The 110,899-nt window shown below is 65.4% G+C and carries 120 protein-coding genes, 3 tRNA genes and 1 pseudogene (1 of these 124 cut by a window edge); 52 read left to right on the plus strand and 72 right to left on the minus strand.

All coding sequences use genetic code 11. The features are described 5' to 3' along the window. A partial coding sequence (locus C489_RS17225; RefSeq protein ID WP_006432619.1) for an Hsp70 family protein occupies positions 1–743 on the minus strand: 743 nt, incomplete at its 3' end. A gap of 187 nt (positions 744–930) precedes the next feature. Further along, on the minus strand, positions 931–2,145 hold the full coding sequence (grpE, locus tag C489_RS17230) for a nucleotide exchange factor GrpE (RefSeq protein ID WP_049891020.1): 1,215 nt from the start codon (positions 2,143–2,145) through the stop codon (positions 931–933). Between the two features lie 183 nt (positions 2,146–2,328). Between grpE and C489_RS17235 the strand changes: the two genes are divergently transcribed. Together C489_RS17235 and C489_RS17240 are read left to right on the plus strand one after the other, a co-directional pair. Continuing rightward, positions 2,329–2,703: a CBS domain-containing protein gene (locus C489_RS17235; protein WP_006432621.1), complete on the plus strand. Its 375-nt coding sequence runs from the start codon at positions 2,329–2,331 to the stop codon at positions 2,701–2,703. Between the two features lie 97 nt (positions 2,704–2,800). Next, positions 2,801–4,243 carry a DEAD/DEAH box helicase family protein gene (locus C489_RS17240; RefSeq protein WP_006432622.1) on the plus strand — a complete coding sequence of 481 codons (1,443 nt, stop codon included), beginning with the start codon at positions 2,801–2,803 and terminating at the stop codon, positions 4,241–4,243. Positions 4,244–4,335: 92 nt separating this feature from the next. Here C489_RS17240 and C489_RS17245 read toward each other — a convergent pair whose 3' ends face one another. Then, on the minus strand, positions 4,336–4,911 hold the full coding sequence (locus C489_RS17245; protein WP_006432623.1) for a diadenylate cyclase: 576 nt from the start codon (positions 4,909–4,911) through the stop codon (positions 4,336–4,338). 119 nt (positions 4,912–5,030) lie between these two features. Here C489_RS17245 and C489_RS17250 point away from each other — a divergent pair, with 119 nt between their 5' ends. Both C489_RS17250 and C489_RS17255 read left to right on the plus strand, forming a co-directional pair. Further along, complete coding sequence (locus C489_RS17250; protein ID WP_006432624.1) at positions 5,031–6,569, plus strand: DUF790 family protein; 1,539 nt, start codon at positions 5,031–5,033, stop codon at positions 6,567–6,569. Between the two features lie 117 nt (positions 6,570–6,686). Then, complete coding sequence (locus tag C489_RS17255) at positions 6,687–7,139, plus strand: response regulator (protein ID WP_049890999.1); 453 nt, start codon at positions 6,687–6,689, stop codon at positions 7,137–7,139. A gap of 1 nt (position 7,140) precedes the next feature. On the opposite strand, the gene C489_RS17260 is transcribed toward C489_RS17255, so the two are convergent. Together C489_RS17260 and C489_RS17265 are read right to left on the minus strand one after the other, a co-directional pair. After that, the gene (locus C489_RS17260; protein WP_006432626.1) at positions 7,141–7,656 is read right to left on the minus strand and encodes a DUF7122 family protein; all 516 of its coding nucleotides are present in this window, start codon (positions 7,654–7,656) and stop codon (positions 7,141–7,143) included. Then, a complete protein-coding gene (locus C489_RS17265) occupies positions 7,656–8,564 on the minus strand; it encodes an RsmB/NOP family class I SAM-dependent RNA methyltransferase (RefSeq protein WP_006432627.1) in 909 nt (302 codons plus the stop codon). The genes C489_RS17260 and C489_RS17265 overlap by 1 nt, the downstream gene beginning before the upstream one ends. 120 nt (positions 8,565–8,684) lie before the next feature. Here C489_RS17265 and C489_RS17270 point away from each other — a divergent pair, with 120 nt between their 5' ends. The 5 genes from C489_RS17270 (at position 8,685) to C489_RS17290 (ending at position 12,366) form a co-directional block, all read left to right on the plus strand. Continuing rightward, on the plus strand, positions 8,685–9,383 hold the full coding sequence (locus C489_RS17270; RefSeq protein WP_006432628.1) for a hypothetical protein: 699 nt from the start codon (positions 8,685–8,687) through the stop codon (positions 9,381–9,383). A gap of 72 nt (positions 9,384–9,455) precedes the next feature. Continuing rightward, complete coding sequence (locus tag C489_RS17275; RefSeq protein ID WP_049891021.1) at positions 9,456–10,199, plus strand: proteasome assembly chaperone family protein; 744 nt, start codon at positions 9,456–9,458, stop codon at positions 10,197–10,199. Between the two features lie 141 nt (positions 10,200–10,340). Further along, positions 10,341–11,168: an aldo/keto reductase gene (locus tag C489_RS17280; RefSeq protein WP_006432630.1), complete on the plus strand. Its 828-nt coding sequence runs from the start codon at positions 10,341–10,343 to the stop codon at positions 11,166–11,168. A 150-nt stretch (positions 11,169–11,318) separates the two neighbouring features. Beyond that, positions 11,319–12,089: a hypothetical protein gene (locus C489_RS17285; protein WP_049891004.1), complete on the plus strand. Its 771-nt coding sequence runs from the start codon at positions 11,319–11,321 to the stop codon at positions 12,087–12,089. An 85-nt stretch (positions 12,090–12,174) separates the two neighbouring features. Further along, entirely contained in the window at positions 12,175–12,366 is a 192-nt protein-coding gene (locus C489_RS17290; RefSeq protein ID WP_006432632.1) for a DUF7333 family protein, read from the plus strand. Between the two features lie 165 nt (positions 12,367–12,531). On the opposite strand, the gene C489_RS17295 is transcribed toward C489_RS17290, so the two are convergent. After that, positions 12,532–13,503 carry a phosphoadenosine phosphosulfate reductase family protein gene (locus C489_RS17295; RefSeq protein ID WP_006432633.1) on the minus strand — a complete coding sequence of 324 codons (972 nt, stop codon included), beginning with the start codon at positions 13,501–13,503 and terminating at the stop codon, positions 12,532–12,534. 416 nt (positions 13,504–13,919) lie between these two features. Here C489_RS17295 and C489_RS17300 point away from each other — a divergent pair, with 416 nt between their 5' ends. Further along, positions 13,920–15,032 carry a glutamate-cysteine ligase family protein gene (locus C489_RS17300; protein WP_006432634.1) on the plus strand — a complete coding sequence of 371 codons (1,113 nt, stop codon included), beginning with the start codon at positions 13,920–13,922 and terminating at the stop codon, positions 15,030–15,032. Positions 15,033–15,058: 26 nt separating this feature from the next. On the opposite strand, the gene C489_RS17305 is transcribed toward C489_RS17300, so the two are convergent. The 4 genes from C489_RS17305 to C489_RS17320 all read right to left on the minus strand — a co-directional run bounded on the left by C489_RS17305 (position 15,059) and on the right by C489_RS17320 (position 17,493). Next, on the minus strand, positions 15,059–15,385 hold the full coding sequence (locus C489_RS17305; RefSeq protein ID WP_006432635.1) for a DUF7577 domain-containing protein: 327 nt from the start codon (positions 15,383–15,385) through the stop codon (positions 15,059–15,061). 116 nt (positions 15,386–15,501) lie between these two features. Next, the gene (locus C489_RS17310; RefSeq protein WP_006432636.1) at positions 15,502–16,086 is read right to left on the minus strand and encodes a DUF7110 family protein; all 585 of its coding nucleotides are present in this window, start codon (positions 16,084–16,086) and stop codon (positions 15,502–15,504) included. 119 nt (positions 16,087–16,205) lie between these two features. After that, the gene (locus tag C489_RS17315) at positions 16,206–16,550 is read right to left on the minus strand and encodes a glutaredoxin family protein (protein ID WP_006432637.1); all 345 of its coding nucleotides are present in this window, start codon (positions 16,548–16,550) and stop codon (positions 16,206–16,208) included. 145 nt (positions 16,551–16,695) lie between these two features. After that, entirely contained in the window at positions 16,696–17,493 is a 798-nt protein-coding gene (locus tag C489_RS17320) for a M14 family metallopeptidase (RefSeq protein ID WP_006432638.1), read from the minus strand. Positions 17,494–17,768: 275 nt separating this feature from the next. Between C489_RS17320 and C489_RS17325 the strand changes: the two genes are divergently transcribed. From C489_RS17325 to C489_RS17350, 8 genes are all read left to right on the plus strand, one after another. After that, positions 17,769–18,263, plus strand: a complete 495-nt coding sequence (locus C489_RS17325; protein WP_006432639.1) for a DUF309 domain-containing protein — start codon at positions 17,769–17,771, stop codon at positions 18,261–18,263. Between the two features lie 93 nt (positions 18,264–18,356). Further along, on the plus strand, positions 18,357–18,485 hold the full coding sequence (locus C489_RS22900) for a hypothetical protein (RefSeq protein WP_006432640.1): 129 nt from the start codon (positions 18,357–18,359) through the stop codon (positions 18,483–18,485). 171 nt (positions 18,486–18,656) lie between these two features. Beyond that, positions 18,657–18,739: transfer RNA gene (locus tag C489_RS17330), tRNA-Leu, on the plus strand. Positions 18,740–19,131: 392 nt separating this feature from the next. Continuing rightward, on the plus strand, positions 19,132–19,305 hold the full coding sequence (locus C489_RS22285) for a hypothetical protein (protein ID WP_006432641.1): 174 nt from the start codon (positions 19,132–19,134) through the stop codon (positions 19,303–19,305). A gap of 93 nt (positions 19,306–19,398) precedes the next feature. Next, entirely contained in the window at positions 19,399–20,202 is an 804-nt protein-coding gene (locus tag C489_RS17335) for an inositol monophosphatase family protein (protein ID WP_006432642.1), read from the plus strand. 84 nt (positions 20,203–20,286) lie between these two features. Then, positions 20,287–21,414, plus strand: coding sequence for a DUF63 family protein (locus C489_RS17340; protein WP_006432643.1), 1,128 nt, complete (start codon positions 20,287–20,289; stop codon positions 21,412–21,414). A 120-nt stretch (positions 21,415–21,534) separates the two neighbouring features. Continuing rightward, positions 21,535–22,410, plus strand: coding sequence for an NOP5/NOP56 family protein (locus C489_RS17345; RefSeq protein ID WP_006432644.1), 876 nt, complete (start codon positions 21,535–21,537; stop codon positions 22,408–22,410). After that, positions 22,403–23,038, plus strand: a complete 636-nt coding sequence (locus C489_RS17350) for a fibrillarin-like rRNA/tRNA 2'-O-methyltransferase (protein ID WP_049891005.1) — start codon at positions 22,403–22,405, stop codon at positions 23,036–23,038. The genes C489_RS17345 and C489_RS17350 overlap by 8 nt, the downstream gene beginning before the upstream one ends. A 508-nt stretch (positions 23,039–23,546) precedes the next feature. Here C489_RS17350 and C489_RS17355 read toward each other — a convergent pair. After that, the gene (locus C489_RS17355) at positions 23,547–24,146 is read right to left on the minus strand and encodes a DUF7282 domain-containing protein (RefSeq protein ID WP_049891006.1); all 600 of its coding nucleotides are present in this window, start codon (positions 24,144–24,146) and stop codon (positions 23,547–23,549) included. A gap of 413 nt (positions 24,147–24,559) precedes the next feature. On the opposite strand from C489_RS17355, the gene C489_RS17360 reads away from it, so the two are divergent. From C489_RS17360 to C489_RS17380, 5 genes are all read left to right on the plus strand, one after another. Then, positions 24,560–25,270: a hypothetical protein gene (locus tag C489_RS17360; protein ID WP_006432647.1), complete on the plus strand. Its 711-nt coding sequence runs from the start codon at positions 24,560–24,562 to the stop codon at positions 25,268–25,270. Then, positions 25,267–26,001: a hypothetical protein gene (locus C489_RS17365; RefSeq protein ID WP_006432648.1), complete on the plus strand. Its 735-nt coding sequence runs from the start codon at positions 25,267–25,269 to the stop codon at positions 25,999–26,001. The genes C489_RS17360 and C489_RS17365 overlap by 4 nt, the downstream gene beginning before the upstream one ends. Positions 26,002–26,109: 108 nt before the next feature. Further along, on the plus strand, positions 26,110–27,705 hold the full coding sequence (locus C489_RS17370; RefSeq protein ID WP_006432649.1) for a fatty acid--CoA ligase: 1,596 nt from the start codon (positions 26,110–26,112) through the stop codon (positions 27,703–27,705). Between the two features lie 171 nt (positions 27,706–27,876). Further along, entirely contained in the window at positions 27,877–28,959 is a 1,083-nt protein-coding gene (locus tag C489_RS17375; RefSeq protein ID WP_006432650.1) for a glutamate--cysteine ligase, read from the plus strand. Positions 28,960–29,087: 128 nt separating this feature from the next. Continuing rightward, positions 29,088–29,771 carry a helix-turn-helix domain-containing protein gene (locus C489_RS17380; protein ID WP_006432651.1) on the plus strand — a complete coding sequence of 228 codons (684 nt, stop codon included), beginning with the start codon at positions 29,088–29,090 and terminating at the stop codon, positions 29,769–29,771. Between the two features lie 74 nt (positions 29,772–29,845). On the opposite strand, the gene C489_RS17385 is transcribed toward C489_RS17380, so the two are convergent. After that, complete coding sequence (locus C489_RS17385; RefSeq protein WP_006432652.1) at positions 29,846–30,949, minus strand: M24 family metallopeptidase; 1,104 nt, start codon at positions 30,947–30,949, stop codon at positions 29,846–29,848. A 148-nt stretch (positions 30,950–31,097) separates the two neighbouring features. Between C489_RS17385 and C489_RS17390 the strand changes: the two genes are divergently transcribed. Continuing rightward, positions 31,098–31,976, plus strand: a complete 879-nt coding sequence (locus tag C489_RS17390) for a COX15/CtaA family protein (RefSeq protein ID WP_006432653.1) — start codon at positions 31,098–31,100, stop codon at positions 31,974–31,976. 35 nt (positions 31,977–32,011) lie between these two features. Here C489_RS17390 and C489_RS17395 read toward each other — a convergent pair whose 3' ends face one another. Next, a complete protein-coding gene (locus C489_RS17395) occupies positions 32,012–32,503 on the minus strand; it encodes a metal-dependent hydrolase (RefSeq protein ID WP_006432654.1) in 492 nt (163 codons plus the stop codon). 153 nt (positions 32,504–32,656) lie between these two features. Between C489_RS17395 and C489_RS17400 the strand changes: the two genes are divergently transcribed. After that, positions 32,657–33,289 (plus strand): uracil-DNA glycosylase family protein, encoded by a 633-nt coding sequence (locus C489_RS17400; protein ID WP_006432655.1) that lies wholly within the window; start codon positions 32,657–32,659, stop codon positions 33,287–33,289. Between the two features lie 9 nt (positions 33,290–33,298). On the opposite strand, the gene C489_RS17405 is transcribed toward C489_RS17400, so the two are convergent. Beyond that, complete coding sequence (locus C489_RS17405) at positions 33,299–33,604, minus strand: cupin domain-containing protein (protein ID WP_006432656.1); 306 nt, start codon at positions 33,602–33,604, stop codon at positions 33,299–33,301. Between the two features lie 25 nt (positions 33,605–33,629). Between C489_RS17405 and C489_RS22290 the strand changes: the two genes are divergently transcribed. Together C489_RS22290 and C489_RS17410 are read left to right on the plus strand one after the other, a co-directional pair. After that, on the plus strand, positions 33,630–33,791 hold the full coding sequence (locus tag C489_RS22290; protein WP_006432657.1) for a hypothetical protein: 162 nt from the start codon (positions 33,630–33,632) through the stop codon (positions 33,789–33,791). Positions 33,792–33,978: 187 nt separating this feature from the next. Continuing rightward, positions 33,979–35,136, plus strand: a complete 1,158-nt coding sequence (locus C489_RS17410) for a multicopper oxidase domain-containing protein (protein ID WP_049891010.1) — start codon at positions 33,979–33,981, stop codon at positions 35,134–35,136. Between the two features lie 33 nt (positions 35,137–35,169). Here C489_RS17410 and C489_RS17415 read toward each other — a convergent pair whose 3' ends face one another. After that, positions 35,170–35,433 (minus strand): hypothetical protein, encoded by a 264-nt coding sequence (locus C489_RS17415; RefSeq protein ID WP_006432659.1) that lies wholly within the window; start codon positions 35,431–35,433, stop codon positions 35,170–35,172. Further along, a complete protein-coding gene (locus C489_RS17420) occupies positions 35,434–36,408 on the minus strand; it encodes a transcription initiation factor IIB (RefSeq protein ID WP_006432660.1) in 975 nt (324 codons plus the stop codon). A gap of 188 nt (positions 36,409–36,596) precedes the next feature. On the opposite strand from C489_RS17420, the gene C489_RS17425 reads away from it, so the two are divergent. Further along, complete coding sequence (locus C489_RS17425; RefSeq protein WP_006432661.1) at positions 36,597–37,019, plus strand: DUF5830 family protein; 423 nt, start codon at positions 36,597–36,599, stop codon at positions 37,017–37,019. Here C489_RS17425 and C489_RS17430 read toward each other — a convergent pair. Then, positions 37,016–38,188, minus strand: a complete 1,173-nt coding sequence (locus C489_RS17430; RefSeq protein ID WP_006432662.1) for a DUF7115 domain-containing protein — start codon at positions 38,186–38,188, stop codon at positions 37,016–37,018. The genes C489_RS17425 and C489_RS17430 overlap by 4 nt on opposite strands. Positions 38,189–38,382: 194 nt before the next feature. Here C489_RS17430 and C489_RS21640 point away from each other — a divergent pair. After that, positions 38,383–38,533: transfer RNA gene (locus C489_RS21640), tRNA-Met, on the plus strand. 321 nt (positions 38,534–38,854) lie between these two features. Here the strand turns inward: C489_RS21640 and C489_RS17435 are convergent. The 5 genes from C489_RS17435 to C489_RS17455 form a co-directional block, all read right to left on the minus strand. After that, a complete protein-coding gene (locus C489_RS17435; RefSeq protein ID WP_006432663.1) occupies positions 38,855–39,121 on the minus strand; it encodes a hypothetical protein in 267 nt (88 codons plus the stop codon). Positions 39,122–39,448: 327 nt separating this feature from the next. After that, positions 39,449–40,546: a glycosyltransferase gene (locus C489_RS17440; protein WP_006432664.1), complete on the minus strand. Its 1,098-nt coding sequence runs from the start codon at positions 40,544–40,546 to the stop codon at positions 39,449–39,451. Beyond that, positions 40,547–41,530 (minus strand): glycosyltransferase family 4 protein, encoded by a 984-nt coding sequence (locus tag C489_RS17445; protein WP_006432665.1) that lies wholly within the window; start codon positions 41,528–41,530, stop codon positions 40,547–40,549. Positions 41,531–41,616: 86 nt separating this feature from the next. Continuing rightward, on the minus strand, positions 41,617–42,477 hold the full coding sequence (locus C489_RS17450) for a hypothetical protein (protein ID WP_006432666.1): 861 nt from the start codon (positions 42,475–42,477) through the stop codon (positions 41,617–41,619). 129 nt (positions 42,478–42,606) lie between these two features. Next, entirely contained in the window at positions 42,607–44,310 is a 1,704-nt protein-coding gene (locus C489_RS17455) for a sulfatase (protein ID WP_152423179.1), read from the minus strand. A gap of 272 nt (positions 44,311–44,582) precedes the next feature. On the opposite strand from C489_RS17455, the gene C489_RS17460 reads away from it, so the two are divergent. Both C489_RS17460 and C489_RS17465 read left to right on the plus strand, forming a co-directional pair. Then, complete coding sequence (locus C489_RS17460; RefSeq protein WP_006432668.1) at positions 44,583–45,602, plus strand: lysylphosphatidylglycerol synthase transmembrane domain-containing protein; 1,020 nt, start codon at positions 44,583–44,585, stop codon at positions 45,600–45,602. 54 nt (positions 45,603–45,656) lie between these two features. Beyond that, a complete protein-coding gene (locus C489_RS17465) occupies positions 45,657–46,214 on the plus strand; it encodes a metal-dependent hydrolase (protein ID WP_006432669.1) in 558 nt (185 codons plus the stop codon). On the opposite strand, the gene C489_RS17470 is transcribed toward C489_RS17465, so the two are convergent. Then, positions 46,173–46,682 (minus strand): metal-dependent hydrolase, encoded by a 510-nt coding sequence (locus tag C489_RS17470; RefSeq protein ID WP_049891023.1) that lies wholly within the window; start codon positions 46,680–46,682, stop codon positions 46,173–46,175. The genes C489_RS17465 and C489_RS17470 overlap by 42 nt on opposite strands. Positions 46,683–46,839: 157 nt before the next feature. Between C489_RS17470 and C489_RS17475 the strand changes: the two genes are divergently transcribed. Next, a complete protein-coding gene (locus C489_RS17475; RefSeq protein WP_006432671.1) occupies positions 46,840–47,361 on the plus strand; it encodes a DedA family protein in 522 nt (173 codons plus the stop codon). 49 nt (positions 47,362–47,410) lie between these two features. Here C489_RS17475 and C489_RS17480 read toward each other — a convergent pair whose 3' ends face one another. The 6 genes from C489_RS17480 to C489_RS17505 form a co-directional block, all read right to left on the minus strand. Then, positions 47,411–48,814 (minus strand): aryl-sulfate sulfotransferase, encoded by a 1,404-nt coding sequence (locus C489_RS17480; protein ID WP_006432672.1) that lies wholly within the window; start codon positions 48,812–48,814, stop codon positions 47,411–47,413. 140 nt (positions 48,815–48,954) lie between these two features. After that, entirely contained in the window at positions 48,955–49,830 is an 876-nt protein-coding gene (locus tag C489_RS17485; protein WP_006432673.1) for a universal stress protein, read from the minus strand. 108 nt (positions 49,831–49,938) lie between these two features. Then, positions 49,939–50,238 (minus strand): HalOD1 output domain-containing protein, encoded by a 300-nt coding sequence (locus tag C489_RS17490; RefSeq protein WP_049891013.1) that lies wholly within the window; start codon positions 50,236–50,238, stop codon positions 49,939–49,941. Between the two features lie 109 nt (positions 50,239–50,347). Continuing rightward, positions 50,348–53,503: a PAS domain S-box protein gene (locus tag C489_RS17495; RefSeq protein ID WP_006432675.1), complete on the minus strand. Its 3,156-nt coding sequence runs from the start codon at positions 53,501–53,503 to the stop codon at positions 50,348–50,350. A 168-nt stretch (positions 53,504–53,671) separates the two neighbouring features. Further along, entirely contained in the window at positions 53,672–54,724 is a 1,053-nt protein-coding gene (locus tag C489_RS17500; RefSeq protein ID WP_006432676.1) for a DNA-methyltransferase, read from the minus strand. 166 nt (positions 54,725–54,890) lie between these two features. Next, complete coding sequence (locus tag C489_RS17505; RefSeq protein WP_006432677.1) at positions 54,891–55,442, minus strand: hypothetical protein; 552 nt, start codon at positions 55,440–55,442, stop codon at positions 54,891–54,893. 465 nt (positions 55,443–55,907) lie between these two features. On the opposite strand from C489_RS17505, the gene C489_RS17510 reads away from it, so the two are divergent. Further along, complete coding sequence (locus C489_RS17510) at positions 55,908–56,552, plus strand: hypothetical protein (protein ID WP_006432678.1); 645 nt, start codon at positions 55,908–55,910, stop codon at positions 56,550–56,552. 24 nt (positions 56,553–56,576) lie between these two features. On the opposite strand, the gene C489_RS17515 is transcribed toward C489_RS17510, so the two are convergent. After that, positions 56,577–57,170 carry an NADPH-dependent FMN reductase gene (locus C489_RS17515; RefSeq protein WP_006432679.1) on the minus strand — a complete coding sequence of 198 codons (594 nt, stop codon included), beginning with the start codon at positions 57,168–57,170 and terminating at the stop codon, positions 56,577–56,579. 181 nt (positions 57,171–57,351) lie between these two features. Further along, positions 57,352–57,750: a hypothetical protein gene (locus tag C489_RS17520; RefSeq protein ID WP_006432680.1), complete on the minus strand. Its 399-nt coding sequence runs from the start codon at positions 57,748–57,750 to the stop codon at positions 57,352–57,354. Between the two features lie 203 nt (positions 57,751–57,953). On the opposite strand from C489_RS17520, the gene C489_RS17525 reads away from it, so the two are divergent. After that, positions 57,954–60,569 (plus strand): PAS domain S-box protein, encoded by a 2,616-nt coding sequence (locus C489_RS17525; protein WP_006432681.1) that lies wholly within the window; start codon positions 57,954–57,956, stop codon positions 60,567–60,569. 122 nt (positions 60,570–60,691) lie between these two features. Here C489_RS17525 and C489_RS22905 read toward each other — a convergent pair whose 3' ends face one another. From C489_RS22905 to C489_RS17560, 11 genes and pseudogenes are all read right to left on the minus strand, one after another. Beyond that, on the minus strand, positions 60,692–60,814 hold the full coding sequence (locus C489_RS22905; protein WP_275039580.1) for a hypothetical protein: 123 nt from the start codon (positions 60,812–60,814) through the stop codon (positions 60,692–60,694). A gap of 313 nt (positions 60,815–61,127) precedes the next feature. Beyond that, positions 61,128–61,523 carry a hypothetical protein gene (locus C489_RS21645; protein WP_152423180.1) on the minus strand — a complete coding sequence of 132 codons (396 nt, stop codon included), beginning with the start codon at positions 61,521–61,523 and terminating at the stop codon, positions 61,128–61,130. Between the two features lie 244 nt (positions 61,524–61,767). Next, positions 61,768–61,958, minus strand: a pseudogene (locus C489_RS23240) (DUF7692 domain-containing protein); the annotation flags it as partial. A gap of 142 nt (positions 61,959–62,100) precedes the next feature. Beyond that, positions 62,101–62,820 (minus strand): hypothetical protein, encoded by a 720-nt coding sequence (locus C489_RS21650; RefSeq protein WP_152423181.1) that lies wholly within the window; start codon positions 62,818–62,820, stop codon positions 62,101–62,103. A 510-nt stretch (positions 62,821–63,330) separates the two neighbouring features. Continuing rightward, complete coding sequence (locus C489_RS21655; RefSeq protein WP_152423182.1) at positions 63,331–64,161, minus strand: hypothetical protein; 831 nt, start codon at positions 64,159–64,161, stop codon at positions 63,331–63,333. Positions 64,162–64,526: 365 nt separating this feature from the next. Further along, positions 64,527–66,146: a DUF7845 domain-containing protein gene (locus C489_RS17540; protein WP_006432683.1), complete on the minus strand. Its 1,620-nt coding sequence runs from the start codon at positions 66,144–66,146 to the stop codon at positions 64,527–64,529. Continuing rightward, a complete protein-coding gene (locus C489_RS17545; RefSeq protein ID WP_006432684.1) occupies positions 66,146–66,670 on the minus strand; it encodes a DUF488 family protein, N3 subclade in 525 nt (174 codons plus the stop codon). The genes C489_RS17540 and C489_RS17545 overlap by 1 nt, the downstream gene beginning before the upstream one ends. Continuing rightward, positions 66,667–67,176 carry a hypothetical protein gene (locus C489_RS17550; protein WP_006432685.1) on the minus strand — a complete coding sequence of 170 codons (510 nt, stop codon included), beginning with the start codon at positions 67,174–67,176 and terminating at the stop codon, positions 66,667–66,669. The genes C489_RS17545 and C489_RS17550 overlap by 4 nt, the downstream gene beginning before the upstream one ends. After that, a complete protein-coding gene (locus tag C489_RS17555; RefSeq protein WP_006432686.1) occupies positions 67,173–67,472 on the minus strand; it encodes a DUF7563 family protein in 300 nt (99 codons plus the stop codon). The genes C489_RS17550 and C489_RS17555 overlap by 4 nt, the downstream gene beginning before the upstream one ends. 78 nt (positions 67,473–67,550) lie before the next feature. After that, positions 67,551–67,725: transfer RNA gene (locus C489_RS21660), tRNA-Trp, on the minus strand. A gap of 52 nt (positions 67,726–67,777) precedes the next feature. Next, a complete protein-coding gene (locus tag C489_RS17560; RefSeq protein ID WP_049891017.1) occupies positions 67,778–68,680 on the minus strand; it encodes a DUF5794 domain-containing protein in 903 nt (300 codons plus the stop codon). A 707-nt stretch (positions 68,681–69,387) separates the two neighbouring features. Between C489_RS17560 and guaB the strand changes: the two genes are divergently transcribed. Then, on the plus strand, positions 69,388–70,890 hold the full coding sequence (gene guaB, locus C489_RS17565) for an IMP dehydrogenase (RefSeq protein WP_006432688.1): 1,503 nt from the start codon (positions 69,388–69,390) through the stop codon (positions 70,888–70,890). A 4-nt stretch (positions 70,891–70,894) separates the two neighbouring features. On the opposite strand, the gene cmk is transcribed toward guaB, so the two are convergent. Further along, entirely contained in the window at positions 70,895–71,506 is a 612-nt protein-coding gene (gene cmk, locus C489_RS17570) for a (d)CMP kinase (protein WP_006432689.1), read from the minus strand. Between the two features lie 128 nt (positions 71,507–71,634). After that, on the minus strand, positions 71,635–72,165 hold the full coding sequence (locus C489_RS17575; protein WP_006432690.1) for a cupin domain-containing protein: 531 nt from the start codon (positions 72,163–72,165) through the stop codon (positions 71,635–71,637). A gap of 120 nt (positions 72,166–72,285) precedes the next feature. Here C489_RS17575 and C489_RS17580 point away from each other — a divergent pair, with 120 nt between their 5' ends. Further along, on the plus strand, positions 72,286–72,834 hold the full coding sequence (locus C489_RS17580) for a hypothetical protein (protein ID WP_239642068.1): 549 nt from the start codon (positions 72,286–72,288) through the stop codon (positions 72,832–72,834). 112 nt (positions 72,835–72,946) lie between these two features. On the opposite strand, the gene C489_RS17585 is transcribed toward C489_RS17580, so the two are convergent. From C489_RS17585 to C489_RS17625, 10 genes are all read right to left on the minus strand, one after another. After that, positions 72,947–74,707, minus strand: a complete 1,761-nt coding sequence (locus C489_RS17585) for a YcaO-like family protein (protein ID WP_006432692.1) — start codon at positions 74,705–74,707, stop codon at positions 72,947–72,949. A gap of 92 nt (positions 74,708–74,799) precedes the next feature. Beyond that, positions 74,800–76,038, minus strand: a complete 1,239-nt coding sequence (locus C489_RS17590; RefSeq protein WP_006432693.1) for a cation:proton antiporter — start codon at positions 76,036–76,038, stop codon at positions 74,800–74,802. Between the two features lie 172 nt (positions 76,039–76,210). Continuing rightward, on the minus strand, positions 76,211–77,680 hold the full coding sequence (locus tag C489_RS17595) for an MATE family efflux transporter (protein WP_006432694.1): 1,470 nt from the start codon (positions 77,678–77,680) through the stop codon (positions 76,211–76,213). Beyond that, positions 77,677–78,306, minus strand: a complete 630-nt coding sequence (locus C489_RS17600; protein WP_193364786.1) for a TetR/AcrR family transcriptional regulator — start codon at positions 78,304–78,306, stop codon at positions 77,677–77,679. Before C489_RS17600 ends, C489_RS17595 begins: the two co-directional genes overlap by 4 nt. A gap of 128 nt (positions 78,307–78,434) precedes the next feature. Further along, positions 78,435–78,872, minus strand: coding sequence for an RNA-binding protein (locus C489_RS17605; protein ID WP_006432696.1), 438 nt, complete (start codon positions 78,870–78,872; stop codon positions 78,435–78,437). A 103-nt stretch (positions 78,873–78,975) separates the two neighbouring features. Further along, entirely contained in the window at positions 78,976–79,182 is a 207-nt protein-coding gene (locus C489_RS17610; protein WP_006432697.1) for a hypothetical protein, read from the minus strand. Between the two features lie 91 nt (positions 79,183–79,273). Continuing rightward, positions 79,274–79,450 (minus strand): hypothetical protein, encoded by a 177-nt coding sequence (locus tag C489_RS22295; RefSeq protein ID WP_006432698.1) that lies wholly within the window; start codon positions 79,448–79,450, stop codon positions 79,274–79,276. Positions 79,451–79,631: 181 nt separating this feature from the next. Beyond that, a complete protein-coding gene (locus C489_RS17615) occupies positions 79,632–80,525 on the minus strand; it encodes an ABC transporter permease subunit (RefSeq protein ID WP_006432699.1) in 894 nt (297 codons plus the stop codon). Continuing rightward, a complete protein-coding gene (locus C489_RS17620; protein ID WP_006432700.1) occupies positions 80,522–81,553 on the minus strand; it encodes an ABC transporter ATP-binding protein in 1,032 nt (343 codons plus the stop codon). Before C489_RS17620 ends, C489_RS17615 begins: the two co-directional genes overlap by 4 nt. A 208-nt stretch (positions 81,554–81,761) precedes the next feature. Beyond that, positions 81,762–82,451, minus strand: coding sequence for a type 1 glutamine amidotransferase domain-containing protein (locus C489_RS17625; RefSeq protein WP_006432701.1), 690 nt, complete (start codon positions 82,449–82,451; stop codon positions 81,762–81,764). 152 nt (positions 82,452–82,603) lie between these two features. Here C489_RS17625 and C489_RS17630 point away from each other — a divergent pair, with 152 nt between their 5' ends. Further along, on the plus strand, positions 82,604–83,068 hold the full coding sequence (locus tag C489_RS17630) for an Hsp20/alpha crystallin family protein (RefSeq protein WP_006432702.1): 465 nt from the start codon (positions 82,604–82,606) through the stop codon (positions 83,066–83,068). Positions 83,069–83,099: 31 nt separating this feature from the next. Here the strand turns inward: C489_RS17630 and C489_RS17635 are convergent, their stop codons facing one another. Next, positions 83,100–84,098, minus strand: a complete 999-nt coding sequence (locus C489_RS17635; protein ID WP_006432703.1) for a DHH family phosphoesterase — start codon at positions 84,096–84,098, stop codon at positions 83,100–83,102. Positions 84,099–84,278: 180 nt separating this feature from the next. On the opposite strand from C489_RS17635, the gene C489_RS17640 reads away from it, so the two are divergent. The 3 genes from C489_RS17640 (at position 84,279) to C489_RS17650 (ending at position 88,264) form a co-directional block, all read left to right on the plus strand. After that, complete coding sequence (locus C489_RS17640; protein WP_006432704.1) at positions 84,279–85,457, plus strand: thiolase domain-containing protein; 1,179 nt, start codon at positions 84,279–84,281, stop codon at positions 85,455–85,457. Then, positions 85,457–86,884: a zinc ribbon domain-containing protein gene (locus tag C489_RS17645; protein WP_006432705.1), complete on the plus strand. Its 1,428-nt coding sequence runs from the start codon at positions 85,457–85,459 to the stop codon at positions 86,882–86,884. The genes C489_RS17640 and C489_RS17645 overlap by 1 nt, the downstream gene beginning before the upstream one ends. Before the next feature lie 123 nt (positions 86,885–87,007). Beyond that, entirely contained in the window at positions 87,008–88,264 is a 1,257-nt protein-coding gene (locus tag C489_RS17650; protein WP_006432706.1) for an inorganic phosphate transporter, read from the plus strand. Between the two features lie 54 nt (positions 88,265–88,318). Here C489_RS17650 and C489_RS17655 read toward each other — a convergent pair whose 3' ends face one another. The 3 genes from C489_RS17655 to C489_RS17665 all read right to left on the minus strand — a co-directional run bounded on the left by C489_RS17655 (position 88,319) and on the right by C489_RS17665 (position 90,332). Beyond that, positions 88,319–89,317, minus strand: coding sequence for an ornithine cyclodeaminase family protein (locus tag C489_RS17655; RefSeq protein WP_006432707.1), 999 nt, complete (start codon positions 89,315–89,317; stop codon positions 88,319–88,321). Between the two features lie 78 nt (positions 89,318–89,395). After that, positions 89,396–89,611 carry a hypothetical protein gene (locus C489_RS17660; RefSeq protein WP_049891025.1) on the minus strand — a complete coding sequence of 72 codons (216 nt, stop codon included), beginning with the start codon at positions 89,609–89,611 and terminating at the stop codon, positions 89,396–89,398. 295 nt (positions 89,612–89,906) lie between these two features. Beyond that, positions 89,907–90,332, minus strand: coding sequence for a DUF3054 domain-containing protein (locus tag C489_RS17665; protein WP_006432709.1), 426 nt, complete (start codon positions 90,330–90,332; stop codon positions 89,907–89,909). A 462-nt stretch (positions 90,333–90,794) separates the two neighbouring features. Between C489_RS17665 and C489_RS17670 the strand changes: the two genes are divergently transcribed. Next, complete coding sequence (locus C489_RS17670) at positions 90,795–91,526, plus strand: J domain-containing protein (RefSeq protein WP_006432710.1); 732 nt, start codon at positions 90,795–90,797, stop codon at positions 91,524–91,526. Here the strand turns inward: C489_RS17670 and C489_RS17675 are convergent. The 9 genes from C489_RS17675 to ligA form a co-directional block, all read right to left on the minus strand. After that, positions 91,499–92,137, minus strand: coding sequence for a toll/interleukin-1 receptor domain-containing protein (locus C489_RS17675; protein ID WP_006432711.1), 639 nt, complete (start codon positions 92,135–92,137; stop codon positions 91,499–91,501). The two genes, C489_RS17670 and C489_RS17675, sit on opposite strands and share 28 nt — an antisense overlap. A 68-nt stretch (positions 92,138–92,205) precedes the next feature. After that, positions 92,206–92,637 (minus strand): hypothetical protein, encoded by a 432-nt coding sequence (locus tag C489_RS17680; protein ID WP_006432712.1) that lies wholly within the window; start codon positions 92,635–92,637, stop codon positions 92,206–92,208. Positions 92,638–92,731: 94 nt separating this feature from the next. After that, positions 92,732–93,376 carry a triose-phosphate isomerase gene (tpiA, locus tag C489_RS17685; RefSeq protein ID WP_006432713.1) on the minus strand — a complete coding sequence of 215 codons (645 nt, stop codon included), beginning with the start codon at positions 93,374–93,376 and terminating at the stop codon, positions 92,732–92,734. Between the two features lie 70 nt (positions 93,377–93,446). Continuing rightward, on the minus strand, positions 93,447–93,992 hold the full coding sequence (locus tag C489_RS20975) for a multiprotein bridging factor aMBF1 (RefSeq protein ID WP_083902832.1): 546 nt from the start codon (positions 93,990–93,992) through the stop codon (positions 93,447–93,449). Between the two features lie 87 nt (positions 93,993–94,079). Further along, a complete protein-coding gene (locus tag C489_RS17700; protein ID WP_006432716.1) occupies positions 94,080–94,694 on the minus strand; it encodes a CDP-alcohol phosphatidyltransferase family protein in 615 nt (204 codons plus the stop codon). After that, complete coding sequence (locus C489_RS17705) at positions 94,691–95,242, minus strand: adenylate kinase family protein (RefSeq protein ID WP_006432717.1); 552 nt, start codon at positions 95,240–95,242, stop codon at positions 94,691–94,693. The genes C489_RS17700 and C489_RS17705 overlap by 4 nt, the downstream gene beginning before the upstream one ends. Then, positions 95,239–96,393, minus strand: coding sequence for a histidinol-phosphate transaminase (hisC, locus tag C489_RS17710; RefSeq protein ID WP_006432718.1), 1,155 nt, complete (start codon positions 96,391–96,393; stop codon positions 95,239–95,241). The genes C489_RS17705 and hisC overlap by 4 nt, the downstream gene beginning before the upstream one ends. A 171-nt stretch (positions 96,394–96,564) precedes the next feature. Further along, positions 96,565–97,344, minus strand: coding sequence for an SDR family NAD(P)-dependent oxidoreductase (locus C489_RS17715; RefSeq protein WP_006432719.1), 780 nt, complete (start codon positions 97,342–97,344; stop codon positions 96,565–96,567). A gap of 131 nt (positions 97,345–97,475) precedes the next feature. Further along, positions 97,476–99,227, minus strand: coding sequence for an ATP-dependent DNA ligase LigA (gene ligA, locus C489_RS17720; protein ID WP_006432720.1), 1,752 nt, complete (start codon positions 99,225–99,227; stop codon positions 97,476–97,478). Between the two features lie 148 nt (positions 99,228–99,375). On the opposite strand from ligA, the gene C489_RS17725 reads away from it, so the two are divergent. From C489_RS17725 to C489_RS17745, 5 genes are all read left to right on the plus strand, one after another. Next, positions 99,376–99,846 (plus strand): Lrp/AsnC family transcriptional regulator, encoded by a 471-nt coding sequence (locus C489_RS17725; protein WP_006432721.1) that lies wholly within the window; start codon positions 99,376–99,378, stop codon positions 99,844–99,846. 111 nt (positions 99,847–99,957) lie between these two features. Continuing rightward, complete coding sequence (locus tag C489_RS17730; RefSeq protein ID WP_083902833.1) at positions 99,958–100,191, plus strand: HalOD1 output domain-containing protein; 234 nt, start codon at positions 99,958–99,960, stop codon at positions 100,189–100,191. 116 nt (positions 100,192–100,307) lie between these two features. Further along, a complete protein-coding gene (locus tag C489_RS17735; protein WP_006432723.1) occupies positions 100,308–101,861 on the plus strand; it encodes a hypothetical protein in 1,554 nt (517 codons plus the stop codon). Positions 101,862–101,942: 81 nt separating this feature from the next. After that, positions 101,943–102,935 carry a 2-phospho-L-lactate transferase gene (cofD, locus tag C489_RS17740; protein ID WP_006432724.1) on the plus strand — a complete coding sequence of 331 codons (993 nt, stop codon included), beginning with the start codon at positions 101,943–101,945 and terminating at the stop codon, positions 102,933–102,935. A gap of 1 nt (position 102,936) precedes the next feature. Continuing rightward, entirely contained in the window at positions 102,937–103,698 is a 762-nt protein-coding gene (locus C489_RS17745) for a tRNA-dihydrouridine synthase (protein WP_006432725.1), read from the plus strand. A gap of 95 nt (positions 103,699–103,793) precedes the next feature. Here C489_RS17745 and C489_RS17750 read toward each other — a convergent pair whose 3' ends face one another. After that, positions 103,794–104,138, minus strand: a complete 345-nt coding sequence (locus C489_RS17750; protein ID WP_006432726.1) for a cupin domain-containing protein — start codon at positions 104,136–104,138, stop codon at positions 103,794–103,796. A 136-nt stretch (positions 104,139–104,274) separates the two neighbouring features. On the opposite strand from C489_RS17750, the gene C489_RS17755 reads away from it, so the two are divergent. Next, positions 104,275–105,126, plus strand: a complete 852-nt coding sequence (locus C489_RS17755) for a triphosphoribosyl-dephospho-CoA synthase (protein ID WP_006432727.1) — start codon at positions 104,275–104,277, stop codon at positions 105,124–105,126. Then, positions 105,123–105,716 (plus strand): DUF447 domain-containing protein, encoded by a 594-nt coding sequence (locus C489_RS17760; protein ID WP_006432728.1) that lies wholly within the window; start codon positions 105,123–105,125, stop codon positions 105,714–105,716. The genes C489_RS17755 and C489_RS17760 overlap by 4 nt, the downstream gene beginning before the upstream one ends. A gap of 6 nt (positions 105,717–105,722) precedes the next feature. On the opposite strand, the gene C489_RS17765 is transcribed toward C489_RS17760, so the two are convergent. Then, entirely contained in the window at positions 105,723–106,733 is a 1,011-nt protein-coding gene (locus tag C489_RS17765) for a hypothetical protein (RefSeq protein WP_006432729.1), read from the minus strand. 221 nt (positions 106,734–106,954) lie between these two features. On the opposite strand from C489_RS17765, the gene C489_RS17770 reads away from it, so the two are divergent. Next, complete coding sequence (locus tag C489_RS17770; protein WP_006432730.1) at positions 106,955–107,146, plus strand: 30S ribosomal protein S17e; 192 nt, start codon at positions 106,955–106,957, stop codon at positions 107,144–107,146. Positions 107,147–107,359: 213 nt separating this feature from the next. On the opposite strand, the gene C489_RS17775 is transcribed toward C489_RS17770, so the two are convergent. Continuing rightward, positions 107,360–107,626 (minus strand): hypothetical protein, encoded by a 267-nt coding sequence (locus C489_RS17775; RefSeq protein WP_006432731.1) that lies wholly within the window; start codon positions 107,624–107,626, stop codon positions 107,360–107,362. 216 nt (positions 107,627–107,842) lie between these two features. Between C489_RS17775 and asd the strand changes: the two genes are divergently transcribed. The 3 genes from asd (at position 107,843) to C489_RS17790 (ending at position 110,078) form a co-directional block, all read left to right on the plus strand. Next, positions 107,843–108,877 (plus strand): aspartate-semialdehyde dehydrogenase, encoded by a 1,035-nt coding sequence (asd, locus tag C489_RS17780; protein WP_006432732.1) that lies wholly within the window; start codon positions 107,843–107,845, stop codon positions 108,875–108,877. Positions 108,878–109,071: 194 nt separating this feature from the next. Then, positions 109,072–109,719: a helix-turn-helix domain-containing protein gene (locus C489_RS17785; RefSeq protein ID WP_006432733.1), complete on the plus strand. Its 648-nt coding sequence runs from the start codon at positions 109,072–109,074 to the stop codon at positions 109,717–109,719. A gap of 50 nt (positions 109,720–109,769) precedes the next feature. Then, positions 109,770–110,078: a HalOD1 output domain-containing protein gene (locus C489_RS17790; protein WP_006432734.1), complete on the plus strand. Its 309-nt coding sequence runs from the start codon at positions 109,770–109,772 to the stop codon at positions 110,076–110,078. Between the two features lie 26 nt (positions 110,079–110,104). On the opposite strand, the gene C489_RS17795 is transcribed toward C489_RS17790, so the two are convergent. Together C489_RS17795 and C489_RS17800 are read right to left on the minus strand one after the other, a co-directional pair. Further along, a complete protein-coding gene (locus C489_RS17795; RefSeq protein WP_006432735.1) occupies positions 110,105–110,536 on the minus strand; it encodes a universal stress protein in 432 nt (143 codons plus the stop codon). Between the two features lie 255 nt (positions 110,537–110,791). Beyond that, a protein-coding gene (locus C489_RS17800) for a D-2-hydroxyacid dehydrogenase (RefSeq protein ID WP_006432736.1) crosses the window boundary here: on the minus strand, positions 110,792–110,899 show its 3' end. It continues 867 nt past the right edge of the window; the window shows 108 of its 975 coding nt (coding positions 868–975); its start codon lies off the right edge, out of view; the stop codon is at positions 110,792–110,794.

Consider the following 110,899-nt stretch of genomic DNA (forward strand, 5'->3'; position numbering starts at 1 on the left):
CGCGCCATCAGAGATGTGTATAAGAGACAGGCGTCTTTGAGTCGCTGGAGGGCCTGCCGGTCGTCCCGGAGATCGATCCCGTGTTCGTCCTCGAACTCCTCGGCGAGCCAGTCGATGATGGCCTCGTCCCAGTCGTCACCGCCGAGGTCGTTGTCACCGTTGGTCGCGACGACCTCGTAAACGCCGCCGCCGAGATCGAGAATAGAGACGTCGAAGGTGCCGCCACCGAGGTCGTACACGAGGACGGTCTGGTCCTGATCGTCCTCGAGGCCGTAGGCCATCGAGGCAGCCGTCGGCTCGTTGATGATGCGCTCGACCTCGAAGCCGGCGATCTCGCCGGCGTCTTTGGTCGCCTGGCGCTGTCGGTCGGAGAAGTAGGCGGGGACCGTGATGACGGCTTTTTCGACCTCGTCGCCGAGGTAGTCCTCGGCGTCGCGTTTGATCTTCTGGAGGATCATCGCCGAGATCTCTTCGGGCGTATACTCCTCGCCCTCGATCTCGACGGTATAGTCCTCTTCGCCGATGTGGCGCTTGATCGAGGCGATCGTCTTTTCGGGGTTCTGAATCGCCTGATTCTTCGCCGGTTTCCCGACGAGTCGCTCGTCATCGGTAAAGGCAACGACGGAGGGCGTCGTCCGTTCGCCTTCGGCGTTGACGATGATCTCCGGATCGCCACCTTCCATCACCGCGAACGCGCTGTTCGTCGTCCCGAGGTCGATTCCGAGAATTTTGTTGCTGGCCATCGTGGAGGGGTATTGTGCGCACTTTGTTTTAAAGGTTACTAGCCGGATAGGAGGACCGAATAAAATCCGGAAAGCGGGGGCTATAGCATCGCTCGCGGCAGTTGGATCACAGTAAAAACACGGTAAAATCGGAGTCGACTCGAGTGGTCAGTCGACGAGTCTCGGTCGCGGGCGGGTTCCGAACGCGTTACTCGTCCGCTTCGTCCGCCGGAGGTTCCGTTCGGTCGTCGGCGACCTCGCCGCCGAGTTCGATCGCCTCGTCGGCGTCGTCGGCTTCCTCAGTGTCGCCAGCCGCCGAGTCCGCTTCCTCGGCCGATTCGTCGTCGATATCGTCCGTCGCGCCGTCGCTGCTGTCGGCGTCTGCCGTCTCCTCCGTTGCTTCGCCGTCGGCGGCGTCGGCAGTATCCACATCGTCGGCCTGCTCGTCTGCTTCTGCGTCCGCGTCGTCGTCACCCTCCGCGTCGGCGAGTTCGCCGTTCGAGACGGTCACCTGCGCGTTCTGGATGACCTTGTCGCCCATCTCGTAGCCAGGCGTGTAGACGTCGGCGACGGTCCCCTCCGGCTGGTCGCTGTCGACCTGCATCATGACCTCGTGGCGCTGCGGGTCGGTCTCAGTCCCGGGATCGGGGGCGATCTCGCTGACGTTCTCGTCCTCGAGGATGCGATCGAACTCCCGCAGCGTCATCTCGACGCCGTCCTGGAGGCTCTCGGCGTCGCCGCTTTCCTCCTCGAGTGCGCGTTTGAGGTTGTCGCGGACGCCGATGAGTCGCTCGACGAGGTCCTCGGTCGCGCGGTCTTTGATCTGTTGCTGGCGCTTCTTGGCGCGTTTCTTGTAGTTCTGGAAGTCGGCCTGTTTGCGCTTGAGCCGGCTCTTGAGGTCCTCGACTTCCTCCTCGTACTCCGCGAGTCGCTCGTCGCGTTCGTCGATGGCCTGCTCGTACTCGTCGAGTTCGTCCTGCAGTTCGCCGATGGTCTCGGCCTGGGACTCGATGCGTTCCGTGAGGTCCTCGAGTTCCTCGCGCTGGTGGGAGACGGTCCCGTTGAGATCGCGGGCCTCCTCGACGATCGAGTTGACCTGGCGGGCGAGTTCGTCGTCGTACTCGGTGACCCGGTCGAGGACCCGCTGGACATCCTCGCTCGTTTCGGGTGCGTCCGTCGCCGCGTCGGCCCCGGTCGCGCCTGCGGCCGGCTCGGCTTCCCCCGCCGCGTCGGCGTCCTCGTCGGTCGCGTCGCGACTCGAGTCGGCGTCTGCGGCCGCCGTCGCGTCGTCCGGGTCGGGAGCCGATTCCGCGTCCCCGTTCGTCGACGCCGCGGGATCCGCGTCGGCCGTCTCGCCGTCGTCGGATTCCTCCTCGGACGGGACACCCTGGGCGGACGTGTTCGTGCCCTCGTCTTCGCTCATGTCCCAGTCAACGAACAGCGGTAATAAAAGGGTTGAGGTAGCCGGATCGCGGCGGCCGGTCCGGAACACAGCGCGGTCACCGTCTGGCAACACCGAGCCGCGATCGCCGCTTCGACGCCCGATCCCCGACGCGATCTCTGCGTTGACGGAAAACATCATACCGACCGTTCCCGTTGTAGTACTATGGGAAGTGCTGACAAGGAAACCGTCGAAGACGTGATGTCCACGCCGCTGGAAACGATTTCGGGAGACGCAACGGTGATGGAAGCGACGAAACGGATGCGCGAGACGGACATCAACGCCTTGGTCGTTCGCACCTCGCCGCGGGCGATCATCAGCAGTACGGACGTGCTCGACGCCGTCGCCGAGGGACGAGACGTCACGGAGTTGGCTGTGAGCGACGTGATGACGACGGACGTCGAAACCGCAACCCCGGATCTCTACATGGAAGAGGTCGCCGCGATGATGACCACCTACGGAATCAAACACCTCCCCGTCGTCGACGACGACTACGTCGGGATGGTCTCTTCGACCGACGTGACCGCTCACCTCTCGTAACTTCGAGCGGGAGTCGGTGGTCGGGCCGCGAGCGATCCGCCGTTCGAGGCCGCCGAACACCCGACAGTATTTGTACGCCCTGCCCCGACTGTGGCCCGTGACGCGGACATCGAGCGACGGCGCAGCTCCGATCGAACTCCGGTACGAGGACGGCACGATCCGGATCGACGGCCTCGAGGGGGCGTCGGTTTCGCCGTCGTCGGTCCGCGGGTCGGTCCCCGACCTCGAGGCCGATCCGCGGACCGACGGCTGGCGCGTTCCGGCCGGCGGCTACGCCGGCCTGCGGGCGGCCCTGACCGACACCGGGGTCGCGATCGACGACCGCGTCCTCGACCTCGATCCCGTCTCCGATCTCCGCTCGGCGTACGAACTCCGCGACTATCAGGAAACGGCCCTCGAGGCGTGGCTCGAGACCGACCGCTGGGCCGACGCGCCCGCTTCCGCTCTTGACTTGGTTCCGCGAGCGCCCGCCGGCGTCCTCGAACTGCCGACCGGCAGCGGCAAGACGGTCATCGCGCTGGCGGCGATCGAGCGGCTCTCGGTGCCGACGCTCGTCGTCGTGCCGACGATCGATCTGCTCGAGCAGTGGGTCGGGGAACTCGAGCGCGAGTTCGGCACCCCGATCGGCCGCTTCGGCGGCGGCGAACAGCGCCTCGAGCCAATCACGGTCTCGACGTACGACTCGGCATACCTCAAAGCCGACTCGGTGGGCGACCGCTTCGGCTGCGTCGTCTTCGACGAGGTCCACCACCTCGGCGGCGAGGGCTACCGCGAAATCGCACGGCTGCTCGCCGCGCCCGCCCGGTTGGGACTGACCGCGACCTTCGAGCGCCCCGACGGCGCACACGAGGTCATCAAGGAAATCGTCGGGCCGCTGGTCCACCGCATTGACGTGGACGAACTCGCCGGCGACCACCTCGCGAACTACGACGTCAAGCGACTCGAGGTGTCGCTCACCCCCGACGAGCGCGAGGAGTACGAGCGAGCGCAGGGAATCTTCACGGACTACCTCGCGAAATCGAACATCGAGATGCGCAGCGGGTCGGACTATCAGGAACTCGTCAAGCGGTCGGGGAACGATCCCGAAGCCCGGGAGGCGTTGCTCGCGCGCCAGCGCGCACGAGAGATCATGCTCGGTAGCGAGAACAAACTCGCGACGCTCGCGGCCATCCTCGACGACCACCGCGGCGAGCGGACCATCGTCTTCACGGCGCACAACGACCTCGCGTACGGCGTCAGCGAACGGTTCCTGCTGCCGACGATCACCCACCAAACCGGGGCCGCGGAGCGACGGGAGATCCTCGAGCGCTTCCGCGAGGGAACTTACACGCGGATCGCGACCTCGAACGTGCTCGACGAGGGCGTCGACGTGCCCGACGCGAACGTCGCGGTCGTGCTCTCGGGCAGCGGCAGCGAACGCGAGTTCACACAGCGGTTGGGACGCATTCTGCGGCCGACGGCCGATGGCAGTCGCGCGCTGCTCTACGAAGTGGTGAGCGAGGACACCGGGGAGGAACGCGTCGCCAGACGGCGACGGTAACTGGAGGGGAACTCGAGAACCGTCGAATCTACCGAGAACAGCCGAGACTGCCGAGCCCACCGAAACCAGCGAGATCACCCACTCTCGACTCGTTACTCGTAGCCGGCCACGTTCCACTGCCCGCCGAGTTCGGAGCGCTCGAACGTCTGAAAGGAACCGCGCTGAAAGATCGTTACCCGGCCGGTCTCCTCGCTGAGCGTGACCGTCGAGATCACATTCGGCCGTCGCGAGGTGTCCAGCGCGCTCATGTGGCGCGATCCCATCCAGTCCTCGTACCCGCTGTCGGTCTCCTCGGAATTCTCGAGTTCGCCGGGAACGACGTCTCGAAAGCGGACCATCTGGTCTTGGACGACGCCGTCGACGCTCACGACGAGCGCGCCGTCTCGGGTCATCGCCACCTCCCGCGCCGCCTCGAAGAAGGTATCGAGGTCCAGACAAACGTCGCGACAGCGGTCCGTCGGCCACGTGTTGTCCCCCATCGGATCCGCGAAGTCCGCGACCGAGGGACCGGTGACGACGGCGACGTACAGGCCGGGGCCCTTGACGTACTGCTCGTCCCACCGGTCGAAGTCGAGACTGATCCCCTCGAGGGAGTGGACGAGACAGTCGATCAGTTCCCGGACGCCGTCGTGGGTCTCGTACTCGATCCGGAGCGCCGAATCGTCCATGCGACCGATTTGGGACGGGATCGCCGTAATATCGCTGCCTGAACCGCCGGAGAGAAGGGAAGGAAGGCTCGAGCCGCCGTCCGGGCCACTTTTGGCGACGCCGCGCCGACACGGGATAGATGCTGACGAAGGACCTGCTGCGGGTCTCGCGGGCCGGCGGCGGCTACCACCCGCAGTTCGCCGCTCGCGAGCACCGGCCGCTGGCCGCCCGCGTCATCGGCACGTATCAGGGCCACGTCGGGCAGCCCCGAGCTGCTCTCGAGACGGCGCTGACCGACCTCGAGCGCGACGCCGACGACTTCAAACTCGTCCGCGGATTTTCGGCGCTGCTCGAGCGCGAGGCGACTTTCGAGACGGACGCCGAAATCGAGCCTGAGCGCGCTCGCAAAGCCGCGTTCGAAGCCGCCGAGGCGGTCGGCGTGGTCACCGAAGACGAGCGTGCGATGGCGCTCATCCGGGCGAGCGAGTCCCTCGACGTGTCGGCGGACGCCCTCGAGACCGCGCTCTACGCCGACCTCGAGACGCGACAGGTCCTCACTGCGGTCGACACGCGCTGGGATCCAGACGAGTTGCTCGATCGGTACAACCTCTCGCTCTGTCAGACCGCGCTGTTCGACGCGACCGAGGTGCGCGTGCGCTCGAGCGATCCGAAAGCGCTGATCTCGGCGATCAAGCGGCTGCGACTGATGTACGAGATTCGGCGCGTCGAGGGCGAGTCGGCGGCCGGGGCCGACGGGCTCTCGGAGCGCGAAGTCGTCGTCACGGGGCCGACCCGCCTCTTCCGTGCGACGCGGCGCTACGGCACTCGATTCGCACGACTCCTCCGAACCGTCGCGAAGGGCGAGGCGTGGTCGCTCGAGGCGACGATCGACGATCGGGGCACCGAACGCACGCTCGAACTCTCCAGCTCGGACCCGGTTCGGGTGCCCGACGCGGAGCCGATCGCGGACGTGACCTTCGACAGCGGCGTCGAAGCCGATTTCGCCGCTCGCTTCTCGAGTCTGGACCTCGACTGGAAACTCGTCCGCGAGCCGGAGCCGCTCGCGACGGGGACGAAGGTCATGATCCCGGATTTCGCGTTCGAGTACGAGTACGGCGACTTCCGTCTCTACTTCGAGATCATGGGATTCTGGACGCCCGAGTACGTCGCGAAGAAGCTCTCGCAGCTCTCCTCGCTCGAGGACGTGGACATGCTGGTCGCGGTCGACGAATCGCTGGGCGTCGGCGAGGAAATCGCCGCCCGCGACCACCGGGCGATTCCGTACTCGGGGACGGTGCGGGTCAAAGACGTCGCCGACGTCCTCCGAGAATACGAGCGCCAGTTGGTGGCCGAGAGCGCGGCCGAACTCCCCGACGAGTTGCGGCCGGCGGAAGACGCGATCGCACTCGGAACGCTGGCCGAACGTCGCGGCGTGAGCGCGGACGCGCTCGCAGACGTCGACTTCCCCGAGCACGACCGCGTCGGGCGGACGCTGATTCGGCCCGCCGTCCTCGAGTCGCTCGCGGACGCGATCGAGCCGGGGATGGCGCTTTCGGACGCCGAACCGATCCTCGAGGAGGACGGGATTTCCGACTCGAGTGCGGTCCTCTCGCGGCTCGGGTACCGCGTCGAGTGGGAGGGGCTGGCCGGCGGGACGATCGTCGAACGGACCGAGTAGTACGTATCAGGTATCGAAGCGGCGAGAGTCCAGCGACGGCGAGCGGTCCGACACTGAACTCAACACCCAACGTACTTTGTAATCAGCCTTAACCGGGTGAGGTCCTATTCGTCTATAGTGTCCAACTCCCCCTCCAGCGCTCCGGTCTCCATCTTGCTCGTCGAGGACAACCCCGGCGACGTCCGACTCATAGAGGAGGCGTTCAAATCGGCGGGGTTCGCGACGACGTTTCATACCGTTACCGACGGTGCCGCCGCGATCGACTTTCTCCAAGACCAGGCCGCGACCGACTCCGGCCCCAATCTAGATCTGATGTTGCTGGATCTAAATCTCCCGCGAACGGACGGGTTCGAAGTGCTCGAGACGATCAAGGACGATCCGGCGCTTTCCTCGCTGCCGGTGCTCGTCCTCACGAGTTCGGAGGCGACCGAGGACATCGTCAAGAGTTACGAACTGTGTGCGAACGCCTATCTCACCAAGCCGACCGATCCCGCCGAATTCGCCGACATCGGCCGCGCGGTCGAAGCCTTCTGGATCGACGAGGCGACGCTGCCGCCGGTTCCGTCGTAAGTTACGACTCGAGGTCGCGCTGTCTCCCCTTCGGGACCATCGAGCGCAGTTCCCCGTGGACGTAGAGGCCGACGCCGATCGGTTCGCGCTGGCCTGCGACCTCGTGTGCGGCAATGAGGTATCCCCAGTCGCCGTCCCACCGCTCGAGGTCCTGGTCCTCGCCGCTCGCGAACCGGCGAGCCTGCTCGCGGTCGAGTTCGATCACGCAGTCGGTCGCGTGTGTACCGAACCGCTGGACGAAGTCCGTCGTCGGCTTCCAGTGTTCCTGTCTGGTGCGGAGACAGGTCATGCCGATCGCCTCGATCTCGATCGGGGACGGTGCGTCGCCGCCGTAGATCCAGATCTTGCCCGCGCCCTTCTCCCAGAACGTGTAGTCGTCGAAGATCCTCGGTGGGATACCGAACCGGTCCGCGAAGAGATCGATCACTTCCGCGCGCGTCGCACGGCCGTCGACGGTGCGGTCGGCCTCGGTGGCCGGCAGTCGGTCGAAGCGCTGGCCATCGTTTCCGTCGGCCATCAGGCGGTCACCTCCAACTTCGCGACGAAGAAGCCGCCGGTATCGTTCTGGTGTGGATAGATCCGAGCCGCCTTCTCGAGGCTCGAGTCGAACTCGTCGTCCTCCCATGCGGTCAGCCCCGGGGAGTGCTCGAGGGCGAGGTCGAAATCGACGACGCGACAGGACTCGGTGTCGAGCGCGTGCTGGACGATGGCCTCGTTCTCCTCGGGTGCGAAGGTACACGTCGAATAGACGACGGTGCCGCCCTCGCGGGTGGCCTGAATCGCCCGACGGATGATTCCCTTCTGGATGCCCGCGACGGAGGAGATGTGGCCTTCGGACCAGTTGTCCAGCGCGTCGGGGTTCTTCCGAATCGTCCCCTCGCAGGAACAGGGTGCGTCGACGAGCGTGCGGTCGAACTCGTCGAACTCGAATCGCTCGAGCGAGTAGTTGCGCGCGTCGGCGTTGGTCACCGCGAGGCTGGTCGCGCCGAGTCGCTCGGCGTTAAAGCGCAGTGCCGAAATCCGGCCGAGGTTGTTGTCGTTCGCGACGACCGTCCCGCGGTCGTCCATCAGCGCCGCGATCTGGGTGGCCTTCCCACCGGGGGCCGCACAGCAGTCCCAGACCCGCTCGCCGGGTTCGGGGTCGAGGACGACCGGCGGCACCGCCGAGACCTCCTCCTGCCCGTGGGTAAAGCCGTGAAAGGAGGTCCACGTCGATCCCGGCGAATCGGTCTCGAGGTCCAAAACGCGGGAGTTCCAGTCGGCCTGCTCGTAGCCGATTCCCTCCCGCTCTAGGGCCGCGAGCGTGCGCTCGACGGTCGCCTTGATCGTGTTCACGCGGACGGCGTTGCCGAGCGGCCGCTCGCAGGCCGCCAGAAAGGCGTCGAAATCGTCAATGATCGGTCGATACCGCTCGAGTGGCTCCATTTGCTCTGGGTTCGAGTGACTGGCGTTTGTGGGTTTCGAAGCGCCCGGGAGCGACTGTATTAACGGGGAACCGCCCATCTAATGGCCAGATATATACAATAGTGTATATACTTGCACACTATGAGTGACTCGACAGCGTTCGAAGTGACCGACTGTGCCGTCATCGGACGGACGTTCGAGGAGTACGCGGCGATGTTCGACCTCGAGCCGACCGAACTCGAGGGGCGACGGGTGCTCGACTGTCCCTCGGGCGTCGCGTCGTTCGTCGCGACTGCGACCGAACGAGGGATCGACGCCGTCGGGGCCGACGTCGTCTACGATCGATCGGTCACGGAACTCGAACGGCGATGTCGCGAGGATCGCGAATCGGTCGGGGAACAACTCTCGAAGAAACGGGCGCTGTTCGAGTGGTCGTTCTACGGTTCGCCGGCCGAGCGCCGCCGTTATCTCCGGCGGGCCGCCGACCGATTTCTCGAGGACTACGCGAGCGACGGGGCGGGAGATCGGTACGTCGGTGCGGCACTGCCGTCGCTACCGTTCGATCGCGATTCGTTCTCGCTCGTCTTCTCATCGCACTTCCTGTTCCTGTACGGCGATCGGTTCGGCGAGGCGTTCCACCGCGAGTCGCTCCGGGAATTGGCTCGCGTCGCGACCGACGAGGTCCGCGTCTATCCGCTCCAAGGGCTCGACGCGGAACCGTCCGTCCACCTCGAGTCCGTCGTCTCGATGCTCGCGGACGAGGGGTACGAGCCGACCCTCGAGACGGTCCCCTTCGAGTTTCAGTCGGGATCGACGGAGATGCTCGTCTACTCGCCGTGAGAGCGGGCACAGCTGAGATACTGGGACCAATCCGCCCTCGATTTTATGGCGCTGACGCGCATCGATCCGACCATGGCAGCAATCCGCCTACAGGGACCGGACGCGGACCTCGAGAACCCGACGCTGGTCGAAGGGTTCCCGGGCGTCGGCCTCGTCGGCAAGATTGCGACGGACCACCTCGTCGAGCAACTCGACATGCGCTACTACGCGAGCGTCCACTGCGAGGGGCTCCCCCGGATCGGCGTCTACCGCGGCGGCGACCGAACCGCTCGCCCGCCGGTCCGCCTCTACGTCAGCGAGGAACACGACCTCATCGCGCTCCAGAGCGACGCGCCGATCGCCTCGCAGGCCGTCGAGAGCGTCGCCGACTGTCTCACCGGCTGGATCGTCGAGCAGGATGCGACGCCGATCTATCTCAGCGGACTCCCCGCCGAGCGCGACGAGGACCGACCCGACATCTACGGCATCGCGACCGGCGACGGCGGCGAGGCGCTCGAGGGAACAGACATCCCGGTCCCGCCGGAAGACGGCGTCATCACCGGGCCGACGGGGGCGCTCATCAACCGCGCGGCACAGGAGGGCCACGGCAGCCTCGGGCTCGTCGTCGAGTGTGACCACCAGTTCCCCGATCCGGAATCTGCGAGCGTCTTGCTCGAGGACGGCATCGGGCCGGTCACCGATCTCACGGTGGACGTGGCGAAACTCGTCGACCGCGCCGAGGAGATCCGAGCGAAACGGGAGCAACTGGCCCAGCAGATGCAGGCGATTGGACAGGACGAGAGTTCGCAGGCCCAGCCGCTACGGATGTACCAGTAGTCCCGCTGGGTCACGGTCGGTCAGGATAGATCGATTTCGCGGTAAATAGGCCTCCTCGGTACCGAATCCCACACATCCTTTGCGGAAGACGCTACTGCAAACACAACCCCTTTTCTCGTCGTTCCCCACCCTCCGACCATGATGGAACAGATCGACCCTGAGACGTGTCCGACTGCGAACGGCATGCCGATGCTCGGCCTCGGAACGTGGCAAAACGAGGATCCCGAGCAGTGTGCCGAGAGCGTCCGGACGGCCCTCGAGATGGGCTATCGACACATTGACACCGCCCAAGCCTACGACAACGAAGCAGCCGTCGGCGAGGGCATCGCGGCCGCCGACGTCGACCGCGACGATATCTTCCTCGCGACGAAGATCTGGACCGCGAACCTCGCACACGACGACGTCCTCGAGACGGCCCGGGCCAGCCTCGACCGACTCGGCGTCGACTACCTCGACCTGCTGTACATCCACTGGCCGGCCGACGAGTACGAGGCCGAGGACACGCTCTCGGCCTTTTCGGAACTCTACGACGAGGGCCTGATCGAGAACGTCGGCGTGAGCAACTTCGAGCCCGAACAACTCGAGGAAGCCGTCGAGGTGTGTGACGCGCCGATCTTCGCGAATCAGGTCGAACTCCACCCGCTGCTCCCACAGGAGGAGGTCCGGGCCGCGTGTGACGACCACGATATCGAGGTCGTCGGCTACTCGCCGCTGGCGCGCGGACAGGTCTTCGACCAGCCCGAACTTCAGGAGATCGCGGAGAAACACGACGCCAGCGAGGCACAGGTCAGTCTCGCGTGGGCACGCGAGCAGGGCGTGACCGCGATCCCGAAAGCGACCGGCGAGGACCACATCGGCGACAACTGGGCGTCGCTGACGGTCGACCTCGATCAAGAGGACCTCGAGACGATCGACGCGATCGACGAGACGAGCCGCGAAGTCGATCCCGGCTTCGCCCCGTGGAACTGAGCGGCGACAGCGGCCCCGTACTCACTCGTTATCGAGTTCCCTGAACCGGATCGACGCCCGTTTTCGCGTGCGAGCGGCCGAGTTCGGAGACGTGTCGCTTCCGAAGAAAAAGCAGGAAAGTTTACGGTACGCCGGCTTTTTGGCTCGCGTATGTCTACCCGCTCGAAAAGCGGTGGCGGTGGTGGGCTCGTCGGCGCGGTCAGAGCCGACATTCGGCGGTTACACGGAGCCTGGATGGAGATCGTCTTCCCCCGGCAACGTGGCCGCGGCCACTCCGTCATGGGCAAGTGGAAGCCCGAGACGCTCCCGCAGAAGCTCGGCTATCACGGCTGGAGCGCCCTCGGCGTCATCGGCTTGCTCGTCCTCTATCCGCTTACCGTTCTCGGTCTCGGTACCCGCTACTACGCGGCGAAACTCGACTCGACACGAACCCGCCTTGGCATCGTCGGCGTCACGGGCATCGCACTGCTCGGGTGGGGGCTCCTGACGATCGCCTGGGGGGCGATGTCGTACATGGAACAGGTCGACATCCCACTCGACGCGGTGCTGGCGGTCGCAGCGGCAAGCGGCGTCGCAACCATCGCGACCGCGCTCGCAGCGACATCCGCGAAGGTCGGCGGCCGAGCGCTCACGGTCGTCTTCGCCTATCCGTTCGCGATGACGGCGCTGTTCCTACCGCCGGTCGTCGCCGCGCTGGTGACGCCGTCGCTGCATCCCTACGTCCTCGACCCCAGCTACGACTTCGCCGTCTGGGTGTTGGACAACGTCCTGTTCGTCGGCGGGATCAGCGAGTATCTGCGGGGCAACTTCACGCTCGAGGGAGCGGCCTACGCGGGGATGTGGCTCGGCCTCTCGTTCCCGCTTGGCTGGTTCTTCGGGAGCGTCGTCGCGCTGGCGAATCTGGTTCGGCCCTCGCAGTAAGCCCCGCCGGTTCTTTTCGGACCACGGTCGTGAACGGACTGCCGATTCCCGATACCATTAGGAGTTTGCCTCCTAACGCCCGCATATGGAGTTCGATCTTCCAAAGACCGCAGTCGCATTTCTCGTCGTGATTGGGATCGGCATCGGGGGTATGCTCGCGACGCCGATGGGAACAGACACCATACTGATGATGGTCACGCCGTCGATGATCGTCTTCGGGCTGCTCATGCTCGCCCTCGGCGTCAAACACGGCGAGTACCGCGCCGCAGGCCGATAACAGCGGACCGGATCTCTTTCTCGCTGATCGACCAGTTCTTACCCGTCGACCTGTGCTTGTCGCAGTTCCACGGGCGACGATCACGTCGGTACTGCCGCTTGTTCAAGCGATCGAAACCGGGAAAAGCGGTAGTAAAACGTCAGTCAGCGGTCGACTGCGGGCGGCCTACATGTAGCCGAGGTCGCGCAGGCGCTCCATCAGGTCTTCCTTGTCCTGGGCGCGGCCCGCGCGCTCGGTGGTTCCCTCGAGGTCCTGCAGCCACGCGGGGTCCTCGGTGTTCTTTTCGGTGCTGATCTCACTGCCGAGCGAGCGGAAGCCGGCGAAGTACTTCGGCGAGATCGGCACGTCGTCCTGTTCGACGCCCTCGGGGAGGTCGTCGTCGGCCTCGGGGACGTAGCCCTCCTCGGGGAAGTTCTCGACCGTGTCCGGCACCACGAAGTTCCAGAAGGCGTCCCAGACGGCGGCCTCGTCGAACTGCAGGATGGGTTGGATGCGGTCGTGGGGCGGGTAGATGTCGGGGTCGTGGCGCGGCGAGAAGAACGTCTCGTCGGCGCGGGCCTCCTGTTCGTCCCAGCGCACACCGGAGATGACGCCGTCGATGCCGTGCTCCTCGAGCGCGTCGTTGAGCGCGACCGTCTTCAGCAGGTGGTTGCCGACGTAGGTGTCGAGCAGGAACGGGAACGTGTCCTCCTCGTACTCGAGGATATCCTCGACGTGGTGCTGGTTGTGCTCGGAGAGTTCCGAGATGTCGATGTCGTCGCCCGGCTCGAGGCCGTGTTCGTCGACGTACTCGCCGACGTCCTCGTTGCGCGCGTAGATTACCTCGAGATCCCACTCGTCGGCCCAGTGGTCGACGAAGTCGTGGATCTCGTCGAAGTGCTGGTAGTGGTCGATGAAGACCGCGGGGGGTACCTCGAGGTCGAAGCGGTCCGCGACCTCCTTGATGAAGTACAGCGTGAGCGTGGAGTCCTTGCCGCCGGTCCACATGACCGCCGGGTTCTCGTACTCCTCTAAGCCCTCGCGGGTGACTTCGATCGCCTTCTCGATCTTGTCCTGAATGTGGGGATACTCTTCGGGCTCTTCGCCCTCGCCGTCGGCATAGTCGATGTCGACGTAGTCGGGAAAGTTCTCGGCCATCTCGTAATTAGATATAATTAGCAGGTGTAAATCCTTTGGGTCGGCGGAAAGCTCTGTCGGCACTCCGGACCCCGCCCCATCGGCCAATTCGGCCGACAGTCACCGCACACCGCGGAATATCGCAGCGGCGTCGGCTCGGACACTCGTTCCGCCCTCGAGTCCCGCATCGAATCGGAGCACGCCGTCGGCGGTACCGGCAAATTTCTCTTACTCGAGGCAGCGAGTTCAGCTCTCGGAGAGCTCACTCACGAGACGACCACGCGGTACCGCGATTTTGGCGAATATTTCCGTCCGCGAAAATTTCTTGTATGTCCTTATCAGCAGTTATCGTGTGACTCAGTAGCAAAGGAGAAAATAAGCGATATCAACGGGCGAATCAGCGGATCGTCCGCGACGAAACCGCGACAGAGCACACTGTGTCAGTACACGAATCCCGACCGATACGACGGAGCATCGAAGTCGAGTACTGGGTCATCGACGACGACGGACGGCTCGTCGAACCGGGCGCGCTCGTCGACGCGTCGCCGGGAGCCGAGACCGAGTTCGTCGAGCCAGTGCTCGAGATCAAAACGACGCCCTGCGAGACGACCGCGGAACTGCGGGACGAACTGTTCGACCGGATCGAAGCGGTCCTGCGACGGGCCGAGGAACTCGAGAAGGGACTGGTCCCGCTCGCCACGCCGATCAACCACGACGAGATTCGAGACCGTGCGAGCGACCGGACTCGAGTACAGGAACAGGTTATCGGCGACGATTTCGAGTACGTTCGCCACTGTGCGGGCACCCACATCCACGTCGAGCAACAACCGGACCGCGCGATCGATCAACTCAACGCGCTCATCGCGCTCGATCCGGCGCTCGCGCTGGTCAACTCCTCGCCGTACTTTCGAGGCCGGAACCTGGCCGCGGGCGCGCGGTCGAAACTGTATCGATGGATGGCCTACGACGACGTCCCCCATCAGGGCCGGCTGTGGCCCTATGCCGACGATACCGAGGAGTGGACCCGGCGGCTCGAGCGGCGGTACGAGGAGTTCGTGACGGCGGCGATCGAGGCGGGTGCCGACCGGGCGACGATCCGGTCGCATTTCGACCCCGAGAGCGCGGTCTGGACGCCGGTCCAGCTCCGAGAGTCGTTTACCACCGTCGAGTGGCGCTCGCCCGATACCGCGCTGCCGAGTCAGGTCGTCCAACTGGCAGATCAAGTGGCCACCATCGTCGACCACCTCGGCGATGCCGAGGTCCGTATCGAGGGCGACACTGGCCGCGTCGCCGACGACGAAATCGTCCTCCCGGAGTTCGACGCCGTCATCGAGTACGTCAACGCCGCGATCCGAGACGGGCTGGACTCGGACGCGGTCCGGTCCTATCTCGAGCGACTGGGATTCGACGTCGAGGCCTACGAGCCGGTCTCGAACGAGATCGTCGGACGGGGGCCGATCTCTCCGGCGGAGGCCCGCGAAATCCGGCTCGAGCACGCCGAGCGACTCGAGGAAAACGTTCGGCGAGCGCGACCGATCAGCAGCGATTGACCGCCCAGAGTCGATCGACGCGGCCGTCACGACGAGGGGAGTCGCCGCTGACAGTCACGACAGAACGAGACCCCCGCCCGGTTCGGCGTGCCACACGACGGACAGCGCACGCCCGATGCATCGGCGGCCTCGATATCCATCTCGTTGGCCAGCACGGCGAACACGTCGTCGTCCGGCGCGATATCGTGTCCGTCATCCCCGCCTCGCGTCCGCGCCCACGCGTCGATTACCTCGTCGTCCCGTAGCCGCTCGAGCCCCCGGACCAGTCCCAGAAAGCAAAGCGTCGGCGCGATCATCACGAACGCCGCGACGGCGAGGCGACCGAGGAGCGCGTAGGGGCCCGGATCGTCCATACTCGTCGTTCGCTATCGGGGGTACAAACGTCTATCGCCGGTGCTCGCGACGGATTGAGACCGAATGGAAAACGAGCAGCTAGTCGAACCGAGATACCGACGAGGAGATCCGGCGCTTAGTCCGTGATGAACTTGTTGTCGCGCCAGTTGACGCCGCCCTGTCCGGAGCCGTGATCGCGCGGGCCCTCGACGACTTCGATGTCGGCGGGTCGCGGCTCGCCGTCGACGATTCGGGTCGCCTCGAGGTCGCCGTCGCGTTCCGAAATCGCTGTGAGGGTGCCTTTCTCGGCGGCTTCGGCGATCCCACAGAGGACGAGGAACATCTGGTACTGCAACAGCGAGTTCTGGAGGACGGTCTCGCGGTCGCCTTTGAACGCGGCGAACTCGACGAGTTCGGATTCGATCTCTTCCTCTTCTTCCTCGTCCCAGCTGAAGGACTTCTGGCGTCGCTCGTCCGGATCCTCCTCGTAGACCCGGTTTTCCGTGACGCTGGCCTTGAGCTGTGCCGTAGGGGTGTACTTGCTGACGGACTGGTCCTCGGCGACGGCCTTGAGGATCAGTGTATTATTGCGCCGCGTGATCTCGACGTCCGTGACTCCTTCCGGGAACGTCGCGTCGTCGATGTGGTCGTGGAGATCTTCGAGGGGCAGTTCAAGCGTCGAATGCAGCCGATAAACGTGTCTGGATTCCTCTGTTGACATTGTGGGAAGGTGTGTACGGCGATACTCGTGATCCGTTAGTACGAGCGCGTGACTTATATGACCTGCTATTAAATCCGTGAAATATCAAGATAGATAAATTACCATCGGCGACGCGACAGTTACGCGTCGGTCAGCGTCTCCTCGAGTTCCCCGCGTTCGTCGAGTTCCTCGAGAATGTCGGAGCCGCCGACGAACTCGCCGTCGACGAACGTCTGCGGGATGGTCTCCCAGCCGCTTTCCTCGTTGAGCGCCGCGCGGTACTCGTCAAGGGACTCGAGGACGTCGACGGTCTCGAAGTCGTCGCGGTGCTGGTCAATCAGGCCCAGCGCCTTGCGGGAGTAGCCACACTGGGGCATCAGCTCGGTCCCCTTCATGAAGAGAACGACCTCGTTTTCCGCGATGGCGTCGGCGACCTGCTCGTTGACCTCGTCCTGATCGAGACCCTGATTCGGTGGGAATTCCATACTCATCGCTACGGTCGTGACGGGGATATGCTTTGCGTCATCGGCACTCACGATCGGACTCGGATCGCGATCGACCAGCGGCTCAGGGGCTGTGGTCCGAGAACGGTCCCGCCAGTAACGACAGGAAACAGCGAGAATCGACTTCTCAGTCCGCCGCGGTCGGTGTTTCGAGGACCTCGAGTTTCTCCGCGGCGTAGCCGAAGACGTTCCGGTAGCCGTTCGGGGACATGAGCACCGGATAGAACGCCTCGTCGGCGACCTGCTCGTTGCCGTCGGCGGCGGCGAAGGGATCCCCCGCTTCGACTTCCGTGAAGTTATCGACGAAGACCTCGTAGGTGTCGGCCTGTCCTTTGCGAATCACGTCGGTGAGACGGTAGACCGGGAGATCGCGTCGGACGGTATCGCCGGGCAGCGCGCCGACAGCGGTGAGGAAGGCGCGAGTCAGCCGGTCGGCGTTCTGGGCGGCCGTCTCCGAACCCTGTAGCCCGCACTCGACTTCGACGGTGTCGACGGCCGAGAAGAGCCGTCCCTCCGCGAAGTTGCTCGTCTCGACCATCGCCGAGACGGGCAGTTGCGGAACGATCTCTTTTGCCGTCTCGCTGACGCCGTTGACGATGGCGAACGGATCGGCGTGGCTCTGCGTGGAGTGCATCGAGAAGGTCAGACAACCGTCGAGTTCGGCCACGAGTTCGGCCGCGAGTCGGCCTTCGTGTGTCTGGGCGTCCGGACTGCCCGGGAACGCGCGGTTGAGATCCTCGTCGACGAAGCGAACCTGCCGCTCGAGGGCCTCCTCGTTGGCGACGATGAGTTTGACGGGCCGTTTGACGGTCGGGCGTTCGTCGAGCAATCGCTCGACGGCTCGGACGCCACAGGGTTCGTCCCCGTGGACGCCCGCGACGACTGCGATCTCCGGCGTTCCCGACCCGATCTGTGCGACTCTCATTACGTGATAGTTGGGCCGAAACGGGAAAGGCGATTCGGTCTTTCACAGCGTGGACGGGTCAGCTGTCGGGCTCGAACCGACGGTACCGTGCCAACAGCCCCCTCTGAGCGGGGAATCGATGGATCGAGCACCGCCGACCTATCACGCTCGGTGAACCGCGACGGCGACGGGCCGCCCGCCCTCGAGCGTGTTAGTGAGTGTGATGCGACATGAATGGCCGTGACGGAACGCAGCCCTCCGACGCGGTTACGTGAGTGGGGCCATAACGAACGCCCATGGACGACCACACCCGCGACGACTCCGTCGGGCCGCCGATTTCCGACACGCCGACCGGGTGGGACGCCGAGCGCGGTCCGTCGAACGGCTGGGAGCACGGAACGCTCCGGCGGGCCGTGATTCACGGCGTCCGGCTGTACAACGCCGGCGACTTCCACGAATCACACGACTGCTTCGAAGCGGAGTGGTACAACTACGGCAACGGAACCACGGAGAGCGCGTTCCTTCACGGGATGGTGCAGGTGGCCGCCGGGGCGTACAAACACGTCGACTTCGAGGACGACGCCGGGATGCGGTCGCTCTTCGAAACGGCACTCCAATATCTCCGCGGCGTGCCACGGGACTACTACGGCGTCGCCCTTCCCGACGTGCGGAGCACGCTCACCACCGCGCTCGAGGACCCGACGGTACTCGAGGGGTGGCAGATCGAACTCGACGGGGAGTACCCGGTGGCGAGCGAGGCGGACCGCGAGTACGCGGCGCGACTCGAGTAACCGGGTGGATTCATCGACGCCGCCGTCGAGCACGCCGTTCGGCGCATGTGTAAGTGCAGTATTTATCCCGGTTCGGGACTCCATACCGAATAGATGGCTCAGCCCTACGGCCGGTGTCAGCACTGCGGCGAGCGACTCTACGCCCACATCGAGGGCGGCTACCAGTGTGTGAACTGCGGACGGCGGTACACCGAGTCGGACCTCGAGACGCGGGCGGCGTAATCGAGGAGCATCCGTCTCCAATGCGTGTTCTCGGCGGTCCTCGAGCGGCTCGTAGCGCAGTCGCGTCCCAGAATCGATTCTCGGTACACTCTCGACAGGCCTCGAGCCCGGAAAATCACCGAACGGAATCGGACGATTTAACCGCTGGGACGGCCTCAGAGGGAACTGCGTGCGAGGGTAGCCAAGCGGTCAACGGCGGCGGACTCAAGATCCGCTCTCGTAGGAGTTCGTGGGTTCGATCCCCTCCCCTCGCACTCACCACAGTGCGCGGCAAGACGGAGCGTCTTGCCCTCGCAAACTTCTAAGGATGCTCGAATCGATAGTGACTGGACCGCCGAGACAGTTCGTCTCCGTACTTCAGAGTTCGATTTCGCACTCGCCTAGATGGGTCTCTTTCAGCACGTTTGCAGTAGATATAAGTCCCAACAATTCAACTGGCAAACTGGAAGCCACACTCCAAGATCGGGGGCAGCACGCAAATGCCCCGGGTGAAGAGAGCACCCGAGACGTGGCTTCCAAATCCCATACCGGGATTCAGTTGCCATGTTTGCGTTACTTCTTCCGGGATATAAACATCCCGCACGACGGTCGAATCGCCCGACACGAGTCGTTTCGATGGCCTGTTGTCGACCAAGAGGCGGTCGGGATGCGTAGTCAGTCCGACGAGCGTGACGATACCGGCGACGGCACGTCACCGCTGCCCGACTGTCCGCGCTGTGGCGAGCCGGTCGCGTTCGTCACCGCGACCGGCCCCGTAACGGCCTCGGCCAGCCCCTGCGGCTGTTCGGTGCCGCCCGGGCTGGGACAGCGCGACGACTGAGTCGGGGCTCGGGCTCGAGCCCCGACGATCAACTGGCCAGTCGGCGAGTTGTCAGTACGACCATTTTTCAGCCCGGCCCGTCGAAAAGAAGTAATGAGCGAAGCCGAGCCCAATGCCGAGCGTGCGGCCGTCGCCGTTCGCGCCGCGAACGCGGGTGCCGCCGTCGCAGCCGACTCGTTTCGAACCGATTTCACCGTCGAGGAGAAAGACGGGAAAACGGACGTCGTGACCCAGATCGATCGCGACGCACAGGAGACCGTCATCGAGACCGTCCGCGAGTCGTTTCCGGACGATCCGATAGTCGGCGAGGAGGAGGGCGCGCTGAAGGTCGTCCCCGAGGACGGGCCGGCGTGGATCGTCGATCCGATCGACGGGACGAGCAACTACGTCGACGGTGTGCAGACGTTCGGAACCGCCGTCGCCGCCGTCGTCGACGGGGAACCGGTCGGCGCTGCCTTCGACTGCCCCGCGCTGGGTGACACCTACCGCGTCGGTCCGGACGGCGCGTTCTGTAACGACGAACCGCTGTCGGTCAGCGACTGTTCCGACCCCGAAGCGGCCACCGTCTGTCCGACCTTCTGGTGGGACTTCGACCAGCGCGACCAGTTCGCCGCGGTCACCCGCGCGATCGGCGACCGATTCGGCGACATGCGCCGCTTCGGCTGTGCCCAACTCGAGCTCGCGATGGTCGCCTCGGGCGCGCTCGAGGGGGCGTTGACCGACCTGCCGACGAACTCGTGGGACACCGTCGCTGGCGTCGGACTGATCCGCGAGGCCGGCGGCGTCGTGACCGACCTCGAGGGCGATCGCTGGCGACACGATAGCCGGGGACTGGTCGCCTCGAACGGCGAGGTTCACGACGAGGTGCTCGCGGCCGCCCGCGAAGCCGAGAACTGATAGACTGCGTTCGCGGTCGACAGAACGGATTGTCATGCGTACTGAAACCGGAAACGGTAAGCGCTCCCCCAAACGGGATTCGGTATGGACGACTTCATCGACCGGTTCGGGGCCGAGCGCGTCTGGGCCGCGACCGTCGCGAGTCTCGCCGCCGTCGTGGTCCTCGGCGCGGTCCTGTTCCCCCAGCGAGTGTACGTCGACATTATCTGGCAGTACTTCTGGGGGCCGGTCGTCGCCGACGCCCACAGTTGGAACTGCGTCGCGTGGGCCGGCGGGCAGGAACTCCCCTGCGGCGAGGCCGGTACCGGCGCGGGTCCGACCGCCGAACCCGGCTACACCTTCGTCTCGTATTCCGGTTACATCCCGACGTTAGTCCTGTTACTGGTCGGTGTCATCTTCCTCGTCCGTCGGCTCGAGATCGAGCGCTATCGCGCGGGCTTTTTCGCGCTGTTCCCGTTCATGCTCTTCGGCGGGGCGCTGCGGGTCGTCGAGGACGTCAACGCCACCGCCTTCGAAGCGACCGGCGAGATGGCGATCCAGTTGCCCTGGTCCGGGTTCATCATCAGCCCGCTGATCTACTTTACCGTCTTCTTCATCGCCCTCGTTTCGGTCATCGCCTCCGTCTGGCTCGACCGCAACGGCCACGTCTCGGGCTATGAGTACCCCCTCGCCGGGATCGGCACGACCGTACTGACGATTACGATCGCCTATCTGGCCTACGTCGCGGCCACGGAACCCTACGCCGAGTTCTATCCGCTCATCCCCCTCGTGATCCTCGTCGGCGCGACCCTGACTACGGCGATCACGTGGGTCGCACTCGAGCGCTTCGCCCCCGAACTGAACCGTGGAACCGAGTCGATGGGGATCGTGGTCATCTGGGCCCACGCGGTCGACGGGGTCGCAAACGTCATCGGCCTCGACTGGGCGACGAGCCTCGGCCTGCCGGTCAACCTCGTCCCGAAGCACCCGATCAACCGGGCGATCGCGAACACCACGGCGGACGTGCTTCCCGCCGATGTCGTCGCCATCACTGGGTCGGCGTGGCCGTTCCTGCTGGTGAAAGTCGCTGCCGCCATCTTCGTCATCTGGATCTTCGACGAGACGGTCTTCGAGGACAGCCCGCGCTATGCAATCCTCCTCATGATCACTGTCGTCGCCGTGGGCCTCGGTCCCGGCACCCGCGACATGCTGCGGGCGACGTTCGGCGTCTGAATCGGCTCGTTTTCGCGGTTCAGCGATTTCGGTTCCGCTCTCGAGAGCGACTGCGTCCGGCCTCCGTCGCCCGAGCCCGTGAACGGGGGCTTTAATCGCCCGCGGCGGGAACGAGCGTCCATGAGTAATACGGACGGGTGGTTCGCGGCCGGGGACCGCGACGATCCCGATGCGACGATCACCGCGGTTCGCGAGGGGAGCGCCGACGAACCCCGCGACTGGCCCGCCCTCGCCCTCGAGGCCGGGTTCGCGAGCGACGAAGACGAGTACTACGACGCCCTCCGCGAGGCGACGACTACGGCGACGCGAGCCGCGGTGACCGAACGCGAACGGGCCGACGACCGCCAGCTCGTCCACGCGGTGCGCGCGATGGACGACTGCGACCGCACCGCAAACGAACTCGCCGAGCGGCTGGCCGAGTGGGCCGGCACCGTCGACCCCGACGCGGGTACCGGCGTTGAGTACGCCCGAACGCTGGCTGACGGCGAGGCCGACGACGACCTCGAGGAGCCCGCGATCCGCTCGCTCGCCGAACGGGTCGCCGACCTCGCGGACGAGGCGGACAAACTACGGGAGTTCGTCCAGCGGCGGACGCCCGCCGTCGCGCCGAACCTCGCGGCGCTGGCCGACCCCGTCCTCGCGGCCCGGCTGATCTCACTTGCCGGCGGCCTCGAGGAACTGGCGAAGAAACCCAGCGGCACGATTCAGGTGCTTGGGGCCGAGGATGCCCTGTTCGCCCACCTGCGGGGCCACGCGCCCTCGCCCAAACACGGCATCATCTACACGCACGACGCGGTCCGGGGAACCCACCCCGAGAACCGCGGCTCCGCGGCGCGTGCGGTCGCCGGGAAACTCGCCATCGCCGCCCGGGTCGACCACTACTCCGGCGAGTCGAAACCCGAACTCGAGGCGGAACTGGCCGAGCGGATCGAGACGATTCAGTCGCGGACCGTCGACGACGACGCCGAAGCCGACGGAGGTGCCGGCGATGAATAAGGCGCTTCCCGCAGGGGTCCAGCGCCACGAATTCGACGGGACCGAGCGACTCGCGACACAGGGCGAGCCGGTCTACGGCGAGCCCACCGAGGGCGAGTGGCGCGCGTGGAACCCGAACCGCTCGAAGCTCGGTGCCATGCTCGAGTTGGGGATGGACACCGGCCTCGCGGGCGGCGAGACGGTGCTCTATCTGGGTGCCGCGAGCGGAACCACTGTGAGCCACGTCGCCGATTTCGCCGGTCCGACCTACGCCGTCGAGTTCGCCGCGCGGCCGGCCCGGGACCTGCTCGAGGCCGCCGAGAGCCGCGAGCGGCTCTTTCCGCTGCTGAAAGACGCTCGCAAGCCCGAGACCTACGCCCACGTCGTGGAGTCGGACGTAGACGTGATCGTTCAAGACGTGGCGACGCGCGGACAGGCGCGGGTGGCGCTCGAGAACCGGCAGTTCTTGGCTGACGACGGGCGGCTCCTATTGGCTGTCAAGGCCCGGAGCGAGGACGTGACTCGAGAGCCGGCGGCTGTGTTCGCGGACGTTCGCGAGGAGCTTTCGGAGGGCTACGAGATCATGGAGACGCGGCGACTCGAGGAGTATCACGCGGATCACCTCGGACTCGTCGCGCGGCCGCGGTAAGTCGGGCGGGTATCTCATTCGGTCGTGTAGCGACCATGTTCTCCGCAGCGCCTCCATCTTGATCCCCTGAGAATCACGCATTACAGAACGTGAGTCCACCGAAATACCCATACATATCTAGCTCCCAGACAGGTATTGTATGGTCCGCTATGCCGAAGAGCCCTGCGCTGACTGTCGCGGAAAGAAGATTCGACGGACGGATGGATCGGTCTGGTGTCCGAACTGCACGTTGTTCGATCCGCGTCAGCAGGCCACGTGAGACGGTCGGCCGCGAGGGACAGCCACGGAGCGCCGTGAGCGATCAGACCGATCCGCGGAGGGGTTGATGGCTCTGCGGTGACTGTGAGCGTGCAATCGACGGTGACGGTACGTGGATCACGGAATCGATTGGTCGTGAGCGGAGAGTGCGGTGCGAAACGACTAGCCGGTCTCGTATGAACCGCTATCGCTTCCGCTCATCACGCGACTGAAGTTCGTGAACGGGGGAGTCGCGATTTTCTCCTCTCGTTCACCCAGTGGTCTCGTTCTGTTCGTCCTCGAGCGTGATCATCGCGTCGTCGGTGACCGGTTCCTCGTCAGTGAGGTAGGGATCGTCTGCCTCGGGGAAGTCGTACGTCTGATTGTCGTCGGTATCCTGATGGGCCATCGCGATCAGGACTTGGCTCTCCTCGAGGGACTCGTTGAGCTCGACGGTCACGTTTTCGTGGTCGCCGGACTCCAAGTACGTGGAGTTACCCAGAACGTCGCCGGGCTCGTACTCCTCGGACATGTTCGTGACGGTCTCGTTCTCGTCCGCGGTGGCGTTTTCGTCGGTGGCGTTCTCGTCCGCGGTGGCGTTTTCGTCGGTGGCGTTGTCCCCGCCGACGGGCGCGGCCGCGTGGATGACGGCGAAGCCGCCCTCGGGCAGCGTCGTGTTATTGACCGCGACTGCCGTCCCGTTCGACGTCTGGTTTTCGAACGTCACTGTGGCCGTTTCGTTCTCCGTCTCGTTGTCTTGGGACGCCGTGCCGGCGTCGGTCGCGGCGAACGCAATGCTCGCCCCCGAGAGGAGGACGAGCGCCGCGACGACTGCGACGCCGACGGTTCGTGGACGTGGCATCATAGCCATCGACGGTACCGGCACAGGTCGACAAAAACTGGCAGTTTCGTTCGAGCGTTCCAGGAGTAGAAATATCCGAATTCACCGGAACGGGCGCTCAGGGTAAGGGATCTATTCCGACCTCACTCAGCGGCGTAATGTCGTCATTCTGAGGAGAAATGTCGGAGAATCACCGACCCAAAGTAGCGTCCGAGCGGTACCGGAGTCGAGATATCCGCCAGTAGAACCCTCGAAAGCGCCGATCGACCTCGTGAGCCGAGATAGCGCGGTGTCAGAACGCCCCGAATTCCGGGCTCGTGCAACTGTTGAGACGGCAGTCGAGCACACTATCCCGCCCGGGGAACTTGCGGCAGCGACCTAGCTCAAATGCATATTACAGCCACTAGAAGGATTTTACAAACGTCGACCGTAGGAACGGGTAGATGACACTCGATCGACGGCAGTTTCTCGCCGGCACCGCCCTCGCGACGGTCGCGTCGGCCGGCTGTCTACAGGCTGACGATAGCAGCGGGAGCGGAAACGGCAACGACGGGACGGAACCGACGAGCGCGATCCCGGAAGAGCCCCGCGTCGACGACCCGCCCTACAAGATTGAGGAGCAACCCGACGACCGCGAGGCGTGGAACGAGTTGAACCTTTGTGCGAACATGTCGGCCGACTCCGACCTCGAGTTCCAGCCGGTACCGGCTCCCCGCGCCGACTTGTTGCTATCGACAGCCGACACCGGGGACGAGGCGTACGCCGTTCGCGCCCTCACGAGTGCGGACGAGGTTCGCCAGGTCTTCGAACTCGGTGGCGACAGCAACAGCGATAACGGCAGCGGCGAGGAACCAGAAGAACCCATCGACCAGATAGACTTCGCGGCAAATATCCTGCTGGTCATCGAGTCCGGCTTCGGCTCGGGATCGATCGCACACCACTGGAAGCGCGCCGAACGGACCGATCGCGGCCTCCGTCTCCACGGGTGCCATACGTCGCCGTACGAACGGACGGACGACCTGACCTCGCGGCACTCGGTCGTGCGCGTCGAGCGTCCCGAGGACTTCGAAATCGCCCGCGTGAGCCTCACGGTGGACGAGGACCGGCGCGTCCATTTCAACTCTACTGAGGACGTCGTCTCAGTGCAGACGTGAACCGACGCTCGATTCTCGCGGCGGGAGGAGCGTCCCTCGGTCTCGGTATCGGTCTCAGCGGTTGTCTCGAGGCGGATCGGACGACCGAGCCCGATTCGAATTCCGACGGGGACGGGACCGATACGACCGAAAACGGTACCCCGACATCGACGACAACGAGTGAGTTCGAGCAGTGTCACCTCGTGTCGATCGACTACGAGTCGCTACCCGATGCGATCCGGGCAGAGGTCGACGCTGCACTCGAGGACGGACGATACGAGACGGAGAACCTCCTGTTCGACGACGCCATCGATCCCGACCGGTCGTTCGTCGTGGTCGACGACGAGCCCTACGACCCCCGCGTCGAAACGGACGGCGAGACGCGGACGCTCGAGCTCGAGGTGACCGACACGGTCAGACTGCCGGAGCCGGCGGTCGTCCGCGTCACCGACAGCGCCGACCGCGCTCACGAGGTGCACGTCGAACTGACCGACGACGACGGTGAGACGGTCGTCGGCGAAACGGTCTCGCTCGAGCCGGGCGAGGAACGCGAACTCGAGGCGACCGACGAGTTCGGCAGGTACGAGTTGACCGCTCGAGCGCGCACCGGTCACGGAGCGACGGACGAGTTCGACGCTCGAATCAGCGATTCGCGCTCCGACGGAACGGTCTCGGTCACCGACGACGGGATCGTGGCCACCCAGTCGGCCGCCGATATGTTCCCGTGTCCGTGGGACGCCCGGTACGACTGACGACTGTCGTCGAAGGAGTCGCGATGAGGATGATCGAGGGAGACAGCACTGGGCAGGGCCTTTTACTCGATAAAGAATATAAGGACCATCGTGGTACGAGAACATGGTATGTCAGAACACCCCACAATAGGCGATACGCTCGAGCAGACGGTCGACCGGTACCCCGACCGGGACGCGATCATCTATCCGCGGAAGGACCAGCGGTGGACCTACGCCGAGTTCGACGAGCGGGTGAATCGGCTGGCGAACGCGTTCCTCGAGGCCGGGGTCGAGAAGGGAGACCGGGTCGCGACCGTGCTCTACAACGGGTCGGAGATGGCGCTCACCGTCTACGCGTGCGCCAAGATCGGTGCCGTCTTCACCCCGCTGAACTTCCGCCTGCCGGCGGGCGAGATCGAGTACATCGTCAACGACGCCGGAGCCGAGCTGGTCGTCTTCGAGTCCGACACGCGGGAGGCGGTCGAGGGAGCGCGGCCCAGTCTCGAGACCGTCGGGGAGTACGTGTTCATCGACGACGACCGCGACGACACCCCGGCGTACGCGAGCGGATTCTACGACATGCTCGAGTCGGGATTGCCGGACCGACCCGGCGTTTCGGTCGCGGAAGACGACGTGTACGCCTTCATCTACACGTCGGGGACGACGGGCCGCCCGAAGGGCGTCGTCCACGAGCACCGAAACATGGTCGAGCACGACCTCCTCTGTATCGCGGAGATGAACCTCACCCGCGACGACGTCGGGCTGTCGATGATGCCGCTGTACCACTGCGCCGAACTCCACTGCAACCTGTTCGCGCGAGTCCACCGCGGCGCAGCGAACGTTATCCACCACGAATTCGAACCGGGGGCCGTCCTCGAGGCGATCGAGGACCACGGCGTCACGGTCCTGTTCGCGGCACCGACCGCCTGGAACGCGCTCTCGATGGCCGCCGCCGAGTCGGCCGCCGACGTCTCGTCGCTCCGACTCGGGCTGTACGGTGCGGCCCCGATGCCCGAACAGGTGCTCGAGAACTGCATGGAACACCTCTGCGAGGACTACGTCCAGGCGTACGGAATGACCGAGATCGGCCCCGCCGGCGTCTTCCAGTCGGCGGACGACCAACTGTCCAAACAGGGTTCGGCCGGCTTACCCGGGCTCAATCACGAACTGCGCATCGTCGAACCCGACGCGGACCCGGACCGGGAGGTCGAGCCGGGAGCGATCGGCGAGATCCTGATCGCCAGCCCGTGTACGATGCGGGAGTACTGGAACCGGCCCGAAGCGACCGCGCGGTCCCTGCGCGAGGCCGACGGCACGACGTGGTACTACACCGGCGACCTGGGCTACCGCGACGACGACGGCTACCTCTACGTCGTCGACCGGAAAGACGACATGATCGTCTCCGGCGGCGAGAACGTCTACCCGGCCGAGGTCGAGGACGTGCTGTTCGGCCACGACGCCGTCGAGGAAGCGGCCGTCGTCGGCGAGCCGGACGAAGAGTGGGGTGAACTGGTCGTCGCGTACGTCGTCACCGACGACGCCGTCGGCGCGACCGATCTCGACTCGTTCGTCCTCGAGAGCGACCGGCTCGCCGACTTCAAGCGACCGCGGACGTACTACTTCGTCGACGAACTCCCGAAGAATCCCAGCGGCAAGATCCAGAAGTTCAAGCTCCGCGAGGACGAGGCGGACCTCGAGTCCGAGGCGGAAACCGTCGCGTCCTGAGAAGCGGGCCGATGTCGGTGACGACGGCGGCGAACCACACCCGAGACCTCAGGTCTCGAACACTCATCGTTGGCCTCGCCGTCTGGGGGACGGCCCGTGACGCGATCCAGTTCCGGCCGCGCGGTTCCGAGTCCACATCGTATTTATCGCCGCGGGCAAAACGTGGCAACGATGGAACGCGGGTCCCGGGAATCGTTTACGCGCATGGGTACGCTGGGGATCGAAGAGGAGTGTTTCGTCGTCGACGAGGACGGCCGCCCCACCAGCGGGACCGACGAACTCGTCTACGAACACGAACCCCCCGAGATCCTCGAGGGCCGACTGGACCACGAACTGTTCAAGTTCGTCATCGAGACCCAGACGCCGCTGATCGAAGATCCCGAGGACGCCCGTGACTCGCTGCTCGAGATCCGACAGGCGCTCGTCGACCACGCGGAGGCCCACGGCTACCACATCGCCGCCGCCGGCCTCCACCCGCTCGCGAAGTGGCGCGAACTCGAGCACGCCGAAAAGCCGCGCTACCGCTCGCAACTCGACCGGATTCAGTACCCGCAGCACCGGAACACGACCGCGGGGGTCCACGTCCACGTCGGCGTCGACGACGCCGACAAGGCGGTCTGGATCGCCAACGAACTGCGGTGGTACGTTCCGATCATGCTCGCGCTGTCGGCGAACTCGCCGTACTGGAACGGGTTCGACACCGGCCTCCAATCGGCCCGCGCGAAGATTTTCGAGGCGCTGCCCAACACCGGGATGCCGACCCACTTCGAGGATTTCGAGGCCTTCGACCGGTTCGAACGCCGGATGCTCGAGACCGACTCGATCAGCGACCGCGGCGAACTCTGGTACGACGTGCGTCCCCACACGGCCCACGGGAGCGTCGAAGTGCGCACGCCGGACGGGCAGGCCGATCCCGACATCGTGCTCGCGTTCGTCGAATACACCCACGCGCTCGTCGAGGCGCTGTCCGAGGCCTACGAGGACGGCACGAGCGGCCACCGCCACCGCCGGGAACTGCTCGACGAGAACAAGTGGCGGGCCATCCGCTACGGGCAGGACGCCTCCTTCATCGACCGCGATCTCGAGGGCACTGTCGAACTGGGCGAACTCGTCGATCGGGAGTGCGAGCGATTGGGCATCGACGGCATCAAGGACGTGTACGAACGCGAAAGCGGCGCGGATCGCCAGCGCCGTCTGCTCGAGGACGAGGGCCCCGACGCGCTGTGCGAGTCGCTCCGCCTGCAAACGCAGTAGGCCGAATACCCCTCCGAGAACCCTTCTTCGAGCCGTTTCCGCACGCGTCGCTGTCGGAACGCCCGGTCGCGTTGACACCCCGCAAAGGTTTAACTCCGCTCGAAGCCTCGTCCTGTACGAGAAGACACATGAGTTCCGACGACACTGACGAGCGCCCGGGCGGCGCGGACGGCGGAGACGAATCGCTCGAGGGGGGAGACGAGTTCGTCGAGCGCGATGGCGATGATTTCGGTCGCAATCCGACCGTCGAGGAACTCGACCAACGGATCGTCGACCTGCTCTCGTGGATTCTGGACACGGAAACCCGCGCGAAGATCTACGTGTACCTGCTGGCGAACCCGGGCAGTACCTCCGAAGAGGTCGCGAAGGGGACCGGCCTCTATCCCAGTACGGTCCGCGAAGCGCTCGCGGAACTCCACGAGGAAGACCGCGTGACCCGAGAGAAACGCGCCAACGAGGGTGCGGGGAACAACCCCTACGAGTACACGGCGATCCAGCCGAGCGAACTCGTCGGCGGCGTCGTCGATCAGGTCCAACACGAACTGAACACCATCTTCACGCTCGACCGCGTCCTCGACCGCGAGGACGAACGCGACGCCGGAGTCGGGTTCGAGGAGGACGTCGAACCGGTGAAGATCACCGTCGACGACACGGCACCGCCGCCGACCGACGAGAGAGAAGCGGACACGGACGCCGATCGGGACTCCGAAACCGGTGCCGACGCCGACGCTCCCGGCGACACCGAGACCGACGTCATCGAGTTCGAAGACGACTCCAAGCGCGACGCAGGCGACCGGGATAGCGACAACTAGTCAGATTCGGGCCCCTCGTCGAGTACGGAATCAAAACCGGGAGCGATCGCAACTCGCCGATTTGCCGTCAGTCGCTACGCCTCGAGGTCGAGGATATCGTGTCGCTCGAGTTCGAGATCCCGGTCGACCGCGTCGATGGTCGTCGTCGGCCATCGATCCGTCGCGGTCAGGACCTCGACCTCGTCGTCGGTGACGAGAGCAGTGTCTTCGCTTTTTGCACCCTGGACGGTCGGATTCCACGCGTAGGCCATCGGCGCTTCGACCGGCGCGTCGTGGTCCGGCGTGGCGATCCACTCCCGGCCCGCGAAGCCGGCGGCTCCGCCCTGATGGTGGTGTTCCCACTCGCCCGCGTAGCCGACCGCGTCGTAGGCGTCCTGCACGGCGGCGAAGACATCGCCCGCATCGCCACCGTCTTCGGCCGCCGCCCGCGTCGCCGCCAGCGCCGTCGTCTCGACGCGAGCCGCGGCCTCGTGCCGCTCTTCGAGCCACGACGGGGGATCGAAGGCGACGGTTCGGGTACAACTAGCGTGAAGGCCGGCCCGCTCGGCGGTGACGGAGACCAGCGCGTAGTCGCCGAGCTCGGCCTCGGTCGGCGTGTAGTGGCGGTACTGCTGGGCGCGTTCGGAGCCGCCGACGAGCACGACCGGCGCTTCGATGTCCCGCGCCGAGAGGGCGATCCGCAGCGCCGACGCCACCTCGTGTTCGGTGTCCTCGGGCTGGAGTTCCCGACAGACCGATTCGACGGCCGAGGCCGTCTGTCCGCCGAGTTCGCGGTAGCGCTCGCGGTCGCGCTCGGTCAGCGGCTGGCGCACCGCCGACGGATCGATCCGCTCGAGGCCGGGGATCTCGATATCTGCGGCGGCCCGCTCGTCGGTGCCAACGTGTTCGGCTACGGCCTCGCCCAGCGACGACGCGTGCCACGGGAACTGCTCGATCGACACCTCGCTCGCCTCGAGGTCGGGCAACTCCTCTGCGGCGATGCGGTCGGCTTCGATGTTGTTCGTCACGAGGCGGACGTCGGTGCCGTCGTAGCCGATCGCGGCGACGCCGGTGTCGCTCTCGCGGTCGATCACGCTATTCCCGCCGGTGAGCCACGCAAACGAGTTCGGCCGGGCGAACCAGACCGAATCGAGGTCGTGTGACTCGAGGACGGCCTCGAGTCGCTCGCGTTTGTCCATGTCGTGTGCTGGCGTGGGGTGTTCTTGAATGCGGCGAACGGCGGGTCGCCGAGCGGTAGGGTGCGGGTCGTCGAAACCGTCACACCGCTGCCGACCGGGTGACTCGGTCAACATAAGTACGGCCCGTCCTAACTGCCGCTGAACGACCGTGTCGTACGATAATCGCGCGCCCGACTCGAGGTTTCGATCGTTGATCGATCGGTTCGGCTTTCCGCACCTGCTGACCGTCACGCTTGTCATGGTCGCCGCGACGATCCTGCTGGGTATCGCCGCGAAGGCGACGGGCTCCGGGCTAGCCTGCGAGGCTAACTGGCCCCAGTGCGATGCCGGGCCGTACAACCTGTTGCCGGGGAGCCTGCCGAGTTTCTACGAGTGGTTCCACCGCTTCGTCGCGATGTTCGCCGGCTTCGCCATCATCGGCTCCGCGCTCGCGGCGTGGCGACTCCCCGACGTCGACCGGCGGGTGACCGGACTGGTCGTCCTCGGGATGGTCCTGACGCCGGTACAGGTCGCGCTCGGCCGCGAGACCGTCACGACCTACACGATGGACATCCTCTCGCTGCACTTCTGGACGGCCGTCCTCATCTTCACCCTGTTCCTCGTCGCCACCGTCTTGGTCTGGGCCCACCGGCTGACGGGCGCTCACGTCACCGGTGCCCTCGCCGTCGGCATCATCGCGCTGCCAGCACACGTCACGCTCAGCCCGGTCGTCGGCTCCGAGATTTCGAGTTACTCGCCGACGATGCAGATGGCACAGTACGGCGTGACCCTCACGCTCTTGGGCGCGGCGATCGTCGCGACCATGATCGGCCGCCGTCGCTTCGCGGGCCGCGTCGTCGCCCCGCTGCTCGCGGCACCGCCGCTCGTAATCGCCGTCCTCTTTTTCGGCCGGCAGGCCGTCAACCCCGCGCTCGAGATGCCCTATCTCGTCGCCGCGGCCGCACTCTTCGTGACGTTCGTCGCGGGAATCGTCCTCACTCGCGGCGCGGACGACTCGATCGGGGCAGCCGACGCGCTCTCGCGGTAGCCTCGCGAATCGTCGCGGCTATTCTCGAACCGGACTCAGCCGAGCGTGACGACGATGAGGGTGCCGACGAGGACGGCCCCAATACCGAGCCCGAACAGGCCGTAGTTGGCCAGCGGGTTCGCCGCCGTCGTCAGATCCACGGAGTAGCGCCGCCGCGAGAGCGGCCAGAACGGACGGACGCCCATCGGGGTCAGCGCGTCGACGAGGAGGTGCGAGCCGATCGAGAGGAGACCGACGAGAAAGGCGAAGGTGACGTAGCCGGTGTCGGCGAACGCCGAGGACGCGTCGACGAGGACGGCGGTCAGGGCGGCGAGGCCGACACTGACGAGTAGCGCGAAGAGGACCGTGTGGGTCGGGCCGCGATGTTCGATCAGCGGGAGCCGGTGATCGAAGTCCGGCAGCGTCGACAGCCCCACACAGACGAGGCCGCCGACGATAGCGACCGGGGCGTGTCCCCACAGGGAAACGACGGTTCCGACGGGCGCGTAGGCCAGCAGCGCACCGCCGTAGTGCCCCTCCTGATACATATACAACACGACCCGACGGCTGAAATATAAACCTACCGTCACTGAATCGATCGGCAGACAGCCCTCGACACCGTCCGGAACGGCAATCGCGACGGTCCGTCGAATGCTGACGCGACCGCTAGGGTTTTGGCCGCAGATCGCTATCTCCCGTGCGTGCAAAACGTCACCGACAGGACGAGCAACCCGTTCGGACTGCGACCACCGTTCGATCGCTCCGATCCGGGCGACCAGGTGGCCGCGTTCGGCTACGGTGACGCCAACGCCGACTTTCACGTTATCGGCGACTTCCCCGGCATCCACGGCGGCGAAACCACCGGCATCCCCTTTACCGAAACCGAGGCCGGCGTCGAGATCCAAGCTGTCCTCCGCGAGACCGGGTTCGTGAGTGGGCCGCGAGACAAGCCTGTCCTCGAGAACTGTTTCTGGGACTACGTCCACATGTGTAGCCTCCCGGACGGGGAGCGCCCGACCGACGAGGACTACGCCGACCTCGAGCGCTTTTTCGACGCCGAACTCCGCGCGATCAACGCCCACATCCTCCTTCCGGTCGGGGCCCGTGCGACCGACCACGTCCTCCGGGAGTATACGACCCAGCGCCACCGGTTCGACCTCGACATGCCGTCACTCCACGCCCGCGACATCCGCGGCCGCGGATTCATGGTCATCCCTATCGCGGACCCGGTCGAGTGGGTCGACGGCGACCGCGAGGCGATCGTCTCGAAACTCGAGGCGGTACTCGCGAGCGATTACCGGCAGACGAAAGGCGTCGCGACGCTGGTCGGCTAACGGACGGACTTACGCATCCGTTTTCGGCGCGAAGACCACCAGCGCCGTACTGTCCTCGACCGCGTACGGAGACACGTCCTGATCGCCGTCGAATCGGACGACATCGCCCGGCTCGAGGCCGAAGACCTCCTCGCCGAGCGTGAGGTCGACGGCACCGTCTATGAGGTGGATGACGACGTTCGACTCCGGATGGCGGTGCTTCGGGACCCGGTCGTCCGCGTCGAGTTGCAGCCGGACAGTTCGCGGGGTTCGCTCCTCGAATACCTCGGCGTGGGGCGCTTCCTCGAGCGTCTCGAGCGACGTGACATCGGGCATACGCGAACAGTGGGGGTACGCGGGCATGTACTTTGGAACGAACACGTTCGTCTCGAGAGGCGGGAGCGATCCGTCCGTCGTCCTCGACGACGCCGACATCGCCAAGGCGGCCGAGACGGGCGCGCAATCAAAACGATGGGCAGTCCTGCTCGAGTTCGTCAACCGAAAGACGGTCTGGGTCGAGTAACGGCCGGCCGACGCGGTTTCAGTTTCGAGACCCGAATTCGGGTCACGACGCGGACCGGGTTTTGGCTCGGTCTCGAGGTGCGGTGGTCTCCGTTTAAATACTCAGGGAGAACATGTTCTCGGTACTTCCCGATCCGTAAGAACCTGCTCGACCCGTTATACACGGGGACTTCTTAGGACCAGTTGTCATGAGTGATCGTATCGGCGCACCCGGATTGGGGCTATCGCGACGCGAATTCGTTGCTGCGACTGGCGGTGTAGCGGCACTGACCGGACTTGCCGGCTGTACGAGTCAGGGGGCCCAGCAGGACTCCCAGCCGGAGAACTCCGGCGAGGGGTCGACGGAGTCGTCGAACTCCGACCTCCCGTGGACAAGCTCGCCGGAGGTCGTCCAAGTCGACGAACAGGGCGGCAGCGTGACGCTGCAGTCGGTGACCTCCCGACACGCCGTCCATCCGATGGACTCCATGGGCGGACCAGTCGAACTGCCCAGCGTCTGGGCGTTCAAGGCCGACGACGGGCAGCCGAGCGTTCCGGGCCCGATCCTCCGGACGACGGAGGGTAACGACATCGAGGTGACCCTCGACAACACGGACGCCGACATGCCCCACACCCTACACTTCCACGGGGCACAGAAGACCTGGGAGAACGACGGCGTGCCGACGACGACGGGGATCACGGTCAACCCCGGCGAGAAACACACCTACACGATCCCGGCGAACGTCCCGGGAACGCACCTCTATCACTGCCACTACCAGACCCACCGGCACATCGACATGGGAATGTACGGCATTTTCCGCGTCGATCCGAAAGGGTACGAGCCGGCCGATAAGGAGTACTTCTTCACGCTGAAAGACTGGGACTCCCGGGTTAACCGTCAGTTCGCCGGCGAGGATGTCGACTACAGCCCCCGGAACCGCAACCCCGACGTGTTCACGATCAACGGGAAGAGCCTCCCGCGGACGCTCCACCCCGAGGAGGGCTCCCCGATCATCGTCGATCACGGCGACACCGTCCGGCTGCACATGGTCAACGCGGGCTACATGTCCCACCCGATGCACACGCACAACCACCGCTTCCGTCTCGTCGAGAAAGACGGCGGCCAGGTCCCCGAGACGGCCCAGTACGAACAGGACGTCACGAACATCGCACCCGCGGAACGACACACCGTCGAGTTCGAGGCAGATGCCGACCCTGGTATCTACCTCATGCACTGCCACAAGGTCAACCACGCGATGAACGGGGACGCCTACCCCGGCGGCATGGTCAACGGCATCGTCTACCGCGACGCGATGGACACCGACGTCTTCGCTGACCTCATGCAGTACGCCGGCTACGAGGGCTGATCAGCGAGACAAACCAGACAGTATCGACCGGGGTTATGACCGACTTTCCGTTTCCGTCGAGACGGCTGCCCCGCCGGTCGCCGGTTGTGCGTCGTCGACTCGCCGACGCCCGACCGCGGTGATCTCGTACCGACGACAACCGACCGAACGGATGTCCTCCCCGTCTCGGAGGCGGTTGCAGGCTTGTTCGACCGCGATGGGATGTTCGTCGATCGCCGCGGCGAGGTCCACTACATACCGGGGCGACTCGTCTGCGAGCGCATCGAGGACAGTCTGCTCGAGTCGTTGTCGGGACATCTATCGCTCCCGCTCCTCCCCGTAGGCGTCTAGTAACTCCCGGTATCGATTTCGGACCGTGACCCGGCTCACGCCGGTCTCCTCGCCGATCCGTTCCTGTGTGAGTCGCTCGTTCGCGAGCCGCGCCGCCCCGTAGATCGCCGCCGCCGCGAGCCCAGCCGGACTCCGCCCGCTGTGGAGCCCCTGGGCTTTCGCCGCCTCGAGAATTTCTCGGGCCAGCCGCTCGGCGTCGTCGCTAATCTCGAGTACCGAGGCGTACTGCGGGAGGTAGTGTATCGGATCCGCGGGTTCGATCTGGAGCCCGAGTTCGCTCGAGAGGTAGCGATAGGCTCGCTGAATGGGGAGTTTGTCGACGCGGCTCACCGATGTGAACGCGACCAGCGTCCGCGGCGTGCCGTGTCGTCTGGCGGCCGCGTACAGGGAGGCGGTCGACATCGCCTCGATCGAGCGACCGGGCAACAGGCCCTCGTCGACGGCGCGGCGGTACAGGACCCCGGCCGTTTCGCGACACGGCTCCGGCAGCCCGAGTGCCGACGCCATGCGCTCGATCTCGCCGAAAGCCTGTTTCAGGTTCCGTTCGGCGGCGTCTTTCGAGGTGAACCGTTCGTTCCACGTCCGCAGCCGCTGGAGTTGCTCGCGCTTGCGGCCCGAAATCCGATTGCCGTAGGCGTCCTCGTCCCGCCAGCCGATCGTCGTGCTGAGCCCCTTGTCGTGGCGGAGTTTCGATACCGGTGCGCCGACCCGCCGTCTCTCGTCGGCGTCGTCGTCGAGAGTCCGCCACTCGGGGCCGTAATCGATCGCGTCCGCATCGAGGACGAGCCCGCACTCCGTACACGTCCGCTCGCCGTGTTCCTCGTCACGGTGGACCGACCCGTCACACTCCGGACACTCCGTCCCCCGCCGCTCAGGAGCGATCTCGCGCTCTCCGTTCCGGGTCGATTCCTCAGTAGCCGTACCGACGATCGTCTGAGTCATTGGTTCTGTCTCCGCCGGGACCGTGCCCCGGCCGCGTGTGATGGCTTCGCTTGGATTGGAGGGAAGCGCGGGTATCAACGACCGGCGGATTCCCAGTGCGTGGGAACGGTCGACGTGCCACGTCTACCCAGCGGCGAGGGATGCGAGAGGAGCAACGTTTATTCGCTCCGAGACGACAGCACAGACAGATGAGTCGCGACGGGGATCGGACCGAACGCAAAGGTGAGTCCAGCGTCGACCCCCCACTCGAGGCCGACGACGACCGCGTCGAACTGGGGCTTGCCCTGCTCGCCCGCCTCGAGCACGAATCGCTCTCGCTCGCCGACGCCGTCGACCGAATCGAGACGGTCACGGCCGATCCGACGGTAACCCGAACGATCCTCGATCAGGCGGAACTCCGCGGGATCATCGAACGTGACGACGGTATCGTCCGCCCGAAGAGTTCCCAATACGTGCGCTTCGAGCGCGACGTGATCACGAAAGAGGGGGAGTTCTCCTGTCGGCGCTGTGGCTCCGGGCTGTCGACCGGCTACTTCATCGACCTCGAGGCCGGAGAACTCGGCCCCTTCGGCTCCTCGTGTATCCGAAAAGTTACTGGACGGGACGACTAACGGCCCTGCCGGAGTTCCGCGATCAACTGATCGATCGTCTGTTGCTGTTGTTCGATGAGTTCGCTCTGCCGTTCGACCGATTCCTCGAGCGAGTCGAGTCGCTCCAGGAGTTCGGGATCAGTCTCGGCGACGGGTGCCGACTCGGCGGTTGCCGACTGCGGCGACTCGGACCCGGCGAGAGCCGAGTCCGTCCCGGCAGTCTCCTCGAAGACCGAGCCGGTCTCCGCTTCCCGCCTCCTCGCTGCGGTATCGGGTTCGGTCGCGCGGTCGTCCGTCTCGGCGGCCGCTCGAGCCGACGAGTGGCCCGACTGCCCGTCGCTCCCGTCGGCCCCCGTCACCGCTGAGTCGGCAGTCGCGGCGTCGTCCTCGGTTCCGCCAGCGAGTGGATCGCCCGATCCGGTACCCGCCGCCTCGGTGGTCTGTTCGGCGGTCACCTCCCGATCCTCGGGCTCGGGCGGGTCGGCATCGAGCGGGTCGACGCCGCCGCCGAAGTCGACCGACCCGCCGCTACTGGCCGGCTCGTCCTCGTCGACGCCAATCGTCTCGTTGAGTTCCTCGAGCGAGCCGACATCGTGGTAGTCGAACAGCGCCCGCTGGAGCCGCTCCCGGAGATCGTTTGCTTCCTCGTTGGGGGCCTTGATCCGCTGGGGCCGGCCATTGGCCGTGAGGACGATCTGGGTGGCGACGCTCCCGTCCTCGAACGAGAGGCTGGTTACGTCGCCAAACTGGTACTCCTCGAAGTCCTCGTCCCAGACCGCGCCGCCGATGTGTTTGACGAGCCGATCGCTCGTAACGATCAGCGTCAGTTCGCTAAACCGATAGGGCTTGATGACCGTCTCTCCGGGCCCGGTGATCCCGTTGCCGTTTAACACCCCGGCGAGGACGGGGTGTAACACTTCGTCGGTTTTCCCCGCGGGCACGGAGAACGATCGCTCGCCCTCGAGTGCGTACTCGAGGGTAAATTTCGTCTTGCGCCGCCCTTCGGAGAGGGTCAACCGATCGGCGTCGTGAGAGTACTCGTCGGCCGATTCGTCGCTCAGGAGACCGTCGGCACGGTAGACGATCGTCCTCGTGGGAGTGATGAAGAGTTCGTCGTCGCTGCCGAGAGAGACCCGGGCCGCGATCTCCTCGCCATCGAGAGTCGAGTGGACGATGCCGGGAACGCTCATGCGGCGCTGTTCGTAACACCGTTTGATAAAGATTGCTAGCCCGTACCCGCGGTTCCGTGCGGTCCCGCGAGCACAGCGGTCGCTCTCGCCGAATCCAACCCGGAGACGGCGGGCGATCACCGTCCATGGGTCCGCGTTGCATGGCGGATCCGAATACAAAGGTTAAAGAAACGGACCGCACTACTCGTAACCGAGCCCGGGTGGCTTAGCTGGACATAGCGCCGCACTCATAGGGTTCAGAGATTCGGTGCGGTTTCGCCTTGGAAGCCTCCGTGTCCCTCGAGGACTGCCGAGCCTCGGACCTGGGACATGCGGAGATCGAGGGTTCGGAGCCCTCCCCGGGCACTGGCTTTCTACGCGATGTCACGAACGGAGTGAGTGACGAGTCTGAAAGCCAGTGCCCGAGAGGGGGCGACGAACCCGTAGGTCTTGCGCGAACAAAGTGAGCGCAAGGCAGGAAAGACGAACGGAGTGAGTCTTTCCGTGGTTCGGAGCCCTCCTGAACGTGTTTCCGACACCCGTCCTCGATTGAAGACGAGTGGCGACATCAGGGTGCCCGAGGAGGGCACTATACCCGAGCTCCGTGCTCGCTGGCGTTCTATACAAGAATTCGTACAGCGAACTCCCGCTTCAACTGGCCTCTCGCTCGAGAAATCCTAAACTCGATCAGGAGCCGTCGGCGGCGGCATCCCAATCGGTCCTGCAGTCCTCGGGTCGGACCTCTCGAATCGCGTCCATCCCTTCACTCGGAATGTGTTTGAAACAGCGCGGTTCGTGCTCCGTTTCCGCGATCCACGCCGCCTCGTCGCCACAGACAGCACAGCGAGGCGCACCGGCGACTCGCAGCGCGTACCACCAGCGGAGTCGCTCGAGTCGATCCGCGAACCCGGTCTCGAGTCGAGTGCGAAGGCGTGACAGACGGTTTCCGGTCACGGTCGATCCCCCTCGAGTCGGTCATCGTCGACCATCATGGGAGAACGTCGCGTCGCGTGCGGGTTACGTCTTCCGTCGATCGATGGCCGGTCACCCCATCGGTGCGTGTTCGAGTTGACATGATGGCGAACGACGGGTTCGGTCCCGTCCGTTGAGTTACGTGGCAGGCTAGACGGTTCGGGTATCGGTCTTTTCGTCGGCCGTGTCAGCCACTCTCCGCACGGAATTCGATATCTACAGACAATCACTCGAGTCGAACAGAACCGCCGTTGCCGATCCGATTCGCTCGAGCGTACCGAGAGAACAACGCGACCGCGGAGTATCGCCTCAACTCCGCTCTTCGTCGGGGAGTCCCCACGGGCTCTCGACGTCGGTCGCGGCCTCGTCCGTCGAGAGCGGTACGTCCTGATACAGTTGCTCAAGGTTGGTCATCGTGTACTCGACCGAGTAGCGCTCGACGGCCGCTCTGGTCTCGTACTCGGTTGCCAGCGACGTTTCGATCGCCTCGACCATCGAGTCGAGATCGCCGTACTCGAAGCGCTCGCCGTTGTCGGGGCCGATCGTTCGGTCGAACGGCGGCGCGTCGGTGGCCGCGACGGGGGTCCCGCAGGCGTTGGCCTCGAGCGTCGAGAGCCCGAGGGTGTCCGCGGTCGAGGCGGTGACGAAGGTGTCGATCGAGGAATAGAAGGCGGGCAGATCCTCGCGGGGGAGGAACTCCCGGAGTTCGACGTTGTCCGGCGCGTTTCGCTCGAGGGAGTCGCGGTAGGGGCCCTCGCCGACGATGACGAAGTCGTATTCCGGGAGTTCCTCGGCGGCCCGCAGGAGTTCGTTGACGTTTTTCTCCATGCTGAGCCGCCCGCTGTAGCCGATCACCGTCCGATCGGGGTACCAGTCTTCGGCAGTCGGTTGGAAGAAGTCCATGTCGATGCCCACCGGGAGCTGGACGTGTTCGACCTCGCGGTCGATCCGCTCGGTCGAGGCGGTAACGATGTCGAAGCTCCGGAGGAAGGCGTTCTCCGCGGGCACGTACGCCGCCGAGAGCGCCGCCGCGGCCGACTCGAGTTTGATACTCTGGTGAAAGTACTCCTCGAGCGGCGTGTGGTGGGTATAGATCGTCGGCAGGTCGCGTTTCCAGGCGTAGTAGCGACCGAGAAGGCCGATCGGTGCGGGACCGTGACAGTGGACGACGTCGAGATCGGGCAGCGTCGAGGTGCGTTTGGTAAGCGGGATCCGATAGCCGGCATAGAACGGGTTCGGCAGCGACCTGACCGGTATCTCGCGGTCACCCGGTTCATAGTCGCCGTCCGGATAGATGACGTAGACCTCGTGTCCGTTCCGTTCTAACTCCTCGCGCCAGAGCTTGATCGTATACGTTACGCCATCGATCTCGGGGAAATAACTGTCAGTAAAGAAGCCGATTTTCATTCAGGCCACCTCCTCGTACAGCGACTGGTACTGGTTCGCGACCGACGACAGCGAGAACGCCTCGCTGCGGTCGGCCGCGTTCGTTCCGAGCCGATCCCGGAGCGTGGAATCGGTGAGTCGCTCCAGCGCGTCGACGAAGCCGTCCACGCCCGAGTCGGCGACTTTCAGGCAGTCCTCGCCGTCCTCGAGCCACGAGAACGTCTCGATGTCCCGGACGAGGAGCGGCTTTCCCGCGGTCATCGCCTCGAGCAGGGCGATCCCCTCGTTTTCTTCGTGGGTCGGGAAACAGAAGATGTCGCCCGCCGCGTACGCGCCCCGGATGTCGTCGACGTAGCCGGTGAACGTGCAGTTGTCCGGCGACTCCTCGATCAGTCTCGTCGTTTCCCGTCCCTTCAGGGAGAGATCGAGCGGGCCGAACCACGCGAAGTCCAGATCGGGTAATCGACGGGCGAGTTCGACGAACGTCTCGAGGCCCTTGCGCTTGATCACGTGACCGACGAGGAAGACGGTGGGCGACTCGAGGTCATAGCGCTCCCGGTACTCGGCCTCGAGCGATTCGAACCCCTCGAGTTTCTCGCGGTCGACACCGTTCGAGATCACGGTCGTCGGCGCGTCCGCGTAGGTGTCGATCAGCCGACGGTTGTACGCCGAGGGACAGACCAGCGCGTCGGCGAGCCCGTAGGCCCGCTCGAGGTACGGCCGCAGCGGCTTCGAGAGGGCGTTCGTAAACCGGAAGCTGTCCCCGAAGTCCTCCGCGGTGACGTGGGTGTTCGCGACGACCGGAATACCGCGATCGCGGGCCCGCTTTGCGTACCAGACGGATCGAGGCCCCATGAGATTGCAGTGAAAAACGTCGGCCTCAAGCGTCGGCTCCGTCGTATAGCGCAGGTCCAACCCGTCCAACATCTTCCGCTGGTGGACGACGGACTCGCGGATCCCGCCGGTCACGTGGTCCTCGAACTCGAAGTAGTGGCTGATCTTCATACCGGGCTACACCAATCGGAGTGACCGTCGGACACTCGCGGATGCGGAACCGAATCGAGGGCCACGACGGGCGGTCGATTCCGGCGTTACTCGACTTCGAGCCACGGTACCTCCATCAGCGGCGGGATGTGCGTCTCGATGTGGTGTTCCCAGACGCCCTCCTCGCCGAAGGCCTCCCCGTGGTCGGCCGTCACGACGACGCGGCCGTCCAGTTCGTCGACCAGTTCCGAGACGGACTCGAGTGCGATCCGCAGGTTCTCCTCGTACAGCTCCAGGGCCGCCTCTCGAGTCCCGTTCTTGACGAGGTCTGCGGGATCGAGTTCGAGCCAGAGCCCCGCTTTCTGGGCGAGTTCGCTGCCCTCGAGTTTGTCTTCGACTTTCGGGCGAATGGTATCGCCGAGCGAGGAGAGCGCGCCACCGCCGTCGGTTTCGGCGTTTTCGGCCTCCTCCTGTTTGCGGATCCCTTTCTGGATCTGTTTGAGCTTCTGGCCTTTGCCACGGGAGAGGTAGGGCGCGTGTGGCTGCATGTAGTGGAGCACCGTCCGATCGGCCTGCTCGACGGCCTCCGTGTTGTTCCGGAACGCCTCGCCCAAACTCTCTGGGGGCACCGTCCCCAGATCGTCGTCCCAGCCGGTCTTCCAAACGTCGAAAACGTTGCTGATGTGGTCGGTCGCCGACCATTCGTAGTCGCAACTGGCCCCCCATTTGAGTTCGTTCAGTGGGATACCGAGGTCGTTAATAAACGGGTTCCCTGAAAAGTACGCGATATCGTGGTCGCCGGTAAACGTCCGGTAGGCCCACTCCGGCGTCGACGATCCCACGCTCCAGCGCTTTTCCAGCGTCCCGTCGAGATACTCGTCGTAGACGTCGCTGAACACGTCGTACCGACACGCATCCAGCACGAGACAGTAATCCCACTCCGACTCGAGGAAGTGCTGGTCGTCCATTAGTTGCGGGACCTTTCGAGTCGACCACTGTATTCTTATTGGTTCCTGAAGGTCACGGGAACCGACGCGGTCGGGCCGGCATATCACCGCGCCTGCACGGGGTTTCGTCGATCGAGTCGAGGCGGCAGTTCACTCCAGGTAACCGAGTTCGCGGAGCCGGTCCTGCGTCGCTTCGTCGGCCTCCTTGAGTGCATCCCCGGCGTCGGCATCCGTCTCGGTCGGGTCGTCCCACGCGCCGCCGACCGCGTCCTCGAACCGGGCGAGTGCCCGTTCGGTGGCCGCGACGCGGTCGTCGTCCGCGGGGTCGACCGGCGACGCCTCGCGCGGATCGTCATCGAGCCGGTACCCCTCGTCCGGAACGAGATCCGCGCGAACGTACTTCCGGTCGGTACCGCGTGCGGCCCGGAGCCGCGAGTAGGCCCGGTGATCCGCCGGCAGCGTGACGCCGGCCTCGCTCGCCTTCTGCTCTAAGTGGTGTAACTCGATGACCGGCTGGGCGTACTCGATAAACGCGTAGTCGGCGTCGCCGTCGCCCTCGAGGACGGCTCGCTGGCCGGGGTCCGGATCCGAGACGCCGTCGAACGCTCGGTACTCGCTCGAGAGCAGCGACCGCGTCGGGTCCAGCGCGACGGGGCCGTCGTCCCCGCCCGGGCCGACCGCGGGGTCGGGATCGACGGCCAGCGTGTCAAGCATCGTGTGATAGCAGTCGAGCAGTTCGACGAGATCGTCGCGCCGCTCGGCCTCGAGGGCAGGGTGTTTCACCAGCAGTGGGACGGTGACGAGTTCGTCGTAGAGCGCGAACTCGTGGCCGTAGAGGTCGTGTTCGCCGTGGAGTTCGCCGTGGTCAGCCGCGACGACGACGGTGGTCTCCTCCCACTGGCCGGTCGCGCGCAGCCAGTCGAAGAGACGGCCGAGTTCGGCGTCCATGTGCGCGATTTCGGCGTCGTACAGCCCCCGGATGTCGGCCCACTCCTCGTCGTCGATGTCCCGAACGCCGGCGTTGTACTCCTTCGAGTTCTGACAGACGGAATCGGGATCGACCCCGGGGGCGAAGGTTTCGCGGTACTCCTCGGGCGGGTAGTACGGCAAATGGGCGTCCATCAGATTGACGAACGCGAACCAGCCCCGATCGCTCTCGCTGTCGTCGATGAAGGACCTCGTTCGGTCGATGACCGACGGCGTCTTCGTGTCGGCCCCCTCGCCGCTGGCGAGTTTCTCGTGGGCCATCGCGCCGAGCCTGACGAGTTTCGACGCCATCTCGCGGAGGTAGTCGTTGTCGTTGACCGCCTGCCACGCGCTCGCGAGCGGACCCGAGAGCACGTCTCGAGGCAGGATCTCGAAGAACGAGTCGTGGGCGTCGAAGCCGTCGGTGAGGCCGGTGTAGGGGGTGATCCAGGCGTTCGAGGAGAAACACGCCGTGTCGTATCCCGCCGCCGAGAGGGTCGACGCCAGGGTCGTCGCGTCGTCGAGGTACGGACTCCCCTGGTCGGCCCTGTGCTGGCTCGGGTAGAGGCCGGTAAAGAGCGAGGCGTGGACCGGCAAGGTCCACGGCGCGGGCGCGACCGCGGACTCGAAGACGGTCGCCTCTTCGGCGAACACCGAGAGTTCAGGTGTCGTCCCCCGGTCGTAGCCGTACGGGCCGAGGCGATCCTTCCGGACGGTATCGAGCACGACGAAGAGGACGTTCGACTGGCGGGTGCCGGGTTCCGTCTCCGTCGCCGTTCCCGTCCCCTGTACGGCCGCAGTCTCGCGAACGGTTGACTGTGACCGACCCCCGGTACTGCAGCGGAGAGCGGGCGCTGACGGGACGGTAGAAGGGTTCAGGTAACTCACTGGGTGTATTCCACCGAGCGCACAATTTGTTATGGAGCGAGTACGGTCCCGGAACCGTCTCGCCGTCGCCGTAGTGAATCATTGAACGGGACACCCTCAAGGGCGGGGCCGGCGATAGCGGAGACGAGCCCAACGTCTCGGAACGACTCGAGCGGCCCTGTCCGACCGAGAGAACGAGCGCCCGATCGACGAGCAGGTACCCGTGAGCGCCGACCGCTTCCGTTGTTGCGAGCGATCAGACGTTTCAAGTCGACTGAGAATCCATACCCGCCATGGACGAGCAAAATCGGCGCGCGTTTCTCATCGGGGCCTTCGGTGCGATCGCGGTCTTTGCCGTCCTCGTGTTCATCGTCGGCGCGCGCTCTATTCTCGATTCTCTCCTCTCGGCACAACCGTCGCTCGTCGCGGCGACGTTTGCACTCGCGCTCTGTTGGCTGGCCGTCTGGAGCCTGATGCTCCGGACCGTCCTCGGCACGCTCGGCGTCGAGATCCCGCTGGGCAAGTCGTTTCTCGTCTACGCCGGCGCTGTCTTCGCCAACAACGTGACCCCGTTCGGACAGGCCGGCGGCGAACCGATCGCGGCGCTGCTCATCTCGAAGGTCTCCAACTCCCGCTACGAAACCGGTCTCGTCGGGATCGCGAGCGTCGACGTCCTCAACGTGATCCCGTCGATCTCGCTCGTCTTCGTGGGGATCGGCTACTATGGGACCACCGCCGCCGTCGGCGAGCGCCTCGAGACGGCCGTCGGCTCGGCCGTCGTGCTGATCGGTGCCGTCCTGCTCGTCATGGGACTTGTCTGGCGGTACCGAGACCGGATCATCGACCGTCTCCCGGCCGTCATCGCGCCCCGGCTCGGAAGGCTCGGTCTCGAGCGTTTCGACTCGGAGACGCTCGAGGCCGACCTCGCGGACCGAATGGGCCGGTTCTTCGAGAACATCGAGCGGCTCGCGACGAACCGCTGGCGGCTCGGGGCCGTGATCGGGCTCTCGCTGTGTGGCTGGCTCTTTCAGGTGGTCGCGCTGCTCGCGGCCTTTGCCGCCCTCGGCTACAGCGTCCCGCCCTACGTCCTGCTGTTTGCGATTCCGCTCGCGAACATCGCCGGCGCGGCCCCGCTCCCGGGCGGCCTCGGCGGGATCGAGGCCGCGTTCGTCACGCTGCTCGTCCCGACGACGGGCATCGAAGCGTCGGCCGTCACCGCAGCCGTCCTGATCTTCCGCGGCGCGGTCTACTGGATGCCCATCCTCATCGGCGGCGCCTCGGTGTCGGCGCTGGGGATTCGGACGCTCCGATGAGCCGGCCGAGTAGTTAACCGCGCCGGCCGCCGAGTAGCAGCCGACTCGAGACCGATGTATCGAGACGGTCACGCCGGCTTCAACGCGCTCCTGTACGCGCCGTTCGTGCCGACGGTAACCGCCGCCTACTCGCTCGAGACGGCGCTCTGGGGCGCGGTTATCGCGCTCGCCGCGGCGAACCTGCCCGACCTCGACCAGAGCATCGAGCAGATCGACCACCGCGGCCCGACTCACACCGTCTGGTTTGCCCTCCTCTTTGGCTTCGTTGCGGGAGTCGGAACCGTACTCGTCGCTCGCTCGGGGTTCGGCTCCGGCAGCTTCGGCTTCGGATTCGCCGTCGGCACCTGCGGGATTCTCGCCCATCTCGCGGGCGACATCGTGACGCCGATGGGAATCGCCCCGTTCGCGCCAGTTTCGCGGGTCCACGTCACGCTCGAGTGGTTCAAATCGAAAAACGGCCGGATCAATCGCGCGTTTCTGCTCGTCGGCTCGGTCGCGTTGGTGGCGTCGCTGCTGTTGGCGGCCGCTCAGCCGGTTCCGATACGGGTGCCGGTGTCGACGACCGGCGATTTATTCCGACTGACGCCGACGGACGCCGCCGCTTCGATCTAGCCACTGCTCGATCGCCGCTAGGTCGTCCGTGCGCCACGCGAGAACGCCGACGGACGCCGACCAGAGCAGGGTCGTCGCGATTACACCGTGGACGTCCAGGCCGGGGCTCCACGTCGCCCGCAGCGGGAACAGCCACGGGATCGCCATCGGGGACAGCGAATCGATGGCGAGGTGGGAACCGATCGCGAGTCCGGCAGCGATCGCGACTGCACGACTGCGGCTAATCGCGTACGTTCCAGCGATGACCGACAGCGCGAACAGCGGCGAATGCGTTATGCCCCGGTGGACGAACGGCCACCCCCACGCCGCCGGAAAGAGGAAGTCCGCGTCCGGGGCGAGCCCGAAGACGACACCCAGCCACAGCCCGGCTCGCGGACCGACATCGGCGAACCCGCGGGCGAGCGCGACGCCGACGATAGCGTGTGTCGCAAACGCGACGGTAAGAAAGACGATCAGTCCGAACAGCATCGGTTCACCCATCGGCCGAGATCCGGATATACGTTGTGCCGCTCCCCGCTCGCGGGCGGGGATTCGAGGCCGAGACCAGGTGTATTTACGACGGCTGCAACTGCAAGCCCACGACTTCAGTCGCCCGACGAGGTCAGAGTCGAGATGACAGACGGCGATGGTCCCCCTCCAACTCACCGAAACGCCACCGTGGCTCGAGTCCCTGTTCACCTCGGAAGTCGGCTTCGCGGTCCTGTTCGGCATCTGTGTCCTCGAGGGAGCGATGTTGCTGCGGTTCATGCCAAGCGAACTCGTCGTGCCGTCGGCACTGGCGCTGATCGGCTCGTCGGTCCCGACGGCGGCCTCGATCGTCGTCCTCGCGGTCGTCGGGACGACGGTCGGTCAACTCCTCCTGTTCGGGCTCGTCCGTCGCGCCGGTCGGGAGTACGTCCTCCAAAAGCGCTGGTTCCCGGTCACCGAGTCGCGCCTCGAGCGGTTCGACGGCTGGTTCGACCAGTGGGGAGCCGTTGCTGTCGCCGCGAGCAATACGATGCTGTTCGTCCGGGGGCTACTCACCGTGCCCGCCGGCCTCTCGGAGATGGACAGTCGATCGTTCCTCGTGCTGTCGGCGGTGGGCTCGCTGTCCTTTCAGTCGATTCTGGCCGGCCTCTACTTGCTCGGCGGTTACCTGCTCGTCTGAGCGGGAAACGACGCCGGGAGCCGAGACCGAGTGCGTCCGCGGTCGGGGCTCAGTCCCCGCCCTGCCTGGAGACCGGCAGCCGGAACCTGACCCCGGCGTCCCGCAATTGCCACCTGATCTCGAGGCCGGCCCAGAGCAGCCCCGTTAGGAGCGCGACCCCGACGGCGGCAAACTCCGACGCCCCCATCCAGACCGGGGTCGCGAAGAGGAGGCCGTTGTAGATCCGATGGGGGAGGATCGACTCGAGGAGGTTCCCGAGGAAGTCGAGCGGATCGAATCCGAAGAATCCGCTGCTCTCGTCGTCGCTCTCGGCCGTGGTTTGGGACTCGAGGCCGAGTGCTGCGGCGCTTTGGCCGCCCTCGCTTTCGGCACCGGTCTCTAAGCGTTCGGCCTCGTAGGGGAGCGTCGACTCGACCTGCCAGACGATGTCGCCGGATTCGTTGACCTCCATGACACGGTTGCCGTGGGTGTCGGTGATGAGCGTATTCCCGTTGGGCAGTCGATCGGCGTCTCGCGGCCACTGGATGCGGTCGTCTTCCCACTCCCAGCTACGGGTCCACTCGCCGTCCTCGCGCTGGAACTCCTGGACGCGGCCGTTCTCGGAGTCGGCGACGACGACGGCCGGGCCACCCTCGCTCTCGGGGATGTAGTCGGGGTTGTGCTGTTCGTACTGGATGTCGTACTCGTCTTCTTCCCCGAGGGTCCAGTCCTCGACCAAGCCCTCCTCCCGATCGAGGAAGACGACCTGGTCCTGATTCCGAAGGCTGGCCATGATTCGGCCCTCCATCTCGCCCGATTCGATGTATTCGACATCATTAATGTGCGCCCAGTCGCCGGGATACGCGCCGCCGCCCTCGACGGGGAAGTCGCTCTGGGCGTCCCAGAGCCACTCGACGACCTCCGTCTCGGTGTTCACGATGAACACCTGATCCGCGACGATGTCGGCGACGACGACGTGGGTCTCGTTGATGCGGTCCGCGTCGTGCCACTCGCCGGCGGTCTCCTTGTAATCGTAGCGCTCGTAGATCACCTCGACCTCGCCGGTCGAGAGGTTCGCGCGCTCGATGACGTTGCGCGCACACGGCGGGTCGGAACAGGTCGGACCCTCCGAGTGAATCGTGTCCGTCGCGGTGTACTCGACGGTCAGCGGGTCCCCCTCGACAGGGTCGACGTCGAAGTACTTCGTCCGCGAGTTGTTGTAATAGAGAACGTCACCGCTAGGTTCGTAGGCGGTGATGGTGCCGGCCCGCCCCGATTCGGTGACGACCGTATGGTTCTCCGTCGGCGGTGCGTCGGGCACGTCGGCCTCCGTGGCCGTCGAGAGGTCGTTCGACGCCGCGCTGGCGACGACGGCCGCCGAGAGGAGGATCACGGCGACGAACACGACCCGGAGTCGGTTTCGCGTGAGGATCGATCGGAGCCGAGCGAGCGGGGAGAGTGATCGGTCAGACATTGGTCATACCGGATACTGCCGGGCCATCCGAGGTACCATTATCCGTCGTTTGCAGTCTGTGACAGACGGCGTCGAACGCGGATCGCTTGGGGCCAGTGGCAGGCAGCAGCGGATCAGCGACGCCGTTGGGTCGCTGCGACTCACTCCAGTTCGTCCGCGCGTCTCGTGGTCAGGACGGGCACGGGCGAGGTCCGGATTACCCGCTCGGTGAAGCTCCCGAGCAGGTGGCGGTCGAGGCCGGTGTGGCCGTGGGTCCCCATCACGACGAGATCGACGCCCTCCTCGTCGACGTAGGTCGTGATCTCTCGAGGCACCGAGCCGGCCGTGATGGTCGTCTCGATCTCGTCGACACCCGCTTCCCTCGCGGTCGTTTCGGCCTCGTCGAGAATGGCCTGGACGTTCTCCTCGAGTTGCGAGGGGAGTTGCGTCGACTCCGGGTCGATCACCTCCGGCAGTTCGTCGACGACCGACAGCAGGTGTAACGTCGCGTCGTGTCGCGCGGCGATCGAGGCCGCGTGCTCGAGCGCTACCGACGCGTGGTCGCTGCCGTCGGTCGGCACGAGCACGTCGCCGTAGGGGTAGTCACGTCTTGCCCCTTCGGCCGATCGAACGGTCAGTACGGGAATCTTGCTCCGGTTTACGACGCAATCCGTGGTGCTTCCGAGGACGTATTCGCCGATCCCGCGCCGGCCGTGAGCGCCCATCACCGCGAGGTCGAACTCGTCGGTCGCGTAGTCGACGATCGCGGTTCGCGGATCGCCCTGGACGAGCTCCGTCTCGACCGCGACGCCGCGGTCCTCAGCCAGCGCGGCCGCGCCGTCGAGGATTTCGTCGCCCTCACCCTCGAGTACGTCGACGACGTCCATTCCGAGCCGGGTCAGACTCGGTTCCTTCGTGTCCGCGACGTAGAGCAGTTGGATCGTTGCCTCCCGGTCGGCAGCGATATCGAGCGCGTGCTCGAGGGCCGCCCTCGCGGGGTCGCTCCCGTCGGTCGGCACGAGGAGTCGCGTAGTCATGGATGGCGGTTCGGCACCGACCCGCTTACCTTTGTGGGATGCTCTCGCGGGGCCGAGAGAAACGAGAAGGGAACGGTCTCGCGGGCGATCGATGCCCGACGGAAGCCGCTACGCCGCTTCGACGCGGATCTCGCCGTCCGCGGCGACGGTCACCAGACAGTCGCTGTACTCGAACGTGACTGAGCCGGTAGACCGCACTCCGTTCGGGCGCGGCTCGAACAGCCGCTCGAGCGCGTCGGCGTTGATCGCGTAGTGGAGCGGCTCGAGGTCGGTGATGGCGTGGTCGCGAAATGTTGCGACGGCGTCCGCAACGGCAACGCTGAGCGGTTCATCATCGAGTCTATCGTACTGTACGGAATACTGCTCCCCCATCGCGGTCGACGGCGATCGTGAACTCATTTCTGTCATTGATTATACGTACCCCCAATACGCCGGTGGGACACTACTCCCCCGTTCTCGAGTTACCGTAAAGAGCCTGATTGTTAACTCTGTAACCCCGCTCGAAAGCGGTGGTTAATCAGTTAACCCCGGTGGTGGCCGTCCCCTCGAACAGTGCCGCGAACAGCTTCCGTTCGGCGGACCGGACGTGCTTGTGGAAGGCGGGCGGGGAGATCTCCAGCGACGCGGCGATTTCCTCGCCGGTAGCCCGTCGAGGCCACTCGAAAAAGCCGCCGTGGTAGGCCGTCTGGACGACCTCGCGTTGCCGATCGGTAAACCGGTCGAGCAAGGCGGTGCGGGCGGGGCCGCCGAGCGCCGACGGCTCGTCGGGTCGCTGCTCGCGCCGGGCGACCATCGAGACGGAGGGGCCGTTTCGCGTGATCGCGGAGAGGACGGCGCGAATTTCGGCGGCCTCCGGCACGTCGACGATCGCGCGGCCGCCGGACTCGTCGGCCGCGAACTCGCGCAGTCGCGCGCCGCGCGAATCGGCGATCGATCCGAGGAACGGGTCGGTCAACCGCACCTGAAGCACCGTTTCGCCCTCGTGCTCGGCGATCATCGACACCGCACCGATTCCGTCGATCGCACTGCAGTCGACGGTCTCCGACGGATCGTCGACGGGGTCCTCGACGGCGACGAACGCGACTCGCGAGCCGTCGGCCCGCACCGTCGTGCCCTCGTAGGTGACCGGTTCGTCGAGCACCGCCGCGAGCCGACACAGGGCCGCGTCGGCCGCGACCTCGAGTTCCACCTCGGTGTACTCGTCCCCGACGAGCGCGTTCTTGCGCTTGACCGCGTCGATCGCGTAGGCGATCGTTTCGCCGAGTTCCGCGACCGTCGACCGGAACGTCTCGTCGAAGGCCTCGCGTTCCTCGCCGTAGAGCGAGAGCACGCCGTAGAGGAACCCGTCGTAGACCAGCGGCACGGCGTAGACGGACTGGAAGTTCCGCGACAGCGCGTCGCCGCGCCACTCGCCGTCGTGGACCGCGTCGGCGACGTTGTCGACAGCGACCGGCGCTCGCGTCCGAGCGGCCCGACCCGCCGGCTCGGCGGCCGACTCGTCGACCGCCGTTACCGTCACCGCATCGAGATACCCCCGGTCGAGTCCGGCGCTGGCTCGCGGCTCGAGGCGATTACCGCTCGGGTCCGGTTCGCCGATCCACGCGAACGAACACGCCTCGAGGTCGGCAAGCAGGTCGGGGACTTCGCGTTCGATCTCGGCGCGGGAGCCGGCCAACAGGAGGTGCTGTTCGATCGCCTGTCGGACCTCGTTTGCCTCGTTAAGCCGCTCGAGGTGCCGGTTCTGCTGCTCGAGTTCGCGCTCGCGCTCGCGTAACCGGCGGGTCCGGCCGATGCGGTCGAGCGCGGCCTCGGCCGTCGCCGCGAACAACTGGGCGAGTTCGACCGTCTCGTCGTCGTACCCCCCGGAGTTGGCCGAGAGTGCGACGAAGACGCCGTGTTCGCCGAGCGGGACGCAGAGACCGCTCCGAGCGACAGTCGGCTCGTCGTAGACACCGACTGCGCCCCCGATGTCGTCAGCGACCACCGACTCGCCGTCGACGAACGCCTCCCAGACGATACCGTCGTTGGGCTGCAGCCGCGGCGGCGAGCCAAAGGCCGACTCGAGGGCCGGCGACCACGCCGCCGGAACGAGTTCGTTCTCTCGGTCGTCGAACCGATAGACAGCGCCGTCGAGATCGAGCACGTCGGCCGCGATGTCGACGACGTATTCGAAGGCGTCCGCTTTCGAGTCGACGGTCAGCAGGTGGCGGGACGCCTCGTGGACGGCGTTAAGCGCTTCCTGATACTGGACGCGCTCGGTCACGTCCGTGGCGACGCCGATCACGCGGTCGACGGTCTCCTCGTCGTCCGTGATCGGCCGGTACCACGTCTCGAAGACGCGATCGCCGAGCCGTCTGCGCGAGTCGACCGTCTCCCCCTCGAGGGCCGTCTCCGCGTCGGCGCGGGCCTCGGGGTAGTCCTCGAGCAGGTCGGCGACCGAGTTGCCGACGACGTCCTCGGGGTCGAAGCCGAGGTTCGCGAGCCCGCGGCCCTCCGAGAGCGTGAATGTGCCCTCGTCGTCGAGGGCGAACAGGACGACAGGAGCGTTCTCGACCAGCGCCTGTAACCGCTCGGTGCGCTCGGTCAGATTCCGTTCGCGCTCGATGCGCTCGGTCACGTCCCGCCAATAGACGGAGATCCCCGACGGCGACGGGTAGATCGTCGCTTCGATCCACGCGTCGTAGCGCTCGTAGTACCCCTCGGCTGTCCGGGACTCCTGAGACGCCATCGCCTCGATTGCCTCGTGCTGGAAAACCGTCCCGGTCATCTCCGGGAATACGTCGAGAATATACCGGCCGAGGATATCCGAGCGGTCGAAATCGAGTTGCTCGAGCGCGCGGTCGTTGACGTACGTAAACCGCCAGTCCGCGTCGAGCGCGTAGAACGCGTCGGTGACGCGCTTGAACGACGCGCTCAACTCCCGCTCGATGCGGTTGTACTCCGTGATGTCCCGGATCGACGCGACGACGCCGTCGATGGCGTCGTCCCCGAGCCGGTTCGTCAGGGTGGCTTCGTGGACGTATTCCTCTCCGTCGGCGTGCCGGCACGCGTACTCGACGGTCCGTGACGTGCCGTACTCGGCCGCGCGGACGGCGGCGAAGGCGTTCGTCACCGCCTGCACGTCGTCGGAATGGACGTGGTCGCGTATGTGGGACCCGCACAGACCGTCGGCGTCGACGCCCCCGACGCGTTCGCCGGCCGGCCCGGCGTGGGTGATCTCGCCGTCGCTGTCCGCGACGAGCACCACGTCGGACGAGTGCTCGAGCAGCGTTTGGAACCGTTCCGTTCGCCGGTCGACCGTCTGCTGCATCGCGGCGAACGCGACGGCCCGGCGGAGCCGCTGGGCTAAGAGCCGCGGCTCCTGAATCGTCGTCTTGGCGATCACGTCGGGATCGCCGGGGAGTCGGTCGATCGACTCGGTTCGCGCCGGATCGACGGCGTAGACGATCGGATACGCCTCGTCGACGGCGGCGACGGCCTCCGGGTCGTCGGTCAGGAGGCAGTTCGCCGCCTCGAACTGGTCGTCCGTGACCGCAGCGGCGGTCGCGACCGAGTCCGTCACGGTCACCGACTCGTCCGCCAGCCCCGCCATAGCTGTCCGCAGCCACTCCGACGAGCCGACGGCGAGGGCGCGTACCGGGGTCGTCTTTCCGTCCTCGAGACCGCGAGCCATACCGCTGGGTTGGCCGGCACGAATAAAAACTTCGTGTCGGTTTCGGTTGCATCGATCGAGCAACTGTCGGTACTATTCCGGTTGCGAGACGGTCTCGATCGGTTCGAAATCCCTGGCGTGCCCGCTGCCGGTCGTCGCCTGACTGCCGATCGTCCAGCCGTCGGGGACTCACTCGAGGGCCAGCGGGGCGTGCTCGATCCGGTAGCCGTCGACGATCCTCTCGATGTCGCGGACTTCGCGCAGCCGGATGCCGCGTTCCATCCCCGTCACGACCGGCGTCTCGTAGTAGTCGGCCTCGTACTCGAACCCCTCGCCGTCCTCGCGGCGGCGCTCGACGAACTCCCGATGGCGCTCGAGACGCGCCCGACCGACCGAGCGCGACAGCGCCGGAATCTCGTCGACGCCGTCGTCGAACACCTCGAGGAAGGCGTCCTCGAGTTCGGAGCCGACGGAGTTCCGGCCGGCACACATCGCCGCGAGCGTGGTCGTCCCGGTCCCCCAGAACGGGTCGAGGACGGTGTCGCCGTAGGCCGAGTACATACAGAGCAGTCGGTAGGGGATCTCGAGCGGGTAGGCCGCGGACCGCTCGCGGAGTTCGTCGTCGGTCGTCTCGATCGACTGCAGTTCGCCCGTCACGTCGGTCCAGACATCCGTGAACCACTGGTTGCGCTCCTCCCAGAAGTAGGCGGCCTCGTACCGGCGGTCGGCCTTGGGCTCGAACGCGCGGCTCTCGGCCCCCTTTCGGAACACCAGAATGTACTCGTGTTCGAGCGTGACGTAAGCGTTCGGCGGGATCATCCCACTGCCCATGAACTTGGCCGCGCTGTTGGCCGGCTTGCGCCAGAGCACGTCCGGCAGCGGCTCGAACCCGCGCTCCTCGAAGGCCTCGAGCACGCGAGCATGGTTCTGGTAGACCCGGAAACTGCCGTCGATCGACCGGGTCGCATCGCCCACGTTGATACAGGCGATCCCCCCGTCGACCAGCACCCGCTCGAGTTCGTCCCAGACGCGCTCGAGTTGGGCGTGCATCGCATCGAACGCGGCGCGTCCGTCCCCGTTCGCCAGCGCGTCGCCGACGGCGGGGTCGAGTTCGGTAAAGAGGTCGTCCCACATTTCGATCATCGGATACGGTGGGGACGTGACGACGAGTTCGACCGACTCGTCGTCGACCGCCGAGAGATCGCGAGAATCGCCGACGAACACGCGGTGGGTCGTCTCCATTGGGTTCACACTGTCGGCGTGGCTCCCTTAGGTGCTTCGTCAGGCCGACGCTCGCGTCCGGCGGCTCCCGGGATCGGTGATGTGACGTGAGTTCGGGGATCGAACCCAACGAGAAACGCCAGCAAGGAATCGAAAACAGTTGCATCCGGTCGACGGCGGGTCGGCGTTACTCCTCGATTTCCTCGTCCGCTTCCTCGGCACCGGACTCGTCCATGTCAGCCGTCTCGCTTTCCTCCTCGGTCTCCCCGCCCGTCGCCGGTTCGAACTCCTCGATCGGCTCCCACTCCTCTTCCTCGTCGGAGGAGAGGCGACGCCGGAGGAACACTGCCCCCGCGACGGCACCGAGCATGAGGAGGAGTCCTGGCAGTCGTCGCGAGCCGGAGTCGTCCGTCTCCGACTCGGATTCCTCCGTCATCTCGGCCATCGCGTCCGTCTCCTCTGTCGACTCCATCACGTCCTCGATGATCTCCGGTTCCTCTAAGTCCTCGATCGGCGAGTCCTCGAGGTCCGGGGACTGGCGGCCGACCAGAAAGCCGACGGTCGCGCCGAGGCCGAACAGGGCCCCCGCGAGCGGCAGTCGACCGCCGGACCGAGAGCCTTCGGCCTCGTCGACGGCCTCGAGAATCGAGTCGCGCATGGGGGAATCCATTCCTTTGTTGATCGCTTCTTTGACGATGAGCTCGGACAGCGTTTTGTCTTGTTGTTCCGTCTCGGGCATAATCCGCCACGACCACACCGCCGTACATAGTTCTATCCCCCGTTTCCGTCAGCGGCTCGGCCCCGGCACGGATTATTGGACTGTTACCCGCCACACAGCGGTCTATAACTACCGGCTACTGGGCTCTCGACCGTCCGTGTGCGGAGAGATAGCAGTAGGTATCGACGATCGGCGGCTCGAGCGGATCCCCGAACTGCATCCTCAATCGGACGAAATCGGCGGTGTGTGCGTTCAATAATCGACTGATCGGCCGGCATCGCTCTCGGCGGGGGCTCGTCGAGCGAACGTGGGCGATCGACGGACGCGCGGAGCGCGACGAGCGCCGGCGGCTGCGATCGACCCGCCGTCGCGGACGATAAATCGAGTTCTTCCCGTCGTATAAACTCGTCTCGAGGGGGCGCTCGTGGGCTCGGCTCCGCGAAGGCCTTCCATAACGAAAGGGGTGCCGGCGAAAGGAGTCGGGATATGAGCGTGATCCGCCAGCCGGAGGTGCTCGGCCGAACGACGCGTCGCCGCGTCGTCGGGGTCACCGCCGCGCTCTCGGCTGCGGCCATCGAAACCCTCGCGGTCGGCCTCTGGTTCGGTCTCGTCGTCGGCTCGCGGACATCCGCGACCGCACTCGCGGGACTCGGGATCCTCTTCTGTGGGGCCCTGCTCAGAACGGGGGTCGTCGGCGCGACAATCAGCGACCTCGGGGACCTCCTCGAGCCCCATCGACTCGGTGCGGCGGTCGTCCTCACCGGCGGCTGGGTCGTCTGGCTACTCACCGCCGAACAGGTCGGCGGCGGTGCGGGCGTCGCCGTGGCGACGGGTCTCCTCGCTGCCATCCTCGCCGGCCAGTTCGTCCTCGAGCGGTACGCCTTCAGGCCGGCGTCGAACGACGGCTCGATCGTCGCGCCGATACTCTCGGGCGTGGTGATGGCCGCCGGGGCGTCGGCGCTGCTCGCGACCGCGTGGTTTACCGACTGGGCGCTCTCGTCGGCCCCGATCGCGCTCGGCTTCACGACGGTCGTCGTCCGGATCGAGGCCCTGCACGTCGGCGCGATTATATTCGCGGTCTTTGCCTTCCTCGCCCACCAGCGTCGATTCCAGCGGCTCCTCGACCCCTGAGTGGAGAGCCGCGGCGGCCGGCAGCTACTTTCCCCGCGCGCCGACGTTGTGATCGCTCTCGAAGGAGTCTGGGTCCGGTTCGATCGATGCGTACTGAACCGCTCGCCGGCCCAGCGTTCGGACCCGCTTCTCGAGTTTCGGGTCGACGAACGCGCCGTCCTCGAACGCCGCGCTCGCGTTCGGCACCGCGGCCTCGTGGGGGATCACCCACGCGTTCAGTGCCCGACAGACCGAGCGCATGTGCTCGAGGGTCGTCACGGGAAAGGCCCCGCCCGAGACGGCCAGCAGGCCGACGGTCTTGTCCCCGAACTCGTCGAACCCGCAGTAGTCGATCGCCGTCTTCAGCGGCGAGGAATAGGAGCCGTGGTACATCGGCGACCCGAGGACGATCGTGTCGGCCGCGCGCACGCGGGCCGCCAGTTTCTCGGCGTCGCCGGCCGCCGCGCGGTCGCGATCCGCGTCGAAGATCGGCAACTCGTACTCGCGGAGGTCGAGCAGTTCCGTCTCAGCACCGGCGTCGGCGGCGGCCGAGAGCATGGCCTCGAGTGCGGTCCGGGTGTGGCTCTCCTGGCGAAGGCTGCCACAGAGTGCGGCGACACGGACATCGCTGTCGCTCATGGCCCTCCGGACGACCGGCAACGGGAAAAGCGGTCCGAACGGCACAGGTTCTGACACGAATCGGGCTCGACGCGGCGGGCCGATGACTGGGCCGTCGTTTCGGGAGAAAATCTCGGACTCGAGTCGGTCCAGTCGGCTGCGAAAGCGGACGGTGGACGGTCAGAGAAAAACGGAATCGGTCTTACGCACTTGCTGTAGCGCTTTTCGACGTCTGGAAGCTGCCGTAAACGCCGGCGAGCGACAGGATCACGATGAGCGCCCCGGCGACGCCGCAGATCCCGAGGACCAACTGGCGGTCGACGCCGAAGGCGACTATCGGCGCGATCGCGATCCAGATGCCAAGCAGCGCGAGGATCGCCGCCAGGACGATACTCGGCGATCGCATCTCACCGGTCCGGTAGGCGTGCAACGACGCGATGACCGCGACCAGTGCGCCGAGGAGAACGTTGTGAATCCCCACCGTTCCCGTCACCGTGAAGACGACGGTCGATGCCATGACGAGCGCGCCGAGTACCGCCGTCAGCCCGGCCGCTCGTTCGACCAGTACCGAGGCACCGTCCGCGGATCGTGTCCGGCTCATACGTGGTTATAGCGAGTGCCAGCTATTTGAGAGCGTCGGTGATGTGTGTAACCTGATAGCTTCACCGCGCCACAAAACCAGGAAACAGACGCCGGAGCCGACGGCTCGACGGGGCCACACCCGGCCAATCGACTCATCTGCCGACCGGGACGGTGCCCCGAGCGTCGGGAGATTTATCCGGTGGAGGAGCGATTGCTGTTCGCATGAGCGACCGGGGCACGGTTACCGAAACGACCGTTCTCGAGGACGAAAACGACTCGGCGACGCGACAGCGGTACCGAACGCTCACGGAACTCCTCGACGACGGACTCTACCGGCTCGACGCGACCGGTCGCTTCGTCGCCGTCAACGACGTGCTGATCGAGCGACTGGGGTACACTCGCGACGACCTCCTCGGCGAGCACGTCACGACTATTTTCGAGGACGCTGATCGCGACCGCGTTCGCGACGCGCTCGCCGACTGTCGGATGGGTAACCGCGACGGCACGACGACCCTCGAGGCCGTCGTCCGAGCCGCGGACGGGCGGCGACTGACCTGCGAGTTTCGGCTCCAACCGATCGCGGTCGACGGCGAGGGCCGCGGCGTCCTCGGGCTCGCTCGAGATATCACCGCACAGACGGAACGCGAACGGGAACTGGCGGAGTCGGAGCGACGCTACCGCACGCTCGCGGAGTCGTTCCCGAACGGCGTCGTCACCCTGTTCGATCGCGACCTCGAGTACACGCTGGCCGCCGGGCAGGGCTTTGCGGACCTCGACGCTGATCCGGCCGACGTCGAGGGCCAGCACTTCCGCGATGTCGTCCCCGAGGAAACCGCCGACGCGCTCGAACCCGCGTTCCGGGCGGCACTCGAGGGGGCCGAACGCACGGTCGAACTCGAGTTCAACGGCCGCATCTGGTCGGTTCGGACGGTTCCGGTCACCGACGGCGGCGACGTGTCCGCCGGGATGGCCGTCGCCCGGGAGATCACCGAGCGCAAGAACCGGGAGAGAGAGTTGGCCAAGTACGAGACGATCGTCGAGACGATCAACGACGGGATCTACGTCAAAGACGAGGACGGGCGATTCACGATGGTCAACGACGCGTACGCCTCGTTGACCGGCTACTCGCGGGCGGAACTCGTCGGCGAACACGCCTCGCTGGTCGTCGACGAGGCGACGCTTACCCAGTCGGAAGCCCGACGCGAGGCGATGGCGGCGGGGGATGCGACGACGCCGACCATGGAGGCGATGATCCAGCGAGCGGACGGCGAACAGGTCCCGACGGAAGGCACCTTCGCGACGCTTCGGACCGGAGCGGAGACGAAACAGATCGGCGTCGTCCGCGATATCACCGAACGAAAGCGGATGGAACGGGACCTCCGCGAGAGCGAGGCCCGGTTCCGACTGCTCGCTGACAACCTCGAGGATGTCGTCTGGCTCTCGACGACGGAGACCAAGGAGATACTCTACATCAACCCCGCCTACGAGGAGCTGTGGGGACGCGACTCGGCGGCACTGGACGACGACCCGCGCGCGTTCGCCGACGGAATCCACCCGGACGACCGCGAGCGGGTCATGGCGGCCTACGCCGATCTGCCCGACGACGAGTTCGACGAGGAGTTCCGGATCGTCACTCCCGACGGCGAGCACCGCTGGATCCACGCCCGGGCGGCCGCGGTCCACGACGAGGATCGCGACGTGTCCCGGATCGTCGGCATCGCCGAGGATGTCTCCGAGCGAACGGAACGCGAACGCGCCCTCGAGCAGTCCGAGCGGCGGTACCGAACGCTCGCGGAGAACTTCCCGAACGGCGCGGTCGGCGTCTACGACACGAATCTTCGATATACGCTAACGAGAGGCGCGGTCCTCGGCGACCGGCTCCCGAACGCGGACCGTCTCGAGGGAAGCCGAGTGTCGGACATCTTCCCCGAGGAACTGGTCGCGGACCTTGAAGGGGTGTTGCGGGCCGCCGTCGAGGACGGCGAGACCGGCAGTATCACGATCGAGTTCGACGGCCGAAACTGGCGCGTTTGGGCCGCACCGCTTCAGGACTGCGACGGCGAGGTTTTCGCCGGATTGAGCTTCACCCAAGATGTCACCGAGCAGGTCGAACGCGAGCGGCGACTCGAGGAACTCGTCGCGAAGTTAGAGGAGTCGAACAAGCGCTTAGAGCAGTTCGCCTACGCCGCTTCCCACGACTTACAGGAACCGCTCCGGATGGTCTCGAGCTACCTCCAGTTGATCGACGGCCGATACGCCGATGCCCTCGACGACGAGGCCGAAGAGTTCCTCGCCTACGCCGTCGACGGTGCCGAGCGCATGCGGGATATGATCGACGCCCTCCTCGAATACTCCCGGATCGAGACGCGGGGCGACCCCCTCGAGCCCGTCGACCTCGAGGCGGTCTTCGAGAGCGTGCTCGACGACCTCCGGTTGCAGATCGAGGACGCGGACGCGACGGTCACCGCGGACGAACTGCCGCGCGTCGAGGGCGATGCGGATCAGTTACGCCAGGTGCTCCAGAACCTGCTCTCGAACGCGATCACGTACAGCGGTGACGAGCCGCCGGACGTGTCGGTCTCGGCCGAACGCGACGGCGACGAGTGGGTCGTCTCCGTACACGACGAGGGGATCGGGATCGCGGCCGAGGAACAGGACCGGATCTTCGAGGTGTTCCAGCGCCTGCACAGCTGCGAAGAGTACGCCGGCACCGGGATCGGTCTCGCGCTCTGTCAGCGCATCGTCGAACGCCACGGCGGCGATATCTGGGTCGACTCCACAGCGGGCGAGGGCGCGACGTTCTCGTTTTCGCTGCCTGCGGTGGAGTCTGCCCAGTGATCGGCTCCCGGGGACTACTTCGGATCCACCCCGATATCGAGACGCGACTCGAGCGCCTCGAGCGGCTGGTCGGAGACCGCATGGACGGGTAGTGTCGGGGCCGCTCGAGACGGCCTCGTCAGTCAGAACTCTCGGAGCGACTCGCTTCCACAGACGCACACGCGCTGTGCGCTCGCGGTCTCGACGATCGTCACGCGAGCGCAGTCCTCACACCGGCGAACGGCCCACGTCTCCTGTGTGCTCATTACCACGTCTCGGACGGCAGCGGCCTTAAGCAGCGTGTGAGTTCGGTGCTCGCGTTCGGTGTGTTGTTACGGCAGCGAAAACGGGGTGTGGCTCGAGCGGGGTGGTTGCGGTCCCGCGACTAGTCGTTTCAAGACGCTTCGCTCGAGCGATCTTCCGCTGCTCCGGTGGCATGGTGGCGGTGATCATCGCGGAACCGGACAAGCGAAACTCTCGAGTGACTCTCTTTTCTAATCAGGGTTGTAGAGAGCTCTTTTCTGATCATAGATTGTGCGCGACAGGGTTGGTAAGTATAGAGCGGTAGAGCGGGCGCACCTAGCAGATCGAGTACGTTGATTCAGCCGTCCCGTCCTCTCGGATGGTCACGTATGCATTTCCGTAACAGTCGTTCGTCGTGATCTCTACGGTTCCGGTCTCGTTCGCTGCAGCCCATCGAAATGCAACGGTTTCGATACCGTCTGAGATCGATTCATTGGTGTTGTAGACTTCTCGGTCCTCCTCGGGATCGAGCACGTAACTCTGGTCGTGAACGGTCTCATTCGTTGCGGTTCTCACTACGGTAATATCGAACGTTGCGCTCTCATTTCCGTGGTTTTCGAGATACAAGGAGTGATCTGACGATGGTTGCTCTGCTGCGAAAGTCCCGAGACAGCCAGTTGCGAGGACCAGTACGACGAAAGCACAGCACACCACCAGCGAGCGTTCCCGCATACCGATACTCTGTAATGGAGAACCTGAATACTTTCTGTTGAGTATACATATCCACTACACGGCTATTTTGCGTCCAAAAATATCGAATAACTAGATAGACTCAATCAGTGGCGGTAGCGATTTCGCTCCCACCATCGAACGTCACTGCTCGTAGTGTCTCAGCGATCTCCCGGCGCTGCTCGAGCGTGAGGTCGTCGCGCTCGAGGACTTGGTAGGACACTTGGACGAACTTCGGAACGTCGTCGCAGGCACTACCACTGCTTTGGTCTTGTTGCAGTCGTAGAAGTTAGCTGCGTGTTCGATCGCGTCCTGCCGGTCTGCGTAGTCGCCATCAGTTCTGATTCGCACACTCGTACGTACGGCCCCCGAAACCCTCGTTTTTCGGCTCACTGAATGGTCGATTTCGGCCCGAAATCGGCAGAACGTGTTAGCCATCCAGAGACGAACGGCAGCACAAGTGATGGACCGACTCACGATATGCACACGACGAGTCGCGGCTCGTGTGCATATTCGGGAAACGGATTCTGTCGACGTGCAACCCCAGGGGTGGATCAGAGAATGTGGTCTGAATAGCAAATTACCGATTATCAATTAGGTCCTCAAGCTCAAGGTCGTCATGGTATTTGAAAATCGGTATAGTATAAACCATATTGTAAAGATCATTTATCAATTCTGATAGTATATTTATTTTGTTTAGGTCATCAAGGACAGATAGTGTAAAACGTTCCTCTACATCGTGTACTAACGCCGCTCGTACATCTGCTACATGCTTAATATCATCTAATCTATCTGAATCGACTATATCGCATGCAACCAATGTCTCTGCCCGGCCCTCGTAGGACCCGATCTGTGAAACAATAGCATTCTTTCCTGAATTGGGTAAATCGTCATCAACTAACTTCCTCACCAGTTTACCTAACATATCATATATTAGCTCATACGCCATCGAATATATGAGTGTGACTGTATTTCCAATAGTATATCTCCCCGATCGTTCTGCAAACCCCATTACAGCATCCTTGGAAACCGAAAACTGTTCAGCTTCAGACGCTATTTCGCTAACTTGTTCTAAATACATTCTGTGGCTGGCATTCACCATATCCGCTATTCTTATAGAAGTAATATAGTGGTATTCATGATCCTCAATTTTAGCATGATTAGCACTAACAATATAATCGTTGCATGCATTAATCATCACGTTAAACGCGTCTTCAGGTGATTCTCTTGGATCAATACTTGCTTTGTCTAATCTATTCGCAACATATTCGCGCACATTAGAAAAAGTGGGCTCTGCCATATATATTGGATATTGACGATCAGATATGATTCTTTTGTAAAAGTATATAAATGAAAGTGGTATACAGAGATTCTAATAATCGAACCATTATCATTTGACCTTAGCCTCAATTTCCATCTCAACACTGATGCCCACTCCTTCCCTCGAATTGCTGAATTGCTTCAGCTGTAGTCAGTCCATGCTGGTTAGCGATCTCGGCAGCAAGGTCGTTTGCATAAGCTTCCGTTGGAGTTCGCTTATGCTGTCGTGCAAGTTCAACCAGGGCTAAAACAATCAACAGGTCATCTTGAGGTTGGCGCATGACGGCAATTCTGGCCTCGGCATCACGGATAAAACCCCGTAAGCGTATCTGACAAGCGGGGTTATCGAGGTCCTGCCACGGCCTACCAGCGGGGTAGCGTCTCTGCAACGTCCAGTATCGTCCTGTCCAATTTTCGCTAGCGCGGCGCGCGCTCTGCGCGCCGCGCAATTGCCCTGCCCCCTTAGGGGCATATCCGTGAACACAACACACTATTCCTGATATTCCGGCTCACCTGTACGGTTTTCCTCATCTGTCGAATCATTGGTTTCAGAGTTTCTTCTCACATAGGCAATTATAGCCATTGCTGAGCCAGTTGCTGAAACTGCTAGCCCGGCAGGACCAGCAAACAGAACTGCTCCGGTATTCAAAATCTGGCCTCCAACGAGTAGAAGCAGTTTATCGTCAATCTTCCCTCCATAAATCTGTAAGGATTCATACGTCTGACGGAAAGCAAATTGGAATCGAACATGATTAATATAAGAACTGATCTCACTTTCGACACTTGTCTTGGATGGATCTGTGTCAGGAGAACCTCTAATCGGTGAACGGGGCGAACTGAACTCTGACTTAGTAGGTCCAGTTAGGGGGGCTTCGTTTAGAAACGGACTCGAATCGACATCAGTGAGGAGATGGTCAGATTCGAGGTCCCCCCAGGGCGGACTCGAATCAATATTGGAGAGAAGATGATCTGATTCGAGATCCTTCCAGGGCGGACTCGAATCGATATTGGAGAGAAGATGGTCAGATTCGAGATCCTCCCAAAGCGGACTCGAATCGATATTGGAGAGAAGATGATCTGATTCGAGGTCCTCCCAGGGCGGACTCGAATCAATATTGGAGAGAAGATGATCTGATTCGAGATCCTTCCAGAGCGGACTCGAATCGATATTGGAGAGAAGATGGTCTGATTCGAGATCCTCCCAGAGCGGACTTGAATCGACATCGGTGAGGAAATGGTCTGATTCAAGACCGTCAAGAGGAGATGCCCGTTCTCCTACTTCTGGATCTTTGGACTTCTCGTTCTCCCCATCTGAGTCCATTACCGCTGATATGTTTGGGGATAAGAAAACACTTTCGCGGATAAATTGGGATGGATACCGATCTACTATCTACGAAACAGATTTCGTTCTGGGCGAAAGGACGGTTTCGAGTGCATCAACTGGAGATTTTCGCGCGAAGGTGGGGTAGGGCGCTGTAATTTTTTGGCGCTGTCGCCTTGGCGACACCCGCCAAGGGGGTTTTCGCGCGAAGCGCGAAACGACCCCGCCGGCGTTGCGGTGCGATCGCGGTGCCGACCCCGCCCTCGAGGGACTGGATACAACCAGAGTTGCAGAAGAAACGGAGGTAGTCAACCTAACTTGCAGAAAAGAGCGAAACCGAGAGCGTTGCCACTATGCAGGCCGCTTCAGCGATCGGCGATCGCACCGACGAATCCGGATTCGGTCCCACCGCCGGGAGTCTTCCAGGTCAACTCGATCCCGCGGAGTGCCGTCGGATCGTTCCCTGACTTCGACCACTTCTCGAGGGCCTCGCTCGCGATCGTCGCAACGTTCTCGAAGCTATCCGACTTCAACCGAGAGAGAACCGTATCGATCCGCATCTGTTGCGGCTCGCCGTTCTCGTCGAACTCGAGGTCGGCTCCGTTTTTCGCGAGCCACTCTTGGAAGGGCGAGGACTCAGCGACGTGATCGGCCAAGCCCATGATGTGCTGCATCCGATCGGCGTAGCTCTCGATCGCGTACTCGGCCGATTCAACGAGCGCGCGCAGTTCCTCGCGGTACTTCCGGGCCCGGAACGATACGTCGCCCTGATCTAGATCGAGAACCTCGCCGAGGTCGTTGATCGCTCGGTAGATCGTCGCCGGATGTTTCCCCAGTTGGTCGGCGAGATCGTCGACGGTCGCACCGCCGTCGGTCGCGACCGTCTCTGTGACATTGCGAGCGGTCTCGCCCATATCCCGCAGCGTCGTCATCAACAGGTGATCCGACTTCGCCTCGAGGCGCGGCGTGGGATCTTCGTACAGTTCGACGGGCCTGTCGCGGGCGACGGCGTCGAAGTGATCGTCCGCGACGTAGACGCCGCTCCCGTCAGGCCCGAGCGGAATATCTTCCCAATGGAGCGCGTTCAACAGCGTCTCCTCTATTTGCTCGGTGACCTCGTGGCGATCGGCCCATTCCCATGCCTCGCCGTCGTTCATCGACTTGTTGACCAACACCTCCACCTTCGGATGATAGGACGGGTGATCTTTCGAGACCGCATCGGGATCTTTCAGCTGGTAGATCTCGAACTTTCGCCCGTAGGTGTGGCCCGGCAGGAGTTCGCTGGCCGACGTGGGGTTCAGGAACAGCCGATTCTGATGGTTGATCGCCTCCTTGTTGTTGATATGCAGTTCGGCTTTGACTCCCTCGAGGTCGGAGAGATAGTGCGCGACCTTCTGCAGGACACCAGCCGACGAGAGCTTTTCCGCCCACTTGCGACGAATCCGGACGTACCGCTCGTACGCCCACATCCGACTCGCCGGGTGCGGCTCGTTCCGAAAGTACTCCGAGTGAATCCGCTCGCCGGCGTGGTCGAAGATCGCCGCGAAGAACTCCGGTAGCAACTCGAGTCCGCGCTCGGGCTCGATGTTACTCAGATGGAACTCGACGTCGACACCGTCGACCTCGCCGACCTGATTCTCCCACGGGAGTTGCAGTCGCTCACCGCTTTCCCAGTGGCGCATGTCCGGGAACCGCGGACCGATGTTGTACGATGCCTTCCGTTCACCGCGCCCACGACCCACGATATCCCACTCGTAGAGCCGCTCGGCGTTGATCCCGTCCGACAGTCGCGGCGCGAATCCCGACTTGCTGTAGCCCACCTTGAGGTGCCAGGGCTCGCCGTCGATCTCCGTGTCGATCTCGAGGTAGCCCTCGAAGGGCGGCCCGAGCATGACCGATGAGAGCGCGTCGTAGGGTCCGCGGCCCCAGTCGGGCCACTTCCAGCGGCCTTCTATCTCGTGCGGTGTCGTCTCGACCTGCGACATCACGCACCACCGGCTTCGGCGAAATCGGCAAGCGTCGCATCCGGATCGTCGTCGGACTCGTCGTTACCGGTATCGATGGGGATCGTCGACGGGTTCGGATGGTGGACGACCTCGATGTCTTCGAGTTGAGAGACAACCTCGTTCGCGAGCAACCGTCGGTGGCACCACCGAGCGTCTTTTTCCCAGCAAACGAGCCAGATATCCCGCTCGCGAGCGCGATCGGCCAGCTCCGAGATCACCGTCTGTGGACCCGGCTGCTCGAGGTACTCGCGGTAGCGGCGTTCGAAGTCAACCGAATTCCACGCGATCGCCGCCGGATTCGCCTCGCCGTTCTCGTCGGCAGCTTCCTCGACGGCCTTGTATGCGTTCAACAGTTCTTCCGGCGGTGCGACGGCCAGGATGTTCCGATCCGTGATTCGCTCCACGAAATCCTGCGGGTAGCGCACAACGCCGAAGATCGCATCCCCATCGGCAGGTTCGAAACTCGAGTTGAGCCCACCGAAGTAGGTCGTTCGGACGGTCACTGAGAACCACCGTCCTCAATCTCGGCGGGATCGAACACGCGCGCCCACGTGAACTGAACGTACTCCTCGCTGCGGCCCTCACCTGCCGAGCGCCACCCCTCGGTAACGACGCTAATGAGGTGGTCGACTTGCGTCGCCGGAACGACCTTCGCGGCGATCAACTCGCGATCGTGGGGTGCACAGACGGCGAACAGGTAGACACCCCCGCGCTCAAGCAGCGCCTCATGCTGCACTCGACGCAGTTGAAACCGACCGCGGCGCTGACGTTGCCCGTAGACGACGGAGACACTCTTAATCTCAACCGCTGTTCCAGACTCGAGGACGACGATCCCGACGAACGGGAACTCGGCGCTCGGCTCAAGGAGATCCTCGGCGATCGCATCGTAGTGCAGTGACTCTGTATCTGGGACGTACCGAAGCTTATCGACGTGCTCGAGGACAACAGACTCGGACCGATCGCCAGCCTGTCTCGAGGCGGCTAACTGAGACTGCTGCGGCTGGCTCATCGCGAACCACCGTCGGTTGCAACCTCGCCAGACCCATCCCGACAGACCGCTTGCACGTGGGACGGGAGATCATCGTAGCTCTCGTTGAACCGAGTCGGATCGTCGAGCGGATCGGCGATCGCGACGGTTTGGCCTGCGGCGCTGCCGTCGCTCAGTCGGGTATACGTATCACAGTCAGAGCAGCGGTGTGCGTGGTCGTTCTCGTCGCCGTAGCCGCGCCGGAACTCAGGCGTGACGTGCGCTCCGCACTTGAGGCAGCGCTGTGGATTCTGATTGGATCGAACCCAACGCTGCATCAACGGACCCCTCCGTTGAAAGAGAGTTTTCTCCGAGACGTTTCTCTCCGAAGGGTTAAGTTAAAATTAAGGTGAGAGTGGGGTCGGAGGGATTTGAACCCCCGATCTACTGATATCTCCGGTGCGCCTCGGAACTCCAGAGGGTCATCACACGAGCACTGATCAGGTGCCCGATCAGTATATCAGTCTGGAGTGTCGTCCCGGGCGCGTTGCCTCTGGAGTCAGCCGCCATGCCTGGCTTGGCCACGACCCCTCGAGTCTTCGTTGGTCGATCCACCCTAAAGTGGTTTCGATTCAGAATCGCCCTACAGCCACGGGGCCCGCCCCGCCGTATCCGTCCCGTCGTCGCCCGGATACGCGTCCGGCTCGTCCTCGCTGTCGGCGGCCATCGGCTCACTCGAGTCGCCGTGCTCCCCGCCATCGGCCAGCGCGCCCATTTGGGCGGCCGCGTCGTCCGGATCGGGACTCGAGTCGTCGTCGCCGCCGAGCGGGAGGTCGACGGCGAACAGACCGGCGACGAGCAGCGCGGCCAGCGGGGCCTGTCCGAAGGCCATCCCGAGCAGGGACAGCGGGAGCAGTCCGAGCGCGACCGCGCTGCCGAAGCGGAACCGGTCGATGTCCATATACTCCCGCAGGTACGGTCCGGTGAGCGCGATCGCGAGCGCGAAGGCAACCCCGACGGCGGCGGCCAGCGTCGCGTGGGCGACGAGGGCCGGATCGGTCATCAGGTCGAAGCTCGCCCCGGCGGGATTGAGGCTCGCGACCAGTCCCAGCCCGATGACGACGACGGGGTTCGGGAGGTAGTCGCCGATCGTCGCGCTGGCGGTCTTGGCCGCGATGGCGGCGATGACCAGCGCCGCGAACCGCTCGAAGATGACGATGTCGAGGACGCTCTCGATCGCCGGCGCGAGCGCGGCTTGGACCGCCGCGAGCAGTATCAGCGGGATCCCGACGAGTAAGACGACGGTCGCCTGCTCTCGGGGCGTGCCGTCCATCTCCGCCAGAATCACGGCGACGGTCGCGCTGCCGCCGAAGATCAGCAGGCCGACCTGGATCGCGCCCAGCGGCTTATCGAGCGCGCCGGCCAAGATCAACGCGGGGAAGACGCCGTCGACTAACGGCAGCATCATCACCAGCGCCAGCAGTCTGGCGTCACCCCCGACGATGCGCTCCATCTGGAGCGCGACCGGATGTTGTGACGTACTCATCGGTCAGGGCCGATGGCCGTGACCCGAGGCCTGTGGGCGATATGACGGGCGGTCCCGTACCAACCGGTCTGCACACCGGTCGATCGCATCGAATTTCGGGCCTCGCGCTGTGAGTTTTGGTGTAAAATTCCCGAACTGGGCAGCGACGGAGTCGAAACTCGTCCGGCCAGCGGTTCGGGCGACGGCTGCACTCACAGCGTACATACCCGAAGGGACGAGAGGACGGTCAATAAACGTTGTGTGAGACGCGATTTCACGACCCGTCACCGTTTCGCCAGTAGCGGGCAGATCTGTACTGGAATGCACAGATCCGGAAGCGATGTGTGCAGCCGTCGTGGCGTTTCCCTCGAGTATCGGCGATCGACCGCGCTCTCACAGACGGAAACGAAAGGAGACAGCGCGGGGCCGATACCGAAACTCGAGGCCGAACGAGACGGAGGCCGACGGCCGGCTACGGGGCCCAACTCGAGTCCAGTTCGTGCTGAACCCGGGGCCGCACCCGAATCGGACTACGGCTAACGGGGTGCCACCGAGACTATAGTCGCTCTTGGAAGTCACTGCACACCCGATCGCAGGATAGCGTTGCGATCGGTGTGTAAATCGTTGCAAGAGCGACTGGAGGCGAATCGGCCGTTGCCGGCCCCGCGAACCGTTCACAACCGCTCTCATCTCGCAACGTTTTTTGCCCGGGGGTCCGGACGGTTTACATGGCGAACGACGTTCCCGAGCACGAGCCCTATTCTTCGAAACTGCAGGTACCGGAAGCGCTAACGTTCGACGACGTCCTTCTCCGCCCGAAGGAGAGCCGCGTCGAACCCGACGATGCGGACCTCACGTCCCACGTCTCGAAAAACGTCGAGGTCTCGGTGCCGATCCTCTCGGCGGCGATGGACACCGTCACCGAGAGCGATATGGCGATCGCGATGGCCCGCCACGGCGGCCTCGGCGTGCTCCACCGCAACATGAACATCGACGAGATGGTCGAGGAGATCGGCCGCGTCAAAAGCGCCGACGAACTCATCATCCCCCTCGATTCGGTCGTCACCGCCGACCCGGAAATGTCCGTCCGCGAGGTCGACGAACGGATGGCCCGCCGCGGCGTCGGCGGCGCGCCCGTCGTCAACACCAACGGCGAGGTCCTCGGGATCATCTCGAGTACGGATATCCGGCCCCACCTCGAGGTCAACGAGGACGACCCGGTCACCGAGGCGATGACCGACGAGGTCATCACGGCCCACGAGGACATCGACGCCCGCGAGGCGTTCGAGCTGATGTACGAGCACAAGATCGAGCGCGTCCCGGTCGTCGACGACGAGAACCTGCTCGTCGGCCTCGTCACCATGCAGGGCATTCTCCAGCGCCGCGAGTACGGTGAGGCGGTCCGCGACGAGGACGGCCGGCTACGCTGTGGCGTCGCCGTCAGTCCCTTCGAGCAGGACCGCGCCGAAGCCGCCGACGAGGCCGGCGCTGACGTCCTCTTCATCGACACCGCGCACGCGCACAACCTGAACGTCATCGACGGCGCTCGCGAGATCAAGGAGTCCGTCGACGCCGACGTCGTCGTAGGTAACATCGGCACGCGAGAAGCCGCCGAGGACCTCGTCGAGTTCGCGGACGGGCTCAAAGTCGGCATCGGGCCGGGATCGATCTGTACCACGCGCATCGTCTCCGGCTCCGGCATGCCCCAGATCACGGCCGTCGCGCAGGTCGCCGACGTAGCCGCCGAACACGACGTGCCGGTGATCGCCGACGGCGGCATCCGGTACTCCGGCGACGCGATCAAGGCCGTCGCCGCCGGTGCGGACGCGGTCATGCTCGGCTCCTACTTCGCCGGCACCGACGAAGCGCCGGGCCGGGTCGTCACGATGAACGGCAAGAAGTACAAGCAGTACCGCGGCATGGGCTCGGTCGGCGCGATGAAATCCGGCGACAGCGACCGATACCTCAAGGACGAACCCGACGAGGAAGACGAGTACGTCCCCGAGGGCGTCGAAGCCGCGACGCCGTACAAGGGCACGCTGAAGTCCGAACTCCACCAGCTCGCGGGCGGCATGCAATCGGGCATGGGCTACGTCGGCGCGGAGACGATTCCCGGGTTCAAAGAGCGCAGCGAGTTCGTTCGCGTCTCCTCGGCCGGACAGGCAGAGAGCCACGCCCACGACGTCGTCATTACCGACGAAGCGCCGAACTACTCGCCGGACAGCGAGTAATCAGTTACGGGTCCATCGGCGGCGTTCGGAACGCCCCCTCGTCGATCTCGGGGTCGTACTCCTCGATTGCGGACCGGACGATGGTGAACACGGCGTGCTTGCTCCAGCGGGCCGTATTGATGTGGAGATCGTAGAACTCCCGATCGTCGATATCGATCTCGTAGTAGGACTCGTAGCGACCCGCCTCGCTGACCTCGCGGACCCGCATCTCGGCCTCGGTTTCGATGCGGTCGTCGATCCGCTCGAGGCGGACGTCTTCCGGCGCGTCGAGCCAGAGCCGCAGGTCCGCACGATCGCCGGCGATCCAGCCCGCCAACCGCGACTCGAGGATGAAGGGTTTGTTCGACATGCCCCACTTCTCGGCGATCTGCTGGAGCCGCTGATCTAACGCGCGGTCGATCTCGTCGGATTCGTCGGCCTTGGCGATGAGCTGGTTGAGGCTCATATCGCGATCCTCGGCGAGTTCGCGAAAGACCTCGCCGCCCGAGACGTAGGGACAGCCGATCGCGTCGGCGAGCTGTTCACACAGCGTCGTCGCCCCACAGCCGGGCGGGCCGGAGACGGTGATGAAAAGCGACGTGTCGATCTCGACGGTCGAACTGTCTTGGATAGCCATACGTCGACACTCTCGGCCCTGGGTGAACAATTTTCCCTTACTCGGTGAGCGCCGACACCGGTCGGGCCGGTACTACGTAGGGTGGCGAGACCGGCCGAGACCGGCACCCGACGCCGCGCATAGTCGCATTACGACGGGACGAACGTGTGTCCGCACTCGGTACAGGTCAGCCGGAAGTTCCCCTCGTCGGTGAGTTCGAGGCCGTGGCCGGTTTCTTCCTCGCAGTCTCGACAGTAGACCAGCGACTCGAGTTGCTCCCAGTCGTGTTTCGATTTGGGCGCGCCGAAGGCGAAGCCGACGACCCGCTCGTCGGTGTCGTTGTACCCGGTCTGGAAGTCGCCGGGTTCGAACCGGATCACCTCGCCGGACTCGACGGTGACTTCCCTCACCTCCTCGCTCGTGGTTTCACCGCTCGCGTCGTCCGCGTCGGGTTGTGACGTGCGCGTCTCGAATGTCGCGGTTCCCTCCTGGATATAGAAGACCTCCTCCTGATCGTAATGGGTGTGCATCCCGCCGGAAAACGACTCGTCGGGCTCGAGTTCGAAGTAGTTCATCGCGAAGTCAGAAAAGCCGAGGGCGTCCGAGATCGGCCGCCTGACGGAGTGGACGTTCATGGGGTTGACTTCGATATCGACGTCGTTGATTGCGACTTTCTCCATGCCACGCGGTATCACTCCACCGGCAAAAATCCCGTGGGAGCGGACCGCAGACGAATATGATCGGTGGGGCCGCCGCCCCGAAGAGTAACGCCTACGGTCGTCGGTCCCCGAGGGTCACACGTGAACCGTCGTACGGTACTTCGAACCGCCGGAGTGACCGCAGTCGCGGGACTCGCAGGCTGTGTCGAGAACTTACAAGAGCACTATCAGGGCAGCTTTCAAGGGCTGGTTCCCATCGAGGTCCACAGCGAGTCGGACCGCCACTACGACCTCACGCTCGAGGCCTACGAGACCGGGACGAACCGCCAGACCTACGACGAGAGCTACACGGTCACGGCAAACGAGTCGGCGTCGCTGCCCCATCTCGACGCGACCGAGCAACTCCTCCGCGTGACCAGATACGCACGGGAAGACGACGACGCGACGTTCGAGGAAGTCACGATCACCTCGAGTACGAAAGCCGTCACCGTTCGACTCACCGACGAGGAACTGATTTTAGACATCGATCGGGGAGAGGGAGCGGACGAAGCGAGTCCGGCCGGCGAGCCCGGAGCGGGCAATCCGGAGACGAACGAGTCCGAACCAATCGATGACGAGCCGAGCGACGGCGATCCGAACGAGACGACGGACGAGACAGCAAACGAACCGTCGAACGAGTCGGCGGAGTAGCGCATCGACAGCGTCAGCGTCCCGCCCCGCAACGTAGATTTTTGAGGCCGCGTTCGATTCCCTCGAAACCACCGGCGACGGCAGTTCCGTACGCTCACCCGATCGCCGCCACTCAGGGGTACGGATGGAACGCCCGCTCGAGGCGCGGTTCGAAGCCGAGGTCCGCCGGGACGGTCCGCGCCCGCTCGCCGAAGAACGGCTCGCCGGTAAACAGCGGCTGTGCGCCCGGGACTAACACGCGAACCGCCTCGAAGTCGATCGCCTCGATATCCCGAGTCGTCAACCGCGCTGCGTACGGCGTCAGTCCGGCGTCGGCGGTCCGCGAGCACAGCGCCTCGAGCCGATCGGTTCCCGTCGGAACGGGATCGGGGCCGACACTCGTCGCCGGAATCGTCTGTTCGGTGTCGACGAACGCTCGCGCTCGCTCCGGGAACGAGGCGTACGCGCCGATTTCGCCGCCCGCGTCGTCGGCCTCGTCCGGCCCGAGGTTCCGCAGTTCCATCCAGTTCTGCAGCGCCTCCTCGAGTGCCGAGGCCACGGCCGCTTCGGCGTCGAGCCCGGCCGCCGACCCGACCGCGAAGGCCGGCCACGCGTCGTCCTCGGCCGAAACCGGATCATCCGCAAGCACGTCGGGATCTCGGTGGACGGCCGCGGCGACCACGGGCACGTCGATGTCTTGGGTGACGAGCAGCGGCGTCACGGACAGCCCCTCGCTCCGGGCGCGGCGCTCGAGCGCGTCGAATTCGGGCGTCTCGACGGACAGTCCGAGCGGCTCGAACGTCGAGTACCACGCGAGCATCGTCGCGTCGCGCTCGATCACCTCCGTCAGCCCGGAGATCAGCGCGTCGACCGTCGAGGAACCGAGCCCCAGTCCGGTCGTGATCGGTGGAACCAACGGCTCGCCGGGTTGTGGGAACTGGACCGCCGCAGCGGGCAGGTGGACCGATTCGCCCGTCGCGATATCTTCGCCGGGAACCCAATAGTGGTCGTCGCCGGCGTCGTACGCGGGCGCGTCGTCCGGTCGGACGAGATCTGTCGGGGCGACCGCGCTCTCGAGGTCGGCCTCGCTCGCGCGGACGAAGTCGTCCTCGCGGTAGACGCCGGCGCAGTAGCGCTCGAGGCCCTCGCCGACGGCCTTCATCAGCGCGGCGTTCCAGTCGGTGGCGACGCCGGCGGCCTGTCTCGGCGCGCTCGCGTCGCTGTACGCGGTCGTGTCCGCGACCGTCGAGAGGTAGTAGGGTGCCGGGAACGACTCGATCTCGCCAATGCTGGCGATCGGGCCGACGCGGTCGTCGATCGCTCGCTCGGCAGCTTCGACGGCGGCGTCGAGGGCGAGCGACTCGTCGTCGCGCTCGAGCGTGCGGTCCCGGTCGCCCGCCGCACACGCACAGCCGGGGACCGGCAGGATCTCCCGCCGGGCGTGTGGCACCTCGCGCGTGTGTCCCATGATCGAGCCCTCGTCGCCCGAGAAGATGCGCACGCACTCTCGGCCGGCGACGGCACCGGCGAATCGGGCCGCGGCGCGATCGGCCTGCGGGCCGTCGGCTCGCTCCTCGAGATTCGACGCGACGTGGGCGCGCAGACAGTCGAAACAGCCCGTAGCAGGCGCGAAGCCGGAGACTGCCGCGTCGACGGTCGGGAGCGGCTGGCCGCCGACGCCCCCGATCTCGACGGCGACCCAAGGCGTGCCGCCGGTTCGGGCGGCCTCGTTCGCCCGCTCGAACGTCGGCGACCCGGCGACGTCGCTGACGACCGCGAAGCGAGCGTCGTCGAGATCCGCCGGACTGGCGTCGCGGACATCGACGTCGACATCATCAAGCGCGGTGACGACGGCCTCGCGGACGGGGTCGTCACCCACGACGTGGACTTGCATACTCCTCCCTGCTGGCGCGGGCGGCAAAAACGCCCCGCTCGAGCCTCGAGATTCTGGCCTCGAGCAGACCGATCAGGACGACCGACGGCGAGTCAGTCCTCGGTCGTCGCCGCCGAATCGACGTAGACGAGTTCGTCCGCCGACTCGAGCAGGCGCACGCCCCACGTGACGGTGACGGGGACGAGCGCGGTCGTAAAGATCGCGATGAAGACGAGGATCGAGAACATTTCCGCGCCGATGACCCCGGCCTCGTAGGCGACCTGTGCGATGATGATCTCGACGGTTCCGCGGCCGTTCATGCCGAAGCCGACGACGAGGCCCTCGCGGGAGGTCAGCGACGTCGGGAGTGAGAACAGCCACGAGCCGATGATCTTGCCGAGGAACGCGATGGCGACAAGTCCGGCGAGGACGGCAAAGGAGTCGAAGAACACGTCGAACGTGATCTGGAAGCCGACCGTGACGAAGAAGACGGGCGCGAACAGCCCCATCGCGAGGTCGTACATGACCGTGTGCATGTGCTCGTAGAGCCCCGGCTCGACGTCCGCCTGCCGGAGGAACATGCCCGCCATGAAGCCGCCGATGATCATGTGCAGGTCTGCAAGCGTCGCGAGTTGGGCGAACAGCAGGGAGACGAGCAGGGCGAAGGTGAAGGCGGTCGTGCGGTCGACGAACCCGTAGCGCTCGCGCTGGCGCTCGATGTACCGCCACGCGACCGGCAGGAACCGGTAGCCGATCAGCAGCGTTGCCGCGAAGAAGCCGATCGCCTGCAGGAGGATCACACCGATTTCGACTGGATCAAGCGTGCCCGCGGTCACGTAGCTGTCGACGCCGGCGAACGCGATGAGCACGCCCACGTCCGAGGCGAGCGCGCCGCCGAGTAACACGTTCGCGATCCGGGTATCCAGCAACTCGAGGTCGGCCAGAATCCGGGACTTCGTCGCCAGCGACGTGGCGGCCATGGCCAGTCCGAGGAACAGCGCCGCGCCGACGGAGACGCCGAGCCAGACGCCGGCCGCGTAGCCGAGTCCGAACGGGATGACGAAGGCCCCGAAGGCGATCAGCAGCGACTGGGGGCCGAGTTCGAACAGTTCCCTGAGATCGACCTCCATCCCGACGTAGACCATCAGGAGGAACACCCCGAGTTCCGACAGCACCGAGAGCAGTTCCGAGGGGCGTAAGAGCCCGAGCAACGCGGGCCCGAAGGCGATGCCGGCGAACAGTTCCCCCATCATCGTCGGGTAGCCAAAGCGCTCGGCGACCGCGCCGAACACCCACGCAACCGAGAGGACGAGCAGGAGACTCAGGATATCGATAGAGACGGTTTCGACCATCGATCACCACCACGCGTCGCGAATCAGGTAGTTGCGCCGCTGGAGGCGATCGTCAACCCGCGGACGGCGGCTCGGCTCTGACGCTCCCATGGTATTCGAGTTCGATCAAAGACGCGGTCTCACGGCACTTTACTGGGGTGGATACGGCAGGTGACTGAAACGACCGACGGTCTCAGTCGTCGGTGCTCGCGTCCGGTTCTCCGATCGCGGGAGCCGCCGGATCGTCGGTCACGTCGGCGCTGCGCCAGGTGCCCCGGCGGTACCAGGCGTAGGCGAGTCCCGCGCCGACGACGTTCGAGGCGGCGAAGGCGACCCAGATGCCGCGGTACTCCATCGACGTCTGCGAGAGGCCGTACGCGATCGGGAGCCGGACGACCGCGTAGGTCACGAGGACGATCGCGGCGGCGGTAAGCGTCTTCCCGGTGCCCCGGAAGCTACCGTTGTAGGCCCGCATAACGCCGATAAAGCCGAACGACGGCGCAACGTACCGGAGGAACGTGACGCCGACCTCGATGACTTCGGGGTCGTCAGTGAACGCAGCGGTAATCGGCTCCGCGGCGAGCCACGCCACGACGCCGAGCGCCCCGAGAACGACGAACATGGTTTTGGCCGCGAAGTCGGCGGCAGCTTCCGCGCGGTCGGGTTTGTCCGCGCCGACGTTCTGGCCGGTCATCGTCTCGACGCCGCGGGCGACCGCGATCGCCGGGAGGAATATCACCGAGAAGACCCGGGTGCCGATCCCGTAGGCCGCGACGACGTAGGTCGGGAACAGACCGACGATCACCAGCAGCAGGTTGATCGACAGCGCACGTCCCATCCCCTCGACCGACGCCGGGAAGCCGATCGAGACGAGCTTCTTGGCGAAAGAGAGGTCGGGCCGCATCTGTCGGAGCCGGATTTGAACGCCCCGCGTCCCGCGGAACATGATCGCCAGTCCGACGACGAGCGCGAGCGCGCGGGAGAAGACCGTTGCGATCGCCGCGCCCTCAATCCCGAGTTCGGGGAACGGCCCCCAGCCGAAGATCAGGAACGGGTCGAGGATCACGTTGAGGACCACCGAGCCGAACATCACGAGCATCGGCGTGATCGTGTCGCCGTAGCCCCGCATGAGCGCGATAAAGACGAAGAAGCCGAACATGAAGGCCATGCCCAGCGAGATGACCTGCATGTAGTCGGTCGCCAGCGGCAACACGTCCGGAGACGCCCCGAGCAGGCCCAGCAGCTCCTCGACGAAAGCGAAACCGATGAGGCCGAGGAGTACCGCCCCGATCAGCGACAGCGCCACCGTCTGGGACGCGGCGTACTCCGCCTCGCTCTCCTCGTCCGCACCGATGTGCTGGGCGACGAGGACGCTCCCGGCGACCGATAACCCCATCCCGACCGAGATGAGCAGGAAGACCATCGGGAAGGCGAAGCTGATCGCCGCGAGCGCTTCGGTGCTGTACTGGCCCAGCCAGAACGTGTCGATGAGGTTGTAGGCCGTCTGCAGCAGGTTCGTCACGATGATCGGCAGCGACAGATAGAACAGCGGCTTCGCGATCCCGCCCTCGGTCAGTTCGAACTCCTCGCGCCCCTTGAACAGCCCGGAGAGCCGAGAAAAGCGCCGCTTGATCCAGCCGACGAGGCGAGACAGCAGGCTCATTCCTCGACCCCCGTGTCGGCCTCGAGCGCCGCCCCGTTCCGTTCGGTCGACTCGAGACACAGGGTTTCATCGATGTAGTCGTGGACGTACGCCAGCGTCCGTTCCGGCGGTCGGTCCACCGCGGCCGCCCGGGTCTGGGCCCCGTGGAACAGCGTAACGAGGAAGTCGGCCACCTCGTCGGGGTCGATGTCGGCGCGGAACTCGCCCGACTCGAGGCCATCCGCGACGAGTTCGGCGATCCGATCGTGGAGTGCGCTATCGAACTCGCTCAGTTGGTCCTGATAGGCCTCGTTGTACGGCGCTTGGGCCTTGATCTCGAGGATGGCCGTGCGGAACTCCTCGGCGGAGTCGTCGTCCGACGGCGTCAGGAGTTCGTCGAGGAACTCGTGGAGTCGTTCGGCCGGCGTCTCGCCGGGAACCGTCTGGGTCCGCTCCTCGAATCGGTCCAGCAGATACTCCAGAAACGACTTGAGGAGGTCGCCCTTGCCCTCGAAGTGATAGTGCAGCGTGCCCTTGCTCTTGGTCGATTCCTCCGCGATGTCTTGCATGGTCAACTCCGCGTACCCGTGTTTGCAGAGCGCTCGATACGTCGCCTCCATAAGATCGTCTCTCGTCTCGTCCGTCATTCAGAAAGGTCCTATATGGCTTACTGACTGGCCAGTCAAAAGCGCTTCGCAACCGGACGGCCACGTTCGGTCGGCTCGATGCGCGATCGTCGCTCGAGAATAAGCGGGCGAGAGGCTGAGACCGCGAGTCAGTCCTGTTCGCGCAGTCGCTCGAGGACCTCTTCGGCGTTCTCGACGGCCTGTTCCTTTTTCGCCGGGTACGCCTCGACCTTCCCCCGGAAGGTGATGCCGGCACCGAGGCGAACGTCGCCCGCGAAGGCGGCCTGCTTGTCGAGTCGCAGGAACAGTTCCGTGTTCTCGGTGACCCGCTCGTCGAGTTCGTCGATCAACTCGTCGAAGGACTCGAGGTCGGCCAGCCGCGAGAGGACGTGGCGAACGTCGTCGGCGTTCTCGACGCGGGCCGAGAGGACGAGGATGCGGTCGCCGTAGTGGCCCTCGCTCTCGGCGCGCTCGATCTCGAACTCCTCGGGGAGGAAGGTCCGAAGCGCCTCCTCGACGCGCTTTTCGTCCTCGGTGGCGTAGCAAAACGTCCGTAAATCGACGTAGTGAAGCGGGATCTGTGGCATCTGCGATTCGAAGTGTGCTGTGGTCTGCGGGCGCAGTAGTGTCGGTCCGGTGCGGTGACGGTCGGCGAGCGGACGCGACGGAAAATCGGCCCGCGAGCGGCGGTTATTCCTCGTCGTCTTCGGCGTCGGCCTCGTCGGCCGCCTCGAGATCGTCCTCGGGGACGCCGGCCTCCTGGCCGTCCTCGAAGCTGATGGTGTAGGTGACGTCGCCGAACATCGACTCCATCGTCTGGGAGACGGTACCGGTTTCGCCGTCGAACTCGCTGTGCTCGTCGTGCAGGACGACGCGATCGTCTTCCTCGAAGCTCATAACCTGTGTTTCCCTGTCTGCGTGTAAAAAGGGACTGATTCGCGCCAAGGCGAGAGCGACTTCGATCGGGGCGGTTGGACCACCACAGCAGTCACCGCATTTCCTCGAGCGAGACGACGGTGTCCGACATGAGCCACGCGTCCTCGCTGGTCGGATCCTCGATACTGAGTGCGAAAAAGGAGTCGCGGCCGTCGTCGACGGTGATGTGATAGCCGCGACTCTGCAACGAACTGCTTCGGTCGGACGTGTTCGATCGGGCGGAACCCACGACTGTGCTCGGGAACCGGCGCTGATAACTCACTCGATTCGTGGCTCGTCGGGGGCCTCAGCCGCCGGAACGCCGAGATACCCGAAAACCGACCGACGGCGCAGACTCCGGTCGGCCACCCTCGCGGCGACGAGCGATGGCCCGCGGATCGCCGCCGATGGTCGCCCCCGTCTCGAGGGGCTCAGTTCAGGTCGGCCCGCTGGAAGCGACGGTAGCCGATCGCGACTGGAACGACGATCCAGACCGCCAGCACGACGGCGGCGAACCACTCCGACAGGTAGAACGGCAGGTCCCCGGCGACCCGGTCCGACACCGCGAGTGCGCCCTGCTGAAACGCCCCTTGGGGAACGTCCTCGACGATGGTCTCCCAGCCGACCAGCGCCGGCACGTAGCCGTCGACCAGCAGGCTCATGGCCTGCCTGTACGCCTCGAGCGGGTTGAGTCGGAGCGCGAAGAGGTACCAGCCCGGGGCCTCGAGCCCGACGAGGTCCCCCTCGAGCAGGTAGTGAAGCCCGGCGACCAGCGGGTGCCACAGCAGGGTAAAGAGGATGTAGCTGCCGATCGCACCGCCCATCGCCCGCGCCCGGGTGGCGGCCGTCGCCGAGACGCCGACGGCGATGGCGGTAAACGCGGCCCCGAGCAGGAGCGTCAGGGCGACGAACGCGAGCACCGTCCCAACCGGCAGCGAGCCGAAGAGGGCGAGCATCAACACAGCGGTGAAGGCGCAGGCGACGAGCGTCGCGGCGGCGATGACGCCGGTTCGGCTCGCGAGTTTCCCGAGTAGCACGTCGCGGCGGTTGTGGGAGAGCCCGAACAGGATTCGGAGACTGCCCGACTGGCGCTCCCCCGCGATCGCCATGTAGCCGACGACCAGGGCGATGATCGGGACGAACAGTTGGCCGCCGACGTTGGTGAAAAAGGAGATGACGTCCGTCGCGGCGGGGTCCTCGATCTGGGACGACGCGCCGAGGGTGACGATCCCCATCAGGACCAGAAAGACGCCGATGATCCCCCAGACCATCCGCGAGCGCACGACATCCTCAAAGTCCTTGCGCGCGATCGCGACCCACGTCATCGGTCCACCTCCTCGGGGCCCGCCCCGAATGGGCGGTCTCCGCTTCTCCCGCTGTCTTCCTCGCCCTCGAGCCGTGCGTCCGTCTCGTACTCGAGGCCCGCATCGGCATTCGAGCCGGTAAACGCCGCGAACAGGTCCTCGAGGGTCGCCTCCTCGATGTCGAAGTCGAGCACCGCCGCGTCGGACTCGACGAGCCGATGGACGACCGTCGCCTTGGCGCGCGGGTCCGTATACGTGACGTGCAGGCCGTCTTCGGCGCGGGTCACGTCGGTGACGCCGTCGATCGCCGTCAACTCGTCGACCGACGCGCCGGGTTCGCTCGCGATCTCGACGACGAGTCGCGAGCCCACGCCGGCCGTCTCCCGGAGTCCCTCGATAGAGTCGACGGTGACCAGTTCGCCGTCGTCCAAGATCCCGACCCGATCACAGACCGCCGCGACCTGCCCGAGGATGTGACTCGAGAAGAAGACGGTCGTCCCCCGCCTCGCTTCCCCGCGGACGATCTCCTGCATCGTCCGGATGCCGTGGGGATCGAGCCCGCCCGAGGGTTCGTCGAGGATCAGCAGATCGGGGTCGCCCGACAGCGCCATCGCCATCGCGAGGCGCTGGGACATCCCCTTCGAGTAGTCACCGACGGGTCGCCGCCCGGCGTCCCGATCGAGGCCGACCCGCTCGAGCAGGGTCTCAGGCTCTGTGTCCCCGTCCTGTGACTCGATCGCGAACTCGAGGTGGCGACGGCCCGACGAGCGGTTCCAGAGGTCGAACCCCTCCGGGAGCACCCCGACGCGATCGCGGACTGCGTCCGTCTCCGGCTGCGTATCGTAGCCGAGGACGGTCGCGTCTCCCTCGGTCGGTCGGACGAAGTCCAGCAGCAGGTCGATCGTGGTCGTTTTTCCGGCACCGTTCGGGCCGAGAAAGCCGAACACCTCCCCCTCCGCGACCTCGAGGTCGAGGTCCTCGAGGGCAACGACGGCCTCGTCGCCGGCACCGTACCGTTTCGTGAGTCCCCGCGTTCGAATCGCCGGCATGTGATTCCCTCGCACGAACAGGGGGAAATAGCATGGGGATTGTCATCTTGCCGGACGTACTCCTCGCCCGAGGCGTTGGCGGACGCGAACCTGAGAGTCAGGGGCAAGTCCTGAAAATAGCGGTCGTAACTGAATCGAACGTCGCGGGGTGAATCGAATCCCGTGACTTCTCCGGACGTAGTGCGGAGCGACGCGAAACGCGGGCCGATCAGGCCTCGAGTTCGATGTCGAGTTCCGCGAGCAGCGTCTCGGCCGCGTCGCTCGAGGAGCCGGGGCCGCGGGCGGTGATGAGGTCGCCGTCGACGGTGACGCTGGTGTCGGCGTCGAGTTCGGCGTCCCAGTTCCCGCCGGCGGCTTTCACCTCGTCCTCGGTCCAGTAGGGCAGTTTGCGGCCGTCGGGCATGCGGTCTTGCTCGTCGACGATGCCCTCCTCCCACTCGTTGGGGAAGCCGGTCACGTCGCGGCCGTTGACGATGAACGCCCCGTGGCTGTCCCGAGCGAAGCCGAGCATGCCGACGGCGTGGCAGACGACGAGTGCCTTCCCGTTGCCCTCGACAGCGTCCCGGAGGAGCTGTCGGGCGTGTTTGTCCTGGTTGATGTCCCACGCGGTCCCGTGTCCGCCGGGGAAGACGACGGCGTCGTACCCCTCGGCGTCGGCCTGTGCGACCGGGATCGGGTCGTTCAGCCGCTCGTCGTTTTCCGCGACCTGCCGGACGTGTTCGGCGGTCTCCTCGCCGACCTCGTCGGGATCGATCGACCGCTCGTCGATGACCGGCGGGCTACCCGACGGCGTCGCGACCGTGATCTCGACGCCAGCTTCCGAGAGCGTCTCGAGCGGCTCGACGCATTCCTCTCCCCAATACCCCTCTTCGCTGACGACGAATAGTGCGTCCGTCATACCCCACGCTACGTTCGGGACCCTAAAAACGACCAGCCCACCCCTCGGTTCTGCCGCAAGTCCTTCTCCTAACATATTAGCGTGCGAGACCATCACACGGACCTGAGGTGGCCTTTTTCGCCGTCGACCCCCTACACTCGAGAAGAGATACCATGGCAGACCGACCCCGCCCCTTCGACGGTATCGACGAACTGCTCGACCGACTGAACCGCCAGATCGAGACGGCGGCGAAGTCGTGGGAAACGCAGGTCGACCAGCGGAGCCAACTCGATCTCTCGATGAGCGGCGCGGAGACGAGTCTGGACCTCGCGGACGAGGGCGACGAGTTCGTCGTCACGATCGACGTCCCCGGCTACGAGAACGACGACCTCGAGTTGCGCCTCTCCGGGCAGACGCTGGCCGTGTCGGGCCAGCGAGAGCACAGTCAAGAGTTCGGGGGCGACGAGGAGAACTACATCCGACGCGAGCGGGAGACGAAATCGTTCAGTCGACAGCTTCGCCTCCCCGAACCGGTCGACGACGACGCAGTCAAAGCCAGCGTCAACAACGGCATCCTGACGATCCGGCTGCCGAAACGCGAGCCGGACGACGAGGCTCGCTCGATCGACATCGACTGAGGCGCGCGAGCGAGCCGAGCGACCGGCCGCATCAATCGTCGAGGTTCAACGAGTCGAAGAACCGGCGGGTGAGCCGTCCCCCGACGAACTCGAGGAGTTCGTCGGCGTCGTCGCCCTCGTCGGCGAACAGCCCGAGTTCGATCCGGCCGCCGGCCATGTCGTGGTGGCCGCCGACCGGGCCGAGATCGTCGAACCCCTCCTCTAACGTCTCGCCCATGTGGACCCGTGGGTCGATCGAGCGGCCGCTCAGGCGGATCACGTCGTCGACGATCCCGTAGACCAAAACCGTGTTGACGCCCTCGAGGTTGAGCAAGTAGTCCGCCGCCTGCGGGAGCGCGTCCGTCTCGGTCGTTTTCCCGGCGCTCGCGACGAGCGAGGAGCCCCGGCGTTCCCGGCTGGCGATCGCCCGCCCGATGGCGTCTAAGGTTCCCGGCGAAAACGCGCTGCCGTAGAGCTGTTCGAGGGTCTCGAGTTCCGCGTCGGGGTAGACCGACAGCGCGGCCTCGTACTCGCGCCGAGTCGGCTCGCGAACGAAGTCCAGTCGCTCCCGGTGGAGGGCAAAGAGCAGCGCCGAGGCGAGCCGCGTGGTCAGATCGACCTCGAGGTCCCGCAGGTACTCGACGAAGATGGTCGCCGTCGCGCCGTAGTCGGTGCGAACGTCCTCGAACGCGGCGGCGGCCGACTCGCCTGGGTGGTGGTCGACGACGATATCGGGAGTGACCTCCGGCGGAACCTCGGTGTTCGCGCCCGGACTGCTGTGATCGACGAAGCTCACGCTGTCGTAGTCCGCGAGTGTCACCTCCGAGATCGTCCGGAGACTGATGTCCAGCAGGTTGACGAACGCGCGGTTTTGCTGGTGGGAGATCTCGCCGCCGTAGGCTATCGTCACGTCCGCCACGTCGTGTTCGCGAGCGATCGCTTCGAGCGCGAGCGCGCTGGCGAGACAGTCCGGGTCCGGATTGTCGTGGCAGACGATCGCCAGCGAGTCGGTCGTCTCGAGGGCGGACACGAGCGCTGCCGCGCGGGACATACTCGAGGTACGTGAACGAGACGCTTGAATCCCGTGTCGCGTCTCAGTACGCCTGAATGCCACGCGTTCGTTCTCGAACGCGCTCCACCTTGCCCAGTCGACTCTCGCCGTGGCGCGTCTGTGATGATCGACCGTGAGCGAGTGTACACTTATTTCACAGCGCCCCTCCGAAAGACGAGTATGCGAGACGCGTACCTCGTCGGCGCGGGGCAGTCGGATTACGGGACCTTCCCCTCCGAAAGCTACCGATCCCTGTTCCGCACGGCGTTCGACGCAGCGACTGACAGCGTGCAGAATGGACTCGAGGCCGAGGACATCGACGAGGCCGTTATCGGCAACCTCGGGGTCGGGGGCCGCCAACTCGGCCTCTCCGGGCCAGCAGTGACCGAACACGTGGGCCTCGACGGCGTGCCGACGACGCGGGTCGAGAACGCCTGTGCGGCGAGCGGCTTCGCGGTCCGGCAGGCGGTCCAAGCCGTCAAGTCGGGGATGGCCGACGTCGTCCTCGCGGGCGGCTTCGAGATCATGTCCGACATGAGTTCGGACGCGACGAAGTACTGGCTCGGCGTCTCCGGGGAGACCGAGTGGGAGCGGCTCTCGGGCACCACCTTCTCCGGCGTCTACGCGCAGATGGCCAGCGTCCACATGGAGCAGTACGGCACCACGCGCGAACAGCTCTCGCGGGTCGCGGTGAAAAACCACGCGAACGGGGCCAAGAACCCCCACGCGCAGTTGGGCTTCGAGTGCTCGCTCGAGGACGCCCAGTCCGCGCCGGTCGTCGCGGACCCGCTGAACCTCTATCACTGCTGTCCGACCTCGGACGGCGCGGCCTGTGCGCTGATCGTCAGCGAGGACGTGGTCGACGACTACACGGACGACCCGATCCGCGTCGCTGGCGTCGGTGCCGGCAGCGACAACGTCGGCCTCTTCCAGCGGGATACCTACACCGGCGTGCCCGCGAGCCAGCGGGCCGGCGAGAAAGCCTATGAGATGGCCGGCGTCGAGCCCGACGACCTCGACTTCGCGGAGGTCCACGACTGCTTCGCAATCGCTGAACTGCTCGCCTACGAGGACCTCGGCTTCTGCGAGACGGGCGAGGCGGGCCAACTGATCGAGTCCGGCGAGACCGAACTCGGCGGCGAACTGCCGGTCAACACCTCCGGCGGCCTCAAGTCCAAGGGCCATCCCATCGGCGCGACCGGTGCCGGGCAGGTCGTCGAGGCCTACAAACAGCTCACCGAGAACGCGGGCGAGCGACAGGTCGAGAACCCGACCCGCGGGCTGACCCACAACGTCGGCGGCAGCGGTGGTGCCGCCGTCGTTCACGTGTTTGAGAAAGAACAGGAGGTGAGCGCCTGATGACCGCAATCACCGGCGTCGGCGCGTATGCGCCCCGGTTCCGCATCAGTTCCGAGGCCTTCGAGGAAGCGTGGGGCCAGTTCCACGCCGCCGGCGTCACCCAGAAGGCCGTCCCCTCGGCCGACGAGGACGCCCTCACGATGGGGTACGAGGCCGCGACGCGGGCGCTCGAGGCGGCCGAAACCGACCCCGGCGAAATCGACTGGCTCGGGTTCGCGTCCTCGCGACCGCCGGCGGCAGAAGAGGACCCGACCGCCCGGCTGGGCGCGATGCTCGCGCTCTCGGAGTCGGCGACCGGACAGGTGTTCACCGGGAGCACGCGCGCCGGCACCCGGGCGCTCTGGGCCGGCCTCGATGCGCTCGAGGCCGAGTCGACCACCGCGCTGGTCGTCGCGGCCGACGCGCCGAAGGGCGACCCCGACGACGGGATGGATCACGCGGCCGGAGCCGGCTCGGCGGCGTTCGTCGTAGAGCGCGAAGGCCCCGCCGAAATCACCGACCGCGCGGAGTATTCCGCGCCGTATCCGGGGACCCGATTCCGCAACACCGGCGAGGACGAGACGCGGGGACTGGGCGTCACCCAGTACGACCGGCAGGCGTTTTCCGAGACGATCGGCGGTGCCGTCTCCGGTCTCGAGGTTGACCCTGACCCCGAGGCGGCCGCGATTCAGGCACCCGACGGCAAACTGCCCTACCGCGCCGCCGGCGCGGCCGGCGTGAGCACCGACGACATTCAGGCGGCTGCGACAGTTCACGAATTGGGTGATCTCGGAGCCGCAAGCGTTCCCGTCTCGCTCGCGACAGCGCTCGCAGACGGCTACGAGTCGGTATTGGGGGTCTCCCACGGCAGCGGCGCGGGCGCGGACGCGTTCGTCGTTTCCACCGAGGGCGACGTGCCTGCAGAGACCGCACTCGAGGGGGCGGACACGCTCTCCTACGCGGAGTACCTGCGCCAGCGCGGCGTCGTGACCACCGGGCCGCCGTCGGGCGGCGGCGCGTACGTCAGCGTCCCCTCGTGGAAACGGTCGCTTCCCCAGCGCTACCGGCTCGAGGCCGGTCGCTGTTCGAAGTGTGGCGCGCTATCCTTCCCGCCGGAAGGAGCCTGTGACGACTGCGGGGCGCTCGCCGAGTACGAGCCCCTCGAACTCACCGGAGAGGGCACGATCGAAGCCGTGACGACCATCTCGCAGGGCGGCGCACCGCCGGAGTTCGCCGAACAGCAGGCCAAGGCCGGCGACTATGCGGCCGCGATCGTCGCGCTTGAAACGGATAGCGGCGACCAGACCGTCAGCGCTCCGGCGATGGGGGCCGACGCGGATCCCGACGCGTTCGCGGTCGGCGACCGCATCGAGACGACGATCCGCCGGATCTACACGCAGGAAGGCGTCACCCGCTACGGGTTCAAGATTCGACCCGCGAGCGACTAGCCGGCTCGAGTTCCGTCGTCGAATCCGTCGCCTCGACTGCCGACGGCGTCGGCATCGCCGTCGACGGATATAACCTGGCCCTACGGGGCGGGGTTTCTCCTTTCCTCCCACAAAGAACAGCGCATGGCGGAGCCATTACTCATCATCGGGTTGCTGGTGGCGGTGTTCGTCGGGTACAACATCGGCGGCTCCTCGACGGGGGTCGCCTTCGGACCGGCGGTCGGGAGTCGGATCGTCAGGAAAGTCACCGCCGCGGCGCTTTTCACCATCTTCGCGTTCGTCGGGGCGTGGACCGTCGGGCGAAACGTCATCGAAACGATGAGCAGCGGGATCGTCGACGCGGCGGTCTTCTCACCCGAAGCGAGCGTTGGCGTCCTCTTTTTCACCGGCCTCTCCCTCCTGGTGTCGAACGCCTACGGCGTCCCGGCGTCGACGTCGATGACCGCGGTCGGTGCCATCGTCGGACTCGGGCTGGCGACGGGAACGCTCGACGCCGCCCTGATGTTCACGATCCTCTCGGCGTGGATCGTCGCCCCGTTGACCGCCGCTTCGGTGGGGGCCATCATCGGCCGGTATTTGTACCCCTATCTCGACGCCAAGTTCTCGTTCGGTCGCCTGCGGGACCCGTTGATCGCCATCGATAGGCGGGGGCGGATTCCTCGGCCGAGGATCAATCAAAACGCAGCGTCCAGAGACATCGGTGGGGCGACGCTGGTGGTCATGATCGCGTGCTACATGGGGTTCAGTGCCGGGGCGTCGAACGCCGCGAACGCGGTCGCGCCGCTGGTCGGGAACGGGAGCATCGCCGCCGATCCGGCGATCCTCCTGGCGGTCGGCTCGATCAGCCTTGGCGGGTTCACGATCGCCCGACGGACGCTGGCGACGGTGGGCAACGACATCACCGACCTGCCGATCCTGGCAGCGCTCATCGTTTCGACGATCGGTGCGACGATCATTACCATCCTTTCTTGGCTCGGCATTCCGGCCAGCCTCGCGGTGAGTACGACATCCTGTATCATCGGTCTGGGCTGGGGGCGAGCGAGTCGCGCGCGGACGCTCGCGGAGATCGCGACGCCGACGCCGGCCGAGGAGTCGGCCCCGGAGTTGACGACGGGCGCACTCGCGGCCTCACCGACTGACGCCGACGCCGACACGCCGGCGAGCCCGACCGTCGGCGAACTCTCCGAAGGGGACGTCCCCGACCCGGACGAACAGGTTTCCGACGGCGGCGTCCCGCCGATCGGCGAGGAACGACCGGACGAACTGTCCGCCGAAAGCCTGTTCGACCCCGCGGCCACGGCCCGGATCGTCGTCCTCTGGGTACTCACCCCGGTGCTGTCGCTCACCGGTGCGTACGTCCTGTTTTCGTTCATAACGTAGCCCCGTCTCGCCTCCGTCCGTCGATTGCGTCACCGAAACCGAGCTCTCGAGCGCCTAGTCCCCCGTCAACGCCTCGCTCGCCGGTGCGAACTCGATCGTCTGGCCGAGCCCCCGTTCGCTGGCGCGCTCGTAGAGCAGGTACGCCGCGGCGACGGTCTCGATGCCCGTCCCGCCGCTGTCGAAGACCGTGATCTCGTCGTCGCTCGTCCGACCCGGCGCGTTCCCCGCGACGATCTCGCCGAGTTCCGCGTGGACGTGGTCCTCGGTGATCGCGCCCGCCTCGAGCGCCTGCATGAACGAGCCGGCGTCGACCGTCGCCCGTTCGCGGAGGTCTGGAACGTAGGTCGCCCGCTCGATGGTTTTCGCGTCCAGTTCGCGCTTGTCCGGCGAGTACTGGCCCATCGCGGTGACGTGAGTCCCGGGCTCGAGGTCGTCGCCGTCGAAGACGGGCTCGCTCGCCTTCGTCGCCGTGATCACGACGTCCGCGCCCGTCACGGCGGCGCTACTCGAGTCGACCGCGTGAACGTCGGCCTCGAGATCGGCGTCGAAGTCGGTTGCGAAGGCCTCGCGATTCGCGGGCGTCGGCGAGTAGACGCGGACCTCGTCGAACGCCCGGACGGTCGCGGTCGCGCGGAGTTGGCCTCGCGCTTGCGCGCCGCTGCCGATGATCGCGAGGGTGTCGGCGTCGTCACGGGCGAGTTCGTCGACGGCAACGGCTCCAGCAGCGCCGGTCTTGAACGGGTTCATGCTCGCGCCGTCAAGCAGGGCAAGCGGCGCGCCGCTCTCGGCGTCGAACAGCGGCGTCATAAACCACGCGTCGCCGGCACCGAAGCCGGCGCTGTACATGTAGCCGCCCATCGCGCCGGTTTCGGGGAGGACGGCGGCATAGCTCGTGAGCATGCCCTCGGGATCGGCGCGGAGGAACTTCGATCGCGGCTGAGCGGGCGCACCGTTGCCGCGCTGACGGTACCCCTCGCGGACGGCGTCGACGTACTCGGCCGGGGCCGCGAGGTCGGCGACGGTCGCACTGGTCAGAAACAGGGTCTCAGTCATACTCGGTACCACGGAACGGCAGCGGGAAAAACAATCGAAAGCGAAAGGGGAGAGGGGAGAATCGGAGAGACAGTGAGATTAGTCCGCGTTCATCGGCGGGCGTGCGGACCGGGGCTCGTCGGCGGAGTCGGCTGGCGTATTGACGAACATTGCGTGCCCGATAATTCCCATCGCGACCAGCGATCCGAGCGGCACCGCCGTCGTCAGAGACAGTCCGACGACCATCAGGGCCGCGGTGATACCGAGCAGTGCGACTGGGATGAGGCCGAGAACAATGTCGTAATATCCAGTCATAATGTATTCTATAGTATGGGAAATATCCATATAAGTGTTTCCCATAATCGGTTCATGGTAGACGGGTCTCTAACGAGTATCCATAGCGACACACACCCATAACTTATGAGTTGCATATCTGACTCTCGGATAATGATATATTACCGTTCGGTATGTTCAATTCTTTGAACTTATCACCGATACCGGCTAGAGAACGGAAGAAGAGGCGTTCTCTTCCCCATGGTGAAACTGACTCCATATATCGTATACGTCCGATTCCGTTCACGTCAGCGGCGTCGATCGCCGGCGCAAAGAATTACTCAGTTGCTGATCGGTACACGGAGTAGCCGAGTCGCCAGCCGAGCAAGACCAGCAGTCCGAAGCCGGTGATGACAAGGGGGAACGGCCACGTCGCACTGCCCTCGAACAACGGGGACGCCCGGAGCATGAGCCCGACGTTCGCCGCCGCGATCCACGCCACGGCCGTCAGCCGGAGCCCGTCGCGTCCCACGGGGCGGTCGCGGGTGTAAATGCCCGCGAGGAGCGCGACAGCGAGCCAGCCGATCACGAACGGTGCAATCGTCTCGAGCGAGGCGAGCGGTTCGGCGAGCGGGTTCCCGCCGTGTTCGATGCGGCCGAAGAGGACGAAGCCGGCGACGAGAAGGGTATCGACCGCCGCGGTGCCGACTCGTTCTCGACCGGTCGGACGATCGCGGGCCCCGGTTTGAACTGCCGTATCCATACGCGACCCTCGTGGCCGAGGTCCTATTGATTTCCCGATTCTGCCCACACGACGGGAACGAGTGCGGCGAACGAAAGTCACGAGACGAATTCGGTCGAGTTGCGACCAACCCCGTCTCGGTCGAGACGGTCACTGCGATCCCTGACAGGAGAGGAGGAACTCGGCGACGGGCGGCCGCCGAGTGCCGTCCATCGGACAGCGCGTCTCCGTGCGAGGGTCGCCTCGCACGACCGGTCGATGGGCGAACACGCACTTTGTTATCGACACCGTTCAGCAGCGATCGCTCTATCCCGGGCCGCTCTCGTTCGGTAAGCGGATCCTACACCGCCCGCTCGGACCGGCCTGCTCGAGACGCGAGTCCAGTCCCGGGGCGACGCGAGACGATGGCCGACCCGCAAGCTGACCGCGCGGGTGACTGTCAGCAGAAGAACTAATATGGGACGAACCCGAACCGCTCGCGTAATGGCTGTAGTCGGCGAACGTCGGGCCGGCTGTGACGGGTGCGGTCGAACGGTCGGGCTCGAGGAGTTGACGACGGTGACGATGCCGGACGGCGAGCAGGTCGTCTGCTGTCCGGAGTGTACGCCCCACGCCAGAGCGGCTGCCCAAAAGGGGAACTCGCTCGATCAGCGTCGGGGAACCTGTGACGGCTGTACCGAGCCCTGTCTCACGGCCGAGCTCGAGGACATCGTCCTCGACGACGGAACGGTTCTGTCGTGTTGTCCGTCCTGCGTGGCCGAAGCGCCCGGTCACGGCGGTTCGGACGGCGCTGACACGGATGCAACCGACACAGACACCGCTCGAGCCGACGGCTCGGCGACGACCGGGTCCGGCGAAACGGCCGGCAGCGAGACCGGCTCCGCGGAGACGGATGGCGACCGGAACCGCTGTAGTCAGTGTCGGGAACTGGTTGCCGTCGAGCGCTTTCGAGTCACCACGATTGACGAGCGAACCGAGCGGCTGTGTCCCGACTGCAAAGCCGACGCGGAGGAGAAGGGAATCATCACTGATGTCGCCATGCGAAAACAGCGGGCTCGCGAGGTGCTCGGCGTGGACGCGGACGCCGACGACGAGGCGATCCGCGAGGCCTTTCACGCACAGGTCAAACGCGCCCACCCGGACCGGGAAAGCGGCAGTCAATCGGCGTTCAAACTCGTCACCGAAGCCTACGAGCGGCTCCGAGCCGACGACTGAGTTTCCGCGCCGTCCTCGCGGCTGATGAAGCCGATCGTGGCCGGATTGAAGTAGTACGTCGACTCGCAGGACTCACAGGCCGCCGTCAGGAGTTTGCCGTGACTGTGGAGTTTCCAGAGTTTCGTCTGTCCCTGCTCGAGTTCGAGCGTGACCGGGTGCCCGCAGTCGGGGACCGTACACGGGAACCGAATATACCAGTTCGGGACCGACAGCGCCCCCAACGGGGCGAGGGCTCCCCGCAGCCGACAGAGCAGATTGAAGATCGTCACCGTGAGGTCGCCGCGATCGATCGTCACGCCCTCGACGTCATCGATGTAGCCGTGGGGACCGGTTCCCTCGTCGTGGAGCGGCAAGACCGGAATGCCTTTCGCCACCGCATAGCCGATCTCCTGTTCGATCCACCGGTTGCCGGCCGCGTCGTCGGTCACCACCGCGACGACGAGATCGCTGTTGGCGAGTCGCCCCTCGAGTCGTTTTCGCGACCGGCCGGACTCGATCTCCTCGAGTGCGATATGCACCCCGAAAGGGAAGTTCTTGACAGTCGAGAACAGGTCCTGAACGAGGGCGAGGTCGCCGGGCGCGTGAGAAACGTACACCTGTTCTCCGGTCATGGGATCGTCTACGATACACAGGCGTATGCGCCACCATTAATCTATCTCTCCGAGAGGGTGTAACGGCCTTATCGTTCGTCTCGGTAATTTTTAACGGTATCCAGTACGCGTTGGGAAAACTCGAGTTGGGAGAGATCCTTGCCGAGTCGGTCGAACCACTCGCGTTCGACGTACCACCAGCCGCGGACATCGCCGTCGGTCGTCAGCGACGTGACCTCGAGTCGTCCAGGCGTCCACTCCCGTTCGTCGCCGATCGTTAGGAGCGTCCGCAGGACGGCCCCGACCTCGTCGCTCGTGACCGCGGGCACCTCGGAGACGGCCTCGTACTCGAGTTCGATTCCGGCCCCGTCCTCGCCCGGCGGCTCGGTGTCGTCCAGCCACGCGAACGAGGTCAGGTAGAGCCCGTGGCTCATCAACCGGTTCTCGAGCGTGACAGCGACGGATCGCTCCCCCGTCGCGGTCGCGGCCGCCTCCCCGTTTTCGTTTTCGTTGTCAGACATGGCCACACCTTCGGCGGGGACGGAGAAAAGTCGGTCGGCGGTCAGCCGCGGTCGCCGCCGTGTGCTGTGGCCGACCGCGGACCGTCGCGGTGATTCAGAGCGGTTCGACGAGGTCCGCGAGGGCCGCGCTGGGATCGTCGGCCTTCGCGACGCCGCTGGCGAGCAAGACGCCTTCGGCACCGAGGTCTCCCGCGGCGACGACATCGTCGCCCGTGCTGATGCCTGCGCCACAGAGGACCGAGACCTCGGAATCGACGTTCGCCGCGGCCTCGACGGCGTCTTCGACGATGTCGGGGTCGGCCTGACTGACCGGCGTTCCGGTACCGATGAGTTCCGGCGGCTCGACGGCGACGGCATCCGGGCCCAGCGCCGCGGCCGCGCCGATCTGGGCCGGGTTGTTCGCACAGACGACCGTCTCGAGGTCCGCGCGCTCGGCCGCTCGGACCGCGCCGTCGATGTCGGCCAGCTTCAGCCGTCGCTCGGAGTGGTTGATCAGCGTGCCGACCGCGCCCGCATCGGCGACGGTCTCGGCGAGCGCGTGGCCGGTGTTGCTCCCGTGGTCGATCGCATCGACGTGCTGGGCCCACGTCTCCGCGCCCGTCTCGGCGACCTGCTCGAGATGGGCCGCCTGCGGCGCGACGGCAAGTCGGGCGTCAGTACGTTCGTTGACGTCACGGACGGCTTCCGCGACTTCGATCGGGTCACACGGATACGTCTTCAGATTAACCAGGACGAACATATCGGCAACCGCACCCGCACGGAAGAAATAGCTTGCGAGTCACCGACGCGATCGCGGCGACGACGGTCGGTCAGTCCTTTCGCTTGACGACATCGCCCAGCGTGTAACTCCCCGTCGAGGAGCCGCCGGACCACTCCGTGTCGTCCGCGGAGCCGCCCTGTGCGCTCAGCGAAATCTCGAGGAAGTCCTCGAGTTCGGACTGAACCTTGTCGCTTGGCAGCGTATCGCCGCGTTCGATCTTGCGGATCAGGCTCGCCTTCTCGTTGAGTTCGTTCGCGAGATCGGACTGGCTCAGTCCCTTGTTCTCGCGGGCGTTGCGCACGCGGTCGTCGTAATCGGTCGCGAGCTCGTCCATGTCGTCGAACATGTCCGAGCGGCGCTGGCTCGAGCCGCCCGAACTCGAGGAACTCGCGCTCGAGCCGGACGACTGGCCGCCCCCGCTCGAGGAGGACGAACTCGACCCGGTCGAGTACTTCGTCGACGAGCTCGAACTCGAGGTGTCTTTGACTTCAGTGCCGAAGTCCGTGCAGTCCGAACACACATCTAGCTTCGCGCCCTCGACTTTGATGGTTTTCGGGGACGACGTCTCGGCCCCACACATCTCGCACTGAACCATGACAGACCCTATATCCCGGTAAGGGATAAAGCATGCGGCGCGGTTGCAGTCGGGCAGAACGTCCGGAGCGCGGGGTCAAAACAGGGATTACTCGAGGGCGGCCCACGAGTAATAGAACCGCTGGAGCGCGGTCAGGTGGCCGACGACCGCGAGGAAGACGAGCAGCCAGCCGACGAGAGAGAATCCGGCCAGCGTCGTCCCCGCCAGCGGGTACGCGAGGAAGCCGGCGACGCCGATGATCGCCAGCCGGTCCGCACGACCGACGAGGCCGCCGTAGACCCGGTCGAGCCCGACGGCTTGGGCCTGCGTGCCCAGATACGAGGTCATCACGACGCCGGTCACGGCGGCGAAGCCGAGCAGGTAGTTCTCGAGTCCCGCCGCTAACCCGGCGATGACGACGATGTCCGCGTACCGATCGAGGACGTGATCGAGCAGGTCGCCGCCGGACGAGGCGACCTCCTGTTCGCGCGCGAGCGCGCCGTCGACGATGTCCAGCCAGCCGTTCAGGAACACGAGCGCGGCCGCCACGGCGTACCAGACCGGGTCCTCGAGCCCGCCCAGCGCGAACGCGACCGCCGCCAGAATCGCCATTCCGAACGCGACCACGCTCACGCCGTTGGGCGTCATCCCGACGCGATCGAAGCCCTTGACGAAGGGATCGAGGAACCGCGAGACGTACGGCCGGAACTTATCCAGCGTCATGTGAGATACCCCACGAAGTCGACCTCGCCGGCGCTCGGCTCGCGCTCGCCCGCCGCGACCGCTTCGAGTGCGTCCGCGACGGCGGCCGGATCGCGCTCGGTCGTGTCGATCTCGTAGACCGACTCGAGGCCGTGTTCCTCGACGGCCTCCGAGAGGATCACGTCGAGCGCTTCGCTCTCGGCGTTTTCTCGCGCTTTCGCTTCGGTTTCGCCGCGCTCGAGCAGCCGCTCCTCGAGCGTCGCGGGCTCACACCGCAACACGGCGACCCGATCGACCTCGATGTGATGGGAGAGGTGCGATTCGATCACGACGTCGTCGCGGCCCGCAACGCGCTCACCTAACGCGTCGAGGTCGGCGATTTTGCTCTCCCGGTCGGCATCGACCTCGGTGTAGAGTTCTTCCTCCTCGAGGAGTCGATTGAGGTGGATCACCTCGAGGTCGGGGGTCGGCTCGTCTCCGTCGCCGGTGGCGTCGGCCAGTTGGGACTCGAGCAGGTCCGTCGCGGTCGTCTTTCCGGTGCCGGGCGTGCCGGTGACCGCGAGTCTCATGAGTCGACGACCTCCGCGTCCGGATCGTCGGCCTCGTCCGACGGCCCCGTCTCGAGGTCGAGGGCCGCGAGCACGTCGTTGACCGTCTCGACGGCGCGCTCGGTCTCGTCCTCGGTGCCGCAGGTGATGCGGATACAGCCGGGAAGGCCGAAACTCGAGCAGTCGCGGACGATGACGCCCCGCTGTTGCATCTCCTCGGCGACGGCTGAGGCATCGCCGACATCGACGAGGGCGAAGTTGCCCTCGCTCTCCCAGACGTGGGCGTCGATGTGTTCGCGCATGTACGCGCGCGAGTCGCGGGCGGTCTCGACGGTGCGCTCGACGTGTTCGTCGTCGTCGACGGCGGCGATGCCGGCCCGGCAGGCGAGTTCGCTCGCCGCGAAGGGCGTGTTCACGCGGGCGTAGGCGTCGGCCCACTCCCCGGGGACGACCGCGTAGCCGAGTCGGACCCCGGCCAGCCCGTAGGCTTTCGAGAACGTTCGTAGGACCGCGACATCGTCGCGGGCCTCGAAGCCGTCCCGGCCCTCGAGCAGGGCAACGGCGCTGTCCCGGTCCGCGAACTCGCCGTAGGCCTCGTCGACGACGACCAGCGTCTCGTCGTCGGTCGCGTCGGCGAGTTTCGCGACTTCCTCGAGCGGAATCGTCGAGCCGGTCGGGTTGTGCGGGCTGGTGAGAAAGATCGCCCGATCGCCGTCGTAGTGCTCGAGGACCGTCTCGGCGTCCTGTGTGAAGTCGTCGGCCTTCGAGAGGTCGTACTCCCGAACGTCGCCGTGGTGGTACCGGGAACTCATCCCGTAGTAGGCGAAGCCGGGCGCGGGAACGAGGATGCTGTCGCCGGGCTCGAGGACCGCCCGGTGGAGGTAGTCGATCGCCCCGTCGCCGCCGTTTGCCAGCCAGACTTGCTCGTCGGCGACGTTCCAGCGGTCGGCGACGGCGCTCGTGAGGTCGGCGTGGGCGGCTTTGGGGTAGGAACTCACGCTCGAGGCCGTCTCGCGGATGGCCACGGCGGCGGCCGGCGAGGGGCCGTGCGGGTTCTCGTTCGAGGCGAGTTTGACGAATTCGGAGGGATCCCGGTCGAGTTCGCGGGCGACCTCCTCGATGCCTCGACCCGCCTCGTATGCGACGTGATCGGACAGGTCGCGCGGTTGCATACGGGAATCCTGTTTCCCGTGGCTCTTAAGGGTGCTTACATATGGTCAGTCGCGCCGCGCGGCCCGTCACGGCCCGCCGCGGCCACGCTATGGACGGCCAGTAACAGCCGGAGCGGGACGCAGGTCGATTCCGCGGTCGCTCGTGTAACCCCCTCTCCCCTCGAGCGCTGATCAGCGATCCTTGCTCCCCCAGCCGAACGCCGTCCAGCCGCCGTCGGCGGTGAGCACTTCGCCCGTGACGAAGTTGTCCCCCGACGCGAGAAACTCGACGCAGTTCGCGATCTCCTCCGGCGTCCCGAACCGATCGAGCGGCGTCCGATCCCGGATATCCGCCTCGTCGAAGTCCGTCTCGTCTTGGGCTTGTTCGACCATCTCCGTCATGATGTACCCCGGCGCGAGCGCGTTCACGTGGATGTCGTGTTCCGCCCACTCGACTGCGAGACACCGGGTGAGGTTGTTGACCCCTCCCTTTGAGGTGTTGTACGGCGTGCGATCCTGCTGCCCCATGCTCCCCATCATGCTCGAGATGTTGACGATCTCGCCGCCGTCTCCCTGTTCGATCATTCGGGACCCAGCCGCCTGCGCACAGAAGAAAGAGCCGGTCAGGTTCACGTCGATGACCTGCTGCCAGTCCTCGGCTGCCATCTCCTCCGCGGGACCGCGGATGTTGATCCCCGCGTTGTTTACCAGCACGTCGACCCGACCGAACCGCTCGACGGTCGCATCGATCAAGCGTTCGACCGACGACTTCTCGCTCACGTCGACTTCGACGGGGTGAGCAGTGCCGTCCGCGTCGTCGAATTCGTCGACGACCTGTTCACAGTCCTCGAGCGATCGCGAACAGATGACGACGTTGTCGCCGAGTGCCACGAATCGCTCCGCGATACGTTTTCCGAGCCCTCTCGTCGAGCCCGTGACGATTACCGTTCGCGTCTCATCAGTACTAGCCATAGCGTACTCGACGCCTGTCCAAACGCGCTTAATTATGTTGATGCTGAACCGACGAAGGCCGTTTTCGTTCGGTGACCGCTCGCCGGTCAGTCACCGCTCACCGCCGACCGCTCGAGCGGCCATCGCCGTCATCACTGGCCCTGCAGGCGCTCGAGGCGCTCGATCGAGTCCGCGTTGGCCGGCTCTTTGTCCGGTCGCACGGCCTGAAACCGCGGGAACCGAAGCGCGTAGCCCGACGAGTAGGTCGGCGAGGACTGGATCTCCTCGTAGCCGACCTCGAAGACGACCGCGGGCTCGAGGTCGACTTCCTGTCCCTCCTCGGCTTCGATGTGTGGCTCGAGCAGGTCGGTCAGTTCCTCGAGTTTCTCGTCGGTGATCCCGGTCGCGACCTTGCCGACCGTCTCCAAGTCCTCTCCCGCGCGCACGGAGAGTTCGAACGTCCCGAGGAAGGTCGCGCGTCGCCCTTCGCCCCACTCCGCACCGGTCACGACGCAGTCGAGCGTCTCCACGTCCGGTTTGCGCTTGCGCCAGTGTTTGCCCCGCCGGCCCGGCGAGTACGTCGACTCGGGGTTCTTGAGCATGATCCCCTCGTGGCCGGCCTCGAGCGCGTCGGCGTCGATCGACTCGATTTCGTCCGGATCGTCGGTGCGCCAGAGCAGGGAGAGGCCCTCGATGTCTTCGTCGTCGATGGCGGCCGCGTCGGAACCGGTCTCATCGACAGCATCAACCAGCACCGACCGGAGCCGGTCGTGGCGCGTCGTCAACGGTTCTTCGAGCAGGTCCTCCCCGCCGGCGTGCAGACAGTCGAAAAAGACTGGCCGCACCGAGACGTCCTCGCGGGCCTTCGCGACGTCGTGCTTGCGCCGGAATCGCTTGAGCACCTCCTGAAACGGGAGCGGCGAGCCGTCCTCGTCGATCGCGACGACCTCACCGTCGAGGATCACCGGGGATTCGAGGCGCTCGTCGGCGAACTCGACCACTTCGGGGAGCGCATCGGTGACGTCCTCCATGTTCCGCGAGAAGACGCGGGTCTCGCCGTCGCCGGGATCGTAGTGCAACTGGACGCGAGCCCCGTCGTACTTCCACTCGACGCCGGCGGTCTCCCACTCCTCGAGCGCGTCGGTCACCGTCCCCGCCTGCGCGAGCATCGCTTGGACGGGGCGGCCGACATCGAGTTCCATCGCGTCCAGTCCGTCGACTCCCTCGTCGCGGGCGATCCGGGCGACCCGTCCGTAGTCGTTCGAGACCTGGAGCGCACGCTCGACTCGCTCCTTGGGCACGTCGAAAGCCGCCGCGATGGCGTCCCGAACGGTCCCCTCGCCGACGCCGATTCGCATCTCCGAGAGGACGAGTCGAGCGAGATAGCGCGCCTCCTCGCTCGAGCAGCGATTGAACAGACCGAAGAGCAGGTCGACCTTGCGGTCGTGGCTGCCCGACCCTTCGGCGGCGGCGAGGTCCGCGAGCGTCTCCGCGACCTCGCGGACGGTGAGGTCGCCGCCGGTCCCGTTTCCGCCAGTACCGCCGCCAGCACCGCTGTCGTCGGTCCCCCCGCCAGTGAACGCACCGAGGCCCTGCTGGCCACCGAAGTCGTACCTCGCGGCCACGTCACCGATCTCCCCGACCTCGGCGAGGCGCTCTTCGACGTCGTTGCTGCTCACGTTCGTCCCCGCGGCGCGGGCGATCGCCTCGTAACACGCGCTCGGCCCGATATCGAGCGTCGTCGAGTCCCACGCCGGAAACACTCGACCCTGCGCGAACCGTGCGACGATCTCGATCTCGTCGCCGGCATCGGCGAGCAGCTCTCGAACGTGAGCCACGATCTCGAGGTCGGCGGGTTCGGCATCGATCGTCCCGGCGCGGTCGGCGAACGTGGCGAATTTCATCGGCAGTGTGTATCGCCGCGGGGAGTAAAACGGTTCTGAGACCGATCGGTGATGGATGCGCCGACGAACGTGGCGAGAGCCGATGGTATCGGTCGTCCAATGCTGTTTGGGAAAAGACCTATCCGAAAAAGATAACGAGTGCCACACCATGGAGCAGTTAGACGAAACCGATCAGGAAATCCTCTCTCTGTTACAGACGAACGTATACGAGATCACAAACGAGGAGATCGGGCAGCAGGTCGGTGTTTCGTCGACGACGGTAAGCGACCGGATCTCCAAACTCGAGGAGCGCGGCGTTATCGAGAGCTATGAGACGGTCCTCGACTACGAGGCGGCGGGGATTCATCATCACTTCCTCCTCTTTTGTACGGTCCCACTCGCGGACCGGGAACAGATGGCGGCGGAAACGCTCGAGAAACACGGCGTCATCACCGTTCGAGAGATCCTGGCCGGTAAGGAGAACCTCCACGTCGAAATTATCGGCGAGTCGACGAGCGAAATCGCAGCGATCATCGAGTCCCTCGAGAGTAGCGGCATCGACGTGAACCGATCGGAGGTGCTCAAACAGGAGTACAGCCGCCCATTCAACGGATTCGGGCCGGAACGGAGTACACCGTGAGCACCGCCCCGTCGAGTTACCCGTCAGGAAGCCGGAAAATAAGTTTTTGACCTGGGTTGTGGAACCGTACTATTACCAGACTATTTGGGCCGTGAATAAATACCCCTTCGTATGGAACGCCTGACCAATTCACCCCCGAGTATGACTGTCCTCCGGAAAGTCAGCGCGGAGAAAGGCGTCGACAGCACCGACCTCGCGCCGCTGTATCACTCGGTCGAACCGGACGCGCTCGACTCGCTCTTCGAACACGGATTCGACGGCGAACTCACGTTCAGGTACGAAGGGTACCACGTCACCGTCTCCGGCACCGGCGACGTCGACGTGACGAGCGAGAAACGACGCTAGCGGGTTTGGTCCGAGTCGAGCGCCACCGCATCAGCGTCAATTTCGCTCGATCGCGACGGCGTTCGCTCGAGTCCGAGGGACGTGCTTTCAAGACAATCGCGCGCACACTCGGAGGTATGCCAGAGGAGGAACTCGCCGCACGGGTCGCGGACGTACTGGCGGTCGACGCCGACGATTTCCGCGAGCGGGCCGAGGCGGACGCCGAGGTCATCAAAGACGCCGTCGAGGAAGGTGTCTTCGACAACCCGCAGGCGATTGTCGGCCTCGAGTACGAGTTTTACGCGGTCAAAGCCGACGACTGTACCCTGCGGCGGGTCCCGCGCCGACTGCTCGAGTTGATCGGGTTCGAGAAGGAACTCGGACTGCACAACGCGGAGATGACGACCAGTCCGCAGCCGCTGAACGCGCCGGGGTTGGCGGCCCAAGAGTCGGAGGTCAAAGCGCGCCTGCAGACGGCCCTCGACGTGACCCAGTCCGAGCGGATGCGACTGGTCAGCGACGCGCTCTGGACGATTCCGCCGGAAGGCGAGGACGCGGAAACCTACCTCACCGACAGCGTCGAGCGGACGACGACGGACGACGACGGCACCGAACGCGCGATCCGCGTCGCGACGAACATGAGCGGCTCCGCTCGCTACCACGCGATGGCGAACACCGATCAGGCCGAGTCCGCGGGGATGCGTATCGAGGCCCCCCACGTCTCCGTCCAAGCCGATACCGTCATGCCCGAGAGCCTGATCACGTCGATCCAGCCCCACTATCAGGTGGCCCACGCTCCCGACCTCCCCGAGTACTTCAACTACGCGCTGCGGATCGCCGGCCCCCTCCTCGCGCTCGGGGTCAACTCCCCGTTTTTCCCCGCCGACCTCTACGACGACGACGCGACCGCCGAGGACGTCCTCCGGGACGGCTGGATGGAACACCGTATCAGCGTCTTCGAAACCGTGCTCAACGACCCGACCACGGGCGAAGGCAAGGTCCGCTTCCCCCGCGACTTAGAGGCCGTCGACGAGGCGATCGATCGGATCGCCGCGGACGACACCATCGTCCCGATGCCGGTCGACGGCGGCGAGCGCTTCGACGACCAGTTCCCCCACTTCAGCCGGAAACACGGCACCTACTGGCGGTGGGTCCGCCCCGTCTTCGGCGGCCCCACCCGCTCTGCTGCCAACGCCCGCATCGAGTTCCGGCCGATCCCCGCCCAGCCAACGGTCCGCGATTCGATTTCGTTCCTCGCCGCCTTCGCCGGCCTGATGGAGAGCCTGACCCGCCTCGAGCACCCGGTGGTCGAACTCGACTGGGAACTCGCACGGGAGAACTTCTACGCCGCGATGGTCGACGGGCTCGCGGCCGACCTTACCTGGATCACCAACGACGGCAAGGAGACGACCGACAGCCTCGCTCTCTACGAGGATCTGCTGGCCCACGCCGAGGACGGGCTGACCAACCGCGGGTTAAGCGAGGAAGACGCCGCGAAGTACCTCTACCCGCTCCGCCGGCGCGTCCGCCAGCGAGTGACGCCGGCCCGCTGGAAGCGCGAGCAGGTCGAGGCGGCGCTCGAGGACGGGGCGACACTCCCCGACGGGATCGAGGAGATGCAACAGCGGTACGTCGCTCGGCAGTCAGAGACGCTGCTCGAGGGGAGTTTCGCGGACTGGATCGGCGACTAGCGGGCGTCGCGATCGCCGCGGCCTCCGAACCACGCGAGGCGGCCGAAAGCGATTAAGTAGCCACGCTCGAGAGGTGTAGGTATGGTTACCTTCCTCTCCGGGGGCACTGGAACGCCGAAGCTGTTAGACGGCGCTGCCGCCGCGTTCTCGCCGGAGGAGACCACGGTCGTCGCCAACACGGGCGACGACATCGAGCTCGGCGGGCTCTTCGTCTCGCCGGACGTCGATACGCTGCTGTTTCAGGGCGGTGGGATCCTCGACCGCGAGACGTGGTGGGGCATCGACGGTGACACGCACCGAACCAACTCGGCGCTTTCGGACATCGCGTCGGCCGCGGGGCTCCCCGACGGGCCACAGTATCTCCCCGAGGAGAAACAGACCGCGAGCCGCGATCTCGCGAACTGGCGACGCTTCTCCGGCGTCGCCGAGTTCATGACGATCGGCGACCGCGACCGGGCGGTCCACATCACGCGGACGAGCCTCCTCGACGAGGGCCACACGCTGAGCGAGGCGACCGAGCGGCTCGCGAGCGCCTTCGGGCTCACCATCGATCTCCTCCCGATGAGCGACGACGCCGTCGCGAGTCTGATCCACACCGACGAGGGGCTCATGCACTTCCAGGAGTACTGGGTCGCTCACCGCGGCGAGCCGGCGGTCGACACCGTCGAGTTCCGCGGCTCCTCGCAGGCCGAGCCCGCGCCGGGCGTCCTCGAGGCACTCGAGGACGACGTCATTATCGGTCCCTCGAACCCGGTCACCAGCATCGGGCCGATGCTGGCGCTGCCGGGCGTGGCCGACGCGCTCGCGCAGACGACCGTCGTCGCCGTCTCGCCGTTCCTCGGTGACGACGCGTTCTCCGGGCCAGCCGCCGATCTGATGGCGGCTGTCAACGCGGAGCCGAATACGGCGGGGTTGGCTGCCGCCTACCCGTTCGCGGACGCGTTCGTGATCGACGAGAACGACAACACCGAGTTCGACCGCCCGACCGTCAAGACGGATATCACGATCGACTCCAGAGAGGACGCCAAGCGGCTGATTCGCGCGATCAACCACGCGATCGAGAACCTGCCCTGAAATGGCCTCGACCGTGTCGTTCGCGCCGCCGCTCGCGCTCGCGAGCTTGAGCGGTGAGGCCGACGCCGACTGGGCGCAAGCCGGCGCGGAGTACGCCGGTGCCGCGTTCCTCGGCGGCATCGCACTCGATGCGGAGTCGAGAGCGGCCGCGCGGGAACTCGTCGAGCGCGAGCGCACCGAATTCCTCCCCGAAGAGCCCCTCGCCTTCATCGACCGCGAACTCGAGGCACTCGCGGAGACGCCGATCCAGCCGGCGTTCAACGTCCGGAGCGCGACCCCCGAACCGATCGCCGAAGCCGCCCGCGTTTGCCGGGACCGGGACGCCTACCTCGAGATCAATGCCCACTGCCGGCAAGCGGAGCTCTGTGCCGTCGGCTGCGGCGAGACGCTCCTGCGCGACGGCGAGCGCCTCACCGGCTACGTCGACCGCGCGGCCGAGACCGGCGCGACCGTCGGCGTGAAAGTTCGCGCGGAGGTTCCCCGGGTCGACCTCCCGGAACTGGCCCGCGGGCTCGAGGCCGCGGGAGCCGCGTTCGTCCACGTCGACGCGATGGACACCGAATCGGTGATCGCCGACGTGGCCGACGCGACAGACCTGTTCGTCATCGCTAACAACGGCGTCCGGGACGAGGAAACCGTCCGCGAGTACGTCGCGTACGGAGCCGACGCCGTCAGTGTCGGCCGGCCCAGCGACAATCCGGTCGTCCTCGAGCGCGTTCGCGACGCAGTCGAACGGCAACTGGGGCTCGAGGCGAGCCGCTAGCCACTGGCCGTGGCGGTGCTGACACGATGGGTTCGACCGGGTCCCAAAAACAGCTGGTGTACTCGAGCGGCGTCTCGCCCCGACCCCCGACGAAACTACAGCGGCGCGCCGACCAGGACGAGTTTCGCGCGCTCGTCGCCGCGGTTGTGGATCTGGCGCGTTTCCTCGGAATCCAGCCGAATGACGTCGTCCGTCTCGAGTTCGACCGTCTCGTCGGCGTCCGCGAGGGCGACTTCGACCGGGCCCTCGACGACGTAGTAGACTTCCTCCTGTCCGGAGTCGGCCTCGTCGTGTTCCATGCCCTTGCCGTCGGGCTCGAGTTCGAGGACCGAAATGCCGAGTTCCGCGGTATCGAGATCCTCCTTGAGGAACCACATTCCGCCCCACTCCTCGTCGATGACTGACTCCGGATCGGTCTTCGCGGCCGTATCGTAGCCCATACGCGAGCAGTCGGCCGTTCGACACTTAAACGGAGGGGACGCGACCGCGCTTGCTGCTTGCCGTTCGCTGCTCATCGCGGCACCCGTCTCCAGGCTCAATCCCTATCCCTAAGCCCTCCCGGCAGCAACTGCCCGTATGCGATCACCGGCAGGGAACGCGGAACTGGCGTTGCTGCTCGAGGTTTCGGGCACCCCCAAACCGGGGAACGTCGACCGCCACCGCGATCTCGCGGACCTGCGGTTCGAGCACTTCCTCGCCGGCGCGGTGGGGGCCCGCGACGGACTCGCGTTGGCGGCCGACGGCGCGGCGGTCGGACCGGCCTTCGAGCGGGCCGTCGAGGGGATGGCCACACAGGAGGGCGGGAACACGCAGTTCGGAGCGCTCCTATTGCTCGTCCCACTCGTCCGCGCCGCCCGCGAGGAACTCTCACAGCCCGTCGCCGAGGCCGTCGTCCAAGAGACGACCGTCGGCGACGCGGCGTCGTTCTACCGCGCGTTCGACCACGTCGACGTGGGGGTCGACGACCCGCCCGAGGACATGGCGACCCTCGACGTCCGCCGCGGCGCGGACGCGATCCCGGCACTCGAGGAGCGCGGGCTGACGCTGTTCGATATCATGGAGCGAAGCGTTCCCGGCGACGGCGTCGCTCGCGAGTGGGTCCGCGGCTTCGACCGCTCGTTCGCGGCCGCTGAAAGACTCGCCGCGGCCGACGGGCCGATCTCGGATCGAACCGCAGCGGTCTTTCTCTCCTTGCTCGCCGAGCGACCGGACACGCTCGTGGCGACGCGCCACGACGAGGCCACCGCCCGCGAGGTGACCGATCGGGCCGCGGAACTCGTCGCGGACGACGCCCTCGAGACGGACCCCGAGGCCGTCGAGCCCTTCGCCGCAGATCTCGTCGACCGCGGGGTCAACCCGGGCACGACGGCGGATATCACCGCCGCTGGGTTGTTCATCGGGCTCGAGCACGGGGCGATCGAGCTATGAGCGACGATCGAGACGCGGGAGCAGATACAGCAGCATGGCCCGTCGAACTGTCCGGCGTCACGGAGTCCGTCGTGACGACGCTGGGGCCGAACGGGCTGTGGAACGCCGCCGCGCTCGGGCTGCACACCGGCAATCCCGTCACCGCGCGGACGTGGGGAAATACTCGGACCCGCCGGAACTTCCGTCGGCAGGGCGAGGGCTACGTCCAGTTCGTCGACGATCCGGTCGCCTTCGCCGACGCCGCCCTCTCGATCGTCGAACGGGAGGAACCGATTCTCGAGTCCGCGAACGCATGGGCGCGCGTCGCGGTCGAGCGAGTCGACGCCGGGACCAGCGGAGGGACCGAGTGGGAGGCGTGGGCGCTTCGACCCCTCGAGTCGGCCGTCGAACGCGAGACAGTCCCGACGATCGACCGCGGGTTCGGGGCGGTCGTCGAGGCGACCGTCGCCGCGTCGCGACTCGGCGTCGCCGAGTACGATGAGGACGACCTTCGGGATCGCCTCGCGCACTGCGCCTCGGTCGTCGACCGCGCCGGCGGCCCCCGCGAGCGCGAGGCGCTCGAGCGCGTGCGAGAGCACTCCTCGTGGTGAGTGACGTCAGGTCGGATCGTTTCCGGCTTCGCCGGTCACGCCCGATATGGGTCCTGTTTCCGAGCGGTTCTCGTCGATCGGCTCGTCGTTCTCGGCCTTCTCGACCACGTCGGCGAACCGATCCGACCGCTCCGAGATCCAGTCTTGGGTCTCCGCGTCGGGGGCATCACCACGCTGTTCAATAAGGAAAGTCGTGATCACGACCGTCTTCACCCACGGCTTGACGATGCCCGTGTGGACGATGGCGATCAGCCCGGCGACCACCAGCCACGAGACGGCCTCGAGCGCGGTCGGGAGGACATCGAGCACGACCGCAAACGGCGCGAGCAGGGTCAAGAGGACGAACGACAGGATGTACATTCCGCCGACCACGAGCAGCGTCGAGCCGAGCACTGCCTTCCAGTGTTTCCCGTAGAGGACGATGCCATCGCGGGCCGACTGCCACCGGTTCTCGCTCTCGGCGACGAACATGTACGCGATGATCGCCTCGTCGAGATATCGAACCGCCAGTACGACCGACCGTTGGAGGACCTCGAGCAGCGTCTGTAACTGCTGGGGAATCGGCAGCGGAATTAATTCCTGAAATCGCGCCACGGCGCGGTTGAACTGTTTGAGTACCGCGTCGATGGCGTCGTTGATCACGAACAGCCCGGACGCGGAGACGAAGTACTCTTGGACCTGATTCATCCCGTAGCTGATCTGGTCGTCCGGCGCTTCGCCCTCCTCGACGACGTGTGCGATGACGGCGACGTGGCCGGTTTTGACCATGTACAGGGCGTACCGCTGGACGAGTCGCCAGACAGCCCCGAAGGTGACGAGGCCGAACAGCATCACGCCGGCGACGATGAGCAAACTGGCTCCGCCCCCGCCCGCGGCGAACCTGAACCCGAGCCATCCGATGAGCCCCAGATAGAGCACGCCGACCAATGCGAACGCGACTCCGATACCAAACTGCAGGAGAACGTACGGCAGCGTCTTCCGGTAGACATCCGTCGCCTCCCTGAAATGGAGTACCATCACGGCGGTTTGCCCGCCCGTTCGTATTTAAAATATAGGCGAACGGAGACACGGGGGAGAGCGAACGAGACCGCTCGAGTCCGGCGGCCGACACCGCAGTCCGGTCGCAAGCGTTCGGTCCAATCGCTGCCATCGGCGGGCGATCGGAACCGGGACCAACGGCGACGGGGTTCGGAGGCGAAGAGAAAGGGATTAAGAGCCTCTGGACGGAACCATCTCACATGGCAATCAAACCGGCCTACGTCAAGAAGACCGGGACCCTCCTCCTGGAGCGGTATCCGGAGGCGTTCACGACCGATTTCGAGCAGAACAAAGAGAGCGTCACGAAACTCACGAACGTCGAGTCCAAGGGCGTCCGCAACCGCATCGCGGGCTACGTGACTCGAAAGAAAGGCGCTGAAGTTCCCGCGTAAGTCGGTCTTTTCACCTCGAGTACTCGCCGCGAGCGCGCTCGAGCGACTGCGCCCGGGTTGGGTCAGGTCCCCGTTGCAGTTATAGATCGGATTTCGATCTCAGTTCCAGTCCCGAGTGGCGGCCCTCGCGTCGCGCTGGCCGGTGTAATCACTGAGTGTCTGAATGCTACCATCACGAAGATCGATCGCGCAGAGAACGGTCCTGTACCTGCGTTACTCGTCGAGTCCGGGCCGCATGTAGACCGCGGCGACGACCGCAACGACGGCGATTCCGACGCCGAACAGGAGGCCGATCATGCCCGTCAGGATGTTCAGTTGCGTGCCGAGGACCGGAAGCATGCCGTCGTTGTAGCCCGTCCATCCGAAGAAGAGCCCGGCCAGCGCCGCGATCGCTGCGAGGGCCGCCGCGCCCATGCTAAATCGCGTCTCGAGCAGTCCCCGATCACTGGTACTCGTGGTCGAACTCGTCATCGGGACCACCGCCGTCCGGAAGCCGCGAGTCGATCCTGTCGGTAGTGCATCGCTCGATAGCTGGCACTCCCGTTTCTTAATAGCTTCTATCCGCGCATAACGCGGTGCTACGGGCGACCTGTTCGGTCACCTACATGGTGTCGACCGGGATTGGCAACTCCGACGATTGACACTCGCTACCGTAAACCCAAACGGTTTTGCGGACACGACTCGGAGTGGCGGAAAATGGCAGTACGAGTAGGCGTACTCGGTGCGACCGGCGCAGTCGGACAGCGACTGATTCAACTCCTCGAACCCCATCCGGAGTTCGAAATCGCGGCGCTGACCGCGAGCGAGTCCAGTGCGGGCAAGACGTATCGACAGGCCGCCAAATGGCGCGTCGACAGCCCCATCCCGCAGGAGATCGCCGAGATGACCGTCACGGCGACCGATCCCGACGAAGTCCCCAACGACGTCGACCTGATCTTCTCCTCGCTGCCCTCGAGCGTCGGCGCAGCGGTCGAACCCGGCTTCTGTGAGGCCGGCTACGTCGTCTCGTCGAACTCCTCAAACGGCCGCATGGACGACGACATCCCCCTCGTGATCCCGGAGGTCAACGCCGAACACCTCGACTTACTCGAGGTCCAGCGTGATCGGCGCGGCTGGGACGGCGCGATGGTCAAGAACCCCAACTGCTCGACGATCACCTTCGTCCCGACGCTCGCGGCCCTGACCGATTTCGGCCTCGAGAAGGTCCACGTCTCGACCCTGCAGGCCGTCTCCGGCGCGGGCTACGACGGCGTCAGTTCGATGGAGATCATCGACAACGCCATCCCCTACATCGGTGGGGAAGCGGACAAACTCGAGACCGAGTCCCGTAAACTGCTCGGCGACTTCGACGGTGCCGAGCTATCGCACAACAGTATGGACGTCGCGGCCTCGTGTAACCGCATCCCGACGATCGACGGCCACCTCGAGAACGTCTGGGTCGAGACCGAAGAGGAACTCACCGCTGACGCGGCCGCCGAGGCCATGCGGGAGTACCCGTCGCTCGATCTGCGCTCCTCGCCCGACCCGCTCATTCACGTCTTCGAGGAGCCAGACCGACCCCAGCCCCGCATGGACCGCACGCTCGGCGGCGGCATGGCCATCGCCGCGGGCGGCCTGCAGGAATCACCCTTCGGCCTGCAGTACAACTGTCTGGCCCACAACACGATCCGCGGTGCTGCCGGCGCGAGCGTGCTCAACGGCGAACTGCTGCTCGAGAACGGCTACATCTAGAGACGAGGAGGACCGGCTCTCAGTTTTTGCCCGACGGTGGATCGCGTTTCATTTGCAAGGCGTAGATAACTCTGTTTACCGACGCTATCGACCATAATCGTCAGACCAAGAGACGCGGGGTCCGTATTCGTATCACTCGGAACCCGCAGACGAGATGACGCGACGAACGCAGGCAGTACACGAGACAGCGATCTATGGCCCTTATCGTCGAATTCGAGATCCAGACGCCGATCCTCCGACGGACCGTCGAGTCCGTCTCGCGGATTGAGATCGAAGAGATCTATCAATCCGAGACGGGGCAAACCAAGTTCATTTCGTGGGTCTACGGCGAGGATCTCGAGGCCGTCCCCGCGGCGCTGGCCGCCGACGACACCGTCGGCGAGTTCACCCTCCTTGAGGAGCCGGAGGACCGTCGCCTCTACAGCGTCACGCTGTCGGCACGGGGCGAGGACCACCTGACCTATCCGACCGCGGCGGAGTACGATATCGGCTACCTCGAGATCACCGTCACGGGCGCGACCCGGATTCGCGCTCGCGTGCCGACGCGGGAGGCGCTGTTTGCGTACCGCGACGTCTGCCGCGAGAAGGAAATCTCGTTTCGGATCAAGCGGATCTTCGATGAATCGGTCGCCACCGGTGATCGATACGGGCTCACCGAGCGCCAACGAGAGGCGCTGCTAATCGCCCTCGAGGAGGGCTACTTCGACGTACCGCGGGAGACGACGCTCTCGGCGATCGCCGCGAAACTCGAGATTTCCGATCAGGCGCTGTCCGCGCGCCTTCGACGAGGGCAGGCCAATCTGCTCCGGAACACGGTGAGAGAACGCGCCCCCACTTCATAGGTTGACCATCCAATCGTGGTCGCTTCCCGCATCGGGCCGGTACGGATGGTATGGAAACTGAGCCATCAGCCGCCGAGCCGCGACCGCAGGACGGAGCCAACGCGTATCAGGCCGAACCCGGCGAACCCCTCAGCGAGGCGGTCATCGCCGCCATCGCCGCGGAATCGTCGTTCGACGCCATCGAACTCGCCGACGAGTTCGGCCCGCTGTACGACTCGATCGACCCGACCGCGTTGGACTCGCTGTTTCACACGACCGGAGAGACCGCCCGATCTATCGGCTCCGTTACGTTCGAGTACGCCCGCTACCGGGTCACGGTCGACCAGACGGGCTGTGTCGCGCTCGTCGATCTGCGATAAGGACAGTTTCGTCCGCAAGCCGTCGATTAGGACTCGTCTCGGGGCAGTGCGACTACGGGAACCGACGCCTCTTTTACCAACCGCCGGGCCACGTCGCCGGTGAGTAGTTCCACGAACCGGTTCCCCTCCCGGGGCTCGAAGACCACGGCATCGACGTCGCGCTCGGTCGCCGCCTCGAAGATCGTCTCGACGACATCAGTGCCGAAGAGGATCGCCGTCTCGACCGTTCCCGCCGTCCCCTCGAGCGACCCACGAGCGCGCTCGAAGATCTCCGTGGCGTACTCCTCGCGCTGTTCGACCGAGGCCTTGTCGGGCGCGCCGCCCGCCTTTTCGATCACGTTGACAACGAGCACCGTACTCGAGGGGGAGAGATACGGCGCGAGCGCCGCGGCGGTCCGCTCGCCGTCGTCCGGATCGGCCACGGGGACGAGCACCGTCCCGTCGAACGTTAGCGGCATCGAACCCCTCCCGTACCGGTCGTCCCGGCGCGTGCACTCCGTCCCGCTCGAGCGACCCCGTCGGCTGCATATCGGTCCATACCCGTGGTTCGTCGCAGGGGGTGAAAAAAGTGAGTCGGACGGCTCCGGCGGCGATCGACGGTGGCAGTGCCAGCGGCCGACGGCTATCGTAGCCACTGAAACGATTTACACACCGATCGCGACGCTGTCGTGCGATCGGGTGTGCAATGACTTTCAGTGGCTACGATAATCCGGTCAGGGCAGCACCTGATTCTCGAGGTCGGTATCCGTCTCGGACTCGTCGACCCGGCGACGGTTTTCGGCGACGATATCGGCCAGTCGGTCGTAGTACCGCGGCGTGTG

It is taken from the genome of Natrinema versiforme JCM 10478, assembly GCF_000337195.1.
Taxonomy (GTDB): Archaea; Halobacteriota; Halobacteria; order Halobacteriales; family Natrialbaceae; genus Natrinema; species Natrinema versiforme.

Bases quoted from the DNA above. Each gene is read 5' to 3' on its own strand.
- C489_RS22905 (WP_275039580.1), bottom strand. From the start codon at position 60,814: ATGAGCACACAGGAGACGTGGGCCGTTCGCCGGTGTGAGGACTGCGCT.
- C489_RS17485 (WP_006432673.1), bottom strand. From the start codon at position 49,830: ATGACTACGCGACTCCTCGTGCCGACCGACGGGAGCGACCCCGCGAGG.
- C489_RS17635 (WP_006432703.1), bottom strand. From the start codon at position 84,098: ATGTCCCGCGCGGCAGCGCTCGTGTCCGCCCTCGAGACGACCGACTCG.
- C489_RS17610 (WP_006432697.1), bottom strand. From the start codon at position 79,182: ATGAGCTTCGAGGAAGACGATCGCGTCGTCCTGCACGACGAGCACAGC.
- C489_RS17585 (WP_006432692.1), bottom strand. From the start codon at position 74,707: ATGCAAGTCCACGTCGTGGGTGACGACCCCGTCCGCGAGGCCGTCGTC.
- C489_RS17450 (WP_006432666.1), bottom strand. From the start codon at position 42,477: ATGGACGACCAGCACTTCCTCGAGTCGGAGTGGGATTACTGTCTCGTG.
- C489_RS17680 (WP_006432712.1), bottom strand. From the start codon at position 92,637: ATGTCTGACAACGAAAACGAAAACGGGGAGGCGGCCGCGACCGCGACG.
- ligA (WP_006432720.1), bottom strand. From the start codon at position 99,227: ATGAAATTCGCCACGTTCGCCGACCGCGCCGGGACGATCGATGCCGAA.
- C489_RS17600 (WP_193364786.1), bottom strand. From the start codon at position 78,306: ATGACGGACGAGACGAGAGACGATCTTATGGAGGCGACGTATCGAGCG.
- C489_RS17505 (WP_006432677.1), bottom strand. From the start codon at position 55,442: ATGCCCGAGACGGAACAACAAGACAAAACGCTGTCCGAGCTCATCGTC.
- C489_RS17675 (WP_006432711.1), bottom strand. From the start codon at position 92,137: ATGACCGGAGAACAGGTGTACGTTTCTCACGCGCCCGGCGACCTCGCC.
- C489_RS17735 (WP_006432723.1), top strand. From the start codon at position 100,308: ATGCCAGAGGAGGAACTCGCCGCACGGGTCGCGGACGTACTGGCGGTC.
- C489_RS17790 (WP_006432734.1), top strand. From the start codon at position 109,770: ATGGAAACTGAGCCATCAGCCGCCGAGCCGCGACCGCAGGACGGAGCC.
- C489_RS17295 (WP_006432633.1), bottom strand. From the start codon at position 13,503: ATGGCCGAGAACTTTCCCGACTACGTCGACATCGACTATGCCGACGGC.
- C489_RS17495 (WP_006432675.1), bottom strand. From the start codon at position 53,503: ATGGCTCGCGGTCTCGAGGACGGAAAGACGACCCCGGTACGCGCCCTC.
- C489_RS17360 (WP_006432647.1), top strand. From the start codon at position 24,560: ATGACACTCGATCGACGGCAGTTTCTCGCCGGCACCGCCCTCGCGACG.
- C489_RS17625 (WP_006432701.1), bottom strand. From the start codon at position 82,451: ATGACGGACGCACTATTCGTCGTCAGCGAAGAGGGGTATTGGGGAGAG.
- grpE (WP_049891020.1), bottom strand. From the start codon at position 2,145: ATGAGCGAAGACGAGGGCACGAACACGTCCGCCCAGGGTGTCCCGTCC.
- C489_RS17235 (WP_006432621.1), top strand. From the start codon at position 2,329: ATGGGAAGTGCTGACAAGGAAACCGTCGAAGACGTGATGTCCACGCCG.
- C489_RS17575 (WP_006432690.1), bottom strand. From the start codon at position 72,165: ATGGAGAAAGTCGCAATCAACGACGTCGATATCGAAGTCAACCCCATG.
- C489_RS17645 (WP_006432705.1), top strand. From the start codon at position 85,457: ATGACCGCAATCACCGGCGTCGGCGCGTATGCGCCCCGGTTCCGCATC.
- C489_RS17325 (WP_006432639.1), top strand. From the start codon at position 17,769: ATGGACGACCACACCCGCGACGACTCCGTCGGGCCGCCGATTTCCGAC.
- C489_RS22900 (WP_006432640.1), top strand. From the start codon at position 18,357: ATGGCTCAGCCCTACGGCCGGTGTCAGCACTGCGGCGAGCGACTCTAC.
- C489_RS17770 (WP_006432730.1), top strand. From the start codon at position 106,955: ATGGCAATCAAACCGGCCTACGTCAAGAAGACCGGGACCCTCCTCCTG.
- C489_RS17305 (WP_006432635.1), bottom strand. From the start codon at position 15,385: ATGGACGATCCGGGCCCCTACGCGCTCCTCGGTCGCCTCGCCGTCGCG.
- C489_RS22285 (WP_006432641.1), top strand. From the start codon at position 19,132: ATGCGTAGTCAGTCCGACGAGCGTGACGATACCGGCGACGGCACGTCA.
- C489_RS17750 (WP_006432726.1), bottom strand. From the start codon at position 104,138: ATGGGCTACGATACGGCCGCGAAGACCGATCCGGAGTCAGTCATCGAC.
- C489_RS21650 (WP_152423181.1), bottom strand. From the start codon at position 62,820: ATGGCAGAGCCCACTTTTTCTAATGTGCGCGAATATGTTGCGAATAGA.
- C489_RS17725 (WP_006432721.1), top strand. From the start codon at position 99,376: ATGGAGCAGTTAGACGAAACCGATCAGGAAATCCTCTCTCTGTTACAG.
- C489_RS17465 (WP_006432669.1), top strand. From the start codon at position 45,657: ATGTATCGAGACGGTCACGCCGGCTTCAACGCGCTCCTGTACGCGCCG.
- C489_RS17525 (WP_006432681.1), top strand. From the start codon at position 57,954: ATGAGCGACCGGGGCACGGTTACCGAAACGACCGTTCTCGAGGACGAA.
- C489_RS17480 (WP_006432672.1), bottom strand. From the start codon at position 48,814: ATGTCTGACCGATCACTCTCCCCGCTCGCTCGGCTCCGATCGATCCTC.
- C489_RS21645 (WP_152423180.1), bottom strand. From the start codon at position 61,523: ATGCGGGAACGCTCGCTGGTGGTGTGCTGTGCTTTCGTCGTACTGGTC.
- C489_RS17665 (WP_006432709.1), bottom strand. From the start codon at position 90,332: ATGGATACGGCAGTTCAAACCGGGGCCCGCGATCGTCCGACCGGTCGA.
- C489_RS17765 (WP_006432729.1), bottom strand. From the start codon at position 106,733: ATGGTACTCCATTTCAGGGAGGCGACGGATGTCTACCGGAAGACGCTG.
- C489_RS17335 (WP_006432642.1), top strand. From the start codon at position 19,399: ATGAGCGAAGCCGAGCCCAATGCCGAGCGTGCGGCCGTCGCCGTTCGC.
- C489_RS17275 (WP_049891021.1), top strand. From the start codon at position 9,456: ATGGCAGCAATCCGCCTACAGGGACCGGACGCGGACCTCGAGAACCCG.
- C489_RS17745 (WP_006432725.1), top strand. From the start codon at position 102,937: ATGGCCTCGACCGTGTCGTTCGCGCCGCCGCTCGCGCTCGCGAGCTTG.
- tpiA (WP_006432713.1), bottom strand. From the start codon at position 93,376: ATGTTCGTCCTGGTTAATCTGAAGACGTATCCGTGTGACCCGATCGAA.
- C489_RS17470 (WP_049891023.1), bottom strand. From the start codon at position 46,682: ATGCTGTTCGGACTGATCGTCTTTCTTACCGTCGCGTTTGCGACACAC.
- C489_RS17245 (WP_006432623.1), bottom strand. From the start codon at position 4,911: ATGGACGATTCGGCGCTCCGGATCGAGTACGAGACCCACGACGGCGTC.
- C489_RS17425 (WP_006432661.1), top strand. From the start codon at position 36,597: ATGAGTCGCGACGGGGATCGGACCGAACGCAAAGGTGAGTCCAGCGTC.
- C489_RS17555 (WP_006432686.1), bottom strand. From the start codon at position 67,472: ATGCAGCGTTGGGTTCGATCCAATCAGAATCCACAGCGCTGCCTCAAG.
- asd (WP_006432732.1), top strand. From the start codon at position 107,843: ATGGCAGTACGAGTAGGCGTACTCGGTGCGACCGGCGCAGTCGGACAG.
- C489_RS17620 (WP_006432700.1), bottom strand. From the start codon at position 81,553: ATGCCGGCGATTCGAACGCGGGGACTCACGAAACGGTACGGTGCCGGC.
- hisC (WP_006432718.1), bottom strand. From the start codon at position 96,393: ATGCAACCGCGCGACCTGTCCGATCACGTCGCATACGAGGCGGGTCGA.
- C489_RS17375 (WP_006432650.1), top strand. From the start codon at position 27,877: ATGGAACGCGGGTCCCGGGAATCGTTTACGCGCATGGGTACGCTGGGG.
- C489_RS17310 (WP_006432636.1), bottom strand. From the start codon at position 16,086: ATGTCAACAGAGGAATCCAGACACGTTTATCGGCTGCATTCGACGCTT.
- cmk (WP_006432689.1), bottom strand. From the start codon at position 71,506: ATGGCTATCCAAGACAGTTCGACCGTCGAGATCGACACGTCGCTTTTC.
- C489_RS17320 (WP_006432638.1), bottom strand. From the start codon at position 17,493: ATGAGAGTCGCACAGATCGGGTCGGGAACGCCGGAGATCGCAGTCGTC.
- C489_RS17630 (WP_006432702.1), top strand. From the start codon at position 82,604: ATGGCAGACCGACCCCGCCCCTTCGACGGTATCGACGAACTGCTCGAC.
- C489_RS17520 (WP_006432680.1), bottom strand. From the start codon at position 57,750: ATGAGCCGGACACGATCCGCGGACGGTGCCTCGGTACTGGTCGAACGA.
- C489_RS17560 (WP_049891017.1), bottom strand. From the start codon at position 68,680: ATGAGTACGTCACAACATCCGGTCGCGCTCCAGATGGAGCGCATCGTC.
- C489_RS17515 (WP_006432679.1), bottom strand. From the start codon at position 57,170: ATGAGCGACAGCGATGTCCGTGTCGCCGCACTCTGTGGCAGCCTTCGC.
- C489_RS17280 (WP_006432630.1), top strand. From the start codon at position 10,341: ATGGAACAGATCGACCCTGAGACGTGTCCGACTGCGAACGGCATGCCG.
- C489_RS22290 (WP_006432657.1), top strand. From the start codon at position 33,630: ATGTACTTTGGAACGAACACGTTCGTCTCGAGAGGCGGGAGCGATCCG.
- C489_RS17760 (WP_006432728.1), top strand. From the start codon at position 105,123: ATGAGCGACGATCGAGACGCGGGAGCAGATACAGCAGCATGGCCCGTC.
- C489_RS17415 (WP_006432659.1), bottom strand. From the start codon at position 35,433: ATGTCCCGACAACGACTCGAGCAGACTGTCCTCGATGCGCTCGCAGAC.
- C489_RS17290 (WP_006432632.1), top strand. From the start codon at position 12,175: ATGGAGTTCGATCTTCCAAAGACCGCAGTCGCATTTCTCGTCGTGATT.
- C489_RS17445 (WP_006432665.1), bottom strand. From the start codon at position 41,530: ATGAAGATCAGCCACTACTTCGAGTTCGAGGACCACGTGACCGGCGGG.
- C489_RS17755 (WP_006432727.1), top strand. From the start codon at position 104,275: ATGCGATCACCGGCAGGGAACGCGGAACTGGCGTTGCTGCTCGAGGTT.
- C489_RS17500 (WP_006432676.1), bottom strand. From the start codon at position 54,724: ATGGAGACGACCCACCGCGTGTTCGTCGGCGATTCTCGCGATCTCTCG.
- C489_RS17270 (WP_006432628.1), top strand. From the start codon at position 8,685: ATGAGTGACTCGACAGCGTTCGAAGTGACCGACTGTGCCGTCATCGGA.
- C489_RS21655 (WP_152423182.1), bottom strand. From the start codon at position 64,161: ATGGACTCAGATGGGGAGAACGAGAAGTCCAAAGATCCAGAAGTAGGA.
- C489_RS17380 (WP_006432651.1), top strand. From the start codon at position 29,088: ATGAGTTCCGACGACACTGACGAGCGCCCGGGCGGCGCGGACGGCGGA.
- C489_RS17605 (WP_006432696.1), bottom strand. From the start codon at position 78,872: ATGCCACAGATCCCGCTTCACTACGTCGATTTACGGACGTTTTGCTAC.
- C489_RS17640 (WP_006432704.1), top strand. From the start codon at position 84,279: ATGCGAGACGCGTACCTCGTCGGCGCGGGGCAGTCGGATTACGGGACC.
- C489_RS17430 (WP_006432662.1), bottom strand. From the start codon at position 38,188: ATGAGCGTTCCCGGCATCGTCCACTCGACTCTCGATGGCGAGGAGATC.
- C489_RS17385 (WP_006432652.1), bottom strand. From the start codon at position 30,949: ATGGACAAACGCGAGCGACTCGAGGCCGTCCTCGAGTCACACGACCTC.
- C489_RS17340 (WP_006432643.1), top strand. From the start codon at position 20,287: ATGGACGACTTCATCGACCGGTTCGGGGCCGAGCGCGTCTGGGCCGCG.
- C489_RS17260 (WP_006432626.1), bottom strand. From the start codon at position 7,656: ATGGCCGACGGAAACGATGGCCAGCGCTTCGACCGACTGCCGGCCACC.
- C489_RS17550 (WP_006432685.1), bottom strand. From the start codon at position 67,176: ATGAGCCAGCCGCAGCAGTCTCAGTTAGCCGCCTCGAGACAGGCTGGC.
- cofD (WP_006432724.1), top strand. From the start codon at position 101,943: ATGGTTACCTTCCTCTCCGGGGGCACTGGAACGCCGAAGCTGTTAGAC.
- C489_RS17315 (WP_006432637.1), bottom strand. From the start codon at position 16,550: ATGGAATTCCCACCGAATCAGGGTCTCGATCAGGACGAGGTCAACGAG.
- C489_RS17730 (WP_083902833.1), top strand. From the start codon at position 99,958: ATGGAACGCCTGACCAATTCACCCCCGAGTATGACTGTCCTCCGGAAA.
- C489_RS17715 (WP_006432719.1), bottom strand. From the start codon at position 97,344: ATGGCTAGTACTGATGAGACGCGAACGGTAATCGTCACGGGCTCGACG.
- C489_RS17355 (WP_049891006.1), bottom strand. From the start codon at position 24,146: ATGGCTATGATGCCACGTCCACGAACCGTCGGCGTCGCAGTCGTCGCG.
- C489_RS17795 (WP_006432735.1), bottom strand. From the start codon at position 110,536: ATGCCGCTAACGTTCGACGGGACGGTGCTCGTCCCCGTGGCCGATCCG.
- C489_RS17490 (WP_049891013.1), bottom strand. From the start codon at position 50,238: ATGACAGAAATGAGTTCACGATCGCCGTCGACCGCGATGGGGGAGCAG.
- C489_RS17460 (WP_006432668.1), top strand. From the start codon at position 44,583: ATGGACGAGCAAAATCGGCGCGCGTTTCTCATCGGGGCCTTCGGTGCG.
- C489_RS17475 (WP_006432671.1), top strand. From the start codon at position 46,840: ATGGTCCCCCTCCAACTCACCGAAACGCCACCGTGGCTCGAGTCCCTG.
- C489_RS17510 (WP_006432678.1), top strand. From the start codon at position 55,908: ATGAGCGTGATCCGCCAGCCGGAGGTGCTCGGCCGAACGACGCGTCGC.
- C489_RS17265 (WP_006432627.1), bottom strand. From the start codon at position 8,564: ATGGAGCCACTCGAGCGGTATCGACCGATCATTGACGATTTCGACGCC.
- C489_RS17660 (WP_049891025.1), bottom strand. From the start codon at position 89,611: ATGACTGGATATTACGACATTGTTCTCGGCCTCATCCCAGTCGCACTG.
- C489_RS20975 (WP_083902832.1), bottom strand. From the start codon at position 93,992: ATGGTTCAGTGCGAGATGTGTGGGGCCGAGACGTCGTCCCCGAAAACC.
- C489_RS17650 (WP_006432706.1), top strand. From the start codon at position 87,008: ATGGCGGAGCCATTACTCATCATCGGGTTGCTGGTGGCGGTGTTCGTC.
- C489_RS17395 (WP_006432654.1), bottom strand. From the start codon at position 32,503: ATGTATCAGGAGGGGCACTACGGCGGTGCGCTGCTGGCCTACGCGCCC.
- C489_RS17350 (WP_049891005.1), top strand. From the start codon at position 22,403: ATGAATAAGGCGCTTCCCGCAGGGGTCCAGCGCCACGAATTCGACGGG.
- C489_RS17705 (WP_006432717.1), bottom strand. From the start codon at position 95,242: ATGAGACTCGCGGTCACCGGCACGCCCGGCACCGGAAAGACGACCGCG.
- C489_RS17785 (WP_006432733.1), top strand. From the start codon at position 109,072: ATGGCCCTTATCGTCGAATTCGAGATCCAGACGCCGATCCTCCGACGG.
- C489_RS17590 (WP_006432693.1), bottom strand. From the start codon at position 76,038: ATGGTCGAAACCGTCTCTATCGATATCCTGAGTCTCCTGCTCGTCCTC.
- C489_RS17595 (WP_006432694.1), bottom strand. From the start codon at position 77,680: ATGAGCCTGCTGTCTCGCCTCGTCGGCTGGATCAAGCGGCGCTTTTCT.
- C489_RS17670 (WP_006432710.1), top strand. From the start codon at position 90,795: ATGGCTGTAGTCGGCGAACGTCGGGCCGGCTGTGACGGGTGCGGTCGA.
- C489_RS17370 (WP_006432649.1), top strand. From the start codon at position 26,110: ATGTCAGAACACCCCACAATAGGCGATACGCTCGAGCAGACGGTCGAC.
- C489_RS17655 (WP_006432707.1), bottom strand. From the start codon at position 89,317: ATGACTGAGACCCTGTTTCTGACCAGTGCGACCGTCGCCGACCTCGCG.
- C489_RS17615 (WP_006432699.1), bottom strand. From the start codon at position 80,525: ATGACGTGGGTCGCGATCGCGCGCAAGGACTTTGAGGATGTCGTGCGC.
- C489_RS17410 (WP_049891010.1), top strand. From the start codon at position 33,979: ATGAGTGATCGTATCGGCGCACCCGGATTGGGGCTATCGCGACGCGAA.
- C489_RS17345 (WP_006432644.1), top strand. From the start codon at position 21,535: ATGAGTAATACGGACGGGTGGTTCGCGGCCGGGGACCGCGACGATCCC.
- C489_RS17700 (WP_006432716.1), bottom strand. From the start codon at position 94,694: ATGACGCTGGATAAGTTCCGGCCGTACGTCTCGCGGTTCCTCGATCCC.
- guaB (WP_006432688.1), top strand. From the start codon at position 69,388: ATGGCGAACGACGTTCCCGAGCACGAGCCCTATTCTTCGAAACTGCAG.
- C489_RS17540 (WP_006432683.1), bottom strand. From the start codon at position 66,146: ATGTCGCAGGTCGAGACGACACCGCACGAGATAGAAGGCCGCTGGAAG.
- C489_RS17405 (WP_006432656.1), bottom strand. From the start codon at position 33,604: ATGCCCGATGTCACGTCGCTCGAGACGCTCGAGGAAGCGCCCCACGCC.
- C489_RS17285 (WP_049891004.1), top strand. From the start codon at position 11,319: ATGTCTACCCGCTCGAAAAGCGGTGGCGGTGGTGGGCTCGTCGGCGCG.
- C489_RS17440 (WP_006432664.1), bottom strand. From the start codon at position 40,546: ATGAAAATCGGCTTCTTTACTGACAGTTATTTCCCCGAGATCGATGGC.
- C489_RS17250 (WP_006432624.1), top strand. From the start codon at position 5,031: ATGCTGACGAAGGACCTGCTGCGGGTCTCGCGGGCCGGCGGCGGCTAC.
- C489_RS17420 (WP_006432660.1), bottom strand. From the start codon at position 36,408: ATGACTCAGACGATCGTCGGTACGGCTACTGAGGAATCGACCCGGAAC.